The following is a 115,343-nucleotide window of genomic DNA, read 5'->3' on the forward strand; positions in this document are numbered from 1 at the left end:
AAGCTCACCATGATGATCAGACACCCGACGATCAGCACCGGTGTGAAGATTGACGTATTTTTTTCCATGATGACCCCCGAAGCACGTGCCGCCACCGTAGCTTTGAAACCGGGGCCGTCAATTTCAAAAACTGCGCGCATATCGGCCTGCGGGGGTTCTTCCCAAAGCCTGTGGCACATTGTAAGCCAAAGGCATGACCGATTTACGCACCATTTACGATAACCGCGTTGCCGACGGCAGCCTGACGCCGGACCCCGCGCAAGAGGCCGTGCTGCCAGAGCTTGACCGCATTCGCAGCGCCTTGATGGCCCCGCAGAAAAAGGGCTTTTTCAAACGCGCGCCCGAGCCACCGCAGGGTCTGTATCTTTGGGGTGGTGTGGGTCGCGGCAAGTCGATGCTGATGGATATGTTCGCGGCAAATATGGGCGATGTGCCAACGCGGCGGGTGCATTTCCACGCGTTCATGCAGGAAATTCACAATGCGATGCATGAAGCGCGGAAAACAGGAGTCGACGATGCGATTGCGCCAGTCGCAGCCGAGGTCGCGAATAGCGTGAAGCTGCTGGCCTTTGACGAGATGCAGATCACCGACATCACTGACGCCATGATCGTTGGCCGGCTTTTTGAAGCACTTTTTGCGGCTGGTGTGGTGGTGGTTACAACGTCGAACCGGATACCGGATGATCTGTATAAAGACGGTCTGAACCGCCAGATATTCCTGCCCTTCATCGAATTGATCAAAGAGAAGATGAAGGTGATGGAGCTCGCCAGCCCGCGCGACTACAGACAGAACCGATTGGCGGGTACGAAATCCTATTTCACCCCCGTCAACCCAGAGAGCCGTGCCGCGATGGATGCCGTCTGGAAGGATCTGGCTGGCGGCCCGGGGGAGGAGCTGATCCTGCGGGTGAAGGGGCGCGATGTCGTCGTGCCGGAGTTTCGCAACGGTGTCGCCCGCGCCAAGTTCCACGCGCTTTGTGGTCGGCCCCTAGGGGCGGCAGATTATTTGACATTGGCAGAGGCCGTGCGCGTGTTGATGCTGGATGATATCCCCAGTCTTGGCCGGTCAAACTTCAATGAAGCCAAACGCTTTGTGACCCTGATCGACGCGTTATACGAGGCGAAAGTGAGGCTGATCTGCTCAGCCGCGGCCGAACCCGAAATGCTATATCTGGAGGGCGAAGGCACCTTCGAGTTCGAGCGTACGGCATCGCGTTTGCGCGAAATGCAGGGGGAAGGCTGGGGCGCTTAATTGCGCCGCCCCGGGGCGTACCCATCCCGCTGCAGATCGACTGCAGCCAGATAGAGTGGCGCGGCCTGATTGTGGTAAAAGGCGACGGATTGGCGGATCTGCTGTCCGTCGCGAGCATGAGCTTGATCGCCGTCAGTCTGGCGGGCGGCCAAAGCCTTGCGTTCAGCGACAACAACCGCCATCAGCAAACCTGCCGTATCCAGCGCACCAGAGGCTGTCGTAAGCGCCGGTGGTACTTTGAAATCGCCTTTGGCCGCCGCGCTGTTCAGCAACGTATCAATATAGCTGTCCGACCGTTCCGTGCTAATCGCCCAGATCAGGTAGGATTTAAGCACTTGGCCGCGTTTGCTATCATCAAACGATTGAACGATCGCGCTGACGGCATCGCCCACGTCAAAGGAAGCGTCTTTGTGCATCTTGTTGAGCAGCGTCGCAGGCGACAGCGGCACAAAGGCTGGCCCACCGGAGGCCAGAAACGCCACCTGTCCATTGGCATAGCCCTGCGCGGCGTCGTGACCCCCGGAAGATCGCCAGTGATCGACGATAAAGGTCACACCGACAAAGATCGCGAGCAGACGGAGATGGCCGAACACCATCCTGCGCAGCGCAAGAAAATTCTGATACGTATTGGTCATTGCATTGGTCCCCCCAAAGGCAAAAATGTTACCCTCGGACCTTAGGACGCAAATTCCCTACAAATCGTAAATATAGCCAATTCTAATTGTTAAAAGGCTATCCGTTTTCCCGCAAAATTGCACCTGCCAGATAGAGCGAACCGCAGATCAATACCCGCGCGTGGGGCACCTTCGCGACAATGGTTGCAAGCGCTTCGGCCACGCCAGGTGCCTCTTGCGCGGTCAGGCCGACGTCGATCGCTGCGCGCGCGGTTTCGGTGGCCGGCAACGTCGCTGCTTCACCCGGGATCGAGACGGCGAACAATTGTTTTGCATGACCGGCCAGCGGGCGCAGATAGCCGCCGATATCCTTGGTGTTCAACATGCCACAGATCAGGAATGTGGGGCGGGCGGGCATGTCTTCTAGCACCGCCGCGATGGCGTCGCCCGCAGCAGGGTTATGCCCGCCGTCCAGCCATAATTCGGCCTGCGGCGCTGCGTCGATCAGCGGCCCGTGACGCAGACGTTGCATTCGGGCGGGCCATTCGGCGCGGGTCACAGCGGCCTCGCACGCTTGCGCGGAGACCCCCAATTGCCGCGATGCCGCCAAAGCCGCACCGGCGTTGGAAATCTGGTGCGCGCCCAGCAGGTTAGGCTTGGGTAGGTCCAGCAGCCCCGAGTCATCCTGATAGACCATGCGTCCGGCTTCGGGGGCCACATGCCACTGCTGACCATAGGCAAAAACCGGGGCGTGGTGGCGTGCTGCCTGCGTCTCTATCACCTCGAGCGCGGCATCCTGTTGCGGGCCGACGATGCAGGGCACGCGACGTTTGATGATGCCGGCTTTTTCACCCGCAATCTCCGGCAGGGTCGTACCCAGAAACTGTTGGTGATCAATCGACACCGGCGTGATCACGGTCAATGCGGGCTGGTCGATCACATTGGTCGCGTCCAGACGCCCACCAAGGCCGACCTCAAGCAGGGTATAATCCGCCGGAGTACGGGCAAAGGCCAGGAGCGCGGCGCAGGTTGTGATCTCGAAATAAGTGATGCTCTCGCCGTTGTTGGCGGCGTAACATTCATCCAGCATCTCGGTCAGCGCGGCTTCGGAGATCAGCTCTCCGGCAAGGCGGATGCGTTCGTGAAAGCGCGCCAGATGGGGCGAGGTATAGGCGTGGACGCGGTGGCCATCCGCCTCAAGCCCCGCACGGATCATCGCCTGTGTCGATCCTTTACCATTGGTACCGGCAATATGGATCACAGGGGGCAGGTCGTTCTGGGGGTTGCCCAAAGCGTCCAGCAGCCGCCACATGCGATCCAGCGTCAGGTCGATAATCTTGGGATGCAGCGCCATCATGCGTGCAAGCACTGCATCCGATGTGTTCTGCGTCATTTCGCCTTGGGTTCCGCCGCTTCGGCTTTGGGGGCCGCATCGGGTTCTGGCGTCAGCGCATGGGCAATATCGCCGCCTTCGGTAGGCGCAGGCAGATCGCCGCGCACCGCGGGCGGCAGCTTCATCAGCATCCGCGTGATGTCGATCAACTCGTCCCGCATCTGGGTGCGCGGTGTCACGCGGTCCAGCATGCCGTGGTCCAGCAGATATTCGGCGCGCTGGAAGCCTTCGGGCAGCTTTTCGCGAATGGTCTGTTCAATCACACGTGGGCCGGCAAAGCAGATCAGCGCATTGGGTTCCGCAATCTGGACATCCCCCAACATCGCATAGCTCGCCGTGACACCGCCGGTCGTGGGGTGGGTCAGAACGACGATATAGGGCAGCCCCGCTTCTTTCAGCATCTGCACGGCGATGGTGGTGCGCGGCATCTGCATCAGGCTCAGGATGCCTTCTTGCATACGCGCGCCACCGGCAGCGGAGAAGAGCACCAGCGGGCATTTCAGCTTAACCGCTTTTTCAGCCGCGGCGATGATGGCGTTGCCGACATACATGCCCATCGATCCGGCCATAAACGAGAAGTCCTGACCTGCCGCGACGATGGGCGTGCGGCCGATTTCACCGGTAGCGACCAGCATCGCTTCGGCTTCGCCCGTTTGTTTCTGGGCGGCCTTCAGACGGTCGGGGTATTTCTTTTGATCGCGAAAGTGCAAAGGATCCGGCGTCGGCGCGGGGACTTTGACCTCGGTAAAGAGGTCGCCGTCGAACAGCGCCTTGAAGCGTTCACGCGGGGTAATCGCCATGTGGTGACCACAGCTGGTGCAGACGTTCAGGTTGTCCGACACCTCGCGGTGGAACAGCATGGTGCCGCATTCTTCGCATTTCGTCCACAGATTGTCCGGCGTCTCGCGACGCGAGAAGATGGAGTTAATCCGAGGACGGACGTAGTTGTTGATCCAGTTCATGGTGAACCTTTGCTTCCAGTTTCGCCTTCCAAATAAGCTGACGCGCAGTAAATTGCAATCAACGGCGGATCGCCAACCGCGCGGCAAGCCAGCTGACCAGCATCAGCGCGAAATCGACGGGCAACCACGCGCGCAACGCGTCGACATCATCCATCCCGAAGGGGGTCAAATACAGCGCCAAACCCGATAGGTCATCGGGCAGAGAGGTGATGACGATCGCCGCGACATTATTGCAAAAATGCACTGCAATGGCCGGCCCCAGCGACCCTGCCCGCGCGGTCAGATCGGCCATCAACATCCCGAAGACACCGGCCCAAAGTGCTATGACCAGCGCATTTTCGCCGGCTTGATCTGGAAGATAGTGCCCAAGCGCGAAAATCACGGCCGGCAACACCATCTACACCAGCGGAGAGTTGAACCGTGCCGCCAGCTGCTGCTGGACATAACCGCGAAAGACGATCTCTTCGGCGCTGACCTGTACCAGCACCCCGAGCAGCGAAAACGGCAGCAGCATCAGCCATGTGCCAAGCGCGAGGTTGGGCACATAGGGCGCGCCAAGGTTCCACGGTGGCAGCAAATAGGTCACCGCACCAAGCAGCACCAGCATCTTCAGCACGGCCCAGAACTGCGGCACCACAAGCCCCGACGGGCCGATCAGACCACGCACGGGACGTTTGTGGATCACCCGTGTCACCACGGCCACGCCGACGATCATCAACCCGAAGCTGCCAAGCAGCAGGAACATCGCCATCGGCGTCTTGCCTGACAGCAAGCTGTCATAAAACCCGTCCGCACGCGGCCCCATCAGGTTGAACAGGGTGGTGAACATCAGGTTGTTGAGCAGCAGGTAGATCGCGGTTGCCGCAAGAAACCCCAAGATCAGCCGCCACAGCGCCGCCGAGGGGATCGCAGGGGCGACAAAGGCTTTGTGGGCAGCGTATCGGGTCACGCGGGGTCATCTCCTACGGGCGGGGGCAAGGCTTCGTCTTCGCGCGGGATATCCACCCGTGCCGCACGAAGCAAGTCGGCGGCGTTGGTCAGATGGCTTGATACCGTGCGTAGAAGGCTCAGCAGGATCACACGGTCGTTTTCAACCACCGACTTGAATTGATCCGCACCGATCCGAAGGAAACGGCTGTCTTCGACGGCGACAAAATCCATCTGCCGCGGCTCGTTCACGATGACCGCAAGGTCCCCGATCAACCGCCCCTTTTCGACGGTCGAGACGTGATGCGCCAACCCTTCGGGGTCGCGCCAGCTCAGCTCTCCCTTGCCCGACAGACAGAGGTAGACCGCATCTGGCCGTTGGTCTTGAGCAAAGACCATCTCGCCCTGTGCGACGGTGTACCACTGCGCCGCAAAGGCCAGCAGGCGCTGGTTGCGCGGGTCGAGGTTGCCGAACAAGTCGTTGCGCGCGATGATCCGCAGCTTGCGTCGCAAATCGTCCGAGATGCTGTCGTCCTGACTGGGGATATCAACCTGCGCCAGACCGTCAATGCGCCCGCCACGGATCTTGATGTACATGTCGAAATCGTCAGGATTAACAAAGGAGCTATCCATGTAAATCTGGGTCGTTTCGGGCAGCAGTTCGCTGACCTTGTCGCGCAACCGTTGCAGGCTTTCTGCGTCATGCCCCGCAAGCGACTGGTTCAGGATCAGGATATCGGGTCGTTTCATCGCCGCGCGGCTGAATCCGGCGCGTTCCTGGAACATCATCGCGATATTTGACCCGCCGATGCTGACCGGCAGATCAAAGACGTTAAGCGCGACATCCTGTTGCAGCCCGTGTTTCTTGAACACGTCCGACACCACATCCAGAACCAGATCCGCCTGAAGGCCCGCCACGGCGGAAATCCGGCCATACAACACGTTTTCAAGTATCGTCAGACGCGGCAGATACTGGTCGGGTGTGATCGGCACGAACATATCCCGCGCCCGTTCGCGCATCTCGGCGCCCTGCTGCTTACGGATTTTCAGGATCTCGTCCTTGAAGGTCGCAGGGAAAGCCGGGCCGATCTGTTCGGCCGTGAAGGCAAAGGGCACGGTAAGCAGCAACGAGAATTCATCCTCGCTCAGCGCTTCATCCCCTTTGGCGCGACGCCGTAGCGCGATATCGACCAGTTGCTCGTACAGTTCTTCCTCGATGCCGAGAGCGGTGAACAGCGGATGGTCGGTGCCATCACGTCCAAAGGTCTGGTGCAACGTTTCTACCAGCGTCTGTGAAATCGCGATGCCCTGCTCGGCCAGACCCTGTTCGATGATCATCGCCAGAAAGCTGCGTTCAAGCGCCAGACCCGCCTGCGAGATGCTGCGGATGGGCGCGGCGAACATCAGGTTCCCCCCAAGCGGCAGCGCCGGGTTGAACCGATCTGGGTCAAAGCGGTGCACCACCTTGTCCAGCCCTTGCTCTTTCAGCCGCTCGTGCACCTCGTCGCGCAGGGCAACCACGCGGGCCGCAAGCTCGGGGTGTTTTTCCGGGTCCATCCGGTCAGCGGCCATGCGACGGAACATCATGTCCTGTGTGCCAACGGCGCTGGCCAGCTCATACCACCAGTCGTTGATGTCCTCGCGGGTGCTCAGATCGGCAAGCCCGGGGTCCAGCCAATCCGCCTTGGTGCTGTCCAGACTATTGCCTGACCGCTTTGTCTCGATCGCGGCGCGGTCGGTTTTCATAGGGTCCCAGAGGACGGTTTTCGGGCTCGACCGCAGGGGCATCAGCAGATTGTCCCCGACGGTGCCCTGAAACAGATAGGGGTGCGCATCGGAATAGCCGATCCGCGCCGCAAGCACCGCCTGATGCAGCTCTGCCAGATTATGCCCCGCCATCGTGATCCGCCCGCGGCTCGGCACGGCCTCGCGCACCAAAAGCTCTGCCAGAGCGTTGCGTTCGGATTGGTTGGGCATCTCAAGCGCGACGCGCGCGCCTTTGGGTATTTCGAGGTTCAGATCATCCAGGATCGTGTTCCCGTCCGGCGTGCGCAAAGACACATGTTCCAGCACAATAGGGCCGCGCAGATGCGGGACTTCATCGGGCTCGCCTTCGAACAGGCGCGCGTCGATCTCGCCCCGCGGGGCGAAACGTTCAATGACCACATCCCACCGCAGCGACATGTCCTGCGTCTGATTGTAATAGGTCAGCAGTTCCTTCCACGGGCTCGACAAATCCTTGTAGGCGGCCAAGGCCGCGACCAGCGCGCCCACCGTGATCTGCCCCTTGATCGCAAGATATCCCCCCACGGCATAGAAAAAGAACGGTGTCAGCTGGGTGATGAAGTTGTTGAGAAACTTCATGAAGAATTTCTTCTGATAGATCTGGAAGCGGACCTCGAACAGTTGGCCCAACCGGTCGGTGAACAGCGCCAGACGGTAGCGCCAGCCGCCGTTGGTGCGCAGATCGGTGATACCGGCGGCGGTCTCGCCGATTTCAGACGACAGGTGCCGCACTTCCTTGATGCGCTGTTTGTTCAGCAGGTTGATCTGCCGCTGCAGCATCGGGATGAGATACGCCTGCAACGGGATCAACGCGACGCCTGCCAACCCGAACCACGGGGATTGCAGGAACAGGAACAGCAGGATGATCAGCATCTGCCCCGCTTGGAACACAGGCTGGGCGACCGCATCGCCCATCAACCCGCCCATCGGCTCTGCCTCCGAGGTGACCATCGACACCAGCTCGCCCTGACTGGTGTTTTCGAAATAGCTGCGCGGAAAACGCATCATCCGCGCGATCAACTGATAGCGGAAACGACGCAGTAGCCGCTCTGCCAGCACCCCCTTCATCGTGTTCAGACGCATCTTCATCAGACCGTGGATCAGCACCGAGAAAAGATAGGCAAAACACAGCACCATCAGGAACTGCACCTGACTGAACGACATCCCGAAAACGTCGATCACATCGGTCTCTGCCCCAATGGCATCGTTGATGATGCGTTTGGGTAGTTCGAGGGTGATGTAGAGGATCGGGAAGGTAATCAGCGTGAGGACAAGCAAAACCAGTTGGTCACGACGGGAGTATTTCCAAATAAAGGAAAAAATCGAATGCTCCATGCAGGGTCGCTTTCGCTAGGGGCGGCACAGAGCCAAGGATTATTTAACACCTAAGCCCACAGCCCGCGCTGTTCAACTGGTGGCTTGAGCCTTGCAGCGACAGGGCTGGGTGGCTATTCCGGTGTAAACGTCCACTCAGGGAGGCCTGCCACATGTCCACCAACACCCGCTTTGATAAATCCAGACTGCCAAGCCGGCACGTGACCGAGGGGCCAGAGCGCGCACCGCACCGGTCCTATTACTACGCAATGGGCATGACCGAAGAAGAGATTCACCAGCCTCTGGTGGGTGTGGCAACCTGCTGGAACGAAGCGGCCCCCTGTAACATCGCGCTGAACCGTCAGGCCCAGGCGGTCAAGGTCGGCGTCAAGGCGCAGCAAGGCACGCCACGCGAATTCACCACCATCACCGTCACCGACGGGATCGCCATGGGCCACGAGGGCATGCGCTCTTCTCTGGCGTCGCGCGAAGCGATTGCCGACACGGTAGAGCTGACAATGCGCGGTCACTGCTACGATGCGATTGTCGGTCTTGCGGGCTGTGACAAATCGCTGCCGGGCATGATGATGGCGATGCTGCGGCTGAACGTGCCGTCCGTGTTCCTCTACGGTGGGTCGATCCTGCCGGGCAAAGTCCCGGAAGGGGCCGATGTGCCTGCCGATTTCGCCAGCCGCGACCTGACTGTGCAAGACGTTTTCGAAGCCGTGGGTAACTACCAGAACGGCAGCATGTCGCAAGCCGCGCTTGAAGTATTGGAACGCGTCGCTTGCCCGACAGCCGGTGCCTGCGGGGGCCAGTTCACCGCCAACACCATGGCCTGCGTGTCCGAGGCAATCGGTCTGGCGCTGCTGAACTCCTCTGGCATGCCTGCGCCCTATGAATCCCGCGACGCCTATGCGGCGGCCTCGGGTGAAGCCGTCATGAACCTGATCGAAAAGAACATCCGCGCGCGCGACATCTGCACCCGCGAAGCGTTCGAGAACGCGGCGCGCATCGTGGCTTGCACCGGCGGATCGACCAATGCCGGTCTGCACCTGCCCGCTATGGCCGCCGAGGCGGGTATCGACTTTAACCTTAGCGATGTATGCGACATCTTCCGCGACACCCCCTATTTCGTCGACATGAAACCCGGCGGGTCGCATGTGGCAAAAGACCTGTATGACGCGGGCGGCGTGCCTGTTGTGATGAAAGAATTGCGCAAGGCTGGCCTGCTGCATGATGACTGCCTGACCGCATCGGGCCTGTCCATCGGTGAAGAGCTCGACAAGATCGAACGCGAAGCCGACGGCAAGGTGATCCACGCGATCGAAACACCGATCAGCAAGACCGGCGGCGTCGTTGGTCTGAAGGGCAACCTCGCGCCCGAAGGGGCCATCGTGAAAATCGCTGGCATGTCCGAAGAAGACATCGTCTTTACCGGTCCGGCGCTGATCTTTGAATGTGAACAAGACGCGTTCGAAGCCGTGCAAAACCGGGCCTACAGCGAAGGCGACGTGTTCGTGATCCGCAACGAAGGCCCCGCTGGTGGCCCCGGCATGCGCGAAATGCTGGCGACCACGGCAGCACTGTCCGGTCAAGGCATGGGCAAAAAGGTGGCACTGATCACCGACGGCCGTTTCTCCGGCGCGACACGGGGTTTCTGCGTTGGTCACGTCGGCCCCGAAGCCGCGCATGGCGGACCGATTGCCTTGCTCAAACAGGGCGACATGATCACGCTGAACGCGATCACCGGTTCGATCTCTGTCGATATCTCGGACGAGGAAATGGCAGAGCGCAAAGCGGCTTGGCCCGGTGCCCGCAAAACCAACTATCAAAGCGGTGCACTGTGGAAATACGCGCAGCTTGTGGGTCCAACCTATCTTGGTGCGGTGACGCATCCCGGCGCGAAGGCGGAAACACATGACTATATGGACCTGTAAAGGTCCGCTTGCCGCCTTTGGCGTGATGCTTCTGACCGCCTGCGAGGGCGGTCAGGGGCTTGGCGCGTCCTCGGGTGCCGCCAAGCCGCCGTTGTCACGCGCGAAAATGGCCGGAGGGGTCGAACTGGTCGCCCCCGATGGTTTCTGCATCGACCAAACCAGCCTCGAGGCGCGCTTTGCCGTGATTGCACGCTGTGACGGATTAGGGGCCCCTGCCTCTGCGGGGGCAGCACCGCGTGGGTTGATCACGGTCAGCCTGACCCAGTCTAAACCCGGCTCCCTGCCAAGCGCCCAGCAGATCGCGGCTGAAACCTCGCTCCAGAATGTGAGCGATGTGGAGAAAGGCGACCAAAGCGTCACCTTCCGCGCGCAGGGGCGTATTCCTGTCGGTGGGCTTTCCCCCAACCAATGGCGCGGCGTCGCACGGATGGGCACGCAAACCGCCGGTATCGCTGTCTACGGCCCCGAACGCGGCGAGATCGTCAGCCCCTCTGGCCGAAGGGTACTGACACAGTTGATCACCCGCAGCATCGACGCCAGTGCCCCTGCAAAAACCACCGTCGCGCAACGCAACTAACGCGCCGGCCCCTTGGCCCATTTCATTTGTGCCCCCACGCCACAGGCGGTAGGGTACGACCAACAACCCATTCGTAATCGGGGCAACAGGCACATGCGCAAACTCGGGAAAAAGCTGATCGACAGCGCCTTGATCGCGCGGTTTACCCGCCGCTGGTCCGCCAAAGCCGACCGTGCCCCCCAGACAGAACTGTCCGTGCTGCGCAAACAAGCAGGCCAAGCACGCGCCTTGCGTCGACATCTGGACAAGTTGATCTACACCGCCGAAGACCGGCTTGCCCTGCCCCGCATCGGCTCTAACAAGTTCTCTCGGCCCCATAACACCGATTGGTCCTGGCGCCCGCAGCTTTGGCGCGCGCCCTTGACCAAATCGGGGCTGTCGTCGGTGCAATCCAAGGCGACCATGGGCGATGAGGTCACGATTTTCCACGACTGCACCCTGTCCGAACTCGGCATCCGGCAAATCCGCAACCTCGAAGAAAACCATCTGGCGCCCTATGGGCTTCGGCTTGAGGTCTACCGTTTCGACGGGTCTTTCCTGTCCCTGGTGCTGAACCTGCAGGATGATTGCGTTGACGGGATGAAGCGCACCCATGTCCTGCGCGTGGACGCCGTGATCGAGATGGAAAAACCGATCGAGATTTTTGTCCGCCTGAACATCCGCCACGGACCTAACACTGAACAAATGGTGCAGGAACTGCCGCTGAACAAATCCGAGGTCACGGCAGAATTCGACCTCGCCTATTCCAACCTGAACGAAAAACGCGTCGAGAAAGCCTGGATCGACCTGATTTTTGAAGGGCCCGAAATGAACCAGATCATGCTGCGTGACCTGACCTTTTCGCGCCGCCCCCGCGCCCAGTTGTAGGAGCCCCGCATGAGCAACCTGACCCTCACCAAAACCCAGATGCGCGACGGCACCTGGCAAGGGATCGTGACCGGCGCGGACGATACCAAACCCGATCTTGCGGTCACCCACGCCGATGCCGATGTCGCGGGGGTGCAGTTGGAACATGACGCGTCATCGGATCACTGGGTGCTCAGCATCCCTGTGCCCGCAGCCGCAATCGCCGATGGGCTGCATACATTGCTGGTGGTCGACCGCGCGTCTGGCACGACGTTGGCCAGCATCACCCTGATCGGGGACGAGGTCGCCGGCCCCGATTTGCGCGCCGAGGTGGATTTGCTGCGCGCCGAGCTTGATATGCTGAAACGTGCGTTCCGGCGGCACTGCGTCGAAACGACCTGACGGCGCTTGCTTGCTTGCCCCTGTAGCGCGATGTATCCCTTGGCAAGACTGAGCCCTTCAGAAGGACCCTCGTGATGGCAGTGAAAAGACGGACTATCGGCGTGATCGGCCTTGGCAACTTTGGCTCTACGGTCGCAACCGAGCTGCAGCGTTTTGGCAACTACGTGATCGGCGTGGACCTGAACGACCAGCGCGTCAGCAACCATGTCGAAAAGCTGAGCCAAGCCGTTATCGTGGACGCCCGCGATGATGCCGCCCTGCGCGAGGCCGGGTTGGGCGACTGTTCGATGGCGCTGGTCGCCATGGGCAGCGATCTTGAATCGAGCATCCTGTCGGCCATCAACCTGAAACTGCTGGGCGTCGAGACGATCTGGGCAAAGGCCAAGACAAAAACGCATCACCGCATCCTGTCGAAACTGGGTGTCGACCGCGTGATCCACCCCGAAGTCGAAGTCGGCCAGCATATCGCCCAGGTGATCCACAACCCCTTGGTGCGCGACTATGTCAGCCTTGGGAACGGGTACCACGTGGTCAACTTCCGCATCCCCGAAGCGCTTGAGGGCAAATCGCTCGAGACGTTGTCATACGGCAAGAAGTTCGACCTGCGCTGTCTGGGCGTGATGCGGGGCACCGAATATATCGGGCGCGACGGGTTGGACTGCACGTTGCAACGGGACGATCTGTTGATCCTGCTCGGGCAGCGCACCGACCTGCGCAGCTTTGCGGCAAGCCTTTGAAACTCTTTTCAAGGTCACATAAAAGCGCGTGGCGGCTTCTGCCCCCGCCCGCCGTGCTTGTGTTGATCTATCTGACGATGGTGGTTCTGGGCGGATTGATCCTGTGGACTCCACTGGCGAATACTGCGGGGATCAGCCTGTCGGACGCGCTGTTCACCTCTACCTCTGCTGTTACGGTGACGGGGCTGGCGGTGATCGACACTGGCACCGCTTTTACCGGTTTCGGGCAGGCGGTCATCGCACTTCTGATCCAGATGGGCGGCTTGGGGTTGATGACCTTTGCCGTTCTGGTGCTCTCCGCGCTTGGTATCCCTTTGGGGATGCCGCAGCGGATTATCCTGCGCGAGGACCTGAACCAGCCCAGCATCTACAATCTGACCTCGCTGGTGATGGCGATCCTGAAGATCGCCATTCTGGCAGAGCTTATCGGCGCTGCCTTGATGGCCTTTGTCTTCGTGCCCGAATTCGGTCTGGCGCAGGGGCTTTGGCATTCGGTGTTCCTAAGCATTTCTGCATTCAACAATGCGGGGTTCGCGCTGTTCCCCGACAGCCTAAGTAACTGGGTCAGCGATCCGATTATCAACGTCGTGATCCCCGCCCTGTTCATCATCGGCGGCATCGGGTTCATCGTGCTGGCCGATATATGGGAAAAACGCAGCTGGCGACGGCTCAGCCTGCACAGCAAGCTGATGCTCACCGGCACGGTGGTGTTGATCCTGCTGGCCTGGGCGCTGTTTGCAGCACTTGAATGGCGCAACCCCGCGACCTTGGGCCAGTTCGGCAGCCTTGGCAGCAAGCTTTGGGCCAGTTGGTTTCAGGCCGTCACCCCACGGACAGCGGGCTTTAATACGCTTGATTACGCCGAGGTCCACGAGAGTACTGCCTTGATGACCATGACGCTGATGCTGGTCGGCGGCGGCAGCACGTCGACGGCAGGCGGCATCAAGGTGACCACGCTCATCGTGCTGATCCTCGCCACCGTGGCCTTCTTCCGTCGCAGCACCAGCCTGCATGCTTTTGGTCGGTCGATGGGGCCGGATGAAGTGTTCAAGGTGATGGCGCTGACCACGATCAGCATCCTTCTGGTCCTGACGGGCATCTTCATCATGTCGATCAAACATGACGGAGAGTTCATCGACCTCGCGTTCGAGGCAACATCGGCCTTTGGCACCGTCGGCCTGTCGCGCGGTGCCACGGCAGAGCTTGATAGCACGGGCCGCGCGATGATCATGCTAATGATGTTTCTGGGCCGCGTCGGCCCGCTGACCATCGGGTTCTTTCTGGCGACGCAATCGGTGCCCCGCGTGCGCTACCCCGAAGGCAAGGTCTATCTGGGCTGAACACCCGCCCTTGGCCCAACAAAAAAGACCGGCCCGCCTATCTGCGGACCGGTCTTTAATGCGAACGCGTGATCGTCGCGCTTACTTCTTCGGGCCCAATGCGGACAAACCCTTGAGGATGTCGATGGCATAGGCCAGCTGGTAATCCTCTTCCCGCAAGGACGCAGCTTTTTCGGCCTTGGCGCGGTCTTCCATGATCTGGTCGACCTGATCGTCGGTCAGGCTGTCGTTGTTCAGGCTGCCGCGCAGGTCTGCTTCGGACCGCAGGGGGCGTGCTGTTGCATCCTCTTCCTCGGTGTCTGCAGGCTGTGCCGGTGGCTGGGCGACGATGATGTCGGGGGACACGCCAAGTGCCTGAATGGAGCGGCCCGACGGCGTGTAGTACCGCGCTGTGGTCAGGCGCATCGCCCCTTCACCGCGCAGCGGCATGATCGTCTGCACCGACCCTTTGCCGAAGCTTTTGGTCCCGACGACAATCGCGCGACGGTGGTCTTGCAGGGCACCGGCAACGATCTCGGAAGCCGAGGCAGAGCCGCCGTTGATCAACACCACAATCGGCTTGCCTTCGGCCAGATCGCCGGGGGTGGCGTTGGTGCGGTCGCCATCCGCGGCATCACGGCCACGGGTGCTGACGATCTCGCCTTCTTCAAGGAAAGCATCCGACACGGCGATAGCCTGATTCAGCAGACCACCGGGGTTGTTGCGCAGATCCACGACAAAGCCGCTGACATTCTCGATGCCGCCGGCGGCCTCGACCTGCTCTTCCAGACCCTCTTTCAGCTTGGGGTAGGTCTGTTCGTTAAAGGTGGTGACCCGCAGCACAACCGCGTCGCCTTCGGTACGGGCGCGCACTGCGGTCAGCTGGATGGTATCGCGCACCAGCGAGACGTCGAAGGGTTCGGTCTCGCCTTCTCGCACCACGGTAATCTCGATCTCTGATCCCACCGGCCCGCGCATCAGCTCGACCGCGTCATCCAACGTCAGCCCCAGCAGGCTTTCGCCGTCCACATGGGTGATGAAATCGCCCGCTTCGATACCCGCTTCAGAGGCAGGCGTACCATCAATAGGGGAAACGACTTTGACGAAACCCTCTTCCTGCGTCACCTCGATGCCGAGACCGCCGAATTCACCACGGGTCTGGTCGCGCATCTTCAGCGCGTCTTTCGGCGACAGGTAGCTGGAGTGTGGATCAAGCGAGGTAAGCATACCGTTGATCGCGGCCTCTACCAGCTCTTCGGTGTCGACCTCTTCGACGTATTGCGCGCGGATGCGTTCAAAGATGTCGCCGAACAGATCAAGCTGTTCATAAACGTTGCTGTTCTTTTCAGTTTCCTGTGCCAGCAAGGGGCCCGCAATCTGCGTCGTGGCAATTACCCCTGCCAGCGTACCGCCCACGGCAGCCATCACGAACTTCTTCATCGTTTATCCATCCTTATCAGTTCGGAACCAGTCTGACGGGTCCTGCGGAACATTGTTCTCTCTTACTTCTATATAGAGCGTTTCTGAACGCTCCACGCCAGCCCCATCACCATTTGGTGACAGCGCCTGTTGATTTACGCCGGCCGGGCCGCCCATAAGGCCAATCGGCGTCTCTGCCCCGATCACCTGCCCTGCCTCGCCATAAACCACATCCAGCCCTGCCAATACAAACAACGCCCCGGCCCGAGGTTCAAGAATGACCACGTTTCCAAGGTCCAGCAGCGGGCCGGTGTAGCGGATTGTCGCCGCCGTGGGCGATGTCACGATGGCACGCGGGCGGGTCGCGAGGATAATCCCGGGGCGCGTCACCCCCGCCGCATCGGTTTCATTGGCGCGGCGCAGGATCACGCCCTGCACCGGCAAGGTCAGGTCGCCCTTCTGCCCTTCGAAATCGGCGGGCGCATCCGCAATCGGGTCCGAGGTCATCTCGGAGAGGCCGCTGGCGAACCCCGATAGCGTCTCGGAGGTCGAGATCAGGATCGCGGTGCGCACCGGGTCTTCGTTGAAGCGTTTGGGCAGATCAGTCCGGTTGGCCATCGCCTGATTAAGCTCTGTCCGGGCGCGCTGGATTTCCGTCAGCCCGTCCTGCAAGCGCTGTGCCGCATCGGTTTGAAGCGCCCGCAGGGTCTGCACGTCTTCAAGATCCTGCCGCAAGACATCGGCGCGGGTGTTCAGGGCCGGTGTCAGCTCTGCCAGCAACATACCCGCGCGCGCCGTGCCAACAGGCCCTTCAGGATGCAGGAACAAGGTGGGCGACGGGTTGCCGCCGATGCTTTGCAACACGCCCAGCAACTGCGCGACCTCGCCATCGCGGGCTTGTAGCTTCTTGCTCAGCTGCGCCTCGTTGATGGCTGCCTGACGCAGCCCCTCGCGCATGGCCCCAAGGCCGGTTTCAAACGCCTGAATCGTCTGGGTCAGCGCCTGCACGCGGTCCCGCGCCCCATCTGCCGCGTCCAACTGGGCAGAGGCCGCTTCAAGGTCGGCCATCGCGCGACGCGCCTGTTCTGCCGCCTCGGTCTGCGCAAACACGCCGACGGGCCAGAACATCAGGGCAAGGGCGCAAAGGCGGATCATTCGAGCAGCGACTTTCCCGTCATCTCGGCCGGTTGATCCAGCCCCATCAACTGCAACACTGTCGGCGCCAGATCGGCCAGACGACCGCTGCGCAGGCTGGCCCCATCGGGCCCGCCGACAACCGCCACGGGCACGGGGTTGAGCGTATGCGCCGTATGCGCACCGCCGGTTTCGGGGTCAATCATCGTTTCGCAATTACCGTGGTCCGCGGTGACGATCATCGCGCCGCCGACCTCCTCAAGCGCCTCATGCACGCGCCCAAGGCCGGTATCCACTGCCTCGCAGGCCGCGATGGCGGCATCAAGATCACCGGTATGCCCCACCATATCGGGGTTCGCGTAATTCACGACAATCAGGTCGTATCGGTCCTTAATCGCTTGCACGAAACGGTCGGTGACTTCCGCACAAGACATCTCTGGCTGCAAATCATAGGTCGCCACATTTGGCGACTTGGGCATATAGCGGTCCTCGCCCGTTGTGGGTGTTTCCTCGCCCCCGTTCAGAAAGAACGTCACATGCGGGTATTTCTCTGTCTCGGCCAAGCGGAACTGACGAAGGCCGTGCTGTGCGACCCATGCGCCAAGCGTGTTCACGATCTCGGGCTTGGGGTACATGGTGGTCATGAACGCTCCATGCGCGTCGGAATATTCCGCCATGCCCATCACCGCAGACCACGCAGGCCGCGCACCTGTGTCAAAGGCGTCAAACTCCGGATCCGCAAGCGCCGACATGATTTCGCGCGCGCGATCGGCGCGGAAATTCAGGCAGAAGATCCCATCGCCGTCCTGTACGCCAGTGTAGCCCTCCAGCACCGTGGGCGTGATAAATTCATCTTTTTCGTCAAGACCATAGGCATCATTCACCGCATCGCGGGCGGTTGGGGCGGCACTGCCCTTGCCCTGCACGATCGCCTCATAGGCTTTGGCAACGCGGTCCCAGCGGTTGTCACGGTCCATCGCGTAATAACGCCCCGAGACGGTCGCGATACGCGCCCCGTCGGGCAAGGCGGCTTGCAGCGTCTCGAAATAGCCCAAGGCCGAGCGCGGCGCGACATCGCGCCCGTCGGTCAGCGCATGGATCACCACCGGAATACCCTGCGCCCGCAGCGCCCGCACCGCGGCAATCATATGCGTCAGGTGCCCATGCACCCCGCCATCAGAAACAAGCCCCATCACATGCGCCGTGCCGCGGGTCTGTTTCAGCGTCTCTGCAAAGTCCAGCAACGGTTGATGGGTGGCAAACGCGCCTTCCTCGATCGCCAGATCGATCTGTCCCAGATCCATCGCAACGACACGACCAGCCCCGATATTGGTATGCCCCACCTTCTGAGTTGCCCATCTGCCCCTGTGGCAGTCCCACATCAGGCCCGAAAGTGGTCAGCGTCGCCGAAGGGCAGCTTTGCATGATCCGGTCGACATGCGGGGTCTTTGCCAGTAGGGGCGCGTTGCCCTGAGGGTCATCGCGGAGGCCCCACCCATCCAGAATGCACAATACGACAGGTTTTGGGGTGTTCATCCTGAGACCGCTCCGCAGGTTTACAGTGGTTTTCCGTCTTTTAGCGGCTCTGTGGCCGATGGTGAACCTAATTCAACGCAGTTTACAAACTTGTAAGCAGAGGGCGGCCAAATCACACGGCGCACCCTTGCCCTGCCTGCGCGGTTTGGTCATAAGATGGGCGCATCAAAGCCAAGGACGACAGCATGACATCCCAAGCACCGGAAACCCGCATTGTGAACACCTGGCGCGTCGCCTGTGACGGCAGCGAAGGCGCCTTGGGGCACCCGCGCGTCTGGCTGCAAATCCCGCAAGACAAGGGCTGGGTCGAATGTGGGTACTGCGACTGCAAGTTCATCCACGCCGAGTTTGAGGGCAAGGTCTGACCAAAGCGTTACGATGGCTGGGCGCGCTTGCGCTTTTGCCCGCGTGCTTTGTGCTTGCCGCAGTGATCGGTGCCCTCTGGGCCGCTCCTGCCTCTGATCAACCGCGCGCGGTGCCGACGCGCGAGGTGCTGCTGGTCCACGGACCCATCCACTATGATCTGCTGATCCCGATTGATGATATTTCGGGCCCGCGGTTTGCCGCGCTCGAGACGCGGGGTCTGCCGCTATCGCATCCCGATGCGCGGTGGCTTGTCATCGGATGGGGGGCGCGCAAGTTTTATACGGAAACCCCCACCTATCGCGAATTGAAACCCGGCAATGTCTGGCGCGGGATTATCGGCGATGACGCGGTGCTGCGGATTGATGTCATTGGCCCCATCGTCCCGACCGCCAAACGCCGGACCGTGACGATGACCGAAGGCGCGTACCGCAGGCTGGTCGCGCATGTCTGGTCGGCGCTTGACCCCGGCCCTGACGGGCTGCCTCAACGTGTGGATGTGGATGGGTATACCGCCACCGATGGATTCTTTGCCGCCAAGGGACGCTTTAGCATCCTGCGCACCTGCAACGTCTGGATCGGCGACCAACTCCGCGCGGCGGGGCTGCGCTTCGGACGCTGGACGCCGCTCCCCTTGTCAGTGAGCCTGTCCTGGCGCCTTTACCAAAGCGAGCCCCGCTAGGCAGGGACGCTCCGCGGGGAGTTTATTTGGCAAAATGAAGCCGGTCGCGGGCAATTGGCCGCTGGAGAGTTTGCCGGCTTCGTGGCACAAGAAAGCTTGTCTGAAATAGGAGCACCGACATGTCCGGCACATTTGGCAAAGGTCACCATCTGCATCTGATCGACGGGTCGGCGTTTATTTTCCGCGCCTATCACGCGCTGCCACCGCTGACGCGCAAGTCGGACGGGCTGCCGATTGGTGCGGTGGCGGGTTTTTGCAACATGTTGCACCGCTATGTCGAAGGCAACACAGGCCCGGATGCACCGACCCATGTGGCCGTGATCTTTGACAAGGGCAGCCATACCTTCCGCAATGACATGTATGACAAATACAAGGCCAACCGCGAGGCCATGCCCGAAGACCTGCGCCCGCAGATCCCGCTGACCCGTACCGCCACCGAAGCCTTCAATATCGCTTGCAAGGAAAAGGAAGGTTTCGAGGCGGACGACATCATTGCCACGCTCGCCGTACAGGCACGCGCCGCAGGTGGCCGCTGCACTATCATCAGTTCGGACAAGGATCTGATGCAGCTGGTCGGCGGCGGCGTCGAAATGCTGGATGCGATGAAAAACAAGAGCATCGACCGCGACGGTGTGTTCGAGAAATTCGGCGTCTATCCCGATCGTGTGGTGGATGTGCAGGCGCTGGCGGGCGACTTTGTCGATAACGTCCCCGGGGCACCCGGGATCGGAATCAAGACGGCCGCTTTGCTGATCAACGAATACGGCGATCTCGATGCGCTGCTGGAGCGCGCGGGCGAGATCAAGCAGCCCAAGCGGCGTCAGACCCTGATCGACCATGCCGACCAGATCCGCCTGTCCCGTGATCTGGTCAAGCTGGACGAGAACACGCCGCTGGACTTCACCCTTGACGATCTTGAGGTGCGCGACCCTGATGCAGATCAACTGCTGGGCTTTCTGGCCGAGATGGAGTTTCGCACCCTGTCCAAACGTGTGGCCGAGGTGCTGGGGAAAGAGGCCCCCACCATCGCTGAGGCACCGGTCGCCGCCGATGCCCCGGCCGCGGCGGATGTGCCCTTTGACGCAGAGCTATATGAACACGTCAGTGACACAGCCGCGCTGCAGGCCTGGATCGACCGTATCTACGAATTCGGCTATGTCGCCGTCGATACAGAGACCACCGGGCTGGACGATATGGTCGCGCAGCTTGTCGGGGTTTCACTCTGTGTCGAACCGGGCAAGGCCTGCTACATCCCGCTCATCCACAAGGCGCGCGGCAGCGATGATCTGTTCGGGAGTGATGATCTGGCCGAGGGGCAGATCCCTACCGAAGAGGCGCTGCGCCTGCTGACTCCGATGCTGGAGGACCCCTCCATCCTCAAGATCGGGCAGAACATGAAATACGACAGCAAGATTTTCGCTCAGCTGGGGATCAACGTCGCGCCCATCGACGACACGATGCTGCTGTCTTACGCGATGCACGCCGGGCTGCACGGCCACGGCATGGACACGCTGTCTGAACGCTATCTGTCGCACACACCGATCCCGATCAAGCCGCTGCTGGGGACAGGCAAATCGGCCATCACCTTTGATAAGGTGCCGCTCGCCGATGCGGTGAAATATGCCGCCGAGGATGCGGATATCACTCTGCGTCTGTGGCAATTGTTCAAACCCCAACTTCACCGCGTCGGGGTGACGAAGGTTTATGAAACGCTTGAACGCCCGCTTGTGCCTGTTTTGGCGGCAATGGAACGCTCTGGCGTGAAGGTGGACCGCGATACGCTGAGCCGGATGTCGAACGCCTTTGCCCAGAAGATGGCGGGGCTTGAGGACGAGATCTATGAGCTCGCCGGGCGTAAATTCAACGTCGGCTCGCCCAAGCAGTTGGGGGAAATCCTGTTCGACGAGATGGGGCTGGAAGGCGGCAAGAAAGGCAAGACGGGGGCCTATGCCACCGGTGCCGATGTGCTTGAGGACCTCGCGACAGAGCATGACTTACCTGCGCGGGTGCTGGACTGGCGGCAGCTGTCCAAGCTGAAATCGACCTATACCGACGCGCTGCAGGACCACATCAACCCCGACACGGGCCGTGTGCATACGTCCTATTCCATCGCGGGGGCGTCGACCGGGCGGCTGGCCTCGACCGATCCGAACCTGCAAAACATCCCGATCCGGTCCGAAGAAGGGCGGCGCATCCGCGAGGCATTTGTCGCAGAGCCGGGCAAGGCGCTGGTCGCGCTTGACTATTCCCAGATCGAGCTGCGGATACTGGCGCATATCGCCAATATCCCCGAGCTTAAGCAGGCGTTTCAGGACGGGATCGACATTCACGCGCTGACCGCTTCGGAAATGTTCGGCGTGCCGCTGGACGAGATGACGTCGGACGTGCGTCGTCAGGCCAAGGCGATCAACTTTGGCGTGATCTATGGCATCTCGGGCTTCGGTCTGGCGCGCAACCTGCGTATCCCGCGCGCCGAAGCACAGGGGTTCATCGACCGCTATTTCGAACGTTTCCCCGGCATCCGTACCTATATGAATGACACCAAGGCTTTCGCCAAAGAGCATGGCTTTGTGCAGACGCTCTTCGGGCGCAAGATCCACACGCCCGAGATCAGCGCCAAGGGCCCCCGCGCCGGTTTTGCCCAACGGGCGGCCATCAACGCGCCAATTCAGGGCACCGCCGCCGATGTGATCCGCCGCGCTATGATCCGCATGCCCGACGCGATCAAGGATCTGCCCGCCACCATGTTGCTGCAGGTCCACGATGAATTGCTGTTCGAGGTGGAGAAAGGGGCCGAGGACGATCTGATCGACGCCGCACGCAAGGTGATGGAGAATGCAGCCGATCCGGTGGTCAAACTGGATGTGAAGCTCGACGTGGATGCAGGCGTCGGGGCGAGTTGGGCAGAGGCGCATTAAGCGTCTCTGAAGTGCCCCCCCTGCGGCTAGCTGAGTGTCATCCAGCCCAGGCTGTCCTCGGTCCGTGGGCCGGGGATATATTCGCCGCTGACCCAGCCGCAATACCCCGCGCGGCGCAGGGCGGCGAAGAGCGCGGGGAAATCGACTGTACCCGTACCGGGCGCGCTACGATCGGGCGCGTCGCCAAGCTGCACATGTACGATCAGGTCTTTGTATTGATCGAACACCGCCACCGCGTCGCCGTGGATCATCTGGGCGTGGTAGCTGTCATATTGCAGCCGGACGTTCGGCCGGTTCACAGCACGCAGCACATCGGCGGCAAGCGCGTAGTCGTTCATGAAATACCCCGGCATCGCGACGGGGTTCAGCGGTTCAACCGTCAGGGTAAGCCCCTTGGGCGCGATATCAGCCGCCCAGATCAGATTGTCGATGAAGGTTTGCCGCGCCAGCGCGCCTTGCCCATTGCCCGCCATGACATGCAGATAGCGGACCTTGAGCGCGGTGGCATATCGAAACGACCGCTGGATATCGACGCGGAAACGGGCCGCCAGTTCGGGCACCGCGGCAAAGCCCTGTGCGCCGCCGGTGTAATTGGGCGGCGGGGCGTTGATCAGGATCAGCTGCAAGCCGTTGGCGACACAGGCGCGCAGCGTCTCTTTGGCCGCCAGATCATAGGGGAAAAGCACCTCTACCGCGGTAAATCCTGCCTTCGCGGCGACGGCAAAACGGTCAAGATAGGGCAGCTCGGGCCACAGCAGAGTAAGGTTCGCGGCTGGCTTCATGAAGGATCATCCGGTTCGGGCCGCTATCGTCGCGCTGTGGCAGGCAGTATCAATCGGGCAGTTCGTCCGAGGGGATAATACCAAAGAAGCTGCCGCCCGACCATACGCCGAACCAGCCGTCGTGATGCACGCCAAGCTCGACCAACCGGTAAAAGCTTTTGCGGTCGATCAGCGCCTCCAGGTTGCGGCGGATACGGACGTAGGGCGCGGGCTCGCCATCTTCGGGGTCGCGCTCAACTCGGATCGGCAGATCGGGGCCGGCGACGGCGATGTCTTCCAGGTTTGTCTGGAAGGTCAGCCTCTGGTCGGTGCCACTGCCTTCGGCCTCGAAATCGATGGCGACAAAGGGGGCGTCCTCGACCTTGATGCCGACTTTTTCAACCGGTGTCACAAGGAAATAATCATCTTCTTCGCGGATCAGAATCGATGCGAACAGCTTTACCAGCCCGATGCGTCCGATGGGGGTGCCTTGATAGAACCAAGTGCCGTCGCGTTTGATCTCCATGTCCAGATCGCCGCAAAACGGGGGGTTCCACTTTTCAACCGGCGGCAATCCGCGTGTTTTGGCGGCGGAAACAGAGGCGGCAAGGCTTTCTGCTGTCGGGGTCACGGTTTTTTGTCCACTCATTGCTTTTGCCATTTCCTGTTCACACGATACACTTACATCTAACTGATATAACCCCGAGGACGCAAAAGTCATGACCCAAGCCCGCGATATGGTAGCAGAAATCGAGACGCTTGGCGAAAAGCTGGCCGAGGCGAAGGCCTCGATCAACCGGCGTTTCATCGGGCAGCAACGGGTCGTTGACCTGACGCTGACGGCCCTGCTGTGCGGTGGCCACGGGCTGCTGATCGGTTTGCCGGGTCTGGGCAAGACGCGGCTGGTCGAAACGCTGAGCACGGTAATGGGGCTGGATGGCAATCGGGTCCAGTTCACGCCCGATTTGATGCCTGCCGATATTCTGGGGTCAGAGGTGCTGGACACCGCCGCCGATGGCACCCGCGCGTTCCGCTTTGTCGAGGGGCCGATCTTTTGCCAGTTGCTGATGGCGGACGAGATCAACCGCGCCTCGCCGCGCACCCAGTCGGCTTTGCTGCAGGCGATGCAGGAAAAGACCGTGACCGTCGCCGGACAGGACCGCGCCTTGGGGCATCCGTTTCACGTGCTCGCCACCCAGAACCCCATTGAGCAAGAAGGCACCTACCCGCTGCCCGAGGCCCAGCTTGACCGCTTTTTGGTGCAGATCGATGTGGCCTACCCCGACCGGGAGACAGAGCGGGATATTCTGCTGGCCACCACAGGGGATACCGATGCGCAGGCCGCACCCGTCTTTACCACGGCAGAGCTACTGGCCGCGCAAACGCTGCTGCGGCAGATGCCGGTGGGTGAATCGGTGGTCGGGCTGATCCTTGATCTGGTCCGCGCCTTCCGCCCTGACGGGCCTGATGCCAGCCCGCAAGTGCGCGATACCGTGGCGTGGGGCCCCGGCCCACGCGCCGCGCAAGCGTTGATGCTGACGGTGCGGGCGCGCGCTTTGTTGCAGGGGCGTCTGGCACCGTCGGCGGAGGATGTCATCGATATGGCCCGTCCTGTGTTGCTGCACCGTATGGCGCTGAACTTCGCGGCGCGCGCTCGTGGCGACAGCCTATCCGCGCTGATTGACACAACCGCTGCCAGCCTGATCGGGAAAAAGGCCGCGGCGTGAACAGCCCCGACACCCTTCGCATCCGATCAGAGGAGCAATCCGCCCGTTTGCCCGCGCTGCTGGCCCGTGCAGAGCATCTGGCCGGTGCAGTCTTGCTGGGTGCCCATGGGCGTCGACGCGCAGGGGTGGGGGATGATTTCTGGCAATACCGTCCGGCACAGGCCGGGGATAGCCGTCGCAGCATCGACCACCGGCGTTCGGCCATGGGGGACCATGAGTTCGTGCGCGAACGTGAATGGCAGATCGCGCAGTCGGTCATGCTTTGGGTCGATCAGGGGGCGTCCATGCGCTTTGCCTCGACGCCTGCATTGGAACAGAAGGGCGACCGCGCGCGGCTGATCGGGTTGGCGCTGGCGATCCTGCTGCAACGGGGCGGTGAACGGGTCGGGCTGACCGGCAGCGCCCTGCCCCCGCGATCCGGCAGGCCGCAGATCCTGCGCCTTGCCGAAGCCCTGTGTCAGGACGACGCCGCCGACTACGCCCCGCCGGAACATCGCGCCATGATCCCCCATGCACGGGCTGTGTTCATCTCTGACTTCATGGGGGATCTTGCGGGGGTGACCACAGCGCTGACCAAAGCGGCGGACCGCGGGGTGCGCGGCGTGCTGTATCATGTGCTGGACCCCTCGGAGGAGGCCTTCCCCTTCACCGGTCGCACCATCTTTGAAAGCGTCGGCGGCACGCTGCGCCACGAGACCTTGAAAGCGAACGACCTGAAAGACCGCTATCTGGAACGGCTCGCCGCGCGCAAGGCAGAGCTGCGGCAGCTTTGTGCCCTGACTGGCTGGCAATACGGGCTGCACCACACCGACAGCACCGCACAATCGGCGCTTTTATGGCTCTATGCGGCGCTGGATACGCGCAGCGGGGGGACAGCATGACCGTTCTTGGGGGCATCGGCTTTACCGCGCCGTGGATCCTGCTGGCGCTTCTGGCGCTGCCGATCCTGTGGCTGATCCTGCGCGCGGTGCCGCCTGCACCGATCCGACGCCGCTTTCCCGGCGTGGCGCTGCTGCTTGGGTTGAGCGATGATGAAAGCGTGTCGGACCGCACGCCGTGGTGGTTGCTGCTGCTGCGCATGTTGGCGGTGGCCGCGTTGATCATCGGGCTGGCCGGACCGATCCTGAACCCGCAAGAGGAACAGACCCAAGGCACCGGCCCGCTGCTGATTGTGCTCGACGGGTCTTGGGCAGGAGCCACGCGTTGGCCACAGCAAACCGAAGCGCTAGAGGCGCAGTTGACCCGTGCGGCACGCGCTGGACGCACGGTCGGCTTTCTGACCCTCACCCGACCAGAAGCACCCGCCTTTCAATCCGCTGACGCATGGCGCAGCCGTCTCGCCGGGTTTGATCCCGCCCCCTGGCAGCCCGCCCCCGCCGACATTGACCGCACGATAGAGATCGCGGACACGCTCGGCGGTTTCGATACCCTGTGGTTCAGCGACGGGCTTGCCTATGCGGGGCGCGACGCGATGCTTGATGCGCTTCAGGGCAAGGGCAGCGTCGAGGTCTATCAGACTGGTGCAGACGTACTGGCACTGGCCCCCGCGACCTATGAGGACGGGGCGATTACCCTGACCGCCAAGCGCGCCCTCGCTGGTGCCGAGCGGTCGGTGACCATCACTGCACAGGGCCGTGATCCGGCAGGGAATATGCGCGTCCTCGCCAGCGTTCCGGCCACATTCGACGTAGGATCAACGCAGGCCAGCGCGGCCCTGTCCCTGCCCGCAGAGCTGCGCGCGCGGATCACGCGTTTCGACATCGCGGGCCAACGCTCCGCCGGGGCGACGACGCTGGTCGATGATGCGTTGCGGCGGCGCGAGGTTGGGCTGATCGCCGGGCGCGAAAACCGCGAGGGGCTGGAGCTGCTGTCCCCCCTACACTACATCGAACAGGCATTGGCCCCCGCCGCCGATCTGATTGAGGGGGGGATTGGCGATGTGCTGCCCGCAAACCCCGATGTGATCGTACTGGCCGATATCGCGACCCTATCGGAGGCAGAGCAGGCCCCCTTGATCGACTGGATCGAAGCTGGTGGCATGTTGGTGCGTTTCGCCGGTCCACGCATCGCTGCCAGCGACATCAGCCGAGATACCGAAGACCCTCTGATGCCTGTGCGCCTGCGGGCCGGTGGCCGCAGTGTCGGCGGCGCAATGAGCTGGGGCGCCCCGAAAACGCTGGACAGCTTCCGCGAATCCTCTCCTTTTTACGGTCTGGAGATACCGCAGGATGTGACCGTCTCGGCCCAGGTCGTCGCGCAGCCCGATCCGACACTGGCAGAGCGTGTGATCGCGTCGCTGAGCGATGGCACCCCGCTGGTCACCCGCAAGCAAGTAGGACAGGGGCAGATCGTATTGTTTCACGTGACAGCCACGGCCGAGTGGTCGACGCTGCCGCTGTCGGGGCTGTTTGTGCAGATGATGGAACGGTTAGCGATTTCTTCATCTTCCGCCGGTATCGAGGCCTCGGACCTGCAGGGCACGACGTGGACGCCCCTGCGCGTGATGGACGGGTTTGGCACACTGTCTGACGCGGGTACGCTGCCCGGTGTGGACGGGGCTGATCTGATGGCCGCGCCTGCGGGCCCAGACCTGCAACCGGGGGTCTATGCCTCTGGCGATCGGCGCATTGCGCGCAATGTGGTGGTTGCAGATACCACCCTGACCCCCGCGGCATGGCCAGCGGATGTGCCAGTACGTGGGCTTGATGTGGCCGATGAACAGCCGCTTGCCGGTTGGCTGTTATCCCTGTCGATCCTGCTGCTGCTCGCTGATGTCATCGCGTCGCTTTCCTTGTCGGGGCGGCTGCTCAGGCACAGCAATGCCGCAGGGCTGATCCTTGCGGCGCTGATTTATGCACCGACGCAGGCCGATGCGCAGGCGGACGACAGCTTTGCCCTGAACGCCACGGCGGAGATGACGCTGGCCTATGTGATCACCGGCAACGCGTCGGTTGACGAGATGTCGGATGCCGGATTGCGCGGGTTGTCGGATACGCTTTATTTCCGCACCTCGGTCGAACCTGCCAACCCCATCGGTGTGGATCTGGAGCGGGATGAGCTTGCCTTCTTCCCTATGCTTTACTGGCCCATCACCCCCGATCAGCCCCGCCCTTCGGATACGGCCTATCGCAAGCTGAACGACTATCTGCGCTCCGGCGGGATGATCCTGTTCGACACACGTGATGCGAATATCGCGGGCTTCGGGGCCGCCAGCCCCAATGGGCGCAAGCTACAAGACCTCGCCGCGCCGCTGGACATCCCTCCGCTTGAACCCTTGCCAGCGGATCACGTGCTGACCCGCACGTTCTATCTGCTGCAGGACTTCCCCGGACGACACAGCGGGCGCGATCTGTGGGTAGAGGCATCGCCCCCCGACGCCGAACAGGTAGAGGGGATGCCGTTCCGCAATCTGAATGACGGGGTGAGCCCGGTTGTCATCGGTGGCAATGACTGGGCCGCGGCCTGGGCCGTGTCCTCGAACGGCACGCCGATGGTGCCCATCGGGCGCGGTTTCGCCGGGGAACGTCAGCGCGAGCTGGCCTACCGCTTCGGCGTCAATCTGGTCATGCATGTGCTGACCGGCAACTATAAATCCGATCAGGTGCATGTTCCTGCGCTGCTGGACAGGTTGGGCCAATGACATCGACCATCATCTTCGACCCGCTGATCCCGCTACCGATGTTATGGGGCGTTGCCGCACTGGCGCTGGCGGCCGTTGCCTTGGCGGTGCTGCGTGGGTTGCAAGGCTGGGCGCTGCGGGGGGCGGCGATGCTCGTCGTTCTGGCGGCGCTTTCTGGCCCCTCCGTGCAGCAGGAAGACCGCGCGCCGCTCACCGATATCGTCGTGATGCTGGAAGACGAAAGCGCCAGCCAATCCCTCGCAGACCGGCCCGCACAAACCGCCGCCGCCGCAGAGACGTTGGCAGCACAGATCACCGCGCGCGAGAATACGGAACTGCGCCGCGTGACCGTGCCCGATGGGGAGGGTGATAGCGGCACGCAGCTGATGACCGCCCTGTCAGAGGTGCTTGCCGAAGAGCCGCGCGCCCGGATCGCAGGCATCCTTGCGCTCAGCGACGGGCGCATTCACGACGCCGACCTGCCAGTCGATCTGCCGGCACCGATGCATCTGTTGATGACCGGAAAGCAAAGCGATTGGGATCGCCGCCTGTCCGTCCGCAACGCCCCTGCCTTTGCCATCATCGGCGAACCCGTGACCCTGACCCTGCGCATCGACGACCTTGGGGCCGCCCCGCAAAAAGACGCGCTGGCCCCGCTTGAAATCTCGGTCGATGGGGAGCCGCCGCAGACCTTCCGCGTGCCCGTAGGGCAAGATCTGGAACTGCCCGTGACCCTGCCCCACGGCGGGCGCAATGTGATCCGGTTCTCGCTGCCCGAGGCCGAAGGAGAGCTGACCGACCGCAACAATGCCGCGCTGATCCAGATCAACGGGGTGCGCGACCGTCTGCGGGTGCTTCTTGTCAGCGGGGAGCCGCATCAGGGCGGGCGTACGTGGCGCAATTTGCTGAAATCAGACAGCTCTGTCGATCTGGTGCATTTCACGATCCTGCGCCCGCCGGAAAAACAGGATGGCGTGCCGGTAGACGAACTTTCGCTGATCGCCTTTCCCACCCGCGAGTTGTTCATGGAAAAGATCGAGGATTTCGATCTGATCATCTTTGACCGCTACAAACGCCGCGGCATCCTGCCGTCGCTCTATCTTGAAAACGTCGCCAATTATGTGCGCGGCGGGGGTGCTGTGCTGGTCGCTGCCGGGGCGGATTTCGCGAGCGCCGACAGCATCTACCGCTCCCCCCTCGGAGAGGTCTTGCCCGCCACGCCGACCGCGCGGGTGATCGAACAGCCCTACCGCCCGCTGGTGTCCGAGCTGGGGCACCGCCATCCGGTGACCAGCGGCTTGCCCGAACAGGAAACATGGGGACGCTGGCTGCGGCAGATCGATGTGGCCGATCCCTTGGGCCATGTGGTGATGACCGGCGAAGATGACCGACCGCTGCTGATTCTGAACCGTGTGGAAGAAGGGCGCGTTGCGCTCATGGCGTCTGATCATGCGTGGCTGTGGAACCGTGGCTATGAAGGTGGCGGCCCGCAGCTAGAGCTGTTGCGACGGCTGGCCCACTGGATGATGAAAGAACCCGAGCTTGAGGAAGAGGCCCTGACCGCCACAGCCGAAGGCCAGACCATGCGCATCACCCGTCGCACGCTGGGGGACGACATCCCGCCTGTCACCCTGACCAACCCCGATGGCAGCACGGCAGAGATCACGCTTTCGCCAGCCACGCCGGGTGTCTTCGAAGGGGTTTACGAAGGCCCCGAGATTGGCCTTTACCGGCTGGAAAATGGCGACCAAAGCGCGGTGATCGGTTTGGGCCCCGCCGCCCCGCGGGAGTTTGTGGAAACGATTGCCAGCGACGAAACCCTCGCCCCCGTACTTGCGCCCCTGCGCGGTGGTGTCGCGCGGATCGAGGACGGCCTGCCCCGCATCCGCGACATACGTGTCGGGCGCCCCGCAGCCGGACGTGGATGGATCGGGCTGACCCCTCGCAACGCCTATGAAACACGTGACGTGCGGCAGATGCCTATCTTGCCCGCGTGGCTCGTCCTGTTGCTGGGCAGCGCCCTGATCCTCGCAGCATGGCTCCGCGAAGGGCGACGTTAACCTTAAAAACAACGCCACCGCCCGATAAATCACGCAACGCTTAAGCAGTTGTTCACCCCAAGCCCCCCATGATCCCCCCGATAGGAGGGATTCGGAGCTTTGGATGAAACCAGCTGACCAGCTTGCCCATGAACAACGCCGCCGCGCAGAGGTGGAAGCGCTGCTTGAACAAACCCAGGCAGAGCTTTGTGCCGCTTACCGCAAGCTGGATGACCACGCGCAAAATGTCTCTGTTGAGATTTCTGAAACACGGGCGGAGGTTGAAAACATCCGCGGCGAAAACAAACGGGTGATGTCCGATCTATGTGCCGCGCGCGAACAGATCGAACTGACCCAACGCCGGCTGTGGCATTCGGTCGAAACCATCCACGACGGCTTTGCCTTTTTCAACAAAGACAATGAAATGATCATGGCCAATCGGTCTTATCTGGCCGTGTTCGACGGTATTGATGCCATCTGTCCGGGTGTCAGCTATTCTACCATCCTGCGCGTGCTCACCGATGAAGGGATCGTAAACATCGGGCGCCGCACGCCAGAGGAATGGCGCGCCAAGATGCTTCTGCGATCGCAGCAAAAGGCTCCGGCACCCATCATCATAAAGCTCTGGAATGGCGCATATATCAAGATTGTCGATCAAAGGGGAAAAGGCGGTGATATCGTATCACTCGCTCGCGACATTACCGACACCGTGGAATACCAACGCAAGCTCGTTGATGCCCGCGCCACGGCCGAAGCAGCCAACAGCGCGAAATCCCTTTTCCTTGCCAAGATGAGCCACGAAATCCGCACACCGATGAACGGGATCGTAGGCATGACGGAGGTGCTTGGCGATACCGCGCTGACCCAAGACCAACGCCTATATGTCGACACCATAAAGACCTCTGGCGAAGCGTTGCTGGTCATCATCAACGACGTTCTGGATTTCTCGCGCATCGAGGCAAACCGACTGAGCATCCACCCCGCCCCATTTGATCTGGAACGTGTCTTCCAAGAAGTACTGCTGCTTTTACAGCCCCTTGCGGTGCAAAAGGGGCTGGACCTCGCGCTGGATTACGACCTGTTTCTGCCGCGCAAACTGGTCGGGGATGCAGGGCGTATCCGGCAAGTGCTTACCAATCTGGTTGGAAATGCTGTTAAGTTTACGCAAAATGGGCATATCCTGATCCGCGCCACGGGGCTACCCGACGCGGGCTCTGGCAACGTGCTGATCAAAATCTCTATCGAGGATACGGGCATCGGCATCGCGCCGGACATGATTGAACATATCATGGGAGAATTCACCCAAGCCAGCAGTGACCCCAGCCCCAATGCAGAGGGGACGGGACTGGGGCTCGCCATCTGCCAACGTCTGGTACAACTGATGGGGGGCGAGATTTGGGTCACGTCAGAGCATGGGGTTGGGTCGTGCTTCGGCTTCGAACTGCCCCTGAAGGCCCAAGAGGACAGTGCCGCGCCGCCGCTTAAGCCCCCCCCATTCCTGCGCCATGTCCTGATTGTCGAAAGGGAAACGATCTGCCGATCGATCTTGCAGCGCAATCTGGAACATATCGGTGTGCGCGTGACTTCCTGTGGCACCGGTGAAGCAGGGCTGGCCGCGCTGGACAGTAGCGTCGATCTGCTGCTTGTAGACGACACGTTGCCCGATATGGACGGGATCGAATTTGCCCGCGCGGTGCACGTCTCCGACCCTGCGACCGAGGTAATCCTGTACAGTCAGACACCCGACAAAATCCGCGATAGTATGGATGATACGAGCGTGCGCCGGATCATGAAGAACCCGATCAGCGTCACCGAGCTACTGGCCGAGGTGTCAACGATGCAGCCGGTGCCTGTTGGTACCCGTCCGATGCGGGTCTTGGCGGCCGAGGACAATAAGACCAATCGTCTGGTACTTCGAAAGATGCTGCAACGGCTGAACATCGACCTGCAGCTTGCCACCAACGGGCAAGAGGCAGTTGCGCTGTTTGAAACCTTCCGGCCCGATCTGGTGTTCATGGACATCTCTATGCCCAAGATGAACGGCAAAGATGCCGCCGCCGCCATTCGTGCGCTGGAAGACGGGGCAAGCAGCTGCCCGATTGTCGCGCTGACAGCGCATGCCATTCAGGACGAAAAGGAAAGGATACTCGCCGCCGGGCTGGATCATTTCCTCACCAAACCCTTGCGAAAGGCTGAGCTTGTGGCGCTCCTTAACCGTTACTGCCCCAACGCGGCTTTCCCGCTAGAGGGTCAGCTGGTGGGATAGGGCCGCACAAATACGGGTTTTTCCGGCGTCGACAGCTCTTTCTGCCATGCGTACCCGCCAACATCGAAATCCTTGATCGCTTCGGCGTCGGTATGGCGGTTCTGCACCACGAAACGCGCCATCGCGCCGCGGGCTTTCTTGGCGTAAAAGCTGACAATCTTGGGCCCTTTGCCGTCCGATTTATCTTCCATGAACTGTGGTGTCACAACCGTCGGTACCAGCGCCTTAAGGTCGACCGCGCCGAAATATTCCTGGCTGGCACAATTCACCAACGCCTTGCTGTTGGTCTGTTCCGCCTGTTCGTTCAACGCTTCGGACAGGCGCGCGCCCCAATAGTCGTACAGCGATTTGCCCCGCGGCGTTTTCAATCGGCTGCCCATCTCAAGCCGGTAGGCCTGAATGGCGTCCAAGGGGCGCAGCACACCATAAAGTCCGGACAGAATGCGCAGGTGATCTTGGGCATAATCCAGTTCATCAGGATCCAGGCTGATCGCTTCCAGCCCCTGATAGGTGTCACCAGCAAAGGCAAAGGCAGCAGGGCGCACAACATCGGGGGACGGATTTTCCTCGAACGCGGTGAAACGGTCGCGGTTCAGCTTGGCCAGTTTCTCGCTCAGGTGCATCAATGATTGCAGATCACCAACGCTCAGCTCGCGGGCCACCTTGACCAAGGCGACCGCATCTTCCTGCAGGTCGGGCGTCGTCATAGCGACGTCGCGCGGGGTCCAGTCCATTTTCTTGGCGGGAGAGATAACGGTCAGCATGGATTTTCCTTTTTTGGTCGCAGCAAGAGCTAGCCCGCTTGTTGCAAAACGTCCAGAAATGCGGGGCCAAACCTTTCGGTGCGTTTCTCGCCCAAAATGCGTTCGATGGCATCAAGGTTCGGCGCGTGCAGCTGCGCCACTTTTGCCAGCAGCGAGGTCGAGCAGCTCAACGGTTTTTCGCCGCCATCTGCCCCGCGAGACAAGGTGGTTTGCACTTCGCGCAGTTGATCGAACACCGATCCTGCCGCGCGCCCCGCCAGCTTGCGCCGCGTCGGGTGCATCTCGGCGGCGGCCCCGTTGATCACCTCTAGAAACGCATCGCCAAAATTCTCGAGCTTTTTGGCCCCCACCCCGCCGATACGGGCCATGGCATCCAGTGTATCCGGGCGTTTCTCGGCCATCTCGATCAGAGTGCGGTCGTTAAAGATGATATAGGCGGGCACTTTGGCGGCTTCTGCCAGCCCGCGGCGTTTCGCCTTGAGCGCAGAGAGCAGCGGCGCATCCTCGTCGCTGACCATCGCCTTGACCGCAGGACGGCGCTGCGATGCGGCGGCGCGGATACTGTCCCGGCGCAGAGAGATCGACGCCTCACCGCGCAGGATTGGCAATGCGGCATCGGTCATGCGCAGCGCACCGTGACGCGCGGCATCGGGGCGCACCAGATCGTGCCCCATCATTTGCCGGAACACCGCCTGCCATTCGCGTTTGTCATATTCCTTGCCCACGCCATAGGTCGGTAAATCGCTGTGCCCGCGTTCACGGATTTTATCGGTTTCATTGCCCAGCAGGATGTCGATCAAATGACCTGCGCCAAACCATTCCTCGGTGCGCAGCATCGCCGACAGCGCCTTGCGCACGGCGGTGGTCCCGTCAAACACTTCGACAGGCGTATCGCAAAGGTCGCAATTGCCACAGGTGACATCGGTTTCATCAAAGTATTTCAACAGGTTCGCACGACGACACGCCAATGCTTCGGCCAGCCCCAGCAGCGCGTTCAGCCGTGCATGATCAGCGGCGCGCCGTTCCGGCGGGGCGAGCCCTTCGTCGATCTGGCTGCGGCGCAAACGGATATCATCAGGGCCGAACAACGTCAGCGTCTCGGCCGGCGCACCATCGCGACCCGCGCGCCCGATTTCCTGGTAGTAGGCTTCGATAGATTTGGGCAGATCGGCGTGGGCCACCCAGCGGATATCCGGCTTGTCGATGCCCATGCCAAAGGCCACTGTCGCCACCACAATCAGCCCGTCTTCCTGCTGGAAACGGCGTTCGGCGGTGCGGCGGTCGTCCGCCTCCATCCCACCATGATAATGCAGCGCCAGATGTCCGTCGTCGCGCAACGCTTTGGCCAACCCTTCGGTCTTGGCCCGCGTTCCGCAATAGACGATGCCCGACTGCCCCCTACGCCCTGACGCAAAGTTCAGTATCTGCGCGCGCGGCCCGTTTTTGGCCGCAAAGGCCAGATGGATATTGGGCCGGTCGAACCCGCGCAGGAAGGCGCGCGGGGGGACACCGTCGAATAGTTTCTGAACGATCTCGGCTTGGGTTTCCGTGTCCGCCGTTGCGGTGAACGCGGCCAGCGGAACGTCAAGCGTACGACGCAATTCGCCGATGCGCAGGTAATCGGGGCGGAAATCATGGCCCCACTGGCTGACGCAATGCGCCTCGTCCACGGCGATCAACGATACGCCCACGCGTTTGAGCATGCCCGTAACCGACCCGGCAGCGAGCCGTTCTGGGGCCATATAGAGCAGCTTGAGCGTCCCAGCCTCAAGCCCTTCCCATACGGCATCGGTTTCCTCGGGCGTATTGCCAGAGGTCAGCGCCCCCGCCCCGACGCCAAGCTCTTGCAGCGCGCGGACCTGATCGCGCATCAGGGCAATCAACGGCGATATCACCACCGTCACCCCGTCGCGCAAAAGTGCAGGCATTTGGAAACAAAGAGATTTACCACCACCCGTGGGCATGATGGCCAATGTGTTTTCGCCGGCGGTAACGGCCTCTACGATCTCTTGCTGGCCGGGGCGGAACCCGTCAAATCCAAAGACATCACGAAGTAGCGTGGCAGCGCCTGACATGAAAAACCCAACTGTATCTAACCTGCAGTTTGCAGAATCTCATAGTCGCGGGCGGGGAACAATCCCTGCCCGTGCGTCCGGCGGGGTCTTTGCCCCAGCAGCCGCCCAATCAGTAGAACAACGCGGCGTTGTTGATCAGCAGGATACGCAGAACGGCAACGGCGATCAGAACGACCAGCGGTGCCAGATCAAGCCCGCCCATTTGCGGCAGAAAGCTGCGGACCCGGCCATAAACAGGCTCCAACAAGCGATTCAGCCCATCCCAAACTTGCGCCACCAAAGGTTGACGAAGATTTAAAACCTGAAAATTAATCAGCCAGCTCATGATGACATGCGCGATGATGATGAACCAAACGATGTTCAGCAGAAGCATCAGGATCTGAAACAGGGATGTCATAAGGGGGCCTTTCGTTGCACAGCGCGAAAGTAGGTGCGCTGGCATCAAAGAACAAGAGCGGCAGCGCCTTGGCACCGCCGCTCTTGGTAAAATCGCATCACATCACGCTTGCATCGCGTTGATGATGACAGAAAAATCCAGACTATCGACCTGAAGCATGGACCAATCGGCGAAATGCCGGGTCTCGATCGGCTTTTCATCGAGGATTTTGAAGCCGCTGTGACGACTGTCTTTCTGGATGTTTTCGATCAACTGGCGGATGGCGGCTTCTTCGCCCTCAAGCACCTGACAAAAGTTGCGTCCGTTGTAGGCCAAGGCACCGGTGACGCCATGTTTTTCATTCTCGCGCACAGCGACGGTAAATATGTCGGCAACATCCGTCTTAGAGACCGAAGGAACTGCGGTGCTGAAGTACAAAAGCCGGATCATCGACATACGGAGCCTCGTAAAATTATCCAAAACATTCTTAACGTTGGCACCCTGTGTAGGCAAAAAGGATTTGAAAAGCGACCCTTTTGAGATGTCTTATGACATACTGATGGGCAATTCACGCTAGCGTTGCGCCCAACACCGCTCTTGCGCCGCGTAGGGCTGCTGCACTACCGTCCGTCAAAACAGGAGAAAGCAGTCATGGCAGCCACGTCAGCGCGCAAGAAAATCTGGGGCTGGTACTTCTTTGACTGGGCCAGCCAACCCTATAACACGCTTCTTCTGACGTTTATTTTCGGCCCTTACTTCGCGCAAACAGCAACGGCAAATCTTGTGGATAGCGGCATGGCGCTGGATGCGGCCAAGGCGCAGGCGCAGGCCTATTGGGGCTACGGGCTGACGGTTGCGGGGATCATGATCGCGATACTGGCCCCGACCCTTGGGGCGGTGGCTGATTCATCGGGCAAACGGATGCCGTGGATCTGGCTGTTTTCGGGGCTTTATGTGGTGGGATCAGCCGCGCTGTGGTGGACCGCGCCGCAAGATTTCTCGGTCCTGTGGGCGCTGTTCTTCTTTGGCATTGGCCTGATCGGGATGGAATTCGCGACAATTTTCACCAACTCCTATCTGCCAGAGCTGCACCCCGACCCGGGAGAGCGCGGGCGGCTGTCGGGGTCAGGCTGGGCTTTTGGCTATGTGGGCGGTGTCGTGGCGCTGATTGCGATGATCGCGCTGTTTCAGGCGGGCAGCAACGGGCGCACGATGGCGGGGCTAAGCCCGCTCTTCGGGCTGGACCCCGCGACCAAAGCCGATACGCGCATCGTCGGGCCGCTGACCGCAATCTGGTACGCGGTCTTCATGATCCCCTTCTTTCTGTATGTGCGCGATACGCCGGTGACCGGCGCGGCGCGGTACCGCGTGGGGCAAGGGCTTTCTGATCTGTGGGTCACGCTCAAGAACCTGCCGCGCCACCCGTCGCTGCTGGCCTATTTGGGGTCATCCATGTTTTACCGCGATGCGCTTAACGGAATGTACACATTCGGCGGGATATACGCGCTTGGCGTATTGAACTGGAGCATTATTGATATCGGCGTCTTCGGGATACTTGCCGCGATTTCAGGCGCGGTGTTCTGCTGGGTGGGCGGGCGTGTGGATCGTGCGATTGGGCCGATGCCTGTGATCGTAACATGCTGTCTGATCCTGATTGCAACGGCCGTGCTAATCATCTCGCTGACGCCCAACTCGATTATGGGCATCACGCTGGCCGAAGGATCCTCCGCACCCGACATCGCCTTTTACATCGCCGGTGCGTTGATCGGTGCGGCGGGCGGGGCGCTGCAGGCATCGTCGCGCAATATGCTGACCCGTCAGGGCAACCCCGACCGCATGACAGAGGCGTTTGGCCTTTACGCGCTGTCGGGCAAAGCGACCTCGTTTCTGGCCCCTGCCCTGATCGCCATCGCAAGCGACGTATCCGGCAGCCAACGGATCGGGATCGCCCCTGTAGTAGGGCTGTTCATCATCGGCCTGGTTCTGTTAGTCTGGGTGAAACCGAACGGAGATTTCGCGAAATGATCCTGACACGAATCCTCACATGTAGCGCGCTGGCCCTCACGCTGGCGGCCTGCGGCGGGTCACCGTCCAAGCCGAATGCGGAAGCGTCCAAAATCCTGCCGACCATCGGGTCATCGGGGGGCGCGCGAAGCAACATTCAGGCCAAGAAGCTTTTTGGCGCGAAAGCCGACGGGTCACGGCAGTCTTCCGCCGCTTACGGCAGCTATTCAAAGGGCTGTGTCGCAGGGGCGCAACAACTGGCGGAAACGGGGCCGACCTGGCAAGCCATGCGCCTGTCGCGCAACCGCAACTGGGGCCACCCAGAGATGATCGATTACATCAAAACGCTCAGCGCGAAGGCCGCACAGCAACCCGGATGGGAAGGGCTGTATGTCGGCGATATCAGCCAGCCCCGTGGCGGCCCGATGCTGACAGGGCACGCCAGCCACCAGATGGGTCTGGACGCCGATTTCTGGATGCTTCCGCCCAAGTCGCTGTCGCTCAGCCGGGCAGAGCGTGAAAGTATTTCCTCTATCTCCATGCGTCGGGCCAGCGGTGCCTATGTGAACAGCAGCTGGACCCCGCAGCACCATCAGGTGCTCAAGGCCGCGGCATCTGACCCCCGCGTGGCGCGCATCTTTGTTTTCCCCGGGGCCAAGGTGCAGATGTGTGCAGATGAAAAGGGCGACCGCAGCTGGCTGCGCAAAATCCGTCCTTGGTACGGGCACCACTATCATTTCCACGTTCGGCTGAGCTGCCCCAAAGGGGCGACCGGCTGCGTCAACCAAGATCCGCCCCCTGCGGGCGATGGCTGCGCCGATGCGCGTCAGTGGCAGGCGAATATCCTGAACCCGCCCCCACCAAACCCCAATGCGCCCAAGCGCAAGCCAAAGCGCGAACTGCTGCTTGCTGACCTGCCAGCGCAATGCCAATCCGTGCTGGATTCGAACTAAGCTTGCTACAGATCCTTTTTGCCCTCGGCTTTGCCTCCGCTGCTTTTGCGGCGGGCGCAAATGGCCCTATCGCGCAGCATCAGCAGTTGACGTGGGAGCATGACTCCCCCTGGTTCGGTGGCCTGTCCGGTGTCGAGATGCGCGCGGATGGCAAACAGCTTACCGCGATCAGTGACCGCGGGCGGATTATCGTGGCCGACCTGTCGCGCGACGCGCTTGGCACGCTGACGGGGATGGAGATCATCCATTCCGTCGCGCTGCGCGATAATAACGGCGCGGTGATGGACAAACCCGAGGCCGACGCCGAAGGTCTGGCGATTGCGCCGGATGGCAGCATCTTTATCAGCTACGAAGGCGATCATCGCATCGCGCGTACCAACCTTGCCGACGGCACCCCATTGCAGTTCATCGCCCCGCCCGAGGGCGCAGTGCTGCGCGACAACGCCGGGTTTGAAGCTTTGGCGGTCGATGCAGCAGGCGCGCTTTATGCCTTGCCCGAGGATAACCGCGGCGATCAGATCCCGCTGTACAAATACCAAGACGGCACGTGGCGCATCGCGGCCTACCTCGAGAATGACAGCCCCTTTGTCCCCGTGGGTGCGGATTTCGACGATGAAGGGCGGTTGTATCTGCTCGAACGTACGGTCACCCCGCTGGGGTTTCGCACGCGCCTGCGGCGGATCGAACTCTCTGGGGATCAGGCCAGCGCGGTGACGCTGCTGCAAACCCTGCCCGCGCGATACGACAACCTAGAGGCGCTGACCGTTTGGCGCGACGCCATCGGGCGCACGCGGGTGATGATGATATCGGACGATAATTTCCTCTCCGTGCAGGAAACCCAGGTGATCGAGCTGACGATGACGCAATAGCTTGCGCGGGTGCCCCGCCTTCCCTACAACGCATGACGTCTGCGATCCCCGCAGGCCAAGTCGCCGCACCCTTGCAAAAAACGGTTTCAAATATGACACGCACCTACCTTCCCGGCATTCTTGCCATGGCCGCCATCGTTGTGGCCTCCAACATTCTTGTTCAGTTCCTCTTTGGCCAATGGCTGACTTGGGGCGCGTTCACCTATCCGCTGGCGTTTCTGGTCACCGACGTGATGAACCGCGTCTACGGCAAGGATGCCGCGCGCCGTGTTGTGCTGGTAGGCTTTGTCGTCGGGCTGGTCTGTTCGCTGATCGGGACACAGATCATGGGCGAATTCGGGCCGCTGGTGACCCTACGCATCGCGATCGGGTCCGGTGTGGCTTTCCTCGTGGCCCAATTGGTCGATGTTGCGATCTTCTCTGCGCTGCGCGATGGCACGTGGTGGCGTGCGCCTTTGGCCAGCACGCTGGTCAGCAGCACGCTTGATACGTTGCTGTTTTTCTCGATCTCATTTTCCGGTGCCCTGTCGTTCCTGCATCCTGCAACCGATGTGTCCTGGGCGGCCGAAATGTTGCCATTGCTGGGTAGCGGCCCGCTCGCGCCGCTTTGGGTATCGCTGGCTGTTGCAGACTGGTCTGTGAAACTCGGGATTGCGCTGATCGCCCTGATCCCCTTCCGCATCATCACTGTACAACTTTTGACCCGCAGTTGATAGGCACCCTTTTGTGAACTGTGACGGGTGCAGAAAACGTTTTACGTTTTCAGATTACTGTGCCAGTCTTCAAGTGAGTTCAACAAATGTAAAGGAGGTGATCCAGTGTCAAGAACGGTATTGGAGCGAGGTGTCGGAACAGCTTGGGAGGTATCCCGTTAGGGCAGCCCCTAACGGTTGAAACAACCCGGGTGGATCACCGATCTAACCGATCCCACCTCCTTAAACCATTCGATTGGGCCGCTCCGCACCGGGGCGGCCCTTTTCGTATCTGGGCGTTCCCCTTTCCCTTGGGTCTGCGCGATGCGATAGTCGCCAAGAAGGAGAGTTTGATGCTGCGGATCACGGACGAGATTGCCATTCAGGACTGGGAGCTGACGGAAAGCTTCATGCGCGCCTCCGGGCCCGGCGGTCAGAATGTGAACAAGGTCTCAAGCGCCGTGGAACTGCGGTTCGAGGCCGCGACCTCCCCTTCTATTCCGACGCCGGTCAAAAACCGTCTGCGCAGACTGGCGGGCCGTCGTTGGACGACCGAGGGCGCGTTGGTGCTGCAATGTGACGAAACCCGAAGTCAGGTCCGCAACCGCGAGATTATCCGCGAGCGCCTGAAGGAACTGATCACCGCCGCGTTGAAGCCGCCCAAAAAGCGTATCCCGACACGCCCCACGCTCGGTTCGAAGAAACGCCGGCTGAAGGCGAAAAAGACGCGGGGCGAGGTGAAGGCGCTGCGCGGGCGGGTTGATCCGCCAGAATAGCCTGCCGCGGGGCCTGCCCTGCGCCGCCGTTCCATCACTTCTATTGCAGCGCCCCTATCTCGCCGTTTTTTGCCGGTATGCGCCCCCGATCGGCAAATCGCCGCCAGAGGGCCGAATCCGCGCCGGAACGGATCGCCGTGGCCCGGTGTTCCCCTCGCAGACATACAAGCGATGTCTGGTAGTAAATCTAAGGAGAACTCAGATGAAACTTACGACCACAACACTGATCGCGACCCTGATGGCCACCGGCGTTTCCACCGCAGCGATGGCGCAAACCTCTGTTGATGGTGCCGTTGGCGGCGCAGCAGACGTAGGCTCGGGCATCAGCGCTGACGTTGGCGCATCCGGTTCACTATCCACCGATTCCACACTGAAACAAGCCAAGGGTGCCGTGACCGACACCGGCGACACCGCGCAGGAAAACTATGGTCAATTGATCCAGGAACTGCGCGCCGGTGCCGAAACCGACACGCAGACCCAAGCAGAAATTGATGCGTTCGATGCCGACGCCAAGCTGGACGTCGTAACCGTGTCAGAGCTGAAGGCATCTAAACAGGGGACCACAACCGCGCTGGACGACGCGCTGGACGCACAGGCCGAGGCCGTTGATGACATGCGCGCCTCTGTTGACGCCAATGCTGACCTGAGCGCAGAGCTGGAAGCCGAAGGCTTCACCTCGGAAGAGGTCGTGGCCGTGCGCGGTAACGGTATGGGCGGTCTGACCCTGATCGTCGACGACCGCGGCTAAGCGATTTGCAGTTATGCCCCGCACCCCACGCAGGCGGCATAAAGCAGAGGGGCCGGTGGGAAACCACTGGCCCCTTTTGCCGTCGGATCAGACGATAACTTTCTGAGCCGCCTGATCGCCGACGCCAAAGACACGTTTGTAACGGTCAATCTCTGACTGCGGGCCCATTGCTTTGTTAGGGTTATCCGACAGTTTCACCGTCGGGCTGCCGTTCGCCTTGACCGCTTTGCACACCAACGAAAACGGGGCGAGCGCGTCGTCAGGCACCAGCCCGCGGAAATCATTTGTCAGCAAGGTGCCCCACCCAAAGGAGGCTTTGACCTTGCCCGCGAACTGTTGATGCAGTTCCTTGATCTTGGCGACATCCAGACCGTCGCTGAAAATAACCCGCTTTTCGCTGGGGTCTTCACCGCGGGACTTCCACCAGTCGATCGCGGTCTGTGCCGCCACCGCCGGATCACCACTGTCGACGCGGATGCCGGTCCAGCCCGCCAGCCAGTCGGGCGCGTTATCCAGAAAGCCTTTCGTGCCGTAAGTATCAGGCAGAATGATGCGCAGGTTACCTTCGTGTTCGTCGTGCCAGTCTTGCAGAACGTCATAGGGCGCTTGCGCAAGTGCGGCGTCGTCCTTGGCCAATGCGGCATAGACCATCGGCAGTTCATGCGCGTTGGTGCCGATCGCCTCAACCTCTCGGCTCATGGCGATTTTGCAGTTTGAGGTACCGGTAAAGGCGTCGCCCAAGCCTTCCTGCATGGCCTGCACGCACCAATCCTGCCACAGGAACGAATGGCGGCGACGGGTGCCGAAATCGGCGATGGACAGATCGGGAATTTCCCGCAGGGCTTCGATCTTTTCCCAGACACGGGTCATGCTGCGCGCATAGAGCACCTGCAGTTCGAACCGGCCCATACGGTCCAGCACGGCGCGGCTGCGCAGCTCCATCAGGACGGCGAGGGCGGGGATCTCCCAAAGCATCACCTCGGGCCACGACCCTTCGAATGTCAGCTCGTATTGGTCGCCCTTCCGCTCAAGATGATAGGGCGGCAGGCGCAGGCCCTCGAACCACTCCATGAAGTCGGGGCGGAACATCTGGCGCTTGCCGTAAAAAGTATTCCCACGCAGCCAGGTGCTTTCCCCGCGGCTGAGTGACAGCGATCGGATGTGATCAAGCTGTTCGCGCAGCTCGCCTTCGTCAATGAGATCGGCCAGCGGGATATGCTTGGAACGGTTGATCAGGCTGAATGTGACCTGTGTTTCCGGCTTGTTGCGAAAAACCGACTGGCACATCAACAGCTTATAGAAATCCGTATCGATCAGGGATCGCACGATAGGGTCGATCTTCCACTTGTGGTTCCAGACGCGGCTTGCAATGTCGACCATGTTCAAAGCTCCCTTAGGCGGTGTGTTTGTGGCCCATCCATCTTGTACGGGCAAGGGAATTGCCGCTGACACAGTGCAAAACCTGTGGTAATCCACCGACTTAACCCCCTAAGGAGCGCTGCTAGATGCTGGAATGGCCCATTCTCTTGCGAGAGTTGATTACCTTGTTTGTCGTGATCGACCCTATTGGCAGCCTTCCCGTCTTTCTTTTCGCGACAGCCAACGTCCCGCAACACCTGCACAAAAGCTTTGCGCTGCGGGCCGTACTGGTGGCCGGTCTGGTCTTGCTTGGGTTCCTCGTGGGCGGGCAATATCTGCTTGAGAACCTTGGGCTGCGGCTGGGGTCGTTTCAGGTCGCGGGCGGGATTATCCTGTTCCTCTTCGCGCTCAGCATGATTTTCGGCGATCCCAAACCGACACAGGAAATCGAGGCAGCAGAGCGGGATCATCTCGCCGGTGCGGTCTTTCCGCTCGCCATGCCGTCTATCGCCTCTCCGGGGGCGATGCTGGCGATTGTGATCCTGACGGACAACCACACCAACCAGATATCAGACCAGCTGGTCACGGCGGGCCTGCTGGTTGTCGTGCTGCTGTTCACACTTGTGCTTCTGTTGCTCGCAGGGCGGATCGGTCACCTGATGGGGACCACAGGCGCCAGCGTGATCAGCCGCGTCATGGGGATCATTCTGGCGACCGTCGCGGTGGATGCCACGCTTGGCGGGCTGGATGCGCTGGATATCCTCAACATCGCCCCCGTCGAAGACGCCCCGCTTAGCGCAGAGTAACCCCCGCCGTCGTCATCGCCTCGCGCGCGGCAGAAAGCGACCCGTCCAGATCGATCGCACGACACAGGTCCAAACGGACCTCGACATCAAAGCCCAGCTTCGCCGCGTCCACGGCGGAGAAGTTAACGCAGAAATCAAGCGCCAAACCGACCATCGTCAGCTTGGTTATGCCGCGTGTCCGCAAATACCCTTCAAGCCCGGTAGGCGTCTTCTGGTCATTTTCGAAGAAGGCAGAATAGCTGTCTATGGCGGGGTTGTACCCTTTGCGAATTATCATATCGGCACGGGTTTGATCCAGCCGCGGGTGGAACGCGGCCCCGTTGCTGCCTTGGACACAATGATCCGGCCACAGCACCTGCGCGCCATAGGGCATCTGCGTCACCTCGAAGGGTGCCTTATCCGCATGGGACGACGCAAAGGAGGAATGGCCCGCCGGATGCCAGTCCTGCGTCAGAACCACCGCATCCGCCTGCCCCATCAGCGCGTTGATCCCGTCGACGATGGCGTCGCCGTCTGTCACCGCAAGGGCTCCGCCGGGGCAGAAATCATTTTGCACATCAATCACGATCAGGGCGTGGGTCATATCGGGTTCCTCATGGGCCAGCTTGTGCCAAGGGACATAGCACGGCGGGTGCGGCACGGCACCCCCTTGCCTGAACCGCCGCATGGGCGTATCTCAGCGCGCATGTATACCATAGCCGCCCTCTATCATTTCAGCCGTTTTGACGCGCCTGACGCCCTGCGCCCGCCGTTGATTGCGCTTTGTGCGCAACATGACGTCAAAGGCACGCTGCTTGTCGCCGCCGAAGGCATCAACGGCACCATCGCCGGCCCCCGTGCGGGGATAGACGCGGTCATCGCGCATATCCGAGCCCTGCCCGGCTGCGCCGATCTTGAGTGGAAGGAAAGCACCGCCACGACGCCGCCCTTCGGCAAGATGAAGGTCCGCCTGAAGCGCGAGATCGTGACCATGGGTCAGCCCGATGTCGATCCGCTGGCCAAGGTCGGGCATTACGTCGATCCCGCCGACTGGAACGATCTGATCGGCCGCGACGATGTTGCCGTGATCGACACGCGCAATGATTATGAGGTCGCGATCGGCACCTTCGACGGGGCCATTGACCCCGAAACCCAGAGCTTTGGCGAATTTCCCGCCTGGTGGGAGGCGAATAAGGACCGGTTCCACAACAAGAAAATCGCGATGTTCTGTACCGGCGGTATCCGGTGTGAGAAATCGACCAACTACCTGATCGGCCAAGGGGTGGAGGACGTGTTCCACCTTAAGGGGGGCATCCTCAAGTACCTTGAAGAAGTCCCCGAAGAGCAAAGCAGCTGGAAAGGCGATTGCTTTGTCTTTGATAACCGCGTCAGCGTTGGTCACGGGTTGAAAGAAGGGCCGCATATGCTGTGTCACGGCTGCCGTCGCCCGATCCTGCCCGAAGATACCGCAAAGCCCGGATACGAGGCCGGCGTTAGCTGCCCGCAGTGCGTCAATGAAACCTCTGACGCGGATAAGGCGCGGTTCCGTGAGCGCCAGCGGCAGATGACGCTTGCCAAAGCACGCGGCGAAACCCACCGCAGCTGATCACCCTGTCGGCCCGCCCTGTTCCAAGCGCGGGCCTGTGGTGCAGGTTAAGCCCCGAACCCTTCGCGCCCGATAGAGACATAGGCCGAGAAACCAGCGCGTTTGGCATCTTTGGGGCTATAGATATTCCGAAGATCTGCCATCGCAGGGGTCGCCATGCGCTTGGCCATCCGCTTGAGGTCCAGCGCGCGGAATTCGTTCCACTCCGTCAGAATGACCAGCGCATCCGCATTTTGCGCGGCCTTATAGGCATCCTCCAGCCACGACACGCCGGGCAGCAAGGCTTCGCCCTCGCGTTTGCCCTGCGGATCAACCACACGCACCTTGGCCCCGTTGCCTACCAGCGATGGCACAATCGTCAAGCTGGGAAAGTCGCGCATATCGTCGGTGTTGGGCTTGAACGTTACCCCCAGCACCGCGATGGTCTTGCCGTTTACCGATCCGCCACAGATGTCGACCACCTTGTCGATCATCCGGCGTTTGACCTCGTCGTTCACCTTGATCACGGTTTCGGTCAACTGCATCGGCACCGAATGATCCTGCCCCATCCGCGCCAAGGCCTGCGTGTCTTTCGGGAAGCAGCTCCCGCCGTAGCCCGGGCCCGCATGCAGGAACTTGGACCCGATCCGGTTATCCAGCCCCATGCCTTTCGACACCATTTTCACATCCGCACCAGTGCGTTCACACAGGGCCGCGATTTCGTTGATAAAGGTAATCTTGGTCGCCAAAAACGCGTTGGCGGCGTATTTGATCATCTCTGCGCTTTCCAGATCGGTCGACATGATCGAAAACTCGCGCAGCGAGAGCGGGCGGTAGATGTCCTTCATCACCTGTTCGGCGCGTTCATTCTGCGTTCCTACAACCACGCGGTCGGGGCGCATAAAGTCGTCAATCGCGGCCCCTTCACGCAGGAATTCCGGGTTCGAGGCAACGTCGAAGTCGGCCTTAGGATTGGCTTTGGCGACGACCTGTTTGACCTGACGGTTGGTGCCCACGGGCACAGTCGATTTGGTGACGATCACCGCATACCCCGTCAGGACAGAGGCGATCTCTTCTGCGGCGGCCATGACATAGGTCAGATCCGCATGACCATCCCCGCGCCGGGTCGGTGTCCCAACCGCGATAAACACGGCATCCGCACCATCCACTGCACTGGCAAGGTCACCGGTGAAAGACAGACGACCCGCTGCAACGTTCTTGGCCATCAAATCATCAAGACCGGGTTCGTAGATCGGGACGATGCCCTTTTCCAACTTCTCGATTTTAGACGGGTCTTTGTCGACACAGACAACTTCATGCCCGAAATCCGAGAAACAAACACCCGAGACCAAACCGACATAGCCGGTGCCAATCATCGCAATCTTCATGAAACTTTATCCTAAATCAATTTGACAGTCAGCAAGCCAAGCCAGCCGGTGCACCCACATCTAGTGATCTGACAGCGCAAAACCAAGATAGGCAAATGGCATCAGAAGCCGGCGCAAGCGCCCCAGCTCGAACTTTCGCAGCGGTTTTTGCATAACCTGAGGGTAGGGCCGGTCGATGGGTTTGCCCATCACCAGATCCGCGACCAGCCCGCCCGAATAGCTGCCCATTGCAACACCATTCCCATGATAACAAAGACTTGCATAGACAGCACCGGGGTCAGGGAGCTTGCCGACAAAGGGCATTTGCTCGCGCGACAGACATACCATACCGGACCATTGGTAGGGTGTCTCAACGTCTTTCCACGCCGGGAAAAACTTTTCAAAATCGCGGCGTACACGCGCAATGGCGCGCGCCTCTGCCGCTTTGCCCGTCACCAAACCGCCGCGCATACCGAACAACATCCGGCGGTCCGGCATCAGCCTGAAATAATGCAGCAAATTGCGCGTATCTGCGGACATATAATCGCTCTTCCACCCCGCGGCATCTAGCTCTGCCTCGGTCAGGGGGCGGGTCACAAGGACCGTCGACTGCGTGGGCATATAGCGCGCAGACAGCCCCGGCACCAAATCTTCCGACGAATACCCGTTCGTGGCGACAATCACTTTCTGTGCACGCACCCTACCCTTGGGCGTTCGAACGTCGTGACCCTGCGCCGCCTGCCGTACCTCAAGCGCAGGCGTATCATGGTAAATGACCGCACCCGCCTTTTCCGCGGCTGCAGCAAGGCCGGTCACGTATTTCCGCGGGTTCAGCGCAAAGCCCGCCGGAATATGCAACGCCCCATGGAACGGCCCTGAAAGCCCATGCGCCGCGAAATCCGCGGGATCAATAAGCCGCGCCTCTAGCCCGTAGTTCTCTCGCACCTCGCGGGCGCGCGTGCGAAAATCGTCCATATCCTTGGGCCGATGCGCCAGCTCGATCTCCCCGTCGGAGTGGCGGTCAACCTCGATCCCATGCCGCGTGATCAACGCATCAACAAAGTTGATCGCCGCCAGCTCAGCCGCGCGAAAGCGCAACCGATCCTCGCGCCCTGAAAGCTTGTCCAGCGCAGCATCGCTGAGCCGCCCGCCCCCAAGGCAGCAAAAGCCCCCGTTGCGGCCCGACGCGCCCCAGCCGACGTATCGGTTTTCCAGCACGACCGCAGAATACCCAGCCTCCGCAAGGCGCAACGCGGCAGAGAGCCCTGTAAAGCCGCCCCCCACAATCGCCACGTCACAGGATACGTCACCTTCCAACGCAGACCTGTCGGTAGCGGCGCAGGTTTGATCCCACCAACAATCTTCCCTAGGCGCATCTGTATAGGCAAAATCGTTAAATATTCGTTTCATGCCGCCGCTCTTTCATGCCACGGCGCGTTCCGCCGCCTGCACATCGCGTTGCGCCTTGATCGCCTTGCGCTTCGATATCAGTGACGCCGTGATAACCCCGAAAGTCACGATACCGATCATGATGGTGGATAATGCGTTAATCTCGGGCGAGACGCCAAGACGCACCGCGCTCCAGATCTTGATCGGCAGGGTTGTGGAGGACGGGCCCGTGGTAAACGAAGCGATAACAAGGTCGTCCAGCGAGAGCGTGAACGCCAGCAGCCACCCCGAGATGACAGCCGGCGCAATGATCGGCAAGGTCACCAAACGGAAGGCGTCGAAAGGCGAACACCCAAGGTCCAGCGCCGCTTCCTCCAGCGACCGGTCAAAAGTCACCAGCCGCGATGACACGACCACTGAGACGTAGCACATCGAAAAGGTCGTGTGTGCCAGCACGATGGTCAGCGTCCCCCGGTCCAGCCCGATCCCGATAAACAGAAGCAACAGCGACAGGCCGGTAATCACCTCCGGCATGACCAGCGGCGCGTAGATCATACCCGAGAAGAGCGTACGCCCAGCAAACCGCCCTCCGCGCACAAGGATATATGCCGCCATCGTCCCCAACACCGTTGCCAGCGTAGAGGACGCCACCGCGACCTTTAGCGTTACCATCGCAGCATTCAGAAATGCCTCATTCTGAAGCAGCTCGCCGTACCATTTCGTCGAGAAACCGGCCCAGACAGTCACCAGTTTCGAACTGTTAAAACTGTAGATGACCAACAGGATCATCGGCAGATAAAGAAAAGCAAACCCGAGGGTGAGCGACGTAATATTGAACCAGCTTGCGCGTCTCATGACTCCACCTCGGCCTGACGTTGCTGGTTGCGTTGGAACAGAACGATTGGAACGATCAGGATCAGCAGCAGGATCACCGCCACCGCGCTCGCGACGGGCCAGTCGCGGTTGTTAAAGAACTCCTCGAACAAGACCTTGCCGATCATCAACGTCCCTGAACCGCCCAACAAAGACGGGATAACGAATTCGCCCAGCGCGGGGATAAAGACCAGGAAACACCCTGCAATGATCCCGTTGCGAGACAAAGGTATCGTGACCAGCCAGAATGCCTTTAACCGTGAACATCCCAGATCTTCGGCGGCCTCGATCAAGGATTCGTCCAACCGATCTAGCGCGGCATAAATCGGTAGAATCATGAATGGCAGATAAGTGTAAACAATTCCTATATAGACCGCGGTCGTCGTGTTCATGATCGTCAAAGGCGTATCAATGATGCCCAACCACAGCAGGAATTGATTCAAAAGCCCCTCATTACTCAGAATACCGACCCACGCGTAAACGCGGATCAGGAAGCTGGTCCAAAAGGGCAAGATCACCAGCATCATAAGGGTCGGACGCCATTCCTCGGGCGCGCGGGCCATGCCGTAGGCCATGGGGTAGCCCACCAAAACCGCTAAAACTGTAGATATTAACGCAATCTTCAAACTGCTTAGGTAAGCCTTCCAGTAGAGATCGTCCGAAGCAAGAAAGGTAAAGTTTTCCAGATCGAATGCCGCGAACATCGCCCAGATCCCGTCCTTTGCCGTCGGGGAGTAAGGAGGAATTGACAAAGCCAGATCAGAGAGGGAAATTTTAAAAACAATGATGAAAGGAATGAGAAACAGCGCGAGTAACCAGGCATAGGGCACCGCGATAAGGAAAAAGCGACGCATATTCATCGCTCCAACAGGACGCCGGCGGTGGCGCTCCACGAAATCCAGACCTTATCTTCCCACGTGATCGTGCGGCGCGACAGCCGACGCGTGTTTGCGGTCTGTGCCTTGATCACTTGACCACCAGCCAGCTGGACATGGTAGGTGCTGAGATTGCCAAGATATGCGATGTCCAGAACGGTGCCCTGAACAGCGTTCTTCATTTCTGTCGGCTTCTCGGTAGAAATGGCGATCTTCTCCGGTCGGATCGCAAGATGAGCTTCCTGCCCATCGCTAAAGGGGCGTTCTGATGCCGCAAGCAAGGGGGCCTCATTCGCGACCCAATCAAGGTGGTAGATATTATCGCCCGCGGGCTTCACCGTGCCAGAGATAATGTTCACGTCACCGATGAAGTCAGCGACGTAGACGGAATTAGGTGCTTCGTAGATACCTCCTGGCGTCGCGACCTGGATGATCTGCCCTTCGTCCATCACAGCCACGCGGCTCGCGACGGTCATCGCTTCCTCTTGGTCGTGGGTAACGATAACAAAGGTGGTCCCCGTGCTTTCCTGGATATCCATCAGTTCAAACTGGGTGTCCTGACGCAGCTTTTTGTCCAGCGCGCCAAGCGGTTCGTCCAGTAGCAAAAGCTTCGGCGCTTTGGCGAGGGACCGCGCAAGCGCGACCCGTTGACGTTGCCCCCCCGAAATCTGGTGGGGTTTGCGTTTAGCAAACTTAGTAAGGCGCGTCAGCTTGAGCATCTCTTCAACGCGTGCGGCGATATCTGCCTTGGACATATCCCCTCGTTTCAACCCAAAGGCGATATTCTCCCAGACAGACAGATGTGGGAACAGGGCATAGGACTGGAACATCATGTTCACCGCCCGCTTGTTCGGCGGGATGCCCGCGATATTCTTACCCGCCAATTCGATCTTGCCCGCGCTTGGGTTTTCAAACCCGGCAAGCATGCGCATCATCGTTGTTTTACCGCAGCCCGAAGGCCCCAGCAGTGCAAAGAACTCGCTTTCATAAATACTCAAAGACAGATCATCGATCGCAACGAAATCGCCAAAACGCTTTGTCACATTCTCGAAGCGGATAAGCGGCTTTTCGTTCGGGTCATCCCACGGGGCGAAAACGGGTTGGCTCACTTTGATCTATCCTTTGCACAGCGTTTACCCCTCCGGGTGGAAGGGTCCGGTTGATCGGGTCAAAACCGGTAAGGCTTTGACCCGATGCGATTTTAGATACCAGATTTGATCTTCGTCCACATACGCGTGATGACACGCTGTACCTTGGGTGAATATGAAGAAATGGTATACAGGTTTTCCAGCGTGGCTTCGTCTGGGTAAATCGCTGTGTCCCCGATCACGTCTTCGGCAAGGAACTCCTGGCTCGCCTTGTTGCCGTTCGCATAGTAAACGTAGTTCGACGCGGCGGCCATATTCTCTGGTTTCATCATGAAATTCAAGAACTTATGCGCCCCATCCGGGTTTGGCGCATCCGCTGGAATAGCCATATTGTCGAACCACATCAGCGCCCCTTCCTTTGGCGCGTAATAGGCGATTTCGACACCGTTATCCGCCTCGGCGGCGCGGTCACGCGATTGCAGGATGTCACCCGACCAACCGAAGGCAACGCAGATATCACCGTTGGCCAGTGCGTTAATATACTCCGAGCTGTGGAATTTTTGAACGTGGGGGGCAACCGCCGTCAAAACAGGCTCTGCCTTCGCGATCACGTCGGGGTCCTGGGATTGAGGATCGTCGCCCAGAAACTTCAGAGCCGCGGGGATCATTTCTGTCGGAGCGTCAAGGAAATGCACGCCACATTCGGCCAGCTTTTCCATATTCTCGGGCTTGAATACGAGGTCAAGCGAATCAACAGGGGCATCTTCGCCCAGCACTTCCTTAACCTTGGTCATGTTCACGCCAAGCCCGGTGGTGCCCCACATATAGTTAACGGCATACTCATTGCCGGGGTCGTATTTCGATACGCGGTCCTCGATCACGTCCCACATGTTGGTGATGTTCGGCAGTTTGTCTTTGTCGAGCTTCTGGAAAACCCCCGCCGTGATCTGGCGTTCAAGGAAGGTGCCGGTCGGGACAACCACGTCATAGCCGGACCCGCCTGCAAGCATCTTGGTTTCAAGCACTTCGTTACTGTCAAACACGTCATAGATCAGATCAATGCCGGTTTCTTCTTCAAATTTCTGCAACAGGTCTTCGTCGATGTAGTCGGACCAGTTATAGACCCGCACCTCTTCACCCAAGGCGCTGGTGGCGATCAATGCCGTTGCTGCGATTGAGCTGAGCAAGCTATATTTCATTGTCATCTCCCGTTGTGTAGGCTCAGTTGATCCGAACCTTTCGTCAATTTGATCAAGTTTTGCGTCATGCGACAAGATCATTTATAATTTTACGCAGGTGCATGCCGTGGTTCAAAATGTGGTTGAGTACAATTTAGGCAAATTTGATGAACGTAAATTCCGCTGACCTTGCGTCGCAAAAGCCTTTGGAAAGCCCGGCCAAGGTGCCGGCCCATCAGCATGTCTATGAACGCGTGCGCAAGCTGATCCTGTTCGGCGATCTTGCCCCCGGTCAGGCGGTCACCATTCAAGGCCTTGCAGAAACCCTTGATGCGGGCATGACCCCGGTGCGCGAAGCGCTGCGCCGTTTGATCGCCGAAGGCGCGCTGGTGCATCAGGGCAATCGCCGCGTATCGGTCCCTGTGCTGGGCCTCGAAGGGGTTAACGAGCTGGAATTCATGCGAAAAACCCTTGAAGCAGAGCTTGCTCAACGTGCCACAAGCCGCATGTCAGAGACTGTTTTAAGCGAACTCGCACAGGTGGATGACGCGCTGAACCACGCGATTGATCGTGGGGATATCGGCGAATACCTGACCCAGAACTACCGCTTTCACACCATCGTCAACACCTGTGCCGAGGCCCCTATTCTGGCCGCGACCGTCGACCGTTTATGGCTCATGTTCGGCCCGTCGCTGCGCGTGGTCTGCGGTCGGTTTGGCACGTCGAACCTGCCAGATAAACATGCCGACTTGCTGGCGGCTTTTCGCGAAGGCGATGCGGCAAAGGCTGCGCAGGCCATGGCAGAGGATGTTTCTCAGGGCATGGTCCAGATTCGCGCCTCTCTTTGATTAAAATCTGATCGGCTGATAGCCGTTTATCGTCACCACAGCAGAGCGATTCGATTGACTCTGCATAATTTGATCATATTCTGAGCCCAATCTTCCCTCCCCATTCCCAGAGGTGTTCTTTATGGCCCATATCACCAACCACATGCCCACCGCCGAGCTGCAAGCACTTGACGCCGCGCATCACATGCACCCGTTCACCACCAATGACGAACTTGCCGAGAAGGGCGCGCGGATTATCACCCGTGCCAAGGGCGTCTACCTGACCGACAGCGAGGGGAACGAGATCCTTGACGGGATGGCGGGTCTTTGGTGCGTCAACATCGGTTATGGCCGTCAGGAAATGGCCGACGTCGCCGCGCGCCAGATGCTCGAGCTGAACTACTATAACACTTTCTTCATGACCTCGCACGTGCCCGCGATCGCCCTTGCAAAAGAGATCGCGTCACTGGCCCCGGGCGATCTGAACCATGTGTTCTTTGCCGGGTCGGGCTCCGAAGCGAATGACACCAACATCAGGATGGTACGCACCTATTGGGCCATGAAAGGGAAGCCGGAGAAATCCCACATCATCAGCCGCAAGAATGCCTATCACGGGTCGTCGATGGGGTCCGGCTCTCTTGGTGGCATGAGCTATATGCACGAACAGGGCGGCATGCCGATCCCCGGTATTCACCACATCAACCAGCCCGACTGGTGGGTGGAAGGCGGCGACCTCACGCCCGAGGCGTTCGGCCTTGCCCGCGCGCAAGAGCTTGAGGCCAAGATCCTTGAGCTTGGGGCAGATAATGTCGCGGCGTTCATCGGTGAACCCATTCAGGGCGCGGGCGGGGTTATCGTGCCGCCAAGCACCTACTGGCCCGAAATCCAGCGTATTTGTGACAAGTACGATGTATTGATCATCGCGGACGAGGTGATCTGTGGCTTTGGCCGGACAGGCAGCTGGTTCGGGTCCGAGACCATGGGGATCAAGCCGCATATCATGACCATCGCCAAGGGCCTAAGCTCTGGCTACCAGCCGATTGGCGGGTCCATTGTGTGTGACGAGATCGCGCAGACCATCGGGTCCGGGGAGTTCAATCACGGCTATACCTATTCGGGGCACCCCGTTTGCTCGGCCGTGGCACTGGAAAACCTGCGGATTATGCAGGACGAAAACATTCTGGATCACGTGAACAATGTTGCCGCCCCCGCCCTGAAGGAAGGCTTGGCCAAACTGGCAGAACATCCTTTGGTTGGCACAGTCAACGTCGCGGGTCTTATGGCGTCGCTGCCGCTTTCCCCGCGCAAAGAAACGCGGTCGAAGTTCGCAGGCGACGCAGGAACCGTCGGTTATATGTGTCGTGAACGCTGCTTTGCGAATAATCTGGTGATGCGCCACGTTGGCGACCGGATGATCATCTCGCCACCGCTGGTGATCACCCCAGAAGAGATCAAAGTATTCATGACGCGCGCCACCAAAGCGCTGGATGAAACCTATACCGCGGTCAAAGAAGGCGGCCTGCTCAAGGCAGCCGAAGACCACGCGCAAGACGCTGAATCGCCGCTCGGCTAAGGCGTGACATACATTCGGGACGAGGCGCAAAGGTCGCCCGTCCCGCCGCTGGAAGCCCTGCAAGGACTTGTCTGTTTGCGACATCGGCAGTGGCTGACCAGCGCTCAAAATCGCCGGGTTCGGGGCGAGCCGCTGAGGCTTAACCTATGGCAGATATTAACGAATTTCCCTTATTTCAAGCAGGCTGCACAGTAATTCCGCAGGCAAAAGAACTGTTTCTTGTCAAATAACCGTCGATCTTCCCGCAATTGACGCTTTCTGCCCAAAAGTGTCGTTAATTGGTTGCAAAGCGGAAACCAGCCAGTTTTAACTTCCTGTCAACAAGGGCGCTTGAACGTCACAATAAACGGGGAGCCAGCTTTGGCAGATACTTCAGCAACGAATGCGTTCGTAGAATTTGAACGCGTGCAGAAAAGCTATGACGGCGAAAATCTCGTCGTAAAAGACCTCAACCTGTCGATGCCGAAAGGCGAGTTTCTGACAATGCTCGGGCCATCGGGGTCCGGCAAGACCACCTGCCTGATGATGCTGGCGGGTTTCGAAACGGCCACGCATGGCGACATCCGGCTTGATGGTAAATCGATCAACAACATCCCGCCGCACAAACGCGGCATTGGCATGGTGTTCCAGAACTACGCGCTTTTCCCGCATATGACCGTTGCCGAAAACCTCGCCTTCCCGCTTGAGGTGCGCAAGATCGGCAAGTCCGAGCGTGAAGAGAAAGTAAAGATCGCGCTGGACCGTGTTCAGATGGGCGACTTCGGCGGCCGCCGTCCGGCACAGCTTTCCGGTGGTCAGCAGCAACGTGTTGCCTTGGCCCGTGCTTTGGTCTTCGAACCCGAACTGGTGTTGATGGACGAACCGCTAGGGGCGTTGGACAAACAGCTGCGCGAAACATTGCAGTTCGAGATCACGCATCTGGCGCATGAACTGGGCATCACCGTGGTCTACGTGACCCACGACCAGACCGAAGCGCTGACAATGTCCGACCGCGTGGCCGTGTTTGAAAACGGCCGCATCCAGCAGTTGGCCCCGCCCGATCTGCTGTATGAAGAGCCCGAAAACAGCTTTGTTGCGCAGTTCATCGGCGAGAATAACACTCTTGAAGGCGTCGTGACCGAGATCAAGGGCGGCACTTGCCTTGTGCAGCTGGACGGCGGCGGCCTGATCGAGGCAAAGCCGATCAACGTGACCCGCGCCGGCGAACGCACCCGCGTATCGATCCGCCCCGAGCGCGTCGAATTCAACAAGGACCGGATGCAGGAAGGGGCACACACCCTGAAAGCCGAAGTGCTTGAATTCGTCTATATGGGCGACATCTTCCGCACCCGCCTGCGGGTTGCCGGGACCGACAACTTTATCATCAAGACACGAAACGCACCCGATCAGGTACGTTTGAAGCCAGGCCAGCAGATCGAGATTGGCTGGTTGGCAGAGGATTGCCGCGCCCTCGACGCATAAGCGTCAGGACGCGGCCGGCCGTCCAACGTTCGACGGCGTCGCACGAGGCTGTGGTTAAGCCCGATATCACACCCTCAAGACCCTAACGGGCATATAATGGGAGACTATCTAATGAAGTTTACGACAACGCTACTCGCATCCTCCGCGATCATTGGCGCTGGCACATTGGCATTCGCCGATGCGCATGCGGACATGGCCAAAGAGATGACGCTTGTTTCCTGGGGTGGCGCTTACCAAGCCAGCCAAGACAAAGCGTATCTGCAGCCCTATCTGGAAATGCACCCTGAACTCTCTGCTGTTTGGGATGAAAGCTCCAACGAAGCCGTGGCAAAGCTGCGCGCGATGAACGAAGCCGGTAACGTGACCTGGGATCTGGTCGACGTAGTTGCCGCTGACGCCATCCGCCTGTGCGACGAAGGTCTGGCGATGGAAATCGACGCGGACGAAATGCTGGCTGAAGCCCCCGACGGGACATCCGCTGAAGACGACTTTGGCGACCTGCTGGTCAGCGACTGCTTTATCCCGCAGATCGTGTATTCGACCACTTTCGGGTATCGCACAGACATGGTTGGCGACACGCCTCCAACCAAAATCTGTGACGTCTTCGACACCGAAGCCTACCCAGGCAAGCGCGCGCTTGAAAAGCGCCCCATCAACAACATGGAATGGGCGCTGCTCTGTGACGGCGTTGCAAAGGACGAAGTCTATGACGTTCTGGCGACTCCAGAAGGTCAGGAACAGGCTCTGGCCAAGCTCGACACCATCAAGGACGACGTGATCTGGTGGTCCGCCGGTGCCGACACGCCACAGCTGCTGGCCGATGGAGAAGTCGTCATGGGTTCCACCTACAACGGCCGTCTGTTCAGCGTTATCGAAGAGCAAGACCAGCCCGTTGCAATGCTGTGGGACGCGCAGGTGTTCGACCTTGACGGTTGGATCATCCCAGCAGGTCTGCCTGACGACCGTCTGGCGCGCGTCAAAGACTTCGTGAAATTCGCGACAGACACCCAGCGTCTGGCGGATCAATCGCAGTACATCAGCTACGGCCCTGCCCGTTTGTCCTCCGCTCCTATGGTTGGCAAGCACGCAGAACTGGGCATCGACATGGCACCACACATGCCAACCGACCCGGCCAACGCAAAGAACACGTTCCTCTACAACTACGAGTTCTGGGCTGACTACCGCGACGACATCGACGCGAAGTTCCAGGCATGGTTGGCGCAATAATCGCCTGAACCATTCGGAGGAGGCCGCTTTGGCCTCCTCCACCCCTTATTTGTTTTTCCATTTTCCCGACCTTCCAGCGACCTAACCCCATGGGGCCGATATGAGCGATACCGCCGACGCGACGAACGACACACCTGAACAGACCGGCCCGATGCTGGCCGCGGACGGTACACCGCTGAAACGCAGCCTGAACCGTGCGCTCCGTCGTCAGAAGCTCAGCGCGCTTTTGCTGATCGCCCCTCTGCTGATCTTTATCCTGATCACCTTTATCGCGCCGATCGCCGATATGCTGTTCCGCTCTGTCGAGAACCAGATCGTCAGCGACACGCTGCCCCGCACCACGCAAACCCTTTCCGACTGGGACAGCGAAAGCGGAGAAACCCCCGGTGCCCCCGTCTACAAGGCGCTCTACGAAGACCTGTTCATCGCACAGGAACGCAAATTGCACACCCGTCTGGGCTCAAGGCTCAACTACGAGCTGACCGGTGCATCGTCCCTGTTCCGCAAATCCGGCCGCGGCGTGGATGACATTGGCGAAGTGTTTCAGGACCAGTTCGAGGATCTGAACGACTTCTGGAAGAAGGGCGAAAACTGGAACGCTCTGCTTGGCTCCGACGCATGGCTGGCAGAGATTTCCGACTGGAAAAAATCCTCCGGCGACGACCAGCCTGCGTTTGAAATGCGCGAAGGCATGGCAGAGCTTCTGCCCGAGACCGCCGAATACTACGAAATTTTCGCCGACTTCGTTCAGAACGACGACGAAGACAACCTGTACAAGGAAGACCCATGGGCGCTGATCTACTCGGCCCTCTATGACGACCTGACAGGCCCTACGGCATCGCAAATCGCCAGCTATTCAGGCCCGGCGTCAGCCGAACTGACCGAGGCTGCCGCAGCCGCCCCTGCATTCGACGCAGTCGATTACAAAACAGCCTTCACCGAGATTGACGACGATTGGGGCAAAACCCCGATCTGGAGCACCATCCGCGCCTACAGTCCCGCGCTGACCAACGGCTATTTCCTGAATGCCGTCGACATGCAGAAAACGGCTGACGGTCCCGAATTCCGCCCCGACAACGAACGCATCTACGGCACGCTGTTCCTGCGCACGCTGTTCATGTCGGTCTGCATCACCCTCAGCTGTATCCTGCTGGGCTATCCGGTGGCGTGGATCCTCGCCAACCTGCCCGCGCGTACCGCGAACCTGCTGATGATCCTCGTGCTGCTGCCCTTCTGGACCTCGCTTCTGGTGCGGACATCGGCGTGGAAGGTCATGCTGCAACAACAGGGTGTGATCAACGATACACTGGTGTGGCTGGGCCTCGTGGCCGATGACAGCCGTCTTGCGCTGATCAACAACCAAACCGGCACGATCATCGCGATGACGCACATCCTGCTGCCCTTCATGATCCTGCCGCTCTATTCCGTGATGCAAACAGTACCGCCCAGCTATCTACGTGCGGCAAAGTCACTAGGGGCCACGAACTGGACAGCCTTCTGGCGCGTGTATTTCCCGCAATCGGTGCCCGGCATCGGCGCGGGATCAATCCTCGTGTTCATCCTGTCGATCGGTTACTACATCACGCCGGAAATCGTCGGCGGCACCACGGGGACATTCATCTCCAACCGGATCGCCTACCACATCTCCAGCTCGCTCAACTGGGGCCTCGCGGCCGCGCTTGGGGCGATCCTGCTGGCCGTGGTGCTTGGGCTTTACTGGGCCTACGACAAGATCGTCGGCATCGACAACGTGAAACTGGGAGGCTGATATCATGGTCGCACTCACACCTATCTCCCGCAAACCCGTCGGTTTCTATTTACCGGTTGTCGCCGCAGCAGGCGCCTTTGCCGGGCTCTTTGTCGGCACCGCCCAAGGCAGCGGACTGCTGGGCATCCTGATCGGAGCCCTCTCCATGGGGGCGCTGGCCTTTGTGCTGACGCAGTTGATCAAGAACGAAACCATCGCCCGCTGGACCTCTCGTCATTCTGCTGGCGGTGATCGGCTTTATTCTGGGCGGCGTGCCCATGCTCGTACTGGGGGCCATCTTCGGCTGGTTCTTCGGCTGGTTCAGCTTCTGGCTCTACGAGGGACGCTACCGCGCCAAGGTCGCGCCCTATCTGACCCCGGGTCAGGTGCTCTGGCACTTTGCCTTCCGCATCATTTGCGGCGCGATCCTTGTGTTCCTGATCACACCGATCCTCGTGGTCATGCCACTTAGCTTCAACGCCGAGAACTTCTTTACCTTCACCCCTGAAATGCTGCGTTTCGATCCCGAAGGGTATTCGCTGCGCCACTACAAAGACTTCTTCAGTAGCTCCGCATGGCAAGGTGCTGTCTGGAACTCGATCAAGATCGCCCCGGCCGCGACCCTTCTGTCGGTCAGCTTCGGTACCCTCGCGGCGATTGGCCTGAGCCAGCAGCACGTGCCGTTCCGGCGCGCGATCATGGCCATCCTGATCTCGCCCATGATCGTCCCACTGATCATCTCGGCGGCGGGCATGTACTTCTTCTACAGCCGCGTCGGCCTGCAGGGCACATATGTCGGCGTTGTCCTGGCGCACGCGGCCTTGGGCATCCCCTTCGTCATCATCACTGTCACCGCGACACTGGTAGGCTTTGACCGCTCTCTGACCCGCGCGGCGGCGAATATGGGGGCCAATCCGGTCACAACCTTCTTCCGCGTGCAAATGCCTTTGATCCTGCCGGGCGTGATCTCGGGCGGTTTGTTCGCCTTCATCACCTCGTTTGACGAAGTCGTCGTGGTGCTCTTTGTCGGGTCTGCCGGTCAGAAAACGCTCCCGTGGCAGATGTTCACAGGCCTACGCGAACAGATCAGCCCCACGATCCTTGCCGTGGCGACGATCCTCGTGGTCATCTCGATCTGCCTGCTGACCGTGGTCGAACTGCTGCGCCGCCGCTCCGAACGGCTGCGCGGAATGTCACCCGGCTAAGCCGCTTCCAAATGGTTTAAAATCCTCGCCGAAGGCACGCGCCGGACCGAAAGGTCCGGCGCGTTTCATTTACGCCAGATTATTCCGCCGTGGCTGCGCGCAGCGTCTCCAACAATCGGGGGGAGGCATAGCCGTCAGGCACAAGCCCCTGCGACAATTGGAAATCGCGCACCGCATTGATGGTCAGCGGGCCGATCTTGGCGTCGATCTGGACCGTATCAAACCCCTGCGCCGTCAACTGCGTCTGAAGCTCGATCCGTTCGTCATAGGTCAGCGCGCGGTCTTGCACCGGCCAGCTGGCCTCGATCGGCCCGCCCCCGGCGATACGGTCCGCCAGATGCCCCACACCGATCACATAGGCATCGGCCGAATTATAGCGTTCGATCACCGCGAAATTGGCATAGATCAGAAACGCCGCGCCCTCTGCCCCAGCGGGCAAAAGTAGTGACGCAGGGCCGTGATCCCCCAGCGACCCTGTCACAGGGCGCACCCCAAGCGCACGCCATTCCGCTGCCGTTTTCAGGATATCCCGCCCCGCCAGAAGATAGTCGAACCCCTCGGGCAGCCGTACCTCGACGCCCCAAGGCTGCCCCTGGACCCATCCGAAATGCTTGAGATACGCCGCGGTAGAGGCAAGCGCATCACGTGGATCATCGCTCCAGATATCGCGTTTGCCATCGCCGGTGAAATCCTCGGCATATTGCTGGAAGGACGAGGGCATGAACTGCGTGTGACCCATCGCACCAGCCCAACTGCCCTGCATCCTCGCGGGCGTGGTATCGCCCGCCTGCAAGATCCGCAGCGCGTCCAGCAGTTCCCCTTCAAAAAAGGCCCGCCGCCGCCCGTCATAGGCCAATGTCGCCAGCGAGCTGAGCACCGGATCGCTGCCCCTGAAGGTGCCATAGGCGCTTTCGAGCCCCCAGATCGCGGTGACGATCTCTTTCTCGACGCCATAGCGCGTTTCGATCTGGGATAGCGCGTCGGCCTGTTCGGCCAGCGCTTTCTTCCCGTTGGTGACCCGCAGATCAGAGGTCGCGGTCTCCAGATAGGCCCAGATTGTTTTGGTGAATTCCGATTGGTTGCGGTCGCGGCGGATGACCTGCGGGTCATAGCTTACGGTCTGCATCGCGCGGTCAAAAACCGCACCGTCGATCCCTGCGGCCAAGGCACGCGCACGGAAGGCGGTCACCCAGTCCTGCAATCCTGCCGCGTTGCCCGGCTTTTGCACAGCCGCGGGCGGGCGCGCAGTACCCTCGGCCCCCGCAGCGATCACACCTGTGGCAGCCGTCACCGAGAGTGTCATCCCGCCAACCAATGCGCCAATTTTCAGCAGTTCCATTCCCGCGCCCTTCCCCAGCATCACGCTGCAAGCCTAGCGTCAAACGCCGCGCCCAGAAAGGCGGAGTTGCCCGCTGTGCGTGTTACTGCCTGCCTGTTCCTGCCTCGTGTTCTCGCTCCGGGGTTAACGTCGTGTGCGTTTGACCTTGCGTTTCACCTTATCCGCCTTGCGCTTGGCTTTGACACCTTTGCGCTTGGGGTTGGTACGGCCCGCAGGCCCACCGCGTCCGCGCCGCGCCCCTTGGCCGCCCTTGGGCAGGGCGTCACCCTCAAGCGTCAGCAGTTCTAGCGCGATGCCCCCGGTGACCGGGACCGCCTCTGACAGGCGCACGGTGACACGCTGCCCGACAGAGATGATCATGCCGGTATCCGACCCCATCAGCGTGCCGGCTTCTTGGTCGAAATGGAAATACTCGCGCCCCAGCGACCGCATGGGCAGCAGCCCGTCGGCCCCGGTTTCGTCCAGCTTCACAAAGGCTCCAAATCGCGCCACGCCGCTGATCCGGCCCGAGAATTCATTGCCCACACGTTCCGACAGATAGGACGCGAGATAGCGATCCGTGGTGTCACGCTCTGCCATCATTGACCGGCGTTCCGTGTCCGAGATATGCGCGCCGGTCTGTTCGATATCCTCGATATCATGCTGGCTTAGCCCGTCATTGCCCCAGCCGTGGGCAGTGATCAACGCGCGGTGCACGATCAAATCCGCGTAGCGCCGGATCGGAGAGGTGAAATGCGCGTAGGACCGCAGCGCCAGACCAAAGTGCCCGATATGCGCAGGCCCGTAATAGGCTTGCGTCATCGACCGCAGGGTCGACAGGTTGATCAGCTCTGCATCATCCGTGCCCGCCGCATCGTTCAGCAGCTTGTTCAGATGGCGCGTATGCAGCACCTGTCCCTTGGCCAGCGTATAGCCCGCCGCCTGCGCGGTTTCGCGCAAGGCGTCCAGCTTGGCGGGAGAGGGCTCTTCGTGGATGCGATAAAGCAGCGGCGTTTTCTTGGACAGCAGAGTCTCGGCGGCGGCGACATTGGCCAGCACCATGAACTCTTCGATCAAGCGGTGCGCATCCAGCCGGTCCTTGAAGTTCACCGATTTCACGGTGCCGTCCTTGTCCAGCTCGATCCGCCGCTCGGGCAGGTCAAGGTCCAACGGCTGACGCTCGGCGCGGGCAGCTTTCAAGGCGGCATAGGCGGCGTAGATCGGTTTTAGCACAGGGTCCAGCAACGGGCCGGTGCGGTCATTGGGGGCACCGTCAATCGCGTCCTGCACCTCTTCGTAGTGCAGCGAAGCGGGCGAGCGCATCAGCCCGCGATGGAAGCTATGGCCGATCTTGTTGCCCGCCGCATCCAGCACCATGCGGACAGCGATACAGGCCCGCGGCACGCCTTCGTGCAACGAACACAGATCTCCCGACAGACGGTCGGGCAGCATCGGCACCACACGGTCAGGGAAATAGGTGGAATTGCCCCGTTTGCGCGCCTCGCGGTCCAGCGCAGAGCCGGGGGTGACATAGGCCGCCACATCGGCAATCGCGACCCAGACGACATGGCCGCCCTCGTTCTTGGGGTCTTCGTCAGCATGGGCATAGCACGCGTCATCATGGTCCCGCGCGTCCGACGGGTCGATGGTGATCAGGGGCAAATCGCGCAGATCCTCGCGCCCTTTCAGGCCCACGGGTTTCGCGGAATCGGCCTGCGCCATCACGTCGTCAGGAAAGTCGTCGGGGATACCATGCTGATGGATCGCGATCAGGGACACGGCCTTGGGCGCCGACGGGTCCCCCAGCCGTTCAATGATACGCGCCCGTGGCGATCCCATGCGCGCCTTTGGTCCGGCCTGCTCCGCCTCGACCAGCTCGCCATCCTTGGCCCCGTGGGTCGCGTCTCCGGGCACCCACCATTCCTTGTCGGACCCTTTGTCGATGGGCACAATGCGCCCGCCCTCTGTGGTCTTGCGGAAGATTCCCAAGACCCGCTGCGGGTTCGCGCCAATGCGGCGGATCAGCCGCGCCTCGTAGTGGTGGTCTTGCGCCTGTACCAGCGTCAACCGCGCCAGAATACGGTCGCCCGCACCCAAGGCCGGGTCAGAGGCACGGGGGATCACCAGCACCACGGGCTCCACGCCTTCGCCCTGCCACTCCATCGGTTTGGCAAACAGATCACCATCCTTGTCCGGCCCCGTGACCTGTAACACAGACACCGGCGGCAAGCGGTCAGGGTCCTGATAGCTGCGCTTGCGCTTTTCCAGATGGCCTTCGGCCTCCAGCTCTTTCAGCACGCGTTTCAGATCGATCCGGGCCGCCCCTTTGATGCCGAACGCCTTGGCGATGTCACGCTTGGCGGTCAGAGTGGGGTTTTCGGCGATCCAGTCAAGGATCTCGGGCTTTGAAGGTATTTTGCTCATGCTTCACGAGGTAGCACGCGCACCCCGCTTCGTCATGGGCAAATCGTCGATTGTATCCACGTCCCGCAATGTGGCGACCTGTGCGATGCGGTGATCGGGCAGCGTGGCGACGGTATCGGCCAGCGCATGCTCCGTGGACCAGCGGACGTTTTCAAACAGGCGCGGCGGCACGGGGCGGGCGCGTTTCAGCCCGACCAGCCAATAGCCCCCGTCCGGTGCAGGCCCGAACACCGCGTCATGCGACCCGAGCGCGCGAAACGCATCGGCCACCCGCGCCGCGGTCACACCCGGAATATCCGCCCCGATGACACAGACCGGCCCCGGGGGCGCAGCACGCAGCATACGGCCCATACGGTCGCCTAGATCACCGCGCCCCTGCGGCCAGCGCGGTAGATGCGCGGGCCAGACACGGCTGGACAGCCCTGCCCGATCCGGCGCGACCGCCAGCACCACCTGCCAGCGCGGGTCTTGCACACGGCGGATCAACGCGCGGGTCTGATGCCGGAACCACCACGCGGAAGCAGTCATGCCCAGATCACGGCCAAGCCGCGTCTTGACCCGCCCCGGCAGCGGCTCTTTCACCATGATGACCAGCGTGCGGTTCAAAGCGACAGCACCATCTCGCGGTGATCAATGCCGGCGTCGTCAAAGACCGGCCCCTGTGCCACGAACCCCAGCTTTTCGTAGAACCCCAAGGCATGCAGCTGCGCGCCCAGCTTCACGAAGCGCACGGCAGGATCCTTGCGCGCCTCGTCTACCGCCGCGCGGATCAGCGCCGCGCCAAGCCCCGTACCGCGGTGGGATTTGATCACACATACGCGCCCGATCTTGGCCGTATCACCCTTGATATGCATTCGCGCAGAGCCGATCGGCAGCTCTTCCTCGGTGGCAAGGAAATGCGTCGCGTCGTCATCGCGGTCGTCCATTTCATCGGCTTCCGACACGTTCTGCTCTTCGATAAAAACGATCCGGCGCAGCAGGTGACAGCTGGCGAGGTCTTCGGTCACGGCGATATGGGCGGTCATGCGAAATAGTCCTTCAGGATGCGGGTATAGATGGATTTGAGCTGGTGGATCTGCGCCACCTCGACGTTTTCGTCGACCTCGTGCATGGACTGACCAACCAGCCCGAATTCAACCACAGGGCAATGGTGCTTCATGAACCGCGCATCCGACGTCCCGCCAGAGGTGGACAGTTCAGGCGTCACCCCCGTCTCTGCCTGCACCGCTTTGGACACCAGATCAGACAGCTCACCCGGTGGCGTGATAAAGCTCTCGCCCGAAATCTTGACCTTTAGCTCGACCTGCACGCCAAAACTGTCGCGGATCGCGGCGGCCTGTTCCTCCAGCCAGGTGGTCAGGCTAGCGCCCGAATGCTTGTCGTTAAAACGGATGTTCACCGTCGCGCGGGTTTCAGCCGGGATCACGTTGGTCGCGGGGTTGCCGGTATCGACGGTGACAATCGCCAGCGTGGAAGGATCGAAATGGTCCGTCCCCTCGTCCAGCTGATGCGAGGCAAGCTGATCCATCAGCCGCATCATCGCAGGCATCGGGTTATTGGCGCGGTGAGGATAGGCCGCATGGCCCTGTTTGCCGATCACGCGAAAACGCGCGTTCAGCGACCCGCGTCGCCCGATCTTGATCATCTCGCCCATTTTGTTCGGACATGTCGGCTCCCCTACCAGACAAACATCCATCCGTTCGCCCGCCTCTTGCATGTAATCCAGCAAGGCGCGGGTGCCGTCGATGCCTTCGGCTTCCTCGTCACCGGTGATTGCCAGCACGATGGACCCATCGGGGGGCGTGTCGCGGACAAAGTCGATGGCCGCGGCGGTAAAGGCTGCCACACCGGATTTCATATCGGTGGTGCCGCGCCCGTACATGATGCCGTCTTTGATCTCTGCGCCAAAAGGCGGCATCGTCCAGTCGGCCTCGTTCCCGATGGGCACGACATCGGTGTGACCGTTAAAGCCAAAGCTGCGGGTGTTGCCCTTGTTGCCCCAACGCGCAAAGAGGTTCTTGATCCCGCCACGGTCCGCCCAGGCACAGTCAAACCCCGCCTCGGTCAGCAGATCGAACAGCACCTCTTGCGCGCCCCCATCTGCGGGGGTGACCGACGGGCAACGCACCAGTTTGGCGGTCAGGTCTACGGGATCGATGCTGGACATATCAGGGCTCCTTCGGCGTGTGTCGCGGTGTCGCCCTACATTTGTGGGGAAAATCCACCAAAGCCAAGGGGCAGCGCGGAAATACACAAAGCGGTGAGCCACATAGCCTACGCCAGCGCTGCAAAGCCGCGCAGGAACCTTAGTCGAAGAAAGGCGTCATCTGCGCAATAATGACAGAGTTTTCGTCCAGCGCCCGCGCCATCAAGGCCCGTTCGTCTTCGTCAATCTCGTGGCCTTCGGCCTCGCGGTCCGCAATCGTGCCATATCCGGTCACGTCCAGCGGGTTGGTATCGGCCTGTTTCAGGATGGCGACCGTCTCGCGCACGGCTTCCGCTTCGTCGATACCCGAGGCAAAGCACATCAGCGCAGCGCCCGTCGCCTTGTCCGGCAGGCCGTCGCCCTCTTTGCGGCCAATCTCGACCAGCAGCGTATAGACCTGCTGGCGTGACGGTTTCTTGGGTTTCTTCTGGTCAGACATAAAAAGGGCCACCGCATTAAGATGCGGCAGCCCTATCGTGTTCTGTGTCGTCTGAAAAGGGTCAGCTACGTCCGCGTACCAAACGTGTGACCCAAATCAACAGGCAGGCCCCGATGACGCCGACGACCAGCTGACCAATCCAGCCACCCAAGGTCGCACCGACGATTGTCATCAGCAGGAAGTTGGCAACGATCGCGCCAATGATCCCCAGAATAATGTTCATGATCAGCCCCATATCGGACTTCATGATCTTTTCCGCGATCCAACCGGCCAGACCACCGACGATTATTGCTGCGAACCAACCCAGACCTGTCATTTCAAATTCTCCATAAATCTTGTTTCATAGAGTGAACTCACAGGTCTGTGAAAAGGTTCCCTTAGTCGCGCAGCAGCTCGTTGATCGAGGTTTTGGAGCGGGTCTTTTCGTCGACGCGCTTCACGATCACGGCGCAATAAAGGTGCACACCGTTCTTCGACGGCATGGACCCCGCCACAACGACCGACCCCGCTGGCACTTCGCCATAGAAGACTTCGCCGGTTTCACGGTCGAGGATTTTGGTCGACTGGCCGATGTAGACCCCCATCCCCAAAACGGAGCCTTCGCGGACGATACAGCCTTCGACCACCTCGGAACGCGCACCGATAAAGCAGTTGTCTTCGATGATTGTCGGGCCAGCCTGCATGGGCTCGAGCACGCCACCGATGCCAACGCCACCCGACAGGTGGACGTTCTTGCCGATCTGCGCACACGACCCGACGGTCGCCCATGTATCCACCATTGTGCCGCTGTCGACATAGGCGCCGATGTTCACAAAGGACGGCATCAGCACGACGCCCGGCGCGATATAGGCCGATTTGCGCACGACACAATTGGGCACGGCGCGAAAGCCCGCCTCTTTCCAGTCGGCATCGTTCCAGCCTTTGAACTTGCTATCGACCTTGTCCCACCAACCGCTGCCCTGCGGGCCGCCGTCTTGCTGTTCCATATCCTTGATGCGGAAGCCCAGCAGGACCGCTTTCTTGGCCCATTGGTTCACATGCCAGTCGCCGTTCTCCATCTTTTCGGCAACGCGCAGCTTGCCGCTGTCCAGCGCGGCCAGCGTGTCTTCGATCGCGTCACGTGTTTCGCCGGTGGTGGCCGAAGTGATCGTGTCACGGGCGTCCCAGGCGGCTTCGATGGCGGTTTCAAGTTGGGCGTTCGACATGGGTGTAGCTCCGGCGAATGAGGGTCAAATGTTGCGCTTGGCTATACAGTCGTCGGGGCTGTGGTGCAATGACGTCGGATGGCGTGGTCATTTGCGGCAAAGGCAGGCATGTTGCAGCAAAGGGCACCCGTCGCCCGCACAGACCGGAGAGTATGATGACCGAATCCAAACGCCACCCCTTGCGCAAGGCCGGCGACGACCGCGCCACCGCGCAGGATGTACCCGACACGCCGCAAACGCGCGCCCCGGCATACCGGCTGGCCTTTACCGATGACGACTTCATGTGCCGTCAGGAGCTGCGCCCCGTCCGGCTGCAACTGGAATTGCTCAAGCCCGAGATGGAGCTGGACGCCCATGGTGTGAAATCCACCATCGTTCTATTCGGCGGCGCGCGTATTCCCGCCCCTGCCCATAAAGACAAGGCCCGCACCAAAACACTGGCCGATCTGTCCCATTTCTATGACGAGGCCCGCGAATTCGCGCGGCTGATGACGCTGAAATCGATGGAGAGTGACGGGCAAGACAACGTGATCGTCACTGGCGGTGGCCCCGGCGTGATGGAGGCAGGCAACCGTGGTGCCGTCGACGCCGGCGGGCAATCTATCGGGCTGAACATCGTTCTACCCTTCGAACAGGCCCCGAATGAATATGTCACACCGGAGCTGTGCTTTAACTTTCACTACTTCGCGATCCGCAAGATGCATTTCCTGATGCGCGCGCGGGCGATCTGTGTCTTCCCCGGCGGCTTTGGCACGCTGGACGAGATGTTCGAAACGCTGACCCTGATCCAGACAGGCCGGATGAGCCGTGTGCCGTTCCTGCTGTTCGGCCGTACCTTCTGGGAAAAGATCATCAACTGGGATGCGCTGGCAGACGCGGGCACGATCTCTGATCAGGATCTGGACCTGTTCCAATTCGTTGAAACCGCCGACGAGGCGATGAAGCTGATCGAAAACTGGGATACAGCCCCCGCCCGAGATGAAGTCCCCGGGCGTTCAAAATAAAGACCCCGGTCAGATCAGGCGCAAAGATCGGCCGGAAGCACACAGACCTCAACGTGATGCGGCAGCGTTTCCAGAACGGACCCGTGGTCCGTGTCACGTACCCCATAGCCATAGCCGGCCAGACGATGTTTCCATTCGCGGTAGGACAAGGCGCTTTCGCGTTCGCGGGTCACAAGCGCCAGTACATCGGCAGTGATAAAGGCGTCGTTCTTGATAATAACAGTCATCGCAGTATCGCTCCTGATTGTGTTGTCGATGGAAACAATATTCTGGGCGATGATGACTTAATTTCTGCTTAAATGTGGCAGGCCCAAGGTCATTTCAGGGTGACCCCGCCACAATCAAACGCCTTGAAATGCAAACAGCCGCCCCATTCGGGACGGCTGCATCGTGGATTTCACGTTGAATTAAGGGCGGTTACATCCCCGCGTCAGCCTCGATCTGCTTGCGGGACTTGCGTTCACGCTCTGTCGCCGATTTCAACTGACCGCAGGCCGCCATGATATCTTCACCCCGCGGTTTACGCACGGGCGAGGCGTAGCCTGCCTGATACACAATCTCGGAGAACGCGCGAATGCGGTTGTTCGACGACCGCTTATACGGCGCGCCGGGCCATTCGTTGAAAGGGATCAGGTTGATCTTGGCGGGGATACCGCGGATCAATTCAATCAGACGATGCGCATCGGCGTCTGAATCGTTCACACCATCCAGCATGACATATTCGAACGTGATCCGTTCAGAGTTGCTGACTTTGGGGTAGGCCCGCAGCGCCTCGATCAGCTCGGCGATGTTCCAGCGTTTGTTGATCGGCACCAGCTTGTTGCGCACCTCGTCCGTGGTGGCGTGGAAAGATACAGCCAGCTGGCAGCCAATCTCTTCGGCGGTGCGCGCGATCTCTGGCACAACACCGGAGGTCGACAAGGTGATCCGGCGGCGCGACAGCTGGATCCCCTCGGGGTCCATCGCGATCTTCATCGCGTCGCGCACGTTTTCAAAGTTATACAGCGGTTCGCCCATGCCCATCAGCACGATGTTGGACAACAGCCGCGGCGCATCGGTCAGCGTACCGGGCACGGGCCATTCGCCCAGATCATCCCGCGCCACCATCACCTGCCCGATAATCTCGGCCGCGGTCAGGTTGCGCACCAGCTTTTGCGTGCCAGTGTGACAGAAGGAACAGGTCAGCGTGCAGCCGACCTGAGAGCTGACGCACAAGGTGCCGCGCCCCTCTTCGGGAATATACACCACCTCGACCTCATGGCCGCCCGCGATGCGCACCAGATATTTGCGCGTGCCGTCTTCGGACACCTGCTTGGTCACGACCTCGGGCACCTCGATCACGAACTTCTCGGCCAGCTCGGCACGGAAGGCTTTCGACAGGTTAGTCATATCGGCAAAATCGCGGGTGCCCCATTGATAGATCCACTGCCAGATCTGCCCCACACGCATCTTCGCCTGTTTCTCAGGCGTGCCTTCTGCGATCAACGCGGCGCGCATGGCATCACGGGTCAACCCGACAAGGTTCACCGGCCCCTCCGCCTGCTTACGCGGAATGGTCATGACATCTTGAGTAATCGGCGCGGTCGCAGACATGGGGATTCTCCGGTGTGCAGGGGTTTGAGCGCTCTATATAGGGATTTTTCCCTAAATCAAAAGGAAACGCCGCATTGCTGGGCCGGGCTGAGTGCATAGCTTCGCCCGTCATGGCCGATTTATCGACCAAACCCTTGGTGTGAAAAAGCCCCGCCAATGGCAGGGCTTTGCGATCAGTTCAGGCGGAAAAACCTAGCCGCCGCAGCGTTTGGCCGCATCTTCAACCGCAGCTGTGAACCCCAGAAGCGAGAACGTGTCCTCGGTCTGTGTCCCACGCCCGGAACGGCCCATCAGCTTGGCATCCGCGCCACGTTTCATCGCGGCGATGATCTTGTTGTCGTCCTCGGTGGTCGCAGGCCAGGCCCATTCGCCTTCGGTGAACAGCTCGAACGTGGTGCCGCCGATGTTCATGTTGACCGTCGACCCCGAAGCAAAGGGATAGCCGCCGGTAAAGGCCACCTGCCCCTTGGCCCCCGCGCTTGGACGGTAAAAGACCATCAGCAGCGTCTGGCCACGGTTCACCGCCACAACGCGACCATCGCGGGAGTTCACGGATTCCTTCGGCGTGGACACGCCCCAGCATTCGGTCGGGTTGTCTTCGACGAATACGCTCCAGTCCGTCTCTGCTGCCACGCGGTTCGTGCTTTGCGCTTGCGCGAAAACGCTGCCTGCGCTCAGACCCGCCAGCGCCGCCGCAAAACCAATCGTCCTAAAGTTCATCATCTACCTGGGCCTCCAGCCGCCATTAACCTCAACATCACAACAATTCCCCAATGGCAGCCCTTCGGGAGGCGCTCTTGATCAAAGGAACTGTATTTCTCTCGTCAACAAGCATAATAACGGCAAACAGGCGACACACGAAACCCTGATTGGCAGGAATTCGCCAACGAAAAGGATAATTCATGACCCAAGCAGCCCCCTTTGCTGAAATCTGGCGTGGTCCGTTTCTGGAAAGCGTGCATTCGGGTCATGCGGTGGTCTGTGACAGCAGCGGTCAGATCCTGCAGACTTGGGGCGATCCCGACACGGTGATCCTGCCGCGCTCCTCTGCCAAGATGATCCAGGCGCTGCCCCTGATCCAGTCCGGTGCCGCCGATGCCTATGGCCTTGGGCCCCAACATCTGGCGCTGGCCTGCGCGTCCCATCAGGCGGCGGATTTGCATGTGGGCATCATCTCTGACTGGCTCAAGACGTTGGGGCTGGACGACAGCGCCTTTCGCTGCGGCACGGCACTTCCCGGTGACGAGGCCGCGCGCAATGCACTGGTGTGTTCTGACACCCAGCCTTGCCAGATCCACCATGAATGTTCCGGCAAACACGCGGGCTTCTTGTCGGTCAACGCTCATATGGGCGGCGGCGCGGATTATGAAAAGCCGGACCACCCGGTGCAACGCGCCTGTCTCGAGGCGTTCGAGCGTGTGACCGGCACCACCTCGCCCGGCTTCGGGATCGACGGCTGCTCTGTCCCGAATTTTGCAACCACGCTACATGGTATGGCCCGCGCCATGGCGCATTTCGCCGCTGCTCCTGATGGGTCGGCCGAGGCGCGGCTGCATCAGGCCATGCGCCTGCACCCCGACCTTGTCGCCGGCGAGACCCGCGCCTGCACCAATCTGATGCGCGCGATGAACGGCAAGGTCGCGCTCAAAACCGGGGCCGAGGGGTTCTTCATCGCGATCCTGCCGGATCAGAACATCGGCGTGGCTCTCAAGGCGGCCTGTGGCACCAAACGCGCGGCCGAATGCGCGATCACCTCGATCCTGGTCAAACTCGGCGCGCTCGACCCGAACCACCCCGAAGCGTTGAAATACCGCAATGCCCCGATAGAAAACCGGCGCGGCATCATCACGGGCACGCTCAAGCCTGCCGCTGGCTTTGCGTAACATCGCTTCCAAATGGTTAAAAATCCCGGGGTATGGGGCAGCGCCCCATGCAGCTTGCGCGCCTAGATGACGAATTCGTCCTTGGCGTACCCCTGCACATAAAGCAGCGCCGTCAGATCGCCAAAGTTGATCCGCACGTCACATTCCGCCGCCACGGCGGGCTTGGCGTGCAGCGCCACGCCCATGCCCGCGCGCGCCAGCATGCCCAGATCGTTTGCCCCGTCGCCCACGGCAATCACGTCGTCCTTCTGACAGCCCCAGCCGCGCGGTGATCTGTTCCAGCGCATCGACCTTGGCCTGTTTGCCCAGGATCGGCACGCCGACGTCGCCCGTCAGCACGCCATCCGATGCGATCAGCGTATTCGCGCGGTTCTCATCAAAGCCAAGCGCCTCTGCCACGGCGGCGGTGAACGCCGTGAAACCGCCCGACACAAGCGCCGCATAGGCACCATTTGCCTTCATCGTGGCGATCAGGGTCTTGCCGCCGGGCATATGGGTGATCCGTTCGGCCAGCACGCGGGTGATCACCGCCTCGTCCAACCCTTTTAACAGACCAACCCGTTCGCGCAGGGCGGCGTTGAAATCAAGCTCTCCGTTCATGGCGCGGGCGGTGATATCTTTGACGCGGTCCCCGACCCCGGCTTCATCTGCCAGCTCGTCGATACACTCCTGCTGGATCATGGTGCTGTCCATATCCGCCAGCAGCATCTTCTTGCGGCGGCCTTCCGACGGGGTGATCACCAGATCGACCCCCATCCCCTGACATTCGGCCCAGACATCCCAGCGATTGCCCGGCATCCGCTTCATGTCAAAGCCCGCCGCCTCGTCCGGAGCAAGCCAGACCGCATCCCCGCCGCCCCATGCGTTGCGCACGGCATCGACCAGAGACGCCTCAAGCTGCGGGCGTTGAGGAGAGGTTAGAAGGGTCACACTATGCATGGGTCAGGTCCGTTCGGGTCAAATCAGTCTGGGGCGCATCTTGCGCATTGTTTTAACGGGGTTTCCACCCCTGTTCCAGCGCTCCTGCGGGGGAAGGTTGCGCGCCTTGCCCAAGCGGCCCGAACAGACCTCCTTGCGCGTTATCCTGTCCGCTCTTATGTTACAAAATATGCAAACTGAAAAATGTCAGGTAACATTTAAGTTGCGTCGAATCGCGACTATCCCTACGCTCGTCAACCAAGGGAGACTTTCATGGACGCTTTTATTTGTGACGCGCAGCGCACACCCATCGGCCGCTTTGGCGGCGCATTGTCATCGGTCCGCGCCGATGATCTGGCAGCGGCACCGATTGCCGCACTGATGGCCCGCAATCCTGATCTGGATTGGTCCAAAATCGATGACGTGATCTTTGGCTGTGCCAACCAGGCCGGCGAAGACAACCGTAACGTGGCCCGTATGGCGGCCCTGCTGGCCGGCCTGCCGGTCGATGTGCCCGGTGCAACGATCAACCGTCTGTGTGCCTCTGGCATGGATGCGGTCGGCGTCGCGGCCCGTGCGATCAAGGCCGGCGACATGGATCTGGCGATTGCCGGCGGTGTCGAAAGCATGACCCGCGCGCCTTTCGTGATGCCCAAGGCGGAAACCGCCTTCTCGCGCAACAACGCTGTCTATGATACCACCATTGGCTGGCGCTTTGTGAACCCCAAGATGAAGGCGCAATACGGCGTCGAATCCATGCCCGAAACCGGCGATAACGTGGCTACGGATTATGATATCAGCCGCGAAGATCAGGACGCCTTTGCCAAGCGCAGTCAGGACCGCTGGGAAGCGGCGGACAAGGCCGGTGTTTTCGCCGACGAGATCACCCCCGTGTCGATCCCGCAGCGCAAGGGCGACCCGATTGTCTTTGACCGCGACGAACACCCGCGCCCCGGCACCACGATTGACGCGCTGACCAAGCTGCGCCCGATCAACGGCCCCGACCTGACCGTGACTGCGGGCAATGCCTCTGGCGTCAACGACGGCGCGGCGGCGATGCTGATGGCCTCTGAGGCGGCGGCGTCGCAGCACGGGTTGACCCCGATTGCGCGCGTTGTCGGGATCTCTGCCGCCGGTGTTGAACCGCGCGTCATGGGCATCGGCCCTGTTCCTGCCAGTCAGAAAGTTCTGGCCCGCGCAGGTCTGACCATCGACCAGATGGATGTGATTGAACTGAACGAAGCATTCGCGTCGCAAGGGATCGCCACATTGCGCGCGCTTGGCGTGGCGGATGATGCGCCTCATGTGAATGCCAACGGCGGCGCGATTGCCATCGGTCACCCGTTGGGGATGTCCGGTGCCCGTCTGGTCATGACCGCAGCCCTGCAGTTGAAACGCACAGGCGGCCGCTATGCGCTGTGCACCATGTGTGTCGGCGTCGGCCAAGGCGTCGCTATCATCCTCGAACGCGCTTAACGCAATTATCCCCCTGAAAGGATCTGAACGATGTATGCACAGATGATCAAATCCACCGGCCAAGGTGTCAAATCTCTCGAAGAGATGGATCCGCAGGAACGCGCCTTTCAGGAACGGATAAATGCGGGCGGCAAGATTGAACCCAAAGACTGGATGCCGGAGGGGTATCGCAAGAACCTGATCCGGCAGATCGGCCAGCACGCGCATTCGGAAATCGTGGGCCAGTTGCCAGAAGGCAACTGGATCACCCGTGCCCCGACGCTGGAGCGTAAGGCGATCCTGCTCGCCAAGGTGCAGGACGAGGCAGGCCACGGTCTGTATCTCTATTGCGCCGCTGAAACACTGGGGGTCAGCCGTGACCAGCTGACCCGCGACCTTCTGTCGGGCAAAATGAAATATAGCTCTATCTTCAATTATCCGACCCTGACATGGGCCGATATGGGGGCTGTCGGCTGGCTCGTGGATGGGGCCGCGATCATGAACCAAGTGCCGTTGCAACGCACATCCTACGGCCCCTATGCACGCGCGATGGTGCGTATCTGCAAAGAGGAATCGTTCCACCAGCGCCAGGGCTACGACATCATGATGAAGATGGCGAAGGGCACAGACGCGCAGCGCAAGATGGCGCAGGACGCGCTGAACCGCTTCTGGGGGCCTGCGCTGATGATGTTTGGCCCGTCGGACGAAAATTCCGTCCATTCGGCGCAATCGATGGCGTGGAAGATCAAGATGAACTCCAACGACGAGCTGCGTCAGAAGTTCGTCGATGAATGTGTCCCGCAGGCCGAATATCTGGGCCTCACCGTTCCCGACCCCGATCTTAAGTGGAACGAGGAACGCGGGCATTACGACTTTACCCAGCCCGATTGGGACGAATTCTTTGACGTGCTCAAGGGCAATGGCCCCTGCAATACCGAACGGCTCGCCGCGCGCAACAAGGCGTGGGACGACGGCGCGTGGGTGCGGGACGGTTTGATGGCACATGCGGCGAAGAAACGCGCCGCGAAACTGGCAGCGGAGTAAGCAAGATGAGCAGCCCAGAAGCAAAACCCTACCCCGGCACCCAAGCGGTCGACCACGGCAAGGCGCGCGCCGATGAATGGCCCCTATTCGAGATTTTCATTCGCGGTCAGCACGGGCTGAGCCATCGCCACGTCGGGTCGCTTCACGCCGCTGACGCCGAAATGGCGATCAAGAATGCCCGCGATGTTTATACGCGCCGCAACGAAGGCGTGAGCATCTGGGTCGTCGAGGCCGCCCATATCGCCGCCTCCTCGCCCGAGGAAAAAGGCCCGCTATACGAGCCCGCTAACGACAAAGTCTACCGCCACCCCACCTTCTTTGACATTCCAGACGAAGTGGGGGCGATGTGAGCACGGCAAATATAGATCCTAACAAAGGAAATTTGTTCGAATTTCTATGCCGGATGGGGGATAACACCCTTGTTCTGGGGCACCGCGTTTCGGAATGGTGCGGCCACGCCCCTGTGCTGGAGGAAGACATCGCGCTGGCGAATACCGCGCTGGACCTGATCGGCCAGACCACGCTTTGGCTGGATCTGGCGGGTAAGGTCGAAGACGCGGGTCGCGATGCGGATCGGCTTGCCTTTCACCGTGACGTCTGGGATTTCCGCAATCTGTTGTTGGTCGAACAGCCCAACGGCGATTTCGGCCAGACGATCATGCGCCAGTTCCTGTTTGACGCATGGCACCTGTCGCAGCTGACCGCCCTGATGGAAAGCAGCGATGCACAGATCGCCGCCATCGCGGAAAAGTCGAGCAAAGAGGTGACCTACCATCTGGAGCGCGCGACAGACACGGTGATCGGCCTTGGCGACGGCACCGAGGAAAGCCACCGCCGCATGCAGAACGCGCTGGACCTGTTGTGGCCCTATGTCGGGGAAATGTTCGTCGCGGACGCTGTGGACGAGGCTATGGTCGCAGCAGGCATTGCACCCGATCCTGCCTCCCTGCGCGCCGCCTATGATACCTTGGTGAACGATGTCTTCACCGCCGCCACGCTAACACGGCCCGAAAGCGATTTCGGCCATCGCGGCGGCAAGTCCGGTAAACGCCATTCGGAACATCTGGGGCATATGCTGACGCAGATGCAATGGCTGCAACGCGCCTACCCGGATGCGACATGGTAGTCGAAAAGCCTTCGTTAGAGACTGTTTGGGGCTGGCTCCACGCCGTGCCGGACCCCGAGATTCCGGTAATCTCGCTGACCGATCTGGGGATTATCCGCGATGTGCAATGGCAGGGTGACACGCTAGAGGTCACGGTGACGCCGACCTACTCCGGCTGCCCCGCGACGACGATCATCAACCTTGATATCGAAACGGCATTGCGCGGGCACGGGATCGAAAAACTGGCTCTAAAGCGGCAGCTTTCGCCTGCCTGGACCTTCTGACTGGATGACCGACGCGGGCCGCGCCAAGCTGGAAAGCTACGGCATCGCCCCGCCCCAACCCGCAGGTGGCCCCGAACGCTGCCCCCGTTGCCAATCGACGCATCTGGAAAAGATCAGCCAGTTCGGATCGACACCCTGCAAGGCGCAATGGCGCTGCACCGACTGTCTGGAACCCTTCGATTATTTTAAGTGTATCTGACCCATGAGCCAATTTCTCCCCTTATTAGTGACTGATATTCACCGCACCATCCGCGACGCGGTGGTCTTGACCCTACAACCCGAAGACCCGCAGGCGTTTGCCTTCAAGCAGGGTCAGTATCTGACCTTCAAACAGGATTTCGACGGGACCGAGCTGCGCCGCAACTATTCCATTTGCGCCGGTCTGGACGACGGCGTGCTGCAAGTGGGGATCAAGCGGGTCGATGGCGGTGCCTTCTCTACCTTTGCGAACGAGGTATTGAAGGTCGGGGATACGCTGCATGCCATGCCCCCCCAAGGCACGTTTTCCGCCGGGTTAGAGCCTGATCGCGCGCGGAATTACCTTGGCTTTGCCGGCGGGTCGGGGATCACGCCCGTGCTGTCGATCCTCAAGACGGTGCTGAAACGCGAGCCCAAATCGACCTTTACGCTGGTCTATGCCAACCGCGCTGTGAACACGATCATGTTCCGCGAAGAGCTGGAGGATCTCAAGAACCGCTATATGGGCCGGTTGAGCGTCATCCACATGCTGGAAAGCGGGCAGGACATCGACCTGTTCACCGGCCGTGTAGACCAGAATAAATGCGCCGAGTTGTTCAAGACCTGGATCGACGTATCGGACATGGACATGGCCTTTATCTGCGGGCCGGAGCCGATGATGTTGGCCATCGCGGATGCCCTGAAAACCCACGGGTTAGAGCCTGAACAGATCAAGTTCGAACTGTTCAGCGAAAGCCAACAGGGCCGTCTGGCGAAACAGGAAATGGCCAAGCGCAGCGAAGGTCAGGCGCAAACGCAGGTGACCGTGAAAATCGACGGCGCGCAACACAGCTTTACCATGGCGAAAGGGCAGTCGGTGCTGGATGCCGCGCTAGAGAATAACCTTGATGCGCCCTTTGCCTGCAAGGCGGGGGTCTGTTCGACCTGCATGTGCAAGGTCACCGAAGGCGAGGTCGAGATGCTGTCGAACCACGCGCTGGAGGACTACGAAGTCGAACGGGGATACCGGCTGAGCTGCCAAAGCTATCCGCTGAGCGACACGCTTTTCATTGACTACGACCATCACTAAGGGGCCCAATATGCGCGATATCCAAAGCTTTGCCGCCGGACAATGGATCAACCCCGGTGCCGGTGCACGCAACATCGCAAGTGCGATCACCGGCGATGTGATCGCCCAAGCCGGCAATGACGCGCTGCAGGTTCAGACGATGCTGGCCTATGCCCGTGACACCGGCGGCCCTGCCCTGCGCAAGCTGACTTTTCACGACCGTGCCCGGATGCTCAAGTCCGTCGCGCTCTACCTCAATGACCATAAACAGAGCCTGTACGAGCTGTCGTTCGACACAGGCGGCACGCAGGCTGACCACATGATCGACGTGGATGGCGGGATCGGTACGATGCAGGTCTACGCCGCCAAAGGTCGCCGCGAAATGCCGGATGATCAGGTCTATCTTGACGGTCCCGTCGAACAGCTGGGCCGCGCGGGTCAGTTCATGGGCCGCCACATCTGCACACCGCTGCAGGGCGTTGCGGTGCATATCAACGCTTTCAACTTCCCCGTTTGGGGCATGTTGGAAAAGCTCGCCCCGACGCTGCTGGCCGGGGTGCCTGCCATCGTCAAACCCGCCACCGCCACCTGTCAGGTGACCGAGGCCTGTTTCCGCCTGATGATCCAATCCGGCATTCTGCCAGACGGCGCGATCCAGTTGGTGACGGGGGGCTTGGGCGATATGCTGGACCACCTCGATTGTCAGGATGTCGTCAGCTTTACCGGCTCTGCCGAAACCGCGCTGAAACTGCGCAGCAACCCTGTGTTGGTCGAACGCTCCGTCCGGTTCGCGTCTGAACAGGATAGTCTCAATGCCTCTGTGTTAGGGTCTGATGCGGGCCCCGGCACGCCCGAGTTTGATCTGTTTGTGAAAGAGGTCCAGCGCGAGATGACGGCCAAGGCGGGGCAGAAATGTACCGCCATCCGCCGGATCATGGTACCGCAACCCCATGTGGATGCGCTGATCGCTGCGCTGTCGGACCGATTGGCCAAAGTCGCCATCGGCGATCCCCGTCTTGAAGGCACGAAAATGGGCGCGCTTGTTTCGCAATCGCAGCGCCGCGACGTTCTTGAGAAAGCCGCCCTGATCGGGTCAGAGGCGACGCGTGTCTTTGGCGACCCCGATGCCTTTGCGGTCGAGGGCGCGGATGCCCAGAAAGGTGCCTTTGTCCCGCCGATGCTGTTCCACTGCGCCGATCCCGATGCCGCCACGCATGTGCACGACACCGAGGCTTTTGGCCCTGTGTCCACCATCATGCCTTACCGCGACACCGATCACGCCATCGCGCTGCTGAACAAAGGCAAAGGGTCACTGGTCGCCTCCATCATCACCCGCGACGGCGAGACCGCACGCGACATGGTCATGGGCGCAGGCGCGTTTCACGGGCGGCTCTATTTCAACAACCGCGACTCGATGGCCGAGGCGACGGGCCACGGTGCCCCCCTGCCCCATATGGTCCACGGGGGTCCGGGGCGTGCAGGCGGCGGCGAGGAACTGGGCGGCGTGCGCGGCGTCATGCACTATATGCAGCGCACCGCCATTCAGGGCAGCCCCGATATTCTGACCGCCATCGGCAAGCAATGGGTGCCCGGCGCGACCGAGATTTCGGACCGCGACCACCCGTTCACCCGCCGCTTTGGCGCGCTGGATCTGGGCGAGACGTTCAATTCTGCCAGCCGCACCGTGTCGCTGGAGGATATCGAGACTTTCGCCCATTTCACCGGTGATACGTTTTACGCGCATATGGATGACGCTGCCGCCAAGGCGAACCCGTTCTTTCCGGGCCGTGTTGCCCATGGCTATCTGCTGCTGAGCTTTGCCGCAGGGCTGTTCGTGCAGCCTGACCCCGGCCCTGTGCTAGCGAATACCGGGCTGGACAACCTGCGCTTTATGGCACCGGTGCAGGCGGGCGACAGCATCAAGGTCCGGCTCAGCGTCAAGGCAAAGACGCCTCGCAATGACGAATACGGTGAGGTACGCTGGCACGTGACCCTGACCAATCAGGATGATGCCGCCGTGGCCGAGTATGAATTGCTGACGATGAATGCCTATTGACGACTTTGACCTTGCGATCGCCCCTCTGAAAGACCTTGGCGGCCAGCGCGTCTGGTCCCTTATGATCAGTCTCTTTGGTGATCTGGCCCGACAGGAAGGGCAGATCATCGGCGGGCCGGTGCTGTCGGCGATCATGTCGGCGATGGACGTCCGCCCCGAGGCAGCGCGCGTGGCTCTGCATCGTTTGCGCAAGGACAAATGGATCGCCTCCGAGAAACACGGGCGGATCAGCCATCACAGCCTCACCCCCGAAGGCCGCGCCCAAAGTCAGGCGGCCAGTGGCCGGATCTATGCCACCCCTGACGATCTGCCCGAGCACTGGCAAATGGTCGTGACCGATGACACCGACACCGGCGCGCTGGAAAAGGCGGGATTCACCACGTTGATGCCGCGTCTTTATGTCGGGGACGCCGCCCTGCCTGTGCCGAAAGATGCCGCCACGCTGCCCGGTCAGGCTGCCCCCGACTGGATGAAACGCCAGCTAGAGCCTGCCTCCCTTGCCGAAAGCTATGCGCAGCTGTCAGACGCCTTGCACCATGTCGCGCGCGATCTTGCTGGTGCCGACACGCTAACGCCGTTGCAAATTGCGACCCTGCGCTGCCTGATCGTGCATAATTGGCGCCGCCTTGCGCTGAAGCACCCCGCGCTGCCGCGTCCGCTGATCCGCGATGATTGGGCCGGTCTGGTCGCGCATCAAAGGGTTGCTGCCCTGCTCGCGGCCTACCCACGCCCCGACCTGCCGGAAATCGCCACCGCCTGAGCCCGCGCAGAAAGCGATGCTTTCCCAACGCGCGCCGTCGGGATATAGGGAGGGCATGACAAATACAGTTTACCAAAATGACCTGCCCGACGGGCTGAACCTTGGACCGATGGTCGCGATAGATTGCGAAACCATGGGGCTGCATCCGCACCGTGACCGGCTGTGTGTCGTGCAGCTGTCCGGCGGTGACGGGAACGCGCATCTGGTCCAGATCGCCAAGGGCCAGACCGAGGCCCCTAATCTTTGTGCCCTGCTTGAAGACCCGCATGTGCTCAAGCTGTTCCACTATGGCCGGTTTGACATCGCCGCTTTGCTGAACACCTTTGGAGCCAAGGCCGCGCCGGTCTATTGCACCAAGATCGCCAGCCGCCTTGTGCGCACCTATACCGACCGCCACGGGCTTGCCAAACTCTGCCAAGAACTGCTGAGCGTCGATATCTCCAAACAGCAGCAATCCAGTGATTGGGGTGCCGAGACGCTGACCAAAGCGCAGATCGACTATGCCGCCTCGGACGTGCTGCACCTGCACAAGCTGCGGGACGTGCTGAACCAGATGTTGATCCGCGAAGGACGCATCGAGCTCGCGCAAGCGTGTTTTGAATTTTTGCCAACCCGTGCCCAACTCGATTTGGACGGCTGGCCCGAAACGGATATTTTTGCACACGCATGACCACACCTTTCCTAGATACCGCCCGCCGCGTCATCCGCACCGAGGCCCAAGCGCTTGAACAACTGGCCGACAGTCTGGACGACCGTTTTCGTCAGGCGATCGACCTGCTGGTCGCGACCCGTGGGCGGGTGATTGTCACCGGCATCGGCAAGTCCGGCCATATCGCCAAAAAGATCGCCGCGACGCTGGCAAGCACCGGCACGCCCGCGCAGTTCGTCCACCCTGCCGAGGCAAGCCACGGCGATCTGGGGATGATCACCGGCGATGATGTGGTGCTTGCGATCTCGAACTCGGGCGAAGCGCCGGAGCTTGCCAATCTGATCGCCTATTCGCGCCGCTTTTCCATCCCGCTGATCGGTATCACCAGCCGCGCGCAAAGCAGCCTTGGCGCGCAATGCGACGTGGTGCTGGAACTGCCGCAACTGGCAGAGGCCTGCGGGACCGGCGTGGTGCCGTCGACATCGACCACGATGACACTGGCGATGGGGGATGCTGTGGCGATTGCCCTGATGGAAAACCGCGCCTTCACCGCCGAACATTTCCGCGAATTCCACCCCGGTGGCAAACTTGGCGCACGGCTTAGCCGTGTCGCTGATCTGATGCACACGGGCGATGCGCTTCCGCTGGTGCAGGTCGATGCCCCGATGTCCGACGCGCTGATGGCGATGAGCAGTAAATCCTTTGGCGTGGTGATTGTCACCGACAGCAACGGCGCGCTTGCCGGTATCATCACCAGCGGCGATTTGGGGCGTCACCTTGACGGGCTGATGTCCAAAACCGCGCGCGAGGTCATGACGCCGACCCCTGTCACCGTCGCACCCGACGCGCTGGCGGAAAAGGCCGTGGGCATCATGAACGCCCGCAAGATCACCTGTCTGCTGGTGCTGGACCCCGCCCAAGGGGACATCCCCGCAGGTCTGCTGCATATCCACGACTGCCTACGCGTCGGTCTGGGCTAGGGCGCGATGCAGGGGGACCGTTACACAAGGCTGATCTCTTGGCTCAAGGTGCTGTTCCCCTTGGCAGCGCTTGGCCTGCTGTCGACCCTGTTCCTGCTGTCGCGCGCGATTGATCCCGGGCAGGCCATCCCCTTTGCCGAGAAAGAGGTGCAAGATCGCCTGCGCGACCAGCAGATCACCGGCCCCTTCTTTACCGGCGCAACGTCAGAGGGGGACGAGCTGTCGTTCTATGCCGATGTGCTCACCCGCCCCGACGGGCAGACCGGCATGAACCACGCCGAAAACCTGCGTGCGACAATCAACACCCCCGAGGGATCGACCTTTCGCCTGCAATCGGATCTCGCCGATTTTGACATCGCCGAGGACGTGGCCGATCTGCTGGGCAAGGTGATCCTGACGACCTCGACCGGATACCGGCTGCAAAGCGAAAAGATCACGTCAGACCTGTCGGGGCTGAATATCCAGTCGCCGGGCGCGGTCCACGGCACTACCCCAGGTGGTACGTTGGAGGCTGGTGCCATGTCGATAACGCAAACAGATGAACAAACCGCCCCCCAATTGGTTTTCACAAACCGGGTGAAGCTGATATACAAACCGAAATCCAAATCAGAGTGACGCACGTGAAACACCTACTGCTGCCCGTTTTCCTGCTCCTTTCCGCGATGCCAATCGCCGCACAAGGGACCAATGTGGCCTTTGGGTCGATCCGTCAGGATACCGGCCTGCCCGTCGAGGTGACCGCCGACAACCTGTCCGTCGATCAAGGGGACGGATCGGCTGTTTTCACTGGGAATGTGCTAATCGGTCAGGGCGAGATGCGCCTGTCCGCCGCACGCGTTCTGGTTGTGTATCGTGCCGAGGCCGAAGGCATCGCGCGGCTTGAAGCGACGGGCGGTGTGACCCTTGTCTCGGGCAAGGACGCCGCCGAATCAGAGCGCGCGGATTACGACATCGACACGGGCACAATCGTGATGTCGGGGAACGTGCTGCTGACCCAAGGGCGCAATGCGCTCAGCTCTGACACGATGAGCGTCAAGCTGTCGGACGGCACGGCGCAGATGTCCGGCCGCGTGAAAACAATCCTGCAAACGGGCAGCAACAACTGATGTCTTCCCCGAATTTGACGGTCACGGATGGCGCAAGCGGTCTGCGTATCGAACATCTGCGTAAATCCTACCGCAAGAAAACTGTCATCCGCGACTTCTCGATGGAGCTGAACCGGGGCGAGGTTGTTGCCCTGCTGGGGCCGAACGGGTCCGGCAAGACGACCACGTTTTACGCCGTGGCCGGGCTGGTCATGCCCGAAGGCGGCACTGTCACGATTGATGGCAAGAACGTCACCACCCTGCCGATGTATCGCCGCGCACAGCTTGGCATCGGCTACCTCCCGCAAGAGATGAGCATCTTTCGCGGGCTGAGCGTGCAAGACAATATCTCGGCGATTCTGGATATCTCTGTCTCTGACGCGCGCGGGCGGCGTGAACGGCTTGAAGCCTTGCTGTCGGAATTTTCCATCGAACACCTGCGCCGTGCGCCGGCCTTGGCCCTGTCAGGCGGGGAGCGTCGCCGCGTGGAAATCGCCCGTTGTCTGGCGGCCGATCCCAAATACCTGCTGCTCGACGAGCCCTTTGCGGGCGTGGACCCGATTTCGGTGGATGACATCCGCCATCTGGTTGCCGATCTGAAAAAGCGCGGCATCGGCGTGCTGATCACCGACCATAACGTGCGGGAAACATTGGATATTGTGGACCGTGCTTACATCTTGCACGAAGGCACTGTGTTGATGTCCGGCATCCCCGAAGAGGTCGTGCAGAACGAGAATGTGCGCCGGGTCTACCTGGGCGATAACTTCCGCATTTCCTAATCAACTACAGACATATTGCGCTAGTTTCCGCACATCCATGCGCCGGATTCATTTGACAACGCGGCCCAATCACGCGCTCAATAGGACTATGGCGAGACGGCGTATCATGTTTGTGCTGCATCCCCCCCTTCCCAAAGGGATGGTGTCTCTCAAACTCGTCGCATCGTCATTCACCCGCATCTGACCCCGCCTTTACCGCATTTTATGCGGCCTATGGTGTTGTCCGGATCATAAGAACAAGGAGAATTTATGCGGTACCAAATCAGTGGCAAACAAATCGACATCGGCGAAGCCCTGCAAACGCATGTGAAAACGGAATTGGGCGAAGCTGTCCAGAAGTATGCTGAGCGTCCGACGGACGCGAATGTCATCTTTTCCAAATCCGGTCACGAGTTCGTCTGCGAAACGACGGTGCACCTATCGACTGGCCTTACGGCGTCAGCGAAAGCGCATGCTACTGATATCTATGGATCTTTCGATTCATGTGCAGCAAAGATGGAAAAGCAGCTGAGGCGCTACAAGCGACGGTTGAAAGATCACCATCGCGAGCGTGCGCAACCGGTTGAACTTTTCGGTGCATCCTCGTATATCCTCGCCTCAGAAAGCGATTCAGACGCGCAGGAACCCGAAACACTCCAACCCATGATCATCGCGGAAATGCAGACCAAGATCGCGACCTTGTCTGTGGGTGAAGCTGTGATGCAGATGGAAATTTCGGGAACGCCTGTCGTGGTCTTCCGCAAAGACGGTCAAGAAGGCGTAAACGTTGTCTACCGTCGCGATGACGGCAACATCGGCTGGATCGATCCGTCGTAACACAAACCGGACCCATCAGCGGCCGAGAACAGAGCGAGCAGAATGAATTTTGCGAAACTCCTAAAGCCGGGGGCTGTCAAAGTCCTCACATCGGCCTCAAGTAAGAAACGCCTGCTCCACGATATCGGGGAGCTGGCGCATAATGCTTACGGTTTGAAAGCCGCCGCGGTGGTCGAAGCCTTGATGACGCGCGAATCCCTTGGTCCGACAGGCGTGGGCCACGGGGTCGCGCTGCCCCACGCGCGGCTTGAAGGTCTGGACAATGTGCTGGGGGCCTTTGTGCTTCTCGACAAGCCGATCGATTTCAACGCGGTCGACCGCCAGCCGGTCGATATCGCCTTTGCCCTGTTTGCCCCTGAAAGCGCGGGTGTCGAACACCTCAAGGCGCTGGCGCTGGTGTCGCGTACACTGCGCAATGCCTCTGTCTGCTCTAAGCTGCGGGCCAACCCCGACCCTGCCACGCTTTACGCGATCCTGACCGAAGCACAGGCAACGCAGGCCGCCTAAGCGGCGCTACCCCCAACTTTTGAACCCGAACATCATATAGTCCCGCTGGTACGCGTCGGATGCGCGTTTTTCGATGTCGGCATCATAGATGTCGGCCAGCGCATAGGGGTGGGTTGCGGATCGTGCGGGCAAGGTTGCGGGCGGTTGCACCCCGACGCTTTGCGCCAAGGCTGACAGCTCTGCGGCCAGCGCATCCTCGCGGATGATCCGGTCGGGCAAGGCGAATTCGCCGAACCCCTGTACCGCCTGCGCCTGCGTGCACCATGCCTGATCCACACGAATTGCTGTCTGCCCGTTCAGATTCCCCTTGAGGAAAGTCAGAAACGCCTTGAACGCCGCGCGATGTGCATCGGCGTCATAGCTGTTGTCCGGTTCGCCTTTCGGCAGCGGCAGCTTGTAGCGGTTGATCAACGTCGTGCGCAGTTGCGGGTAGCTGCCTTTGTCCGTGGTCACGATGTGCCGGCAGAACGCGTCATGCGCACGGTCCACCGGATGCCGCAGCACGGTGAAACTGCGGTGACCGGGATGCCGGCGCTTCCATTGGCGTAACTGTTTCTGGTTCAACTTAGTTTGCAGCTTGTCCCGCCCGACACCATCCAGCGCTGCCATCCAGTCCAGCACCTGCGGCTCTGGCCCGCTGCGCAAGGGCAAATAAAGCAACGGAGCTTCGGCCGCCGCGACATAGGACGGCACCACCGGCCCGCGGCGGGGTTCGAAATTTGGGGTGCGGGTCAGGTCGAAGCGATCCATCCGGCCAAGCGCATCCAGCATATCGTCATAATTGCTGACCTTGGCCGAGATCGGGTCGGGGTTCTGCTTTTTCAGACTTTTATCCAACGCCTCTAGCGGGTGATCCACGCCCAGATACCGCGCCAGACCGTTCATCACCTCGACGCTTTGCAGATCCTCATAGGCCACGTAAAACGCCGTCTGCCCCAGCTTCTGCAACCGGTTCAACAGCGTCAGCTGGAACGCCTGAAGCGCCTCAAGGTGGTCCGAGAATTCTTCTTCGTCAAAGACGGCTTGCGCCTTTTTCCGCGCTTTCACATCCGTCAATTTCCACTGACCGGTGCTGCGCGCGATCTTCCAGCTGACGTAACTTTCGACAGGGTTACGCGTCAGGATGATCTTGGCGCAGGTGTCGTCTTCCAGCAGCGGATCCAGAACGCGCGGGTCGTGGTTGTGGAAATAGCGAAACCCGCCGATGCCCTTGGTCTTGTCGCGTATCGCAACCAGCAGCTCTGTCGGGTCGTCGTCGCGTGTTTGCTGGTCTATGCCCAAAATCTCGGTGCTTTTGGGGTAGCCGATAAAATGCGGGTTGAAGGCCTCGCCGTGGCAGGTGATCCCGTCAAAGGCGTTCAGGTTACTCTCCAGAAAGTTGGAGCCCGTGCGCATTTCGGCAAAAACGACAAAGCTTTTGAAATTAGAACTCATATTTATTGCACCAGATAGGGTTTGCGCGGCGGTTTCTGGGGGGCCGACATGCCACGTTCAACGGGAAAGTCGCCCATTAGATAGGGGTGCATCCCCTGGTTCTTGAGGTTCTGCAGGAATTGACCAAAGCCGGTGAGATCCGCCATCTTTGGCACCTCGGACAGACGACCGGTTTTGACCTGCCCGATCTCGTCCAGAATGCTTTGCAGCGGCTCCATCGGGGCTTCGATGAATTCGGCCATCGTCCAGATACGCACCCGCGCCTTGGAGTAATGCGACCGCAGCACTTTCATGTGTTCGCTTTCGATCTTTTGCAACGCGGCGGCGGTGCGGCGAATGTCGGCGAAATCCTGATTGGACCGGAACAACGGCACGGCCCAAGCCCCGGTGATCACCGACACCTGCGCATTCGGATCCTTGGCGATGTTCCCGACGATATCCTGATTGTCCTGCGGGCCGAACTGGAAGCATTGACGTTCGCCACGGGTGTTCCAGATCAGATTTGTCAGAAACGCCTTGGGGTCATAGTCGCGTATCTTGGCGCTATTGCTCAGCGCCCCGTTGATCGAGTTCTGCCCATCGGCAAAATGCACGCGGTCCGGTGCGAACAGATGGCCATGCACCCGCGCGCCGGTGGATTTGGTGAGCCAGGGTTCAAAGTTCTCGAACAGCTCGACAAAGCCCTGAAAGACGGAATAGGGCGCGGCAGTGACGCCGTTTTCCCAATCTTCATTGGGGAAGCGGCTTTGCATATAGAGCCCCGCCCGCCCCCGCGTGCGCCGTTCAACCGCTTTGGCAAAGACACGGTCAATCTTGCCGGGGTTCGGCTCTGTCCGCTTCATGGCACCCGCCTCATCGGTGAGGAACGCCTCGTAGAGCCTGTCCGCTTTGGGCCATATCTTGCGCGCGACAAAGCAATCGGACCGCCGCAAAAGCTGGAGGTGATCGTCGTAAAAGATATGCGGCTTGCCCTGAAAATCGAACTTGGACAAAGTCAGCGACCGGCTTTCGATCTGGGTCGAATAAAGCCGGGCGAGCGTCTGGAAGTAGCTTTCATCCGGTATCCAGACGTGGCGGAAATAGGCGTCGTATGCCGCGCGTTTCGGATCTTGCAGGATCGCCGACAGGGTTTGCCGCGTCAGGCACCACCATTGCGACCCCATATGCGGCACGACCCCCTTGGGGATACGCCGCTTGAGCCCGATAAAGCGCTGCACCGCCACCGCCTTGTCGAACAGATAGCGCCGCCGTTTCCACGAGAAGGGAAAACGCATGGTAAAACGTTCTTCGTCCAGCCCGCCAACAGTCCAGGGCACATCGGCTGTGGTGGCGCTTTCGATAAAATCGGTGCGCGGGCGGGCGGCAAGATAGTCGATCAGCTCTTTCACCGGACGCAGCGGCAGGCATGACCCCGATGCCAGATACACATGGCGCACATCCGGAAAGCGGTTCAGCATCATCTCGGACGCGGTTTGCGAAGCGGCCACCAGCCCCCATGTCCCCCATTCGCAACGGTATCTTTTGCTGAACACCAGCGCGGGCAAATCCGCCAGCGCCTGCACAAAAGCATCATGGGTCTGGCGTGGCACCGATTTATCGACGTGGATCACCACCGGACAGCCCGCCGCCGCCCAATGTCGCGCGACCTGTTCAGCGCGGCCAAGGGCGGTGTGCACCAGCATGACGATCCCGACGCTCATGCCCAGTTCCCCTTGGACATGAGACCCAGAATCTCGAGCTGGCGCCAGTTGATATATTTCTCGGACCACTTGCCCCACAGCTGCGGGTTCTGGTCGGGGTTGTTGGCATAGGTCTTGTATTCGATGGATTTGGCATAGTGCTGGCCGCGCACAAGCTCCTCTGCCGCCTTGGCGCTAAAGGTATCCAGGAATTTGGCATGTAGCAGCACGCCTGATGCTTTCTCTCCGCCCCATTCGTCATAGACACGGTTCAACCCGCGCGGCAGCAGCATATGGGTGGAACTGACATAGGCATAGCGCCGGTCCCATTTGACCAAGGGCACCTTGTTCAGCGCGGGGGCCTTGGCGGGCTTGTGCTTGAAAAATACCCGCGCACGCGGCCCGCCCTGTATCCACAGGTTTCCATATTTGGCATTACGTGAAATCGCGTAGTTGCCGCTGTCGAACCACGATGCGATCTCCATCGGGTTCTGCCCCTCTTGATAGGGTTCATCCCCCAGCCGTCCCTTGGGGTAGACATCCAGCAGCATCGCGCCAAAGCTGCGGATCTCGCAGTTATCCAGCCAGTCGGTCAGCGCCTGAACCGGCCGCGTATCGCAAAACGGATAGACAAAGAATTCATCCGGATCGACAACCAGCACCCAATGCCCGTGCGCGTATTTGCGTTTGAGGTAGTTCATCCAGTCGACACCGAACCCCGACCGCCGATAGCTGGCGTCGGTATGCCAGACAGAGACATCCTTCATCCCGCGCAGGTAATCGGCACTGCCGTCGTCGGACCCGTTATCGACAAAGAGAAAGTGGTTGATCCCCAACTCTCGATAATACTCAAGAAAATACGGGAGCCGGATTTTCTCGTTCCGCATGGTGCAGACAAGCAAGACATCATCGGGACGAATTGCGCTGGTGTTGTCCTGAACATGTGTCAGCTCGGACGACTTGCGCAGCGCCCGGATCAACCGCCGCTTGCGCCGCACGCGCATCTTGTAAGAATCCCAAAGGCTCACGTGTTCTCCATACCCTGCGCGGAATGCCCCGCCGGCCTAAGGCCCTCATCCCATCAGGTTCCAAGCCAATATGTCATGGGCCGTGTTCATAAACAACGTACTTTGAAACAGTTACGCGTTGCCGGAATGACGGTCAGGACCGGGGAATATCAAGCCCAGGGGCTGCGCATCAGGTCGCAGTCTTCCAGATCCGCCGGCCCGGTATAGCGCCGCGCATCTGCGTGCCACAGATCGGGCGCGTCAGCGATCTGGTCATAGTAACCGTCAAACTGTGCCGGGTTGTGAAAATGCTGCCCCCGTGCCTTTTCCTGACGGGACTTCGCAATGATCTCTGGCAGGAACTTACTGTGCAGCAACACCCCCGAGGCCGTCTTCCCCCCCGGCCCATCGTAGATGTCATTCAGCGCGGGCGGCAGGAGGGAGTGGGTCGAATTCACATAGACATAGCGCCGATGCCAGCGGATCAACGGTATCTTGTTCAGCGTCGGTGACTGCGTGGGACGATCAGCAAAGAAAACCCGTTCGCGGGCACCACCCTGCACCCAGAGATTGTTCATCGGCCACTGGCGTCGCGCCCGATAGGGGGCGGGGTCGAACCAATCCAGCACCTGCGCCGGGGCTTGGCCGGGGGCATAGAACTGCGCGCCCAATGGGCCCTTCGGGAATATATCCAGCATCAGCGTGCCGAACCCTTTGCGCGCTTTACGCTCAAGTTGATCGGTCAATGCGGGCAGTTTCCGCGTCTCCATCTGGTCATAGACCAGCAGCTCGTCCGCATCGACGGTCAGACACCAGCGCCCGTGCCCATGCCGCCACAGCAGCCAGTTCAGCCAATCCAGCCCGAACCGCGACGCGCGATAGCTGGCAGAGGTTTGCCACAGGGTCACATCGGGCTGTGCCGCCATCATTTCGGTACTGCCATCGTCACTGTCATTGTCGATCATCAGAAAATGCGCAACGCCAAGATCGCGGTAGTGATCCAGAAAATACGGAAGCCGCGCGGACTCGTTGCGCAGCACGACAAAGGCGAGCACGCCATCGCGCGGAATGGCGGGCCGCGTTGGCGCTTTCAACTGATGCCGCGACCGCAACGCACGCCACAGGAGACGCCGCCGTTTCAACCGCATCCGATAGGCACCCCATAGCCGGGCCCCTCGCGACGCGGGAACAGCGGCGCTGTCGGTCATGCGCTATAGTGGCCGGTCTGGTGCCATCTCCACGCGTCGGTGATCATCTGCTGCAGGGTCGACCGTGTGGGCCGCCAGCCCAGCTCTGTCTCGGCGCGGACCGAGCCCGAGACCAGCTTGGTGCAATCGCCCGGTCGCCGGTCGCCTTCGGTCATGGGCACGGCGCGGTTGGTAACCTCGCGGCTGTGTTCCACAACCTCGCGCACGGAAAACCCGGTGCCGGTGCCCAGATTGAACACGCGACTGCCCTTATCCTCTCGCAGCCAGTTCAGCCCCAGAACATGGGCATCCACCAGATCGCAGACATGCACATAATCACGAATGCAGGTGCCATCGGGCGTGTCGTAATCGGTGCCAAAGATCGTCAGCGCATCTCGTTTGCCGTCGATGGCGTCCAGCATCAGCGGGATCAAATGTGTCTCGGGCTGGTGGAATTCGCCGACCTCCCCTTCGGGGTCGGCACCGGCCACGTTGAAATAGCGGAAAATCACGCTTTGCAGACCATAAGCGGCCTCGAAATCGCGCAGGATATCTTCGATCGCGCGTTTGGAGGCCCCGTAGGCGTTGATCGGGTGCTGCGCGCTATTTTCATCCAGCACAACATTGTCCTGATCGCCATAGGTCGCACAGGTGGACGAAAAGACGAAGTGTTTGCAGCCTGCGGCGACCGTCGCCTCGATCAGGTTCAGCGACCCTTCGACGTTGTTGCGCCAATAGGTGCCGGGCTGTTTCATGCTATCGCCCACTTGGCTAAGCGCGGCAAAATGCATGACGGCGACCGGCTGGTATTGTTCAAACGCGGCGTCAATCTCGGCGCGGTTCAGCAGGTCACCCTGCACGAACGGGCCGAATTTTACTGCGTCACGCCAGCCGGTGACCAGATTATCGAAGGTGACGGGGGTATGCCCTGCGGCGGCCAGCGCCTTGCACGCGTGCGACCCGATATAGCCCGCGCCGCCGGTGACCAAGATATTCGCCATACGCCCGTCCCTATCATCCTGCGCTTATTGCGCTGCGGTTTCACCCTGCATGATGTCTTGCAAATACGCACGCAGATCATCGCGCAGCTCTTCACGTGCCAGCCCGAAGGACACCGTCGCCTGCAGGAAACCGGATTTGGAACCGCAGTCGAAACGCTGGCCCTTGAAGCGGTAGCCATAGACATCATTGCCTTGGGTCAGCTCTGCTGCAATAGCGTCGGTCAGCTGGATTTCCCCGCCCGAGCCGGACTTCAGCTGGTTCAGGTTCTTCAGCACGTTGGGCGACAGGATATAGCGGCCGATGACGGCAAGGTTCGACGGCGCGTCTTCGGCTTTGGGCTTTTCGACCATGCCCTTCACCTTGACCAACTCGCCATCGGTTTGACCCTCGTCGATGTCCAGCATCCCGTAGGAGGAGGATTTTTCAGGGTTCACTTCCATCGCCGCAACCATGTTGCCGCCGGTCTCGTTATAGGCTTCGATCATCTGCTGCAGGCAGGGTTTGTCGGCAGCGATCACATCGTCGGGCAGCATCACCGCAAAGGGTTCGTTGCCGATCAGACGACGGGCGCACCATACCGCGTGGCCCAGACCAAGCGCTTTGTGTTGGCGGATATAGGCAATGGCACCGCTGTCCATATTGGTGCTTTTCAGGATCTCCATCAGCTCTGTCTTGCCCTTGGAGCGTAGTTCCTGTTCCAGCACGGGAGAGTGATCAAAGTAATCTTCCAGCGCGCCCTTGCCGCGGGAGGTGACAAAGATGAATTCCTTGATGCCCGCCGCGCGGGCCTCGTCGATGGCGTATTGCACCAGCGGGCGATCGACCAACGTCATGATCTCTTTGGGGACAGATTTCGTCGCGGGCAAAAACCGCGTTCCCAAACCAGCCACCGGAAAAATCGCTTTTGTTACTTTCTTAGCCATGTGAAATCGTCGCCTTTATACATTTACGTGCGGATAACCGAGTTAGCGCTCATTGAATTGCAAACCACCATGCTGCCAGCCCTAAATATGGGCAGCGCCTAAAATATGGCGGCTTCTTGCTGATTTTGCGGTCAAAAGCTCCTTTATGCCGCAGCTTGCACATCTTTGAGCCTTATCCGTCGTTTTCGTTAAATAAATCAAAACGTCGGATCGCCGTGGCTTTATTCATTACAGGTTGCACGCCCCACCGCAATATTGGCGATGGCGGTGGGGCGGTGCGATTACGCCAACCCCATCTCGGCCATCATCGCTTCGATCTTTGGCACATCTTCGGGGTTGTTCAGCTCCCAGAACTGGCGGCCCTTGGCCTCGACCTCGACGCAGAGCACCTTGTGGCTGTTTTCCATAAAGCGCAGCTGCTCCAACCCCTCAAGCTGTTCAAGCGGGCCGACCTTCCATGACGGATAGGCCGCCAGCGCGTCGGGGCGATAGGCATAGACGCCCACGTGGTGAAACACCGGCGTGGCATCGGTATCCTCATAGGTTTTCGACGTGAACGGCACGACTTCCTTTGAAAAATACATCGCCGCATGATCCGCTGCGAAAACGGCGGTGGTGCCACCCACCCGACCTGCTTTGCGATCGGCCAGTAGCCCGTTCAACGCCGCGCCATCGCAGCGCAATACTGGCGTCGCGATCCCCGCATTAGGGTCGCCTTGCAGACCCTGCACAAGGCTTTCGACAAACCAATGTGGTGTCAGCGGCGCGTCGCCTTGCAGGTTCACCACGATGTCATAGCCACCGCCCAAAACCGCATGGGCTTCGGCACAACGCTCTGTCCCGTTGGCACAGTCGACCGAGGTCATCACCACCTCGGCCCCGAAGGCTTCGGCGGCGTCCTTGATGCGATCATCATCGGTGGCCACAACGACCTTGTCGACGCCCTGAACCTCGCAGGCAGCACGCCAGCTGCGTTCGATCAGGCTGCGTGCCGTACCGCTCGCCCCTGTCAACAGCGCCAGCGGTTTCGCCGGATAGCGGGTGGAGGCATAGCGGGCGGGAATGACAATAAGAACCGACATCAGGAGGCTTTCAGATCAACGCCCGGCGCATGGGCGATAAAGAAGGGGTTGGCGAAATCGGCTTTGCCGTAGGTCAGCGGGGTCAGGTCGTCAAAGCGCACAACGGCCCCACCAGCGCCGGTCAGAACCGCGTGGCCTGCAGCCGTGTCCCATTCCATCGTGCGCCCGACGCGAGGGTACAGATCCGCCTCGCCCGTGGCGATCAGGCAGAACTTCAGCGACGAGCCCGCGCTTTTCATGTCGCGCACATTGTATTTCGCGATGTAGTCATCGGTCGCCTGATCGCGGTGCGACTTGGACGCGACGACCATCAGCGCGGCATTATCCGGCGTAGAGACTGATATCGGCTGCACAGGGCCCATGCTGTCTTTGGGGAAATCGCCGGTTTCCTCGACCGCGCTGCCATCGGCCAGCGTGAAGAACATCCGCGAACGGGCGGGGGCATAGACAACACCGCGTGTCGGCACGCCGCCTTCGACCAGCGCGATGTTCACGGTGAAATCGCCCCGACGGTTGATGAACTCTTTCGTGCCGTCCAGCGGGTCCACGATCAAGAATGTATCGCCCGACGCCGAATGGGTGGCCGACTGCTCTTCCGTGACAAGCATCACATCAGGGAACGCCGCGCGCAGCCCGTCCGAGATGATCTTGTCCGCCGCTTCGTCGGCAATGGTCACAGGGCTTTCGTCGGATTTGGTTTTGACCTCGAAATCATCCGCGCCGTAAATCTCCATGATCTTGTCGCCTGCTTCGATCGACAAACGGCGCATCACCGTTACCAGTTGCTCATAATCCATAATGTCGCGGCCTTTTCAGTTTCGTTGATTACTTTGCGCAAACCCCTTATGATTGCGCCTTGACGGAACAGCAAGAATTCCGTGCGAGGGTACGTCACAAAGAGGCTTTACGATGTTTCAACCAAGGCGCACCAACACGGGCAATTTCCGCTCGGCCGTTAACTTCTTCGAACTCATCTACCACTCCGTCGTGCGCTCAGTGCGCAAGCAGCACAACAATGCCTTTGCCGCCATCGGGATCAACATCCTGCAAGCGGTGATCTTTGTCGGCGTGTTCTATGTCATGTTCTCGGTTCTGGGGATGCGCGGGGCGGCCATTCGGGGCGATTTCGTGATCTACATCATGACCGGCATCTTTTTGTTCATGGTGCACACCAAAACGGTTGCCGCCGTCGCCGCTGCCGAGGGACCGGCGAGCGCAATGATGAAACACGCGCCGATGACCACGATGATCGCACTGGCTGCGGCGGCCTTGGGCGCGCTGTATATTCAGATGCTATCGCTGATCCTGATCATGTCGGTCTATCACCTCGCCTTCAATCCGGTAGTAATTTACGACCCGTCGGGCGTGATGTTCATGCTGATGATCGCGTGGTTTACGGGCGTGGCCGTGGGGATGGTGCTGCTAGCGATCAAACCCTGGGCACCGGCCTTTACACAGATCTTCACGACGATCTACCAGCGGGCGAATATGATCGCCTCGGGCAAGATGTTTCTGGCCAATTCGCTGCCGTCCTTCATGCTGGCCATGTTTGACTGGAACCCCTTGTTCCACGTCATCGACCAGGCGCGCGGATATGCGTTTATCAACTACAACCCGCGCTACAGTAACTGGGAGTATGCGGTTTGGGTCGGTGTGGTCCTGATGGTGATCGGACTGATGGGTGAATTCTACACCCGTAAACATGCCTCCGCGAGCTGGAGCGCGCGACGCTAGGCTCAGGTCACGACCCGCAGTGTGATGTTGATACGTCCGCCCTTGGGCAACAGCGTCGAAGACCCCGCACGAATGCGGTCGATCCCGTGATAGTTCAGCCGTGCCTCGCCACCCATGACGACGACATCGCCCGATTGCAGCCAAAGGCTGTCGGTCTTGCCGCCGCGCGTTTGACCGCCGACGCGCAACATTCCTTCGTCGCCAAGCGAGATGGACACGACCGGCCAGCGGAAATCCGTCTCGTTCTTATCCTGATGCAGGCCCATCTTTGCGTCTGACGCGTAATAGTTGATAAGGCAGGACTCCGGCTGCCGCTCTAGCCCCGTCAGGTCATTCCAGATCGTCAAAACCTCGGGCGGGATCGCAGGCCACGGGGTGCCGTTGGGGTGGGTTGGCGCATAGCGATAGCCCTGCCTATCGGACAGCCAGCCGTAGTCCCCCGCGGAGGTCATACGCACCGACATCTGCTGCCCGCTTGGCATGACCGGGCGGAAGAACGGCACCTGTTTGACCACCCCGCGCACGGCATCCAACAGCCCGCGCTGCGCCGACAACGTAAGGTAAGATTTGTGAATTTCGAAGCCGCGTAACCGCAATATCGTCATCTAAACGCCCTTCTTGCCTGCTTTCGCGAAAAATCCACGCAGAATCCGCCTCTCCATTCTCATGCAACGGTTGCAGGGTCCATATCTGCTCCTTATATACGCCGAGAACCGCTAAAGGCATCCGGCCTTTGGTGAAAAAGATCGGGGCAAAGGTGCCACAACGGGCCTGCGCTTCGTGTCATCGCCTTGAGTAAAAGAGGGATCAAACATGGCCAAAGTTATTGGTATCGACCTAGGAACGACAAACAGCTGTATCGCCATCATGGACGGCAGCCAGCCTCGCGTTATCGAAAACGCCGAAGGCGCGCGCACCACGCCCTCCATCGTTGCGTTCACAGACGACGAACGTCTGGTTGGGCAGCCTGCCAAACGGCAAGCGGTTACCAACCCCGACAACACAATTTTCGGCGTGAAACGCCTGATCGGCCGTCGCAATGACGACGCGGATCTGGCCAAGGACAAAAAGAACCTGCCCTTCACCGTCATGGACGGTGGGAACGGTGACGCATGGGTACAAGCCAAGGGCGAGAAATACTCCCCCTCGCAAATCTCTGCGTTCATCCTTGGCAAAATGAAGGAAACAGCGGAATCCTATCTGGGCGAAGAAGTCACCCAGGCCGTGATCACTGTTCCTGCCTACTTTAACGACGCTCAGCGTCAGGCGACCAAAGATGCGGGCAAGATTGCCGGTCTGGAAGTGCTGCGGATCATCAACGAACCGACAGCAGCGGCCCTGGCGTATGGTCTGGACAAGAAAGACACGCAAACCATCGCGGTCTATGACCTTGGCGGCGGTACATTCGACGTGACCATCCTTGAAATCGACGATGGCCTGTTCGAAGTGAAATCCACCAACGGTGACACGTTCCTCGGCGGTGAAGACTTCGACATGCGCATCGTGAACTACCTTGCGGATGAATTCAAAAAGACCAACGGCGTCGACCTGACGCAAGACAAGATGGCGCTTCAGCGTCTGAAAGAAGCGGCAGAGAAGGCCAAGATCGAACTGTCCAGCGCAAGCCAGACAGAGATCAACCAGCCGTTCATCTCGATGGGCAAAGATGGCTCGCCATTGCACATGGTGATGAAGCTGACCCGCTCCAAGCTGGAGCAATTGGTTGGTGACCTGATCAAAGCGTCGATGAAGCCCTGCGCAGCCGCGTTGAAAGATGCCGGTGTATCCGCATCCGAGATCGACGAAGTCGTTCTGGTCGGCGGTATGACCCGTATGCCGCGCGTCATCGAGGAAGTGACCAAGTTCTTCGGCAAAGAGCCCCATAAGGGTGTGAACCCTGACGAGGTTGTTGCCTTGGGTGCGGCCATTCAGGCCGGTGTTCTGCAAGGCGACGTCAAAGACGTTGTTCTGCTGGACGTGACGCCGCTGAGCCTTGGTATCGAAACACTGGGTGGCGTGTTCACCCGTCTGATCGACCGCAACACCACGATCCCGACGAAGAAGTCGCAGGTCTTCTCGACCGCTGAGGATAACCAAAGCGCCGTGACCATCCGCGTCTTCCAAGGGGAGCGTGAAATGGCTGCGGACAACAAGATCCTCGGCGCGTTCAATCTGGAAAGCATCCCACCCGCACCCCGCGGTATGCCCCAGATCGAAGTGACCTTTGACATCGACGCAAACGGTATCGTTGCCGTAGGCGCGCTGGATAAAGGCACAGGCAAAGAGCAGAAGATCACGATCCAAGCATCCGGCGGTCTGTCCGATGCGGATATCGAAAAGATGGTGAAAGACGCCGAAGAAAATGCCGACGCCGACAAAGAGCGCCGCGCATTGATCGAGGCGAAAAACCAGGCGGAATCGCTGATCCACTCGACCGAGAAGTCGCTGGAAGAGCATTCTGACAAGGTTGACCCGACCACCGTCGAAGCGATCGAACTGGCCATTGCTGCACTGAACGACGAACTGGCTACCGACAATGTTGATAAGATCAACAACGGTATCCAGAACGTTACCGAAGCGGCGATGAAACTGGGCGAAGCCATCTACAAGGCGGCTCAGGACGAAAACGAAGACGTTGCCCCGGCTGCGGATGCACCCGAAGGTGACGACGATATCGTCGATGCCGATTTCGAAGATCTGGACGATAACAAGCGCGCGTAAGCACGCCCACGGAACCACTGAAGGGGCCGGTCCGCTTGCAGGGCCGGCCCGTCACGTTCCAGCGTAGGAGCTAATTCATGGCCAAACGTGATTACTACGAGACGCTCGGCGTCGCTAAAGGTGCCTCTGCCGACGAGATCAAAAAGGGCTACCGCACCAAAGCCAAGGAATTGCACCCCGATCGCAATGCCGACAACCCCAATGCCGAAGCCCAGTTCAAAGAAGCGAACGAAGCTTACGAAGTCCTGAAAGACCCCGAAAAGAAAGCCGCCTATGACCGTTATGGTCATGCGGCCTTTGAAGGGGGGATGGGCGGTGGCGGTGGCCATCGTGGCGGCGGCTTTGGCGGCGGCGGTCAGGGCGACTTCTCTTCGGCGTTCTCTGACGTGTTTGACGACCTGTTCGGCGACTTCATGGGTGGCCAGCGGGGCGGCGGCGGACGCCGTGCCGCACGGGGTGCCGATCTGCGCTATAACCTCGGGATTACGCTCGAAGATGCGTATCGGGGCATGCAGAAGTCGATCAACGTGCCCACCTCTGTGGCCTGCGATTCCTGTAACGGTTCCGGGTCAGAAGGCGGCGCAGAGCCGACCACCTGCCCCACCTGTTCCGGTATGGGCAAGGTCCGTGCTCAACAGGGCTTTTTCACGGTCGAACGCACCTGTCCGACCTGTTCGGGCATGGGCCAGATCGTCAAGAACCCCTGTAAATCCTGCCGCGGAGCCGGGCGTGTTGAAAAAGACCGTGCGCTGTCGGTGAACATCCCTGCGGGCGTTGAAACCGGCACACGTATCCGTCTGGCCGGCGAAGGCGAAGCAGGCATGCGCGGCGGGCCGTCGGGTGATCTGTACATCTTTATCGAGGTGCAGGACCACAAGCTGTTCGAACGCGACGGGCCAAACCTGTTCTGCCGCGTTCCCGTGTCGATGAGCACCGCCGCCCTTGGGGGCAGCATCGAGGTGCCAACGATCGACGGTGGCCGTGGCCGCGTGCAAATCCCGGCGGGCAGCCAGTCCGGTCGCCAGATGCGCCTGCGCGGCAAGGGTATGCCCCCGCTGCGTGGGGGTGGTACGGGCGATATGATCATCGAACTGGCAGTCGAGACGCCGGTGAACCTGACCAGCCGCCAAAAGGAATTGTTGCAGGAATTCGAAAAGGAATCCTCCAACAACAATCCTGAAAGCAGCAGCTTCTTTTCGTCGGTGAAATCCTTCTGGGATTCGATGAAAGGGTAAGACCTGATCGCACAAAACATCGGGCGGGGCGCAGGCTCCGCCCTTTTTGTTTTTGCCCCTGCCCGCGTTAACGGGATGATAACCTCTTTGGCCGCAAGCTGGGCCTATGGGACGCAACAACGCTCACTTCTCTGACCCGCGCCTGCCCTTTCTGGGGGACGAAGCGGTGCCCGCACCGCCAGCATCGGGCAAACAGCCTTCGTATATCGCGGATCACCGACAACGTTTGCGCGCACGCTTTATGCAGGGCGGTGCCGCCGCAATCCCGGACTATGAACTGCTTGAACTGGTGCTCTTCCGCGCCATCCCGCGCCGTGATGTCAAACCGCTGGCCCGCGCGCTGATGGACAGGTTCGGCGACTTCAACCGCGTGATCACCGCGCCTGAACCGCGGCTTAGGGATATCTCGGGCGTGGGCGACGCGGTGATTGTCGAGCTTAAGGTAATTGAAGCCGCAGCCCACCGTATGGCGCGTTCAAGGGTGATGCGGCAGCATGTGCTATCAGGCTGGGACGCTCTGCTTGATTATTGCCACACCACGATGGCGCACCGCGAAACCGAACAGTTCCGCGTCATTTATCTGGACCGCAAGAACGTCGTCATCGGCGATGAGGAACAGGGCAAGGGCACTGTAGATCACGTCCCCGTCTACCCGCGAGAGGTCGCCAAACGCGCGCTTGAACTGAACGCCAGCGCGCTTATTCTGGTGCATAACCACCCCTCGGGCGACCCTACCCCATCCCAAGCCGACATCGACATGACGCAGCAGATTTTCGCAGCCTGCAGCGCCCTTGGGCTGACCCTGCATGACCATCTGATCATCGGCAAATCACGCGAGCTTAGTTTTCGCAGCAAAGGGTACTTATAAGCGCAACTGTCGTGTTCGAATTTGTGGAGTTTACCGGATCACCCCCCGGCACTAGCTTTGGCCTATGTCCAATACGCCGCCCCCCGACCCGCTTTCCCTGATGCAGCGCGATGGCCTGCCCGATCCGCTGCGTGCGTTGATCAAATCCTTCCCGCGCGACGGTTGGGAGGAGAACCCGAATTACTCCCGCCTGATCGCGTTCTGGTTGGATCGTCATATGATGTTCCGCCGTCTGCTGGACCAGATGGAGGGGGACGCACAACTGGCGATGGACCGGGTCGAGCCGCCCGAGACCTACAAACGCAAACTATCGCGTTTCGGCGGAATGCTGATCAACGAGTTGCACGGTCACCACCATATCGAGGATGCTCAGTATTTTCCGGTGATGGCGCAGCTTGACCGAGGTGCGGCGCAAGGGTTCGAGATCTTGGATCGCGACCACCACAGTCTTGATGGTATTTTGAACGATCTGGCCGAGACGGCGAATGCCGTCCTGCGCCATGAGGGGGACGCGGCAGGTTTCCTCGACAGTACCGCGGCCATGAAACAGCGGCTGGATGCGTTCAAACCCATGCTGAACCGCCATCTGATCGACGAGGAAGAACTGGTCGTGCCGGTGCTGCTGAAATACGCCCCGCCCCAGTTTCGCTAGGGCTTAGCGCACCCAGACCTCTACCCGCCGGTTGGCCTGACGCCCCCATGCGGTATCATCACAGGCCATTGGCATCGCCTCGCCAAAGGCGTCCAGATCCAGCGTCACACGTTCCAGATTGGCGGTCACCGCCGCGGTGATCACCGCTTGCCGCACGGCTTCTGCCCGACGCAGCGCGATGTCACGGTTGGCGAAAGACGCGCCCTGCCCGTCACTGAACCCCACGAACAACAAACGGCGCGCGTCGTACTGCCCCACCTCGAGCGCGCGGGCGAGTTGCTGCACGTTTGACCGCGATTGTGCGTCCAGACGCACCGATCCCGCCTCGAACCGGAAAGAGGTCGACAGCCGCGCCATGGGCTTCAACGCTGCATTCATCCGCTGTAGTTCCTCAAGCGTGATTTCCGGCCCCGCGACAGCAATCGCGTTTGTAAATCGGTTGCCCTGATCCTCGACGGGAATCTCTTCGGGCGTCTGATCCACAAACCCCGCGCGCCGGATCACGATCTGCGCCGCAGGGCTGCGGGTAAAGGCCAGAAACTCACGCGCCACCTGTGGCAGACGGCGGGCCGGAAAGTACAGAAACATCGGCGCGGTCAGCGGGTAATCTTCGGTCTTGATGGTGCGGCGCGAGGCATCGAGCGCAAAGCCACAGCTGCCAGAGAGCGTCAACACATCGGTGTCACGTCGTTCGGCATAGCTGGTGATGCCAAGGGCGAAACTGTCGTTTGCCACCGCTTCCGCCAGGTCGGCGGGGCGCGCATGGCGGGTGATATTGTCAGTGAACTTGAGCGTCGCGGGCCGCATCACCTGATCACTGATCGCTTGCGCCAGCCCGCTGCTGGTATCGGGCAGATGCAGATAAATGGGTGCGTCCGGCCCGCCAAGCGCCTGCCAGTTGGTCACCTTCCCCGCAAAGGCCCGCGCCAGCATCAATGGAGAGATCTGCTTGACCGGGTTCGAGGCCGACACCACCGGCACCACAGCATCAAGCGACAGCACGCGACTGCGGTTCAGCCCCGTCATATCACCCAACCCCGCCTCGCGCGCGCGGACCCGCTCTTCAGGGCGCATTTCGCGCAGGGACATCACGATATCAGCCTCATCTGCCAGAAGATCGGCAAAGCCTTCGTCGCTGTTGCTTGCCCGGAACATGAACAGTGCCACGGTTTGTTCGCTTTTTTCGTCGATCAACCGGTAGGTAAAGCGGTGTTCGTCTTCATCCTCGCGCACAGCGGTATAGCCGTTGCGCTGTGCAAACCCGTCGATCAGGGCAGGCATCAACACTTCGCCCATCGTGGCCGATCCCGAAAGCTGCAGCTCGGCGACGAAAGGGTCCAGATTGGGGCAACCCGGCCCTTCGCATTGAACGCCGGTGCTGTCGACCGTCAGCTCGCCATATTCAGTTTCGACGCGGTAGAACTCGCCATCAAAGCCCAGCAAGGTGCCGCTTAGTTCAATCTTGCCATCACGGGAGGACAGCGCGACATCCTGCGCCCCTGCGGACAGCGTCGCCGAACATAAGAAAAGTGCGGCGAGAACCGCCGCACGTATAATCGTGATCATAAGACCCCAAGCGTTGCATTAGTGTCCCGCAACCTTCATGTCTTGGAGCAGATTATTCAACACAAGAAAGCTGCCGACCGCATCACAATCCGGCACTGCGACGCTTAGGTCGCGCGTTCTAAGCGTGGCATCGCCAAGCAGTTCGATCGATTGCGCCTCTATCTCTTGGCCGCAGTTCGCCTGGATCACTTCGGCTTCCACGGTCAGCGCAACGCGGGCATCGGCGTTTTCCATCGCAGCGGGGAATGTGTACACCTCGGCCACCAGTGGCTCTGCCGCGCTGAGGTCGCCGTTCACGGTCATAAATCCGCCTTCCCCCGTGATCGCGGAGGCAACGCTGCGCGGCTTGCCAGCCCAGACATGGCCCGTACCATCGTAGTCGGACCCGAATTCGCGGGCGTGCATCTGGAAACCGGTGTCGCCCTTCCATTGCAGAACCACGCGGTCAAATTCGGCCAGATCATCGATCTTCGCATCCGCAATCGCGCCTTCGCCGTTTCCGAAAGCAATGACGAAGGTCGCATCCTGCGCAAGCGCCGGAACGGTGATGTCCAGCGCGCCGGTGTCAGATGTGGTTTGGGTAAAGATCATGCCGCTGTGATGCACTGTGATCCGTTCGTTTGGCATGCAGGGTGCCGCCAGTGTCAGGTTCACCATAGCTGCCGCGACGGGGCGCGCGTTTGCGGTGATATCGCAGGTCTGTGTGGCCGCTGGTTCCGTCGCAATTGGGGCGGAAACTGGGCGAGAGATCGGTTCGTCCGCGCTTGCAGCGGCCAACATGACGGGGGCAGAATCGGGCAGCTCCACAGTGGGCTCCAGCGGGGCTGCATTGAACTCGGCCGAGGTGAGGACGATGTCTTCTACCTCGAGCACGGCGTTCTCGTTGCTTAGCCGGCGCAGCTCTTGCTCTTTCACAGCGGCGTCAGAGCCATAGCGGGCTGTCGCAGCGTCAGAGCTTTGCATCACGTAGCCGATGCCCAAAGCGCAGGCGAGCGTGCCAGCAGCTGTCGCGATCTCTTTCATACGTGCCATCTGAGGGTCCTCACTGGGATAACTTCCCAATGAATATCGCCCAGCAGAGCGGCCCTGTTATGACCCTTGAGGGGAAAGATTTGGGCAGTTTTGAGGCATGCCCAAGCCTTGCTTAACTGTCGTAATAGCCCTTGCCGTAGGCCCCATAGGCACCGTATTCGCCGCCATAGCCATAGCGTTTCATGCCCTTCTCATCGATCTGGCTGAGCACAAGACCGGTGATCCGCTGGTTCGAGTTGTGGAAGAAACGCATGGATTCCTCGACCAGACCCTTGTTCGTGCTGTCCCATTTGACAGAGAACAGGATCGCGTCGGCATTCTGCGAGATGATACGTGCATCCGGCACAACGAGCACAGGCGGCGTGTCGATGATGATGAAGTCATACTGATCGCGCATTTCGGAGATGAAGGATTTGAACCGATCGGAGGAGAAGATATCCGCCGCGTTCACATTGGTCTTTTCGCCACCCAGAACATCCGCGCCAAAACCGTCTGGGGTATGGATGGCATCGGCGAATTTCACATCGCCGTTCAGGACAGACGCGATGCCGTTGCGCGGCATATCGGGGAAGTATTCGTTCAGCGTGCGGCGGCGGATATCGCCTTCGACCAGCAGGACGGATTTGCCCAGACCGGACAGGAATTTCGCCAGCGACAGCGAGACGGTGGTTTTACCCTCCCCCGGGATGGACGAGGTCGATACGATGACCTGCGGCTTTTTGTCGAGGTTCGACAGCATCAACGAGGTGCGCAGGTTGCGGATCGCTTCGGCGGCGGCAGACGTCGGCTTGTCCGACAGATACTTGAGCGTGTCCTTGCGGTGACGCGAAGGGATCAGCGGGATCTGCCCGATCACGGTATAGCCGGTGTGTTGCTCAAGCTCGTTCGCGGTGCGGAACGTGCGGGTTTTGAATTCGCGCAGCAGTACGAGCCCCGAGCCGACCATCGCCCCAAGGATCATCGCCAGCGCAATGATCTGCGATTTCTTCGGCGCGCTTGGTGAATTTGGCACGACCGAGCTGGACAGCATGCGGCTGTCGGCCTTCTGGATGCCTTCTTGGGCAGAGGTCTCTTTGAGGCGGGTCAGGAAATATTCATACAGCAGACGCGTTGCTTCGGATTCACGGGTCAGCTGTTGCAACTCGATCAGGTCTTGTCCTTGCGAGGCCAGCTGCTCCCCAAGCTCTTTTTCCGAGTTGCGCAGGGCCTCAAGTTGTTGCGTGCTGCGCACAAGATCGGCCCGAACCCGTGTCATCACCGTATCAAACCGCAGGTCAAATGCCGTCTGGTTCGTTTCCGACGACAGCCCGTTGCTAAAGATACGCGTCAATGCGGCGTCTTGCGCGGCGTCGAGCTTTTCATCCGGCGTCTGCGCGGCCTCTAGGTCAGCAAGGCGTGTTTGAAGCGCCTCGCGGGTCAGGGCGGCACCATCAATGCGGTCACGGAGCTCTTTGATCTGACGCTCAAGCGCTTGCAGGCCCTCGATCGAAACCAGTTGGGTGCGCGCCGTAAATTCGGATACTTTCTTCTCGGCATTCTCAAGCTCGATCTGAAGCTCGGACACACGGTTGCTTAGCCATTCAGTCGCTTTTTCCGTCGCCTCGAATTTCACTTCGATCTGGTTCAAGATGTAAAGTTCAACAATCGTATTCGCGATCTGGGCAGATTTAACCGGAGATTCCGTTTCAGCCGTGACGTTGAACACAAGGCTTTGGCGAATATTAGAGACCGACACCTTGTTCAGCAAAGCCTGCACAACCGCATCGCGGGTTTTGGCCTTCTGAAGCTCGGGGTCCAGCTCTTCTTCGGGCGGCGCCGAAGACAGCATCCCCTTGAGGCCAGAGATCATGCCACCGATCATGGATGGTTCGCGCAGTTCGCCGTTAAACTCAGGGTCATCAATCAGGTTCAGCCGGTCGACAACTTTGCCTGCCAGCCCACGGGACCGCAGTACCTCAACCTCTGTATTGACCTCGGTGCTATCGCCCGAGAACCCGCCAACCACGGCCTGCAGGTCCACGATGCTGTCTTCTTTGGTTTCCAGAACCACAACCGCGGTGGACCGATAGGTCGGCACAGCCACGCCATAGGCATAGTACCCCGCCAGCAGCATGAAAATCAGTGTGACAGCAGCGATAATCAGTTTGCCGCGCCACAACGTACCAATCAGCGCGCCAAGATCGATGGTGTCGTCATCTTCGTCCCTGGGCCCGGAAAAGTTCGATTGGCTTTGGTTCATCATATGCATGTGGTCCGTTGATCATGGCCAGAACTGGCTAAAAGTAATGTATCAGGCAAGATGCCCGCGGTATCGCAGGTAGCGTCAACGGGCATGAGATGAAGAAGGTCTGCCTGTTATGCGATTGCGCCCAAAGGGTGATGGCGGCCTTGCTAAATCCTTATGAAAAAAATTCAATCAAAAGTCGTATAAAATTTTCCCCTATAGGGAAATCGCGCTGGAATTACGTCACTTTAGTCCATTCTTGGCGATATAGCTGGCCAAATCAAGGATCAGTTGCCCCCGTGCCGCTGCAATGGCAGCCGGTCCCCCCTTGGGGTCGAAAGCCACGGTCAGGTCAAACAACCCCGATCGTTCGCTTCCACCGGTGGATACGGCGACGAAATACTGGCCCGAGGCGCGGAACTGGCCTGTTTCAGCGGCCAGCAATTCGCTGAACCGCAGCTCAAGCCGGGCATCGGGGTAGGCTTCGAATGGCCAAGGCTCGGATGCGATCCGACGGTTGGTGAGGCGCGACAGGTTCTCGCTCAATTCCAATGCGACGGCCCGTTCGGGCGAATCCGCCCAAAGTTCGTCGGAAGAGCTCACCAACGTACCATTCGATTTGCGCACGTGGATTTCATCGGCAGCCGCATAACTGGGCAGCGATACGTCACGTACTTCGACCGAGTTGAAGCGGATGCTCACCTGCTCTGTGACCGGGGGCATGTCCACGGCATAGCGATCTGCGGATCCACAAGCGGTAAGAAAGGCCACGAGACCAAGGCTTGCGATACTTTTTACAACGTTCATATTTTACCGTCCCAGCAACAATGAATTGGGGTTACGTTCAATGGTGCGCGCCAAGGATGCAAGCGCATCGGCTGCTTTTTGGATATCACGCATGGTTTCTTGTGCGGTACGGCTGATCTGATCACCCTTGTTGTACCCTTCAATTGTACGCTCTGCCTGCGTGAACAGGGTCGACAGACGGTTCACGATCTGTGGCAGGTCTTGTGCCGACACCGCGATGTTATCCGCCGCGTTACGCGCTGATGCCAGCGTCCGGTTCACGTTCTCGACCGCGCCGCCTTCGCGCAGTTCCTGCAGCGTATAGTTCAGCTCGTCCAGGGCATTTTTCAGCGATCCGGGCAGCGCCACGGCGTCCGGTGTACCAATCACCTGATCGGCAGAGCGGGTCAGCGCGGTCAACTCGTCCACCAGCTGTTGCAGTTCCAACTCGCTTGCCTTGGCGGCGACGGCCTGCATCTCTTCGACCAGTTCGGGCACGCCCTCGGTCGAGGTGCTGAAGGATGTGGCGGCTTCCGAGACGGAGTCGACCGCATCCAGCAGACGTTTCGCCATCTGCTCTTCCTCGAGTGTCGCGACCAGCGTCTCGACACGCAGCAGCGTGGCGTTCAGCGATACGGGGATATTCTGCACCGAGTCCGACGATACCAGCCCCGTGACCTCGTTGATCAGCGTGCGGACATCGCGCGGGGTCTGTTGCAGCTCGTCACTGCCAACAAAGGCCTGTAGCGAATTCATCAGACCGATGGCGCTGTTCAACAGCTCTTCGATGGGCAGGTTGTTGATGCGGCTAAAGACACCTTCGACAGTGGCAGCGGCATCTGATGTTTCGTTCTTGGTCGTGGGCATAACAGGGAAATTTTCGCCCGCGGCCACCAGACGCCCGCTTGGCGCGTCTTCGACCACCACCAGTTCAACCTTCAAACCACCGGTCAACAGGCTGGCAGAGGCAAGCCGCGCGCGCAGACCGTTCACAACACGGTCCTGCAAGAACGCCAGCGCGCTTTCGGCAGATACATCCCCCGGCAGGCCAAGCCGCGCGGGCTGGATGGCCAGCGTCACGTTCAACCGCACGCGGCTGTCACCAAACTGGTCGTAATCCACGATACCGGCAAGGGAGTCGACCTCGCCGATGTTCAGACCGCTCAGCTCGACAGGGGCGCCGACGGCCAGACCGGAAACGTTTTCATCAAAGATCACGTTGATCAGCAGCGGCTCGACTTCCGAGGCGTTGAAAACCGCGCTGCGGGCGTCTTCCTTGCTTGGGAAAATGTCGAATACGGTGCCGTCTTGCACGCGGTCGCCGCCGGAAACGAATGTATCAAACGTCACCCCGCCCCCGATAAGCGTCGCAATGGACTGAAAGTCGATCTCGGCACCACCTGGCCCGAGGGAGAGGCTGAAACCAGAGCTGTCCCAGAAGCGTGTGCTGCTGTTGATCAGGTTGCGGTGCTCTTCGTAAATCAGCGCCTCTACGATGGCAAAGTTCCCGCGTGGGGCGATCTCTGCCTTGCCCAGACGGCCAACCTCGATCCCACGATACAGGATCGGGGCATCATCGGTCAGGGTGCCGTTGCCAACGGTGCGGAAGGCGATTTGCAGACCGGATTGCCCGGCGCGGATCAGCGGTGGCGAATCCGACCCGACGAACCGTTCGGCAAAATCGCCCACTTCGTCATTCCAGCTGCCCTCGATATAGACGCCGCTTAGCACCGTACCCAACCCCGAGATCCCCTGCGCCGAAACCTCGGGCTGGACGATCCAGAAAGATGCGCTGGCGTCGATAAAGGGGGCCACATTCTTGTCCACGCGGATCGACGCGACGACCTTGCCCAGACCGGTGGTAAAGCCGACTTCCTCGACCCGGCCAACGGTCACGTCACGGTAACGCAATTCGGTCTCGCCCGCCTTGATGCCGGCGCCTTTGTCAAATTCGACAAAAATCACAGGACCGCGGGAATTATAGCTGCTGAACGCAACGCCCAAAGCCGCAACCAACGCCAGGATCGGAATGATCCAGACGATCGACGCGCCGCTCAGGAACAGTTTGCGCGCGGATTTAACCTTAACCTCGGGTGGCGTGTCAGACATGTTGATCGGGGTCCCCATCGAAAGCATTCGTGTCCCAGATCAGTCTGGAGTCGAAGGCCTGTGCAGAAAGCATGGTAAAAATGACCGACAAGGCGAAAAACATGCTCGCAGGGCCGGGGTTAATGGTCGCAAGGGTTTTGAGTTGCACCAGCGACGAGAGGATCGCAACCACAAAGATATCGATCATAGACCAGCGGCCGATATACTCTACAATTTCATACATCACATGGCGCGACCGATGTGCCGCGGCATTACGCGTCTTAACGCTGACCGCCAGATAGGCGATTGCCCAGAACTTGGCCAGCGGGATCGCGACCGACGCGAGCAGGATGATAAAGGCAATACCGTAAGAGCCGTGATGCGCCAGTTCGACCGCACCGCCGACGATGGTGCTTTCATCCACCTGAAACAGGGTCCGCGTTTTCAGCATCGGGTACATATTGGCGGGGATATAGCACATCAGCCCCACGACCCAGAACGCCCAGACCCGCTGCATACTGCCAAAGTCGCGCGACAGCATCTTGTGGCCGCAGCGTTGGCAGACAGGCGTGCCGATAGGCCACGCACGGGTACACCGTGTGCAGGCCACCAACCCCATTTCACGGGCGCTTAGGATTTTTTGGGATTTTCCAGCGAATTCCATACCGACCATTTACACATGAATTTGTCCTGCGCCACAATCAGAACAACCAAACCACAAAACATCCAGAAAGCTGGCCCAAACCCCACAGTTGCCAGATCGGCAATCTTCACCAGCGCCACGGCACAGCCAAGCGCGAAAATCTCGGCCATCGACCACGGTTGCAACGCTTGCGACAGGCGGAACGCCTGCATTGCGTGGCGTGCGGGCGGCAGGTCCAGCACGATGGGCACCAGCACATAAAGCGTCAGCATCACCCGCGCCAAGGGCACCAGCATGATCAAGGCAGCCGTCGCCAGCGACAGCAGCAAAAGCGGCCCGCTGGAAAACGCCAGCGCCGCGTCCATCACAGAGACAGAGTTCTTGTTGCCCGCCGCATCAATATCCAGAAACGGAAAAAACGTCGCGCCAAGGATCAGAACAAAGGTGGCAATGGCGATGGCAATGATCTTCAGCCCCGCCTTTTTGCGCGGTTCGATCAACACGGTGTGGCACCGTTCGCACACCGCCTTCTCGCCAACCTTAGGCACCTTGAGGTGATACACGGCGTCGCATTGGGGGCAGACGATGATCTCCTCCAGATTGACGGATGGTGCAGGGTCGACGCTGTCTTTCATCCCCTTGGTATAAAGGAGATCACAAACCGTGTGTATCGAATTCTGGACACGAAAAGTTCATTCTCGGCATCGGCGGAATCCCGTCAATGCAGGTTCCAGCGCTGGAACATTCGCGCAGTGTCTTTGTTGTGTCGGTGAAGATAGCGAAGATGAAAGGAGCTTTCTAATGACACAGATCACAGACGCGAAAATTCTGATCCTATCCACCAATGGTTTCGAGCAATCCGAGCTGGAGCGCCCGTTGAATGACCTCAAGGCCAAAGGGGCCACGGTGCATGTTGCCACCCCTGATGGCGAAGACATCAAGGGCTGGGACAAAGACGATTGGGGCAACACAGTTGCTGCCGACAAAGCCCTGTCGGATGTCACCGTTGATGACTACGACGCGATTGTCCTGCCCGGCGGTCAGATCAACCCCGACCTGCTGCGCGCCAACAAGGACGCGGTATCGCTGATCAAAAGCTTTGCTGACGCGGGCAAGACCGTTGCCGCGATCTGCCACGCCCCTTGGCTGCTGATCGAAGCGGGCATTATCAAGGGCCGCGCCGCAACCTCCTACGCCTCAATCGCAACGGATGTGAAAAACGCCGGTGCGCATTACGAGGACAGCGAAGTCGTCGTGGACCAAGGCATTATCACCAGCCGCTCCCCGGAAGATCTGGATGCGTTTATCGCCAAGATCGTCGAGGAAGTCGAAGAAGGTGAACACAACCGCAAAGCCGCTTAGATCCGGCTACAGTAAAGTACAAAGGCGGGGTATGTGCCCCGCCTTTTTTCGTGCGCAGGGTTAGAGTTACGCCACAACCCCCGGCATCAGGACGTTGCGCGACCCTTCCTCGAACGCGTCCAGCTTCTGATGCCAGACGGTTCCGGGCCAGCGATGCTCCATCTCGCGTTTGCGGGGGCGATAGACAGCGGTATAAAGCGTGCCGAAGCCTGCGTTGAACTGGTGCGAATAGAGCGGCGGTTTCAGGAACGTGTTGATGAATTTCTCTTCCGGATCTCGGTGGAACCGCAACCGTTGCAGCAGATATCTCTCGCGTTCAACCGTCGCCGTAAAGCGCGCATGGCTGATCCATTCGACGTTTTCCTGATGGTTGGTCGCCACCGCTGCCTTGGTGATGATCGCAGGCCGGTCCGGTGCCATCAGCGCCGTCAGATACTTGCGTTTGCGGTCCAGCACCGTGACGTTATAGCTCATGTGGGTCGGCACACGTGCCAGAATTTCGCCCGCTTGCTCGGCAGTCTCGCAGGTTTGCAGCACATAGCGCAGGATCAGCGGCACGCCAAAGCCCACCCCCACCACACGACGGCCCCCAAAGGTAAGCGATATCGACAGCCCCGCGTCGTTCACCCCGTCCACCAGCCCGAACAACCCGTCAGAGGTGCCCATCACGCGACGCCCCTTCCAGCCGGTGTGCAGCACCAGACTGTCGAAAGCATTGGTGTTATAGTCATAATTGCGCACCATGACCGGCTCCTTGCCGCCCCAAACCGCCTGACTGCATCCCGATAGATAGGGCGGCGGGCAGTAAAAGCTCAGGAACCTTGCCGCCAGATCCCCCCCGCCCGCCTGATCACATAGATCTTCGTACAGCGGGATGAGGTCGGGCATATGCGCCTTGAGCGCACGACGACATTCGGCATAGGTCGGGCGTGCGGGCTCGCCCTCCTTCAGCCACCATTTACGGTAGAAGGGCCAATATTCGGCGAAAAGCCCGGCCCATTTGGGACCGGGCAGTTCTTCTGAAATGGCACGCCACAGCATGTGCTGCCCTTTCGGTGCTTAGAGAATTTTAAACGCCGGATCAGACATCGCCGGACCCGCCTCTGCGACGGGCAGAGGACGACCGTTCACCGATTGCTTGATCCCGTGAATCCACTTTTTCGCGCGCTCATTCAACTGGAAAGACTTCGTCATCGACCGACCGCGGGTCACAAGGATGCCAATATCGGCCCCTTCATAGCGGTAATCACCCGGTTGCAGGATGCGCAGGAAGAACGCTTCATTCTCGGATTCCACGGCGCGACGGTGATAATCGAAACGGTCGAACACAACGCGGCCATCTTCCAACATCTTGTAAATGCCTGTTTCGGGCGCTTCTGTGCAGATATCGACGCTGTCTTCGGTATGTTTGATCACCATCTGGCTCCAACCGTCGATCATCTCGGGGTCGGCCCAACGGTTGTTCAGCTCTTCTACATCCAGATTGAACTTCTTCTTGCTGAACTCCAGCAGGTGGAACAGGAACAGCGGCGCATCCGCGTGCGCAAAGGCCGCGTGGTTCGTCATCGACGACGCGCCCGTGATGCGCGGGTTCAGCTCGCCCAGCCAGATATCACCGGTCTTTTTGTCGATCAGGAAGTCGAGCTCGAAATAACCGCGATAGCCTTCCTTGCGCAGCTGTTCGCCGAACTTATAGGTCAGCTCGCGCGCTTTCTGACGGACCTTGGGCGGGAAGGCTGTCGACAGAATTTCATTGCCACACCAGCCCCCGCGATAGGGCGTCAGATCCTTGAAACCGACCAGTTCCGTCATCAAGGGGCCAACGATCGTGCCTTCTTTGGTGGCACAAGCCTCGATCGCGGAACCGCGGCAGTCGATCCGCTTCATGATCTTGATCTCGCCCTCGCCGACGATTTCGGATTCATGACGGCGGAAGTCTGCTTCGGACTTGATAAAGAACGTCGTGTGGCCACTGTCACCAAAGGCGGATTGCAGCACCAGATCATGGCCGATCCCGGCCTTCTCGCAGGTCTTCTTGAGGTCTTCGTAATCCTTGACCTCGGCCAGCACGTTCGGCACCGACGGCACACCGGCCTTGTTGCCGATCCGCACGGTTTCGATCTTGTTGTCCATCTTTTGGCGAAGCTTGGCCTTGGGGAACCAGACATCCGCCCCCAGTTCTTTCGACAGGCGTTCGGTTTCCTCGTCAAACATCAGGAACACGAACTTGGGCTTGCCACCGCGCCGCTTGACGAAATCGATGACTTCTTTGTGCTGCAACAGATAGTTGTTGATGTCTTCGATGCTCTGGAATTCAGCGTGGGGCTGTTCCGAGGGGCAGAACACATTGGGGTGCTTGCCGCCGTAGCAGTCGATGTAGCAGATATACTTAAAGTTTTTCACCCACTCATCGAGACCAAGAAGGTTAAAGTTCGTGGCCGAGATAAAGTAAACAGGGTCTTCGTTACGGTGAAAGAACCGGCGAATTTCCGAGATATTCTTGAGAACAGTCGTTGTCATAATATTTGGTCCTTTGCTTAATCTTAGTCAGGTGAAGACGACAGGTTTTTCTTGCGCACCCGTTTCAGCGCCGCATCCGTAAAGACGCGCAGCCCCAGATCGGGGCGGTAACCGTGGATCTCGCTGACGTCCAAATTCCGCATGAACGACAGGATTTCCTGGCTTACCACCTGTCCGGGGACGAGGATGGGAAAGCCGGGGGGATAGGGGATGATAAAGCTGGCGGACACGACCGTCTGATTGGCGTCCATCGCCTCTTTCAGCGTGCCGTTCAGCTCCAGGTAATCGGTGTTCTTCTCGTCATAAGCGAGGAAGAACGCCGTGCGGATATCCCCTTCGGAGGTGACGTCGTCGTTGCGGAAGGCCTCGTGAAAGCGGCTGAAGTCCGGCAGCGGCGGGTAGTTCTCCATCAGGTTGGCGACGCGGTTGTCGAAAGACCGACGCTCCATCTTGCTGGCGTCATCCAGACGGTCATCCAGCGATTTCGCGATCTCGACCAGCACCTCGATCAGATAGGCGACGCTGGACCGCGTGGTGCCGATATTGGTCATGAACAAGACCGTGTTACGCGATGTCTTGTTGATCTGGATGCCGTATTTATCCATCAGGATATCGGTCTTGAACGTGTCGCCGTCCCAGCCCGTCCCGCCGACCAGCAGCGTCACACGGCTGGCATCAAGGACGAACTGGTCTTTCTCCCAGCAGTCCCACATATCGGTCCAGCCCTGTTCCTGATGGTAATAGCTGGTCACCCCGCTTTCGCGGTATTCCTCGGGGATCATGTCGCCCGCTGTCAGCACCTTGAAGTATTTGCTCAGCAGCGGGTGGTCGGCAATCGCACGACGCATGGACAAAGCGGCCTCGATCTGGCGCTGCACGAATTCGAAGCCTTCAAGCTCTACCTGTCGTCGCCCCACATCAAGCGAGGCGATGATCTGGTAGTTCGGCGAGGTCGAGGTATGGGTCATATAGGCTTCGTGGAAGCTTTGTTCGACCTCGCCTTTAAAGTCCTGATCATTCACGTGAATCATCGACCCCTGCCGCAGGGAGGTCAGCGTTTTATGGGTCGATTGCGTGGTATAGACCCGCACCCGCGAATCCGGCGCAGGGATCAAACGCGTGTTCAGCAGCGTCTCGTCGTCGGCATCCTTCAGTTCAGCCTGCTGCTTTTCATAGGCGATGCGGTGGTCGTCCGACTTGAACCGCGCGCGCAGGGTATTGGCTGCGTTCATGCCCGTACGCTGGCGATAGGTCGGGTTGAAACGGGCAAAAGCGAACCACGCCTCGTCCCACAGGAAGATGAGGTCAGGCTTGATCGCCAGACATTCCTCCATCACCCGTTCGACGTTATAGACCAGCCCGTCAAAGGTGCAGTTTGTCAGCAGCAACATGCGCACCTGATCCAGCTTGCCCGCGGCCTTGAGCGCCAGAAGCTGATGCTTGATCTCGCGCAGGGGCACGGCACCGTACATCGAATATTCATTCAGCGGATAGCTATCAAGATAGCACACCTG

101 protein-coding genes and 5 pseudogenes (2 of these 106 cut by a window edge) are annotated in these 115,343 nt (G+C 60.1%); 52 read left to right on the forward strand and 54 right to left on the reverse strand.

The genetic code is table 11. The annotated features are described in order from the left end of the window. A protein-coding gene (locus tag SJY36_RS14700; protein WP_009825556.1) for an MFS transporter crosses the window boundary here: on the reverse strand, window positions 1-68 show its start. It extends 1,174 nt beyond the left edge of the window; only the first 68 of its 1,242 coding nucleotides appear in the window; the start codon lies at window positions 66-68; its stop codon lies beyond the left edge, outside the window. Between the two features lie 125 nt (window positions 69-193). Here SJY36_RS14700 and zapE point away from each other — a divergent pair, with 125 nt between their 5' ends. Then, on the forward strand, window positions 194-1,252 hold the full coding sequence (zapE, locus tag SJY36_RS14705) for a cell division protein ZapE (protein ID WP_386176123.1): 1,059 nt from the start codon (window positions 194-196) through the stop codon (window positions 1,250-1,252). Here the strand turns inward: zapE and SJY36_RS14710 are convergent. The 5 genes and pseudogenes from SJY36_RS14710 to SJY36_RS14730 form a co-directional block, all read right to left on the reverse strand. Next, window positions 1,249-1,887, reverse strand: a complete 639-nt coding sequence (locus SJY36_RS14710; protein ID WP_386176125.1) for a hypothetical protein — start codon at window positions 1,885-1,887, stop codon at window positions 1,249-1,251. The two genes, zapE and SJY36_RS14710, sit on opposite strands and share 4 nt — an antisense overlap. A 97-nt stretch (window positions 1,888-1,984) precedes the next feature. Continuing rightward, window positions 1,985-3,259, reverse strand: a complete 1,275-nt coding sequence (locus SJY36_RS14715; RefSeq protein WP_386176127.1) for a bifunctional folylpolyglutamate synthase/dihydrofolate synthase — start codon at window positions 3,257-3,259, stop codon at window positions 1,985-1,987. Further along, window positions 3,256-4,221 carry an acetyl-CoA carboxylase, carboxyltransferase subunit beta gene (gene accD / locus SJY36_RS14720; RefSeq protein ID WP_386176129.1) on the reverse strand — a complete coding sequence of 322 codons (966 nt, stop codon included), beginning with the start codon at window positions 4,219-4,221 and terminating at the stop codon, window positions 3,256-3,258. The genes SJY36_RS14715 and accD overlap by 4 nt, the downstream gene beginning before the upstream one ends. A gap of 58 nt (window positions 4,222-4,279) precedes the next feature. After that, window positions 4,280-5,170: pseudogene (locus SJY36_RS14725) on the reverse strand (CPBP family intramembrane glutamic endopeptidase). Continuing rightward, window positions 5,167-8,268 (reverse strand): ABC transporter transmembrane domain-containing protein, encoded by a 3,102-nt coding sequence (locus SJY36_RS14730; protein WP_386176131.1) that lies wholly within the window; start codon window positions 8,266-8,268, stop codon window positions 5,167-5,169. The pseudogene SJY36_RS14725 and the gene SJY36_RS14730 overlap by 4 nt, the downstream one beginning before the upstream one ends. Before the next feature lie 152 nt (window positions 8,269-8,420). Between SJY36_RS14730 and ilvD the strand changes: the two genes are divergently transcribed. From ilvD to SJY36_RS14760, 6 genes are all read left to right on the forward strand, one after another. After that, window positions 8,421-10,187: a dihydroxy-acid dehydratase gene (gene ilvD / locus SJY36_RS14735; RefSeq protein WP_005850463.1), complete on the forward strand. Its 1,767-nt coding sequence runs from the start codon at window positions 8,421-8,423 to the stop codon at window positions 10,185-10,187. Further along, window positions 10,168-10,764 (forward strand): hypothetical protein, encoded by a 597-nt coding sequence (locus SJY36_RS14740; RefSeq protein WP_260004202.1) that lies wholly within the window; start codon window positions 10,168-10,170, stop codon window positions 10,762-10,764. The genes ilvD and SJY36_RS14740 overlap by 20 nt, the downstream gene beginning before the upstream one ends. A 93-nt stretch (window positions 10,765-10,857) precedes the next feature. Beyond that, window positions 10,858-11,631, forward strand: a complete 774-nt coding sequence (locus SJY36_RS14745; protein WP_386176133.1) for a DUF6478 family protein — start codon at window positions 10,858-10,860, stop codon at window positions 11,629-11,631. A gap of 9 nt (window positions 11,632-11,640) precedes the next feature. Next, a complete protein-coding gene (locus tag SJY36_RS14750) occupies window positions 11,641-12,012 on the forward strand; it encodes a hypothetical protein (protein ID WP_386176135.1) in 372 nt (123 codons plus the stop codon). 74 nt (window positions 12,013-12,086) lie between these two features. Then, on the forward strand, window positions 12,087-12,749 hold the full coding sequence (locus tag SJY36_RS14755) for a TrkA family potassium uptake protein (protein WP_005850470.1): 663 nt from the start codon (window positions 12,087-12,089) through the stop codon (window positions 12,747-12,749). A 77-nt stretch (window positions 12,750-12,826) separates the two neighbouring features. Beyond that, a complete protein-coding gene (locus SJY36_RS14760; protein WP_386176508.1) occupies window positions 12,827-14,089 on the forward strand; it encodes a TrkH family potassium uptake protein in 1,263 nt (420 codons plus the stop codon). A gap of 81 nt (window positions 14,090-14,170) precedes the next feature. Here the strand turns inward: SJY36_RS14760 and SJY36_RS14765 are convergent, their stop codons facing one another. The 3 genes and pseudogenes from SJY36_RS14765 to gpmI form a co-directional block, all read right to left on the reverse strand. After that, window positions 14,171-15,508, reverse strand: coding sequence for a S41 family peptidase (locus tag SJY36_RS14765; protein ID WP_037942619.1), 1,338 nt, complete (start codon window positions 15,506-15,508; stop codon window positions 14,171-14,173). Window positions 15,509-15,511: 3 nt separating this feature from the next. Then, the gene (locus tag SJY36_RS14770; protein ID WP_132997825.1) at window positions 15,512-16,642 is read right to left on the reverse strand and encodes a murein hydrolase activator EnvC; all 1,131 of its coding nucleotides are present in this window, start codon (window positions 16,640-16,642) and stop codon (window positions 15,512-15,514) included. Then, window positions 16,639-18,157: pseudogene (gene gpmI / locus SJY36_RS14775) on the reverse strand (2,3-bisphosphoglycerate-independent phosphoglycerate mutase). The gene SJY36_RS14770 and the pseudogene gpmI overlap by 4 nt, the downstream one beginning before the upstream one ends. Before the next feature lie 185 nt (window positions 18,158-18,342). Here gpmI and SJY36_RS14780 point away from each other — a divergent pair. The 3 genes from SJY36_RS14780 to polA all read left to right on the forward strand — a co-directional run bounded on the left by SJY36_RS14780 (window position 18,343) and on the right by polA (window position 22,120). Beyond that, the gene (locus tag SJY36_RS14780) at window positions 18,343-18,522 is read left to right on the forward strand and encodes a zinc-finger domain-containing protein (RefSeq protein ID WP_005850479.1); all 180 of its coding nucleotides are present in this window, start codon (window positions 18,343-18,345) and stop codon (window positions 18,520-18,522) included. Between the two features lie 50 nt (window positions 18,523-18,572). Next, on the forward strand, window positions 18,573-19,202 hold the full coding sequence (locus SJY36_RS14785) for a TIGR02117 family protein (RefSeq protein WP_386176138.1): 630 nt from the start codon (window positions 18,573-18,575) through the stop codon (window positions 19,200-19,202). Between the two features lie 119 nt (window positions 19,203-19,321). After that, entirely contained in the window at window positions 19,322-22,120 is a 2,799-nt protein-coding gene (polA, locus tag SJY36_RS14790) for a DNA polymerase I (RefSeq protein WP_386176140.1), read from the forward strand. A 26-nt stretch (window positions 22,121-22,146) separates the two neighbouring features. Here polA and SJY36_RS14795 read toward each other — a convergent pair whose 3' ends face one another. Together SJY36_RS14795 and SJY36_RS14800 are read right to left on the reverse strand one after the other, a co-directional pair. After that, window positions 22,147-22,902: a hydroxypyruvate isomerase family protein gene (locus SJY36_RS14795; RefSeq protein ID WP_386176142.1), complete on the reverse strand. Its 756-nt coding sequence runs from the start codon at window positions 22,900-22,902 to the stop codon at window positions 22,147-22,149. 49 nt (window positions 22,903-22,951) lie between these two features. After that, the gene (locus SJY36_RS14800) at window positions 22,952-23,530 is read right to left on the reverse strand and encodes a DUF1285 domain-containing protein (RefSeq protein WP_005850487.1); all 579 of its coding nucleotides are present in this window, start codon (window positions 23,528-23,530) and stop codon (window positions 22,952-22,954) included. Between the two features lie 70 nt (window positions 23,531-23,600). On the opposite strand from SJY36_RS14800, the gene SJY36_RS14805 reads away from it, so the two are divergent. The 5 genes from SJY36_RS14805 (at window position 23,601) to SJY36_RS14825 (ending at window position 32,532) form a co-directional block, all read left to right on the forward strand. Beyond that, window positions 23,601-24,608: an AAA family ATPase gene (locus SJY36_RS14805; protein WP_386176145.1), complete on the forward strand. Its 1,008-nt coding sequence runs from the start codon at window positions 23,601-23,603 to the stop codon at window positions 24,606-24,608. Continuing rightward, window positions 24,605-25,489 (forward strand): DUF58 domain-containing protein, encoded by an 885-nt coding sequence (locus SJY36_RS14810; protein WP_386176147.1) that lies wholly within the window; start codon window positions 24,605-24,607, stop codon window positions 25,487-25,489. Before SJY36_RS14805 ends, SJY36_RS14810 begins: the two co-directional genes overlap by 4 nt. Further along, window positions 25,486-28,248, forward strand: coding sequence for a DUF4159 domain-containing protein (locus tag SJY36_RS14815; RefSeq protein WP_386176149.1), 2,763 nt, complete (start codon window positions 25,486-25,488; stop codon window positions 28,246-28,248). Before SJY36_RS14810 ends, SJY36_RS14815 begins: the two co-directional genes overlap by 4 nt. Beyond that, window positions 28,245-30,287: a hypothetical protein gene (locus tag SJY36_RS14820; protein ID WP_260004224.1), complete on the forward strand. Its 2,043-nt coding sequence runs from the start codon at window positions 28,245-28,247 to the stop codon at window positions 30,285-30,287. The genes SJY36_RS14815 and SJY36_RS14820 overlap by 4 nt, the downstream gene beginning before the upstream one ends. Before the next feature lie 103 nt (window positions 30,288-30,390). After that, on the forward strand, window positions 30,391-32,532 hold the full coding sequence (locus tag SJY36_RS14825) for a response regulator (protein WP_386176152.1): 2,142 nt from the start codon (window positions 30,391-30,393) through the stop codon (window positions 32,530-32,532). Here SJY36_RS14825 and yaaA read toward each other — a convergent pair. The 4 genes from yaaA to SJY36_RS14845 all read right to left on the reverse strand — a co-directional run bounded on the left by yaaA (window position 32,517) and on the right by SJY36_RS14845 (window position 36,197). After that, on the reverse strand, window positions 32,517-33,296 hold the full coding sequence (yaaA, locus tag SJY36_RS14830) for a peroxide stress protein YaaA (protein ID WP_386176154.1): 780 nt from the start codon (window positions 33,294-33,296) through the stop codon (window positions 32,517-32,519). The genes SJY36_RS14825 and yaaA overlap by 16 nt on opposite strands. 29 nt (window positions 33,297-33,325) lie before the next feature. Next, on the reverse strand, window positions 33,326-35,371 hold the full coding sequence (gene recQ / locus SJY36_RS14835; RefSeq protein WP_278374990.1) for a DNA helicase RecQ: 2,046 nt from the start codon (window positions 35,369-35,371) through the stop codon (window positions 33,326-33,328). Between the two features lie 109 nt (window positions 35,372-35,480). Then, window positions 35,481-35,768, reverse strand: a complete 288-nt coding sequence (locus SJY36_RS14840; protein ID WP_005850500.1) for a YggT family protein — start codon at window positions 35,766-35,768, stop codon at window positions 35,481-35,483. 102 nt (window positions 35,769-35,870) lie between these two features. Then, window positions 35,871-36,197, reverse strand: a complete 327-nt coding sequence (locus SJY36_RS14845) for a BLUF domain-containing protein (RefSeq protein WP_386176156.1) — start codon at window positions 36,195-36,197, stop codon at window positions 35,871-35,873. A gap of 201 nt (window positions 36,198-36,398) precedes the next feature. Between SJY36_RS14845 and SJY36_RS14850 the strand changes: the two genes are divergently transcribed. The 6 genes from SJY36_RS14850 to SJY36_RS14875 all read left to right on the forward strand — a co-directional run bounded on the left by SJY36_RS14850 (window position 36,399) and on the right by SJY36_RS14875 (window position 41,789). Further along, window positions 36,399-37,772, forward strand: coding sequence for an MFS transporter (locus tag SJY36_RS14850; RefSeq protein WP_386176158.1), 1,374 nt, complete (start codon window positions 36,399-36,401; stop codon window positions 37,770-37,772). After that, entirely contained in the window at window positions 37,769-38,704 is a 936-nt protein-coding gene (mepA, locus tag SJY36_RS14855) for a penicillin-insensitive murein endopeptidase (protein WP_386176160.1), read from the forward strand. Before SJY36_RS14850 ends, mepA begins: the two co-directional genes overlap by 4 nt. A 2-nt stretch (window positions 38,705-38,706) precedes the next feature. Continuing rightward, complete coding sequence (locus SJY36_RS14860; RefSeq protein ID WP_386176162.1) at window positions 38,707-39,573, forward strand: esterase-like activity of phytase family protein; 867 nt, start codon at window positions 38,707-38,709, stop codon at window positions 39,571-39,573. Window positions 39,574-39,665: 92 nt separating this feature from the next. Next, window positions 39,666-40,286, forward strand: a complete 621-nt coding sequence (locus tag SJY36_RS14865; RefSeq protein ID WP_386176164.1) for a queuosine precursor transporter — start codon at window positions 39,666-39,668, stop codon at window positions 40,284-40,286. 332 nt (window positions 40,287-40,618) lie between these two features. After that, window positions 40,619-41,041, forward strand: a complete 423-nt coding sequence (gene arfB / locus SJY36_RS14870; RefSeq protein WP_005850506.1) for an alternative ribosome rescue aminoacyl-tRNA hydrolase ArfB — start codon at window positions 40,619-40,621, stop codon at window positions 41,039-41,041. Between the two features lie 202 nt (window positions 41,042-41,243). Next, the gene (locus tag SJY36_RS14875) at window positions 41,244-41,789 is read left to right on the forward strand and encodes a hypothetical protein (protein WP_037942593.1); all 546 of its coding nucleotides are present in this window, start codon (window positions 41,244-41,246) and stop codon (window positions 41,787-41,789) included. Window positions 41,790-41,876: 87 nt separating this feature from the next. Here the strand turns inward: SJY36_RS14875 and pncB are convergent, their stop codons facing one another. After that, the gene (gene pncB, locus SJY36_RS14880; RefSeq protein ID WP_386176166.1) at window positions 41,877-43,169 is read right to left on the reverse strand and encodes a nicotinate phosphoribosyltransferase; all 1,293 of its coding nucleotides are present in this window, start codon (window positions 43,167-43,169) and stop codon (window positions 41,877-41,879) included. Between the two features lie 125 nt (window positions 43,170-43,294). Between pncB and SJY36_RS14885 the strand changes: the two genes are divergently transcribed. Next, window positions 43,295-43,954, forward strand: coding sequence for a MarC family protein (locus SJY36_RS14885; protein ID WP_037942591.1), 660 nt, complete (start codon window positions 43,295-43,297; stop codon window positions 43,952-43,954). Here the strand turns inward: SJY36_RS14885 and pncA are convergent. Continuing rightward, entirely contained in the window at window positions 43,941-44,537 is a 597-nt protein-coding gene (gene pncA / locus SJY36_RS14890; protein ID WP_278375018.1) for a bifunctional nicotinamidase/pyrazinamidase, read from the reverse strand. The genes SJY36_RS14885 and pncA overlap by 14 nt on opposite strands. A gap of 102 nt (window positions 44,538-44,639) precedes the next feature. On the opposite strand from pncA, the gene SJY36_RS14895 reads away from it, so the two are divergent. Then, the gene (locus SJY36_RS14895) at window positions 44,640-45,539 is read left to right on the forward strand and encodes a rhodanese-related sulfurtransferase (RefSeq protein ID WP_039912169.1); all 900 of its coding nucleotides are present in this window, start codon (window positions 44,640-44,642) and stop codon (window positions 45,537-45,539) included. Window positions 45,540-45,586: 47 nt separating this feature from the next. Here SJY36_RS14895 and SJY36_RS14900 read toward each other — a convergent pair whose 3' ends face one another. The 6 genes from SJY36_RS14900 to SJY36_RS14925 all read right to left on the reverse strand — a co-directional run bounded on the left by SJY36_RS14900 (window position 45,587) and on the right by SJY36_RS14925 (window position 52,309). Continuing rightward, window positions 45,587-46,906, reverse strand: coding sequence for a UDP-glucose dehydrogenase family protein (locus tag SJY36_RS14900; RefSeq protein ID WP_386176169.1), 1,320 nt, complete (start codon window positions 46,904-46,906; stop codon window positions 45,587-45,589). 60 nt (window positions 46,907-46,966) lie between these two features. Continuing rightward, complete coding sequence (locus SJY36_RS14905; protein ID WP_386176171.1) at window positions 46,967-48,295, reverse strand: NAD(P)/FAD-dependent oxidoreductase; 1,329 nt, start codon at window positions 48,293-48,295, stop codon at window positions 46,967-46,969. 12 nt (window positions 48,296-48,307) lie between these two features. Next, window positions 48,308-49,129 (reverse strand): ABC transporter permease, encoded by an 822-nt coding sequence (locus SJY36_RS14910; protein ID WP_009825592.1) that lies wholly within the window; start codon window positions 49,127-49,129, stop codon window positions 48,308-48,310. Beyond that, window positions 49,126-50,001, reverse strand: a complete 876-nt coding sequence (locus tag SJY36_RS14915; RefSeq protein ID WP_037942582.1) for an ABC transporter permease subunit — start codon at window positions 49,999-50,001, stop codon at window positions 49,126-49,128. The genes SJY36_RS14910 and SJY36_RS14915 overlap by 4 nt, the downstream gene beginning before the upstream one ends. Before the next feature lie 2 nt (window positions 50,002-50,003). Beyond that, window positions 50,004-51,131 (reverse strand): ABC transporter ATP-binding protein, encoded by a 1,128-nt coding sequence (locus SJY36_RS14920; RefSeq protein ID WP_037965502.1) that lies wholly within the window; start codon window positions 51,129-51,131, stop codon window positions 50,004-50,006. A 92-nt stretch (window positions 51,132-51,223) separates the two neighbouring features. Beyond that, window positions 51,224-52,309: a polyamine ABC transporter substrate-binding protein gene (locus SJY36_RS14925; protein WP_386176174.1), complete on the reverse strand. Its 1,086-nt coding sequence runs from the start codon at window positions 52,307-52,309 to the stop codon at window positions 51,224-51,226. 146 nt (window positions 52,310-52,455) lie between these two features. Here SJY36_RS14925 and SJY36_RS14930 point away from each other — a divergent pair, with 146 nt between their 5' ends. The 6 genes and pseudogenes from SJY36_RS14930 (at window position 52,456) to SJY36_RS14955 (ending at window position 60,328) form a co-directional block, all read left to right on the forward strand. Then, window positions 52,456-53,136 (forward strand): GntR family transcriptional regulator, encoded by a 681-nt coding sequence (locus tag SJY36_RS14930; RefSeq protein ID WP_386176176.1) that lies wholly within the window; start codon window positions 52,456-52,458, stop codon window positions 53,134-53,136. A gap of 121 nt (window positions 53,137-53,257) precedes the next feature. Beyond that, a complete protein-coding gene (locus SJY36_RS14935) occupies window positions 53,258-54,688 on the forward strand; it encodes an aspartate aminotransferase family protein (RefSeq protein ID WP_037942577.1) in 1,431 nt (476 codons plus the stop codon). Between the two features lie 360 nt (window positions 54,689-55,048). Beyond that, on the forward strand, window positions 55,049-56,149 hold the full coding sequence (locus SJY36_RS14940; protein ID WP_005850522.1) for an ABC transporter ATP-binding protein: 1,101 nt from the start codon (window positions 55,049-55,051) through the stop codon (window positions 56,147-56,149). A gap of 111 nt (window positions 56,150-56,260) precedes the next feature. After that, window positions 56,261-57,376, forward strand: coding sequence for an extracellular solute-binding protein (locus SJY36_RS14945; RefSeq protein WP_009825599.1), 1,116 nt, complete (start codon window positions 56,261-56,263; stop codon window positions 57,374-57,376). A gap of 100 nt (window positions 57,377-57,476) precedes the next feature. Continuing rightward, entirely contained in the window at window positions 57,477-59,144 is a 1,668-nt protein-coding gene (locus SJY36_RS14950) for an ABC transporter permease (protein ID WP_074636530.1), read from the forward strand. 4 nt (window positions 59,145-59,148) lie between these two features. Beyond that, window positions 59,149-60,328, forward strand: a pseudogene (locus SJY36_RS14955) (ABC transporter permease). Between the two features lie 79 nt (window positions 60,329-60,407). Here the strand turns inward: SJY36_RS14955 and SJY36_RS14960 are convergent. The 8 genes from SJY36_RS14960 to dapD all read right to left on the reverse strand — a co-directional run bounded on the left by SJY36_RS14960 (window position 60,408) and on the right by dapD (window position 67,920). Beyond that, window positions 60,408-61,667 carry a lytic murein transglycosylase gene (locus SJY36_RS14960; protein WP_386176178.1) on the reverse strand — a complete coding sequence of 420 codons (1,260 nt, stop codon included), beginning with the start codon at window positions 61,665-61,667 and terminating at the stop codon, window positions 60,408-60,410. Window positions 61,668-61,790: 123 nt separating this feature from the next. Then, complete coding sequence (gene rnr / locus SJY36_RS14965; RefSeq protein WP_386176180.1) at window positions 61,791-64,070, reverse strand: ribonuclease R; 2,280 nt, start codon at window positions 64,068-64,070, stop codon at window positions 61,791-61,793. A 3-nt stretch (window positions 64,071-64,073) separates the two neighbouring features. Continuing rightward, window positions 64,074-64,676, reverse strand: coding sequence for a TIGR04282 family arsenosugar biosynthesis glycosyltransferase (locus SJY36_RS14970; protein ID WP_386176182.1), 603 nt, complete (start codon window positions 64,674-64,676; stop codon window positions 64,074-64,076). Continuing rightward, a complete protein-coding gene (locus SJY36_RS14975) occupies window positions 64,673-65,095 on the reverse strand; it encodes a GNAT family N-acetyltransferase (RefSeq protein WP_005850535.1) in 423 nt (140 codons plus the stop codon). The genes SJY36_RS14970 and SJY36_RS14975 overlap by 4 nt, the downstream gene beginning before the upstream one ends. Next, on the reverse strand, window positions 65,092-66,237 hold the full coding sequence (gene dapE / locus SJY36_RS14980) for a succinyl-diaminopimelate desuccinylase (RefSeq protein WP_386176184.1): 1,146 nt from the start codon (window positions 66,235-66,237) through the stop codon (window positions 65,092-65,094). Before dapE ends, SJY36_RS14975 begins: the two co-directional genes overlap by 4 nt. Window positions 66,238-66,376: 139 nt before the next feature. Further along, entirely contained in the window at window positions 66,377-66,715 is a 339-nt protein-coding gene (locus SJY36_RS14985; protein WP_005850537.1) for a hypothetical protein, read from the reverse strand. Window positions 66,716-66,776: 61 nt separating this feature from the next. Beyond that, the gene (locus tag SJY36_RS14990; protein WP_005850538.1) at window positions 66,777-67,031 is read right to left on the reverse strand and encodes a GlsB/YeaQ/YmgE family stress response membrane protein; all 255 of its coding nucleotides are present in this window, start codon (window positions 67,029-67,031) and stop codon (window positions 66,777-66,779) included. Window positions 67,032-67,092: 61 nt separating this feature from the next. Then, the gene (gene dapD / locus SJY36_RS14995) at window positions 67,093-67,920 is read right to left on the reverse strand and encodes a 2,3,4,5-tetrahydropyridine-2,6-dicarboxylate N-succinyltransferase (protein ID WP_005850539.1); all 828 of its coding nucleotides are present in this window, start codon (window positions 67,918-67,920) and stop codon (window positions 67,093-67,095) included. Between the two features lie 152 nt (window positions 67,921-68,072). Here dapD and SJY36_RS15000 point away from each other — a divergent pair, with 152 nt between their 5' ends. Continuing rightward, on the forward strand, window positions 68,073-68,924 hold the full coding sequence (locus tag SJY36_RS15000; RefSeq protein WP_386176186.1) for a TIGR00730 family Rossman fold protein: 852 nt from the start codon (window positions 68,073-68,075) through the stop codon (window positions 68,922-68,924). A gap of 14 nt (window positions 68,925-68,938) precedes the next feature. Here the strand turns inward: SJY36_RS15000 and SJY36_RS15005 are convergent, their stop codons facing one another. The 3 genes from SJY36_RS15005 to SJY36_RS15015 all read right to left on the reverse strand — a co-directional run bounded on the left by SJY36_RS15005 (window position 68,939) and on the right by SJY36_RS15015 (window position 71,240). Next, window positions 68,939-69,151, reverse strand: a complete 213-nt coding sequence (locus SJY36_RS15005; protein WP_005850541.1) for a hypothetical protein — start codon at window positions 69,149-69,151, stop codon at window positions 68,939-68,941. Window positions 69,152-69,341: 190 nt separating this feature from the next. Next, window positions 69,342-70,517, reverse strand: a complete 1,176-nt coding sequence (rlmN, locus tag SJY36_RS15010) for a 23S rRNA (adenine(2503)-C(2))-methyltransferase RlmN (protein ID WP_037942562.1) — start codon at window positions 70,515-70,517, stop codon at window positions 69,342-69,344. Between the two features lie 192 nt (window positions 70,518-70,709). After that, window positions 70,710-71,240 carry an invasion associated locus B family protein gene (locus tag SJY36_RS15015; protein ID WP_386176188.1) on the reverse strand — a complete coding sequence of 177 codons (531 nt, stop codon included), beginning with the start codon at window positions 71,238-71,240 and terminating at the stop codon, window positions 70,710-70,712. 179 nt (window positions 71,241-71,419) lie between these two features. On the opposite strand from SJY36_RS15015, the gene SJY36_RS15020 reads away from it, so the two are divergent. Further along, the gene (locus tag SJY36_RS15020) at window positions 71,420-72,400 is read left to right on the forward strand and encodes an asparaginase (protein ID WP_386176190.1); all 981 of its coding nucleotides are present in this window, start codon (window positions 71,420-71,422) and stop codon (window positions 72,398-72,400) included. 62 nt (window positions 72,401-72,462) lie between these two features. Here SJY36_RS15020 and serB read toward each other — a convergent pair. Further along, a pseudogene (gene serB, locus SJY36_RS15025) lies at window positions 72,463-73,339 on the reverse strand (phosphoserine phosphatase SerB). 252 nt (window positions 73,340-73,591) lie between these two features. Here serB and pcaF point away from each other — a divergent pair. The 15 genes and pseudogenes from pcaF to SJY36_RS15100 all read left to right on the forward strand — a co-directional run bounded on the left by pcaF (window position 73,592) and on the right by SJY36_RS15100 (window position 86,084). Continuing rightward, a complete protein-coding gene (gene pcaF / locus SJY36_RS15030; RefSeq protein ID WP_064217289.1) occupies window positions 73,592-74,794 on the forward strand; it encodes a 3-oxoadipyl-CoA thiolase in 1,203 nt (400 codons plus the stop codon). Window positions 74,795-74,824: 30 nt separating this feature from the next. Next, window positions 74,825-75,817 carry a 1,2-phenylacetyl-CoA epoxidase subunit PaaA gene (gene paaA, locus SJY36_RS15035; RefSeq protein ID WP_009825611.1) on the forward strand — a complete coding sequence of 331 codons (993 nt, stop codon included), beginning with the start codon at window positions 74,825-74,827 and terminating at the stop codon, window positions 75,815-75,817. Window positions 75,818-75,822: 5 nt separating this feature from the next. Next, on the forward strand, window positions 75,823-76,167 hold the full coding sequence (paaB, locus tag SJY36_RS15040; RefSeq protein WP_005850550.1) for a 1,2-phenylacetyl-CoA epoxidase subunit PaaB: 345 nt from the start codon (window positions 75,823-75,825) through the stop codon (window positions 76,165-76,167). Between the two features lie 53 nt (window positions 76,168-76,220). Beyond that, window positions 76,221-76,943, forward strand: coding sequence for a 1,2-phenylacetyl-CoA epoxidase subunit PaaC (paaC, locus tag SJY36_RS15045; RefSeq protein WP_217621263.1), 723 nt, complete (start codon window positions 76,221-76,223; stop codon window positions 76,941-76,943). After that, window positions 76,937-77,405: pseudogene (gene paaD, locus SJY36_RS15050) on the forward strand (1,2-phenylacetyl-CoA epoxidase subunit PaaD). The gene paaC and the pseudogene paaD overlap by 7 nt, the downstream one beginning before the upstream one ends. A gap of 3 nt (window positions 77,406-77,408) precedes the next feature. Beyond that, a complete protein-coding gene (locus tag SJY36_RS15055) occupies window positions 77,409-78,473 on the forward strand; it encodes a 2Fe-2S iron-sulfur cluster-binding protein (protein ID WP_180828449.1) in 1,065 nt (354 codons plus the stop codon). 10 nt (window positions 78,474-78,483) lie between these two features. Further along, window positions 78,484-80,508, forward strand: a complete 2,025-nt coding sequence (gene paaZ, locus SJY36_RS15060) for a phenylacetic acid degradation bifunctional protein PaaZ (protein WP_386176193.1) — start codon at window positions 78,484-78,486, stop codon at window positions 80,506-80,508. Next, on the forward strand, window positions 80,498-81,268 hold the full coding sequence (locus tag SJY36_RS15065; protein WP_386176195.1) for a PaaX family transcriptional regulator C-terminal domain-containing protein: 771 nt from the start codon (window positions 80,498-80,500) through the stop codon (window positions 81,266-81,268). Before paaZ ends, SJY36_RS15065 begins: the two co-directional genes overlap by 11 nt. A 55-nt stretch (window positions 81,269-81,323) precedes the next feature. Next, the gene (locus tag SJY36_RS15070; protein ID WP_005850559.1) at window positions 81,324-81,938 is read left to right on the forward strand and encodes a ribonuclease D; all 615 of its coding nucleotides are present in this window, start codon (window positions 81,324-81,326) and stop codon (window positions 81,936-81,938) included. Then, window positions 81,935-82,897 carry an SIS domain-containing protein gene (locus SJY36_RS15075; protein WP_037942545.1) on the forward strand — a complete coding sequence of 321 codons (963 nt, stop codon included), beginning with the start codon at window positions 81,935-81,937 and terminating at the stop codon, window positions 82,895-82,897. The genes SJY36_RS15070 and SJY36_RS15075 overlap by 4 nt, the downstream gene beginning before the upstream one ends. Window positions 82,898-82,903: 6 nt before the next feature. Next, on the forward strand, window positions 82,904-83,512 hold the full coding sequence (gene lptC / locus SJY36_RS15080; protein WP_009825618.1) for an LPS export ABC transporter periplasmic protein LptC: 609 nt from the start codon (window positions 82,904-82,906) through the stop codon (window positions 83,510-83,512). Beyond that, on the forward strand, window positions 83,509-84,003 hold the full coding sequence (locus SJY36_RS15085) for an LptA/OstA family protein (protein WP_005850563.1): 495 nt from the start codon (window positions 83,509-83,511) through the stop codon (window positions 84,001-84,003). The genes lptC and SJY36_RS15085 overlap by 4 nt, the downstream gene beginning before the upstream one ends. Beyond that, window positions 84,003-84,761 carry an LPS export ABC transporter ATP-binding protein gene (gene lptB, locus SJY36_RS15090; RefSeq protein ID WP_386176197.1) on the forward strand — a complete coding sequence of 253 codons (759 nt, stop codon included), beginning with the start codon at window positions 84,003-84,005 and terminating at the stop codon, window positions 84,759-84,761. The genes SJY36_RS15085 and lptB overlap by 1 nt, the downstream gene beginning before the upstream one ends. A gap of 249 nt (window positions 84,762-85,010) precedes the next feature. Beyond that, complete coding sequence (gene hpf, locus SJY36_RS15095) at window positions 85,011-85,577, forward strand: ribosome hibernation-promoting factor, HPF/YfiA family (RefSeq protein WP_005850565.1); 567 nt, start codon at window positions 85,011-85,013, stop codon at window positions 85,575-85,577. A 42-nt stretch (window positions 85,578-85,619) separates the two neighbouring features. Next, window positions 85,620-86,084 (forward strand): PTS sugar transporter subunit IIA, encoded by a 465-nt coding sequence (locus SJY36_RS15100; protein ID WP_005850566.1) that lies wholly within the window; start codon window positions 85,620-85,622, stop codon window positions 86,082-86,084. 6 nt (window positions 86,085-86,090) lie between these two features. Here SJY36_RS15100 and SJY36_RS15105 read toward each other — a convergent pair whose 3' ends face one another. From SJY36_RS15105 to cysQ, 8 genes are all read right to left on the reverse strand, one after another. After that, on the reverse strand, window positions 86,091-87,518 hold the full coding sequence (locus tag SJY36_RS15105; RefSeq protein WP_386176199.1) for a sulfotransferase family 2 domain-containing protein: 1,428 nt from the start codon (window positions 87,516-87,518) through the stop codon (window positions 86,091-86,093). A gap of 2 nt (window positions 87,519-87,520) precedes the next feature. Continuing rightward, window positions 87,521-89,218: a beta-1,6-N-acetylglucosaminyltransferase gene (locus SJY36_RS15110; protein WP_386176201.1), complete on the reverse strand. Its 1,698-nt coding sequence runs from the start codon at window positions 89,216-89,218 to the stop codon at window positions 87,521-87,523. Then, complete coding sequence (locus SJY36_RS15115) at window positions 89,215-90,201, reverse strand: glycosyltransferase family 2 protein (protein ID WP_009825623.1); 987 nt, start codon at window positions 90,199-90,201, stop codon at window positions 89,215-89,217. Before SJY36_RS15115 ends, SJY36_RS15110 begins: the two co-directional genes overlap by 4 nt. 173 nt (window positions 90,202-90,374) lie before the next feature. Continuing rightward, a complete protein-coding gene (locus SJY36_RS15120) occupies window positions 90,375-91,412 on the reverse strand; it encodes a glycosyltransferase family 2 protein (protein WP_386176203.1) in 1,038 nt (345 codons plus the stop codon). Beyond that, window positions 91,409-92,392 carry a UDP-glucose 4-epimerase GalE gene (gene galE, locus SJY36_RS15125; RefSeq protein ID WP_009825625.1) on the reverse strand — a complete coding sequence of 328 codons (984 nt, stop codon included), beginning with the start codon at window positions 92,390-92,392 and terminating at the stop codon, window positions 91,409-91,411. The genes SJY36_RS15120 and galE overlap by 4 nt, the downstream gene beginning before the upstream one ends. Before the next feature lie 24 nt (window positions 92,393-92,416). Further along, window positions 92,417-93,316 carry a UTP--glucose-1-phosphate uridylyltransferase GalU gene (gene galU / locus SJY36_RS15130; protein WP_005850578.1) on the reverse strand — a complete coding sequence of 300 codons (900 nt, stop codon included), beginning with the start codon at window positions 93,314-93,316 and terminating at the stop codon, window positions 92,417-92,419. Between the two features lie 281 nt (window positions 93,317-93,597). Beyond that, window positions 93,598-94,398, reverse strand: a complete 801-nt coding sequence (locus SJY36_RS15135; protein ID WP_005850579.1) for a 3-deoxy-manno-octulosonate cytidylyltransferase — start codon at window positions 94,396-94,398, stop codon at window positions 93,598-93,600. After that, the gene (gene cysQ / locus SJY36_RS15140; RefSeq protein ID WP_168592987.1) at window positions 94,398-95,195 is read right to left on the reverse strand and encodes a 3'(2'),5'-bisphosphate nucleotidase CysQ; all 798 of its coding nucleotides are present in this window, start codon (window positions 95,193-95,195) and stop codon (window positions 94,398-94,400) included. Before cysQ ends, SJY36_RS15135 begins: the two co-directional genes overlap by 1 nt. A 112-nt stretch (window positions 95,196-95,307) precedes the next feature. Here cysQ and SJY36_RS15145 point away from each other — a divergent pair, with 112 nt between their 5' ends. Then, a complete protein-coding gene (locus SJY36_RS15145) occupies window positions 95,308-96,132 on the forward strand; it encodes an ABC transporter permease (protein WP_064217278.1) in 825 nt (274 codons plus the stop codon). A gap of 2 nt (window positions 96,133-96,134) precedes the next feature. Here SJY36_RS15145 and SJY36_RS15150 read toward each other — a convergent pair whose 3' ends face one another. Further along, window positions 96,135-96,737, reverse strand: coding sequence for an alpha-ketoglutarate-dependent dioxygenase AlkB family protein (locus tag SJY36_RS15150; RefSeq protein ID WP_386176206.1), 603 nt, complete (start codon window positions 96,735-96,737; stop codon window positions 96,135-96,137). A gap of 208 nt (window positions 96,738-96,945) precedes the next feature. Here SJY36_RS15150 and dnaK point away from each other — a divergent pair, with 208 nt between their 5' ends. The 4 genes from dnaK (at window position 96,946) to SJY36_RS15170 (ending at window position 101,608) form a co-directional block, all read left to right on the forward strand. Beyond that, window positions 96,946-98,853, forward strand: a complete 1,908-nt coding sequence (dnaK, locus tag SJY36_RS15155; RefSeq protein ID WP_005850585.1) for a molecular chaperone DnaK — start codon at window positions 96,946-96,948, stop codon at window positions 98,851-98,853. 77 nt (window positions 98,854-98,930) lie between these two features. After that, window positions 98,931-100,088, forward strand: a complete 1,158-nt coding sequence (gene dnaJ, locus SJY36_RS15160; protein ID WP_005850586.1) for a molecular chaperone DnaJ — start codon at window positions 98,931-98,933, stop codon at window positions 100,086-100,088. 106 nt (window positions 100,089-100,194) lie between these two features. Continuing rightward, window positions 100,195-100,956 carry a DNA repair protein RadC gene (gene radC / locus SJY36_RS15165; RefSeq protein ID WP_386176208.1) on the forward strand — a complete coding sequence of 254 codons (762 nt, stop codon included), beginning with the start codon at window positions 100,195-100,197 and terminating at the stop codon, window positions 100,954-100,956. A 64-nt stretch (window positions 100,957-101,020) separates the two neighbouring features. Continuing rightward, window positions 101,021-101,608 carry a hemerythrin domain-containing protein gene (locus tag SJY36_RS15170; protein WP_386176210.1) on the forward strand — a complete coding sequence of 196 codons (588 nt, stop codon included), beginning with the start codon at window positions 101,021-101,023 and terminating at the stop codon, window positions 101,606-101,608. A gap of 3 nt (window positions 101,609-101,611) precedes the next feature. Here the strand turns inward: SJY36_RS15170 and SJY36_RS15175 are convergent, their stop codons facing one another. From SJY36_RS15175 to SJY36_RS15205, 7 genes are all read right to left on the reverse strand, one after another. Then, the gene (locus SJY36_RS15175; RefSeq protein ID WP_386176212.1) at window positions 101,612-103,174 is read right to left on the reverse strand and encodes a substrate-binding domain-containing protein; all 1,563 of its coding nucleotides are present in this window, start codon (window positions 103,172-103,174) and stop codon (window positions 101,612-101,614) included. Window positions 103,175-103,192: 18 nt separating this feature from the next. Next, window positions 103,193-104,206, reverse strand: a complete 1,014-nt coding sequence (locus tag SJY36_RS15180) for a hypothetical protein (protein WP_386176214.1) — start codon at window positions 104,204-104,206, stop codon at window positions 103,193-103,195. A 112-nt stretch (window positions 104,207-104,318) separates the two neighbouring features. Further along, window positions 104,319-106,454, reverse strand: a complete 2,136-nt coding sequence (locus tag SJY36_RS15185) for a GumC family protein (RefSeq protein ID WP_386176216.1) — start codon at window positions 106,452-106,454, stop codon at window positions 104,319-104,321. 219 nt (window positions 106,455-106,673) lie between these two features. Continuing rightward, window positions 106,674-107,237 (reverse strand): membrane integrity-associated transporter subunit PqiC, encoded by a 564-nt coding sequence (locus SJY36_RS15190; protein ID WP_289081375.1) that lies wholly within the window; start codon window positions 107,235-107,237, stop codon window positions 106,674-106,676. Window positions 107,238-107,240: 3 nt separating this feature from the next. Beyond that, the gene (locus tag SJY36_RS15195; protein ID WP_386176218.1) at window positions 107,241-109,325 is read right to left on the reverse strand and encodes an MlaD family protein; all 2,085 of its coding nucleotides are present in this window, start codon (window positions 109,323-109,325) and stop codon (window positions 107,241-107,243) included. Next, a complete protein-coding gene (locus SJY36_RS15200; RefSeq protein WP_009825638.1) occupies window positions 109,318-109,923 on the reverse strand; it encodes a paraquat-inducible protein A in 606 nt (201 codons plus the stop codon). The genes SJY36_RS15195 and SJY36_RS15200 overlap by 8 nt, the downstream gene beginning before the upstream one ends. 11 nt (window positions 109,924-109,934) lie before the next feature. Continuing rightward, complete coding sequence (locus SJY36_RS15205) at window positions 109,935-110,582, reverse strand: paraquat-inducible protein A (protein WP_180828461.1); 648 nt, start codon at window positions 110,580-110,582, stop codon at window positions 109,935-109,937. 166 nt (window positions 110,583-110,748) lie between these two features. On the opposite strand from SJY36_RS15205, the gene SJY36_RS15210 reads away from it, so the two are divergent. Next, entirely contained in the window at window positions 110,749-111,309 is a 561-nt protein-coding gene (locus tag SJY36_RS15210) for a type 1 glutamine amidotransferase domain-containing protein (RefSeq protein ID WP_386176220.1), read from the forward strand. Between the two features lie 66 nt (window positions 111,310-111,375). On the opposite strand, the gene SJY36_RS15215 is transcribed toward SJY36_RS15210, so the two are convergent. The 3 genes in view from SJY36_RS15215 to SJY36_RS15225 are tightly spaced (at most 23 nt apart) and all read right to left on the reverse strand, a layout consistent with a single transcriptional unit that may run on beyond the window. Then, window positions 111,376-112,350 carry a C45 family autoproteolytic acyltransferase/hydolase gene (locus SJY36_RS15215; RefSeq protein WP_074636581.1) on the reverse strand — a complete coding sequence of 325 codons (975 nt, stop codon included), beginning with the start codon at window positions 112,348-112,350 and terminating at the stop codon, window positions 111,376-111,378. Window positions 112,351-112,368: 18 nt separating this feature from the next. Beyond that, window positions 112,369-113,829: a biotin carboxylase gene (locus SJY36_RS15220; RefSeq protein WP_005850608.1), complete on the reverse strand. Its 1,461-nt coding sequence runs from the start codon at window positions 113,827-113,829 to the stop codon at window positions 112,369-112,371. 23 nt (window positions 113,830-113,852) lie between these two features. Then, a protein-coding gene (locus tag SJY36_RS15225; protein WP_005850610.1) for an aminotransferase class I/II-fold pyridoxal phosphate-dependent enzyme crosses the window boundary here: on the reverse strand, window positions 113,853-115,343 show its 3' portion. It continues 1,248 nt past the right edge of the window; 1,491 of the gene's 2,739 nt are visible here — the last part of the coding sequence; its start codon lies beyond the right edge, outside the window; the stop codon is at window positions 113,853-113,855.

Source organism: Sulfitobacter sp. R86518 (genome assembly GCF_042466275.1).
Classification (GTDB): domain Bacteria; phylum Pseudomonadota; class Alphaproteobacteria; order Rhodobacterales; family Rhodobacteraceae; genus Sulfitobacter; species Sulfitobacter pontiacus.

Excerpts from the sequence above, each read along its gene's own strand:
- zapE (WP_386176123.1), top strand. The coding sequence starts at position 194 with ATGACCGATTTACGCACCATTTACGATAACCGCGTTGCCGACGGCAGC.
- SJY36_RS14710 (WP_386176125.1), bottom strand. The coding sequence starts at position 1,887 with ATGACCAATACGTATCAGAATTTTCTTGCGCTGCGCAGGATGGTGTTC.
- SJY36_RS14715 (WP_386176127.1), bottom strand. The coding sequence starts at position 3,259 with ATGACGCAGAACACATCGGATGCAGTGCTTGCACGCATGATGGCGCTG.
- accD (WP_386176129.1), bottom strand. The coding sequence starts at position 4,221 with ATGAACTGGATCAACAACTACGTCCGTCCTCGGATTAACTCCATCTTC.
- SJY36_RS14730 (WP_386176131.1), bottom strand. The coding sequence starts at position 8,268 with ATGGAGCATTCGATTTTTTCCTTTATTTGGAAATACTCCCGTCGTGAC.
- ilvD (WP_005850463.1), top strand. The coding sequence starts at position 8,421 with ATGTCCACCAACACCCGCTTTGATAAATCCAGACTGCCAAGCCGGCAC.
- SJY36_RS14740 (WP_260004202.1), top strand. The coding sequence starts at position 10,168 with ATGACTATATGGACCTGTAAAGGTCCGCTTGCCGCCTTTGGCGTGATG.
- SJY36_RS14745 (WP_386176133.1), top strand. The coding sequence starts at position 10,858 with ATGCGCAAACTCGGGAAAAAGCTGATCGACAGCGCCTTGATCGCGCGG.
- SJY36_RS14750 (WP_386176135.1), top strand. The coding sequence starts at position 11,641 with ATGAGCAACCTGACCCTCACCAAAACCCAGATGCGCGACGGCACCTGG.
- SJY36_RS14755 (WP_005850470.1), top strand. The coding sequence starts at position 12,087 with ATGGCAGTGAAAAGACGGACTATCGGCGTGATCGGCCTTGGCAACTTT.
- SJY36_RS14760 (WP_386176508.1), top strand. The coding sequence starts at position 12,827 with ATGGTGGTTCTGGGCGGATTGATCCTGTGGACTCCACTGGCGAATACT.
- SJY36_RS14765 (WP_037942619.1), bottom strand. The coding sequence starts at position 15,508 with ATGAAGAAGTTCGTGATGGCTGCCGTGGGCGGTACGCTGGCAGGGGTA.
- SJY36_RS14770 (WP_132997825.1), bottom strand. The coding sequence starts at position 16,642 with ATGATCCGCCTTTGCGCCCTTGCCCTGATGTTCTGGCCCGTCGGCGTG.
- SJY36_RS14780 (WP_005850479.1), top strand. The coding sequence starts at position 18,343 with ATGACATCCCAAGCACCGGAAACCCGCATTGTGAACACCTGGCGCGTC.
- polA (WP_386176140.1), top strand. The coding sequence starts at position 19,322 with ATGTCCGGCACATTTGGCAAAGGTCACCATCTGCATCTGATCGACGGG.
- SJY36_RS14795 (WP_386176142.1), bottom strand. The coding sequence starts at position 22,902 with ATGAAGCCAGCCGCGAACCTTACTCTGCTGTGGCCCGAGCTGCCCTAT.
- SJY36_RS14800 (WP_005850487.1), bottom strand. The coding sequence starts at position 23,530 with ATGAGTGGACAAAAAACCGTGACCCCGACAGCAGAAAGCCTTGCCGCC.
- SJY36_RS14805 (WP_386176145.1), top strand. The coding sequence starts at position 23,601 with ATGACCCAAGCCCGCGATATGGTAGCAGAAATCGAGACGCTTGGCGAA.
- SJY36_RS14815 (WP_386176149.1), top strand. The coding sequence starts at position 25,486 with ATGACCGTTCTTGGGGGCATCGGCTTTACCGCGCCGTGGATCCTGCTG.
- SJY36_RS14820 (WP_260004224.1), top strand. The coding sequence starts at position 28,245 with ATGACATCGACCATCATCTTCGACCCGCTGATCCCGCTACCGATGTTA.
- SJY36_RS14825 (WP_386176152.1), top strand. The coding sequence starts at position 30,391 with ATGAAACCAGCTGACCAGCTTGCCCATGAACAACGCCGCCGCGCAGAG.
- yaaA (WP_386176154.1), bottom strand. The coding sequence starts at position 33,296 with ATGCTGACCGTTATCTCTCCCGCCAAGAAAATGGACTGGACCCCGCGC.
- recQ (WP_278374990.1), bottom strand. The coding sequence starts at position 35,371 with ATGTCAGGCGCTGCCACGCTACTTCGTGATGTCTTTGGATTTGACGGG.
- SJY36_RS14840 (WP_005850500.1), bottom strand. The coding sequence starts at position 35,768 with ATGACATCCCTGTTTCAGATCCTGATGCTTCTGCTGAACATCGTTTGG.
- SJY36_RS14845 (WP_386176156.1), bottom strand. The coding sequence starts at position 36,197 with ATGATCCGGCTTTTGTACTTCAGCACCGCAGTTCCTTCGGTCTCTAAG.
- SJY36_RS14850 (WP_386176158.1), top strand. The coding sequence starts at position 36,399 with ATGGCAGCCACGTCAGCGCGCAAGAAAATCTGGGGCTGGTACTTCTTT.
- mepA (WP_386176160.1), top strand. The coding sequence starts at position 37,769 with ATGATCCTGACACGAATCCTCACATGTAGCGCGCTGGCCCTCACGCTG.
- SJY36_RS14865 (WP_386176164.1), top strand. The coding sequence starts at position 39,666 with ATGACACGCACCTACCTTCCCGGCATTCTTGCCATGGCCGCCATCGTT.
- arfB (WP_005850506.1), top strand. The coding sequence starts at position 40,619 with ATGCTGCGGATCACGGACGAGATTGCCATTCAGGACTGGGAGCTGACG.
- SJY36_RS14875 (WP_037942593.1), top strand. The coding sequence starts at position 41,244 with ATGAAACTTACGACCACAACACTGATCGCGACCCTGATGGCCACCGGC.
- pncB (WP_386176166.1), bottom strand. The coding sequence starts at position 43,169 with ATGGTCGACATTGCAAGCCGCGTCTGGAACCACAAGTGGAAGATCGAC.
- SJY36_RS14885 (WP_037942591.1), top strand. The coding sequence starts at position 43,295 with ATGCTGGAATGGCCCATTCTCTTGCGAGAGTTGATTACCTTGTTTGTC.
- pncA (WP_278375018.1), bottom strand. The coding sequence starts at position 44,537 with ATGACCCACGCCCTGATCGTGATTGATGTGCAAAATGATTTCTGCCCC.
- SJY36_RS14895 (WP_039912169.1), top strand. The coding sequence starts at position 44,640 with ATGTATACCATAGCCGCCCTCTATCATTTCAGCCGTTTTGACGCGCCT.
- SJY36_RS14900 (WP_386176169.1), bottom strand. The coding sequence starts at position 46,906 with ATGAAGATTGCGATGATTGGCACCGGCTATGTCGGTTTGGTCTCGGGT.
- SJY36_RS14905 (WP_386176171.1), bottom strand. The coding sequence starts at position 48,295 with ATGAAACGAATATTTAACGATTTTGCCTATACAGATGCGCCTAGGGAA.
- SJY36_RS14910 (WP_009825592.1), bottom strand. The coding sequence starts at position 49,129 with ATGAGACGCGCAAGCTGGTTCAATATTACGTCGCTCACCCTCGGGTTT.
- SJY36_RS14915 (WP_037942582.1), bottom strand. The coding sequence starts at position 50,001 with ATGCGTCGCTTTTTCCTTATCGCGGTGCCCTATGCCTGGTTACTCGCG.
- SJY36_RS14925 (WP_386176174.1), bottom strand. The coding sequence starts at position 52,309 with ATGAAATATAGCTTGCTCAGCTCAATCGCAGCAACGGCATTGATCGCC.
- SJY36_RS14930 (WP_386176176.1), top strand. The coding sequence starts at position 52,456 with ATGAACGTAAATTCCGCTGACCTTGCGTCGCAAAAGCCTTTGGAAAGC.
- SJY36_RS14935 (WP_037942577.1), top strand. The coding sequence starts at position 53,258 with ATGGCCCATATCACCAACCACATGCCCACCGCCGAGCTGCAAGCACTT.
- SJY36_RS14945 (WP_009825599.1), top strand. The coding sequence starts at position 56,261 with ATGAAGTTTACGACAACGCTACTCGCATCCTCCGCGATCATTGGCGCT.
- SJY36_RS14950 (WP_074636530.1), top strand. The coding sequence starts at position 57,477 with ATGAGCGATACCGCCGACGCGACGAACGACACACCTGAACAGACCGGC.
- SJY36_RS14960 (WP_386176178.1), bottom strand. The coding sequence starts at position 61,667 with ATGGAACTGCTGAAAATTGGCGCATTGGTTGGCGGGATGACACTCTCG.
- rnr (WP_386176180.1), bottom strand. The coding sequence starts at position 64,070 with ATGAGCAAAATACCTTCAAAGCCCGAGATCCTTGACTGGATCGCCGAA.
- SJY36_RS14975 (WP_005850535.1), bottom strand. The coding sequence starts at position 65,095 with ATGACCGCCCATATCGCCGTGACCGAAGACCTCGCCAGCTGTCACCTG.
- dapE (WP_386176184.1), bottom strand. The coding sequence starts at position 66,237 with ATGTCCAGCATCGATCCCGTAGACCTGACCGCCAAACTGGTGCGTTGC.
- SJY36_RS14985 (WP_005850537.1), bottom strand. The coding sequence starts at position 66,715 with ATGTCTGACCAGAAGAAACCCAAGAAACCGTCACGCCAGCAGGTCTAT.
- SJY36_RS14990 (WP_005850538.1), bottom strand. The coding sequence starts at position 67,031 with ATGACAGGTCTGGGTTGGTTCGCAGCAATAATCGTCGGTGGTCTGGCC.
- dapD (WP_005850539.1), bottom strand. The coding sequence starts at position 67,920 with ATGTCGAACGCCCAACTTGAAACCGCCATCGAAGCCGCCTGGGACGCC.
- SJY36_RS15000 (WP_386176186.1), top strand. The coding sequence starts at position 68,073 with ATGATGACCGAATCCAAACGCCACCCCTTGCGCAAGGCCGGCGACGAC.
- SJY36_RS15005 (WP_005850541.1), bottom strand. The coding sequence starts at position 69,151 with ATGACTGTTATTATCAAGAACGACGCCTTTATCACTGCCGATGTACTG.
- rlmN (WP_037942562.1), bottom strand. The coding sequence starts at position 70,517 with ATGTCTGCGACCGCGCCGATTACTCAAGATGTCATGACCATTCCGCGT.
- SJY36_RS15015 (WP_386176188.1), bottom strand. The coding sequence starts at position 71,240 with ATGATGAACTTTAGGACGATTGGTTTTGCGGCGGCGCTGGCGGGTCTG.
- SJY36_RS15020 (WP_386176190.1), top strand. The coding sequence starts at position 71,420 with ATGACCCAAGCAGCCCCCTTTGCTGAAATCTGGCGTGGTCCGTTTCTG.
- pcaF (WP_064217289.1), top strand. The coding sequence starts at position 73,592 with ATGGACGCTTTTATTTGTGACGCGCAGCGCACACCCATCGGCCGCTTT.
- paaA (WP_009825611.1), top strand. The coding sequence starts at position 74,825 with ATGTATGCACAGATGATCAAATCCACCGGCCAAGGTGTCAAATCTCTC.
- paaB (WP_005850550.1), top strand. The coding sequence starts at position 75,823 with ATGAGCAGCCCAGAAGCAAAACCCTACCCCGGCACCCAAGCGGTCGAC.
- paaC (WP_217621263.1), top strand. The coding sequence starts at position 76,221 with ATGGGGGATAACACCCTTGTTCTGGGGCACCGCGTTTCGGAATGGTGC.
- SJY36_RS15055 (WP_180828449.1), top strand. The coding sequence starts at position 77,409 with ATGAGCCAATTTCTCCCCTTATTAGTGACTGATATTCACCGCACCATC.
- paaZ (WP_386176193.1), top strand. The coding sequence starts at position 78,484 with ATGCGCGATATCCAAAGCTTTGCCGCCGGACAATGGATCAACCCCGGT.
- SJY36_RS15065 (WP_386176195.1), top strand. The coding sequence starts at position 80,498 with ATGCCTATTGACGACTTTGACCTTGCGATCGCCCCTCTGAAAGACCTT.
- SJY36_RS15070 (WP_005850559.1), top strand. The coding sequence starts at position 81,324 with ATGACAAATACAGTTTACCAAAATGACCTGCCCGACGGGCTGAACCTT.
- SJY36_RS15075 (WP_037942545.1), top strand. The coding sequence starts at position 81,935 with ATGACCACACCTTTCCTAGATACCGCCCGCCGCGTCATCCGCACCGAG.
- lptC (WP_009825618.1), top strand. The coding sequence starts at position 82,904 with ATGCAGGGGGACCGTTACACAAGGCTGATCTCTTGGCTCAAGGTGCTG.
- lptB (WP_386176197.1), top strand. The coding sequence starts at position 84,003 with ATGTCTTCCCCGAATTTGACGGTCACGGATGGCGCAAGCGGTCTGCGT.
- hpf (WP_005850565.1), top strand. The coding sequence starts at position 85,011 with ATGCGGTACCAAATCAGTGGCAAACAAATCGACATCGGCGAAGCCCTG.
- SJY36_RS15100 (WP_005850566.1), top strand. The coding sequence starts at position 85,620 with ATGAATTTTGCGAAACTCCTAAAGCCGGGGGCTGTCAAAGTCCTCACA.
- SJY36_RS15105 (WP_386176199.1), bottom strand. The coding sequence starts at position 87,518 with ATGAGTTCTAATTTCAAAAGCTTTGTCGTTTTTGCCGAAATGCGCACG.
- SJY36_RS15110 (WP_386176201.1), bottom strand. The coding sequence starts at position 89,218 with ATGAGCGTCGGGATCGTCATGCTGGTGCACACCGCCCTTGGCCGCGCT.
- SJY36_RS15115 (WP_009825623.1), bottom strand. The coding sequence starts at position 90,201 with ATGCGCGTGCGGCGCAAGCGGCGGTTGATCCGGGCGCTGCGCAAGTCG.
- SJY36_RS15120 (WP_386176203.1), bottom strand. The coding sequence starts at position 91,412 with ATGACCGACAGCGCCGCTGTTCCCGCGTCGCGAGGGGCCCGGCTATGG.
- galE (WP_009825625.1), bottom strand. The coding sequence starts at position 92,392 with ATGGCGAATATCTTGGTCACCGGCGGCGCGGGCTATATCGGGTCGCAC.
- galU (WP_005850578.1), bottom strand. The coding sequence starts at position 93,316 with ATGGCTAAGAAAGTAACAAAAGCGATTTTTCCGGTGGCTGGTTTGGGA.
- SJY36_RS15135 (WP_005850579.1), bottom strand. The coding sequence starts at position 94,398 with ATGTCGGTTCTTATTGTCATTCCCGCCCGCTATGCCTCCACCCGCTAT.
- cysQ (WP_168592987.1), bottom strand. The coding sequence starts at position 95,195 with ATGGATTATGAGCAACTGGTAACGGTGATGCGCCGTTTGTCGATCGAA.
- SJY36_RS15145 (WP_064217278.1), top strand. The coding sequence starts at position 95,308 with ATGTTTCAACCAAGGCGCACCAACACGGGCAATTTCCGCTCGGCCGTT.
- SJY36_RS15150 (WP_386176206.1), bottom strand. The coding sequence starts at position 96,737 with ATGACGATATTGCGGTTACGCGGCTTCGAAATTCACAAATCTTACCTT.
- dnaK (WP_005850585.1), top strand. The coding sequence starts at position 96,946 with ATGGCCAAAGTTATTGGTATCGACCTAGGAACGACAAACAGCTGTATC.
- dnaJ (WP_005850586.1), top strand. The coding sequence starts at position 98,931 with ATGGCCAAACGTGATTACTACGAGACGCTCGGCGTCGCTAAAGGTGCC.
- radC (WP_386176208.1), top strand. The coding sequence starts at position 100,195 with ATGGGACGCAACAACGCTCACTTCTCTGACCCGCGCCTGCCCTTTCTG.
- SJY36_RS15170 (WP_386176210.1), top strand. The coding sequence starts at position 101,021 with ATGTCCAATACGCCGCCCCCCGACCCGCTTTCCCTGATGCAGCGCGAT.
- SJY36_RS15175 (WP_386176212.1), bottom strand. The coding sequence starts at position 103,174 with ATGATCACGATTATACGTGCGGCGGTTCTCGCCGCACTTTTCTTATGT.
- SJY36_RS15180 (WP_386176214.1), bottom strand. The coding sequence starts at position 104,206 with ATGGCACGTATGAAAGAGATCGCGACAGCTGCTGGCACGCTCGCCTGC.
- SJY36_RS15185 (WP_386176216.1), bottom strand. The coding sequence starts at position 106,454 with ATGCATATGATGAACCAAAGCCAATCGAACTTTTCCGGGCCCAGGGAC.
- SJY36_RS15190 (WP_289081375.1), bottom strand. The coding sequence starts at position 107,237 with ATGAACGTTGTAAAAAGTATCGCAAGCCTTGGTCTCGTGGCCTTTCTT.
- SJY36_RS15195 (WP_386176218.1), bottom strand. The coding sequence starts at position 109,325 with ATGTCTGACACGCCACCCGAGGTTAAGGTTAAATCCGCGCGCAAACTG.
- SJY36_RS15200 (WP_009825638.1), bottom strand. The coding sequence starts at position 109,923 with ATGGGGTTGGTGGCCTGCACACGGTGTACCCGTGCGTGGCCTATCGGC.
- SJY36_RS15205 (WP_180828461.1), bottom strand. The coding sequence starts at position 110,582 with ATGAAAGACAGCGTCGACCCTGCACCATCCGTCAATCTGGAGGAGATC.
- SJY36_RS15210 (WP_386176220.1), top strand. The coding sequence starts at position 110,749 with ATGACACAGATCACAGACGCGAAAATTCTGATCCTATCCACCAATGGT.
- SJY36_RS15215 (WP_074636581.1), bottom strand. The coding sequence starts at position 112,350 with ATGCTGTGGCGTGCCATTTCAGAAGAACTGCCCGGTCCCAAATGGGCC.
- SJY36_RS15220 (WP_005850608.1), bottom strand. The coding sequence starts at position 113,829 with ATGACAACGACTGTTCTCAAGAATATCTCGGAAATTCGCCGGTTCTTT.